The organism is Dysgonomonas sp. 216 (assembly GCF_010501065.1).
GTDB lineage: Bacteria > Bacteroidota > Bacteroidia > Bacteroidales > Dysgonomonadaceae > QVMM01.
In genome coordinates, this window is sequence record NZ_QVMM01000001.1 from 1 (window position 1) to 115,343 (window position 115,343).

A 115,343-nucleotide genomic window follows, 5' to 3' on the forward strand; every position below is an offset into this window, starting at 1 on the left:
AAAAACAAAAAGGGATAACTAACTATCCCTTTTATTTTTCAAGTTTTACCGTAAACTAATATATAGTTACCAAAAATCATTACTTTTGTGTATCAACTAAAAAAGCGACAATGAAAAATTTTGGTTTTGTAAGAGTTGCCGCAGCAACCCCTAGTGTAAAAGTTGCCGATTGCGAGTTTAACACCATCGAAACGATAAAACTGATAGATGAAGCTGAGAAAAAAAACGTATCGGTTATCGTATTCCCCGAATTAGGAATATCATCATATACCTCACAAGATCTTTTTTTACAGAGGGCTTTATTGAAAGAAAGCCTCATCTCGCTGAAAAGAATTTGCGAAAAAACATCTGCGTACAATATCATATCCATACTTGGGTTACCCCTCGAGATAAACAACAGCCTATACAATGTAGCCGCTGTTGTACGTAAAGGAAAAATATTAGGACTTGTTCCAAAAACATTTTTACCCAACTATAGCGAATTTTACGAAAAACGGTGGTTTTCGCCCGCAACCAATCTTACGCTTAACTCTATAAACATCGATGGCGAAAACATTCCCGTAGGAGCAAATCTTATATTTGAGACTTCCGAAATGAAATTTGCGATTGAAATATGCGAAGACTTGTGGACACCCATTCCTCCATCGGGTTTACATGTTTTACATGGCGCCGATGTTATATTCAACCTATCGGCCAGCGACGAAAACGCCGGCAAACACTCTTACAGGAAAAGCCTGATAGAACAACAATCGGCACGGTGCATGGCCGGATATGTATATGCGGCAGCTGGAAACGGAGAATCGACTACCGATGTCGTTTTTTCGGGTTGCAGCATGATTGCCGAAAACGGCAGCATTTTAGCCGAAGCAAAACGATTCGAGTTCGACAACCAGCTAATTGTTAGCGATATTGACATAGAACGTTTGAGAAACGATCGCATAAAGAACAAATCATTCTCTTTAGCAGGATACTCCATCCTTAACAAATCGGAATACAGAACGCTTGAGATAGACCAACAACCAAACGACAAACTTGTGTTTCATTTCAATAGGAAAATATCTCCTACCCCATTTGTTCCTCCTGCCGGATTATTAGACGAAAGGTGCTCCGAAATATTCTCGATACAAACAGGAGGCTTGGCAAAAAGGTTATTGCATACCAATATAAAAAACGTTGTAATTGGGGTTTCGGGGGGGCTCGACTCCACTTTGGCGCTACTGGTTACAGTTAAAACATTCGACAAGCTAAACATTCCCCGCCAAAACATATATGGCATCACAATGCCCGGATTCGGGACAACTGACAGAACATATAACAACGCTGTTCAATTAATGAAATCGTTAGGTGTTACCATCAAAGAAATATCGATAAAAGATGCAGTTACACAGCACTTTAAAGACATTGCCCACGATATTAACACACACGACATCACATACGAAAATTCGCAAGCACGCGAGCGTACCCAAATATTGATGGATTATGCTAATAAAGTGAACGGATTAGTAATTGGCACAGGCGACCTTTCGGAATTGGCATTAGGTTGGTGCACTTATAACGGCGATCACATGTCGATGTATGCTGTCAATTCGGGAATACCCAAAACCCTTGTCAGAACTTTGGTTGTATGGGTTGCCGATAGCCAGATGGATGAGCAAACACAATCTATCTTACTCGACATTGCAGATACTCCGGTCAGCCCCGAATTATTACCTGCCGACGAAAACGGAAACATAAAACAAAAAACCGAAGATACGGTAGGCCCCTACGAGTTGCACGATTTTTTCCTTTACAATATGATGCGCTTCGGGTTTGCGCCTGCAAAAATATACTTTCTGGCACAACAGGCTTTTGCCGAAAAATATCAGGATGCTACAATATTAATGTGGCTCAAAACGTTCTATCGTCGTTTCTTTAGCCAACAGTTTAAACGCTCATGTATGCCCGACGGACCAAAAGTGGGATCGATAAACCTTTCTCCTCGTGGCGATTGGCGAATGTCCAGCGACGCGTCGGCATCGCTGTGGCTCAAACAAATAGAAGACCTCAGATAGTTGCATAGACAACAAACGGTTGATTATCAGACAAATAATTATTTTAGTTTCTTTTGAAACTAAAATAATTATGGTATCTTTGCCAGCCAACATATAAACATCTATTGAATGAAAAAGAATAGGTTGGCATTTATTGCCTTATTATTGAATGCCTCTGTGGCTATGGCCGGAGGAATCCTCACTAATACTAATCAAAGCGTACATTTTTTAAGAAACCCGGCTCGTGATGCATCTACCGAAATTGATGCCGCATACACCAATCCTGCCGGATTAACAAAATTAAAACACGATGGCTTTCACTTTTCGTTTAACAATCAAAGTGCATTCCAAACACGTACAATAACAAGTACTTTTTCTCCTTACTATTATTCGGGAGGTAACACTACCAAAGAGTTCGAAGGAAAAGCTTCGGCTCCCATAATTCCAAGCTTACAAGGTGCCTACAAAAAAGGCAAGTGGGTATTATCCGGTGCTATCGCAGTATCGGGTGGTGGTGGAAAAGCAACCTTCAACAACGGGCTACCATCGTTCGAAGCAGGAATGTCAATGCTGCCGGTAATAATAGCAACCAAGGTTGGGCCTAACGTTCCGGGAGGAATGACTGCCAACAAATATTCGGTAGATGCATACATGAAAGGCTCTTCGTTTATATATGGAGCCCAATTGGGTGGATCGTACGAAATAAACGAAATGTTCTCGGTATATGGAGGATTCCGCCTGAATATTGTGAATAACGGATACGAAGGTTATTTAAGAAACCTAAAATCAAATCCTACTTCTCCGGCTTTTGGCTACGACGGAAGCATGATAGACACGTCTCCAATAATCGACATAGCTATCTCTCAAGCAAACGACGACGAAAAAGCGATGTTAGGCTTGTTGAAAAAAGCTTCGACCAGCGAAGGGGTACAACTCGACTGCGACCAATCGGGATGGGGTGTTTCTCCTATCGTCGGATTCAATTTCAGCTATGGTAACCTTAACATAGGTGCTAAATACGAATTTAAAACCTCGCTTGATGTCGAAAACAATACAAAGAAAGACGACACAGGCATGTTTAAAGACGGTGTAAATACACCTCACGACATACCCGCGTTATTAACTATTGGGGCATCATACAAAATAATACCTCAGTTAACAGCAAATATTGGCTACCATCACTTCTTCGACTCGGATGCAGGAATGGCCGACGGAAAAGAAAAACACGCAGGTGCATCTAACGAATACCTTGCAGGTTTAGAGTTTCAGATCGACCGCATGTTTATGGTTAGTGCCGGAGGACAGATTACCCGCTATGGAGTAAAAGACGAATACCAAAAAGACTTAAGCTTCTCTTGCGATTCGTATTCTATCGGGTTTGGTGGAGCTGTAAACGTATCGCCAACAGTAAAAATAAATATTGGATATTTTTGGACAACATATTCGGACTACACAAAGGAGCCGGGAGGTGGTATAGGCTCGGTTGTTACAGAAAAAGATGTATTTTCAAGAACAAACAAAGTATTTGGAGCCGGTGTAGATTTCCGATTTTAAACTCTATCACATAAACAATCAGCTATAACAGAAAGGGAACCATTCTCTTTCTGTTATTTTTTTACCACCATCACTCATCGAGATAAAACAACAAGAAAAAGTACAGATATTTTCGAAGTTGTTACATAATTCATTAATTTCGTTGCCTTAAAATATTCTTACTTTATACAACAAGATGTCGACATTAGAAAAAGCTATCGCAAATCTGCCTCAAAAAGGTTTTCTTAACATGGATATTCCCGAAGGCCTGAATCTGGTAAATGAAATAAACAGAATGCGTAAGGAAAAGAACGCAATAATACTTGCCCACTATTATCAGACGGGAGACATACAAGATATTGCCGATTTTCTGGGCGACAGCCTTCAGCTGGCTCGTGCCGCAGAAAAAACCGACGCCGAAATGATTGTTTTTTGCGGAGTGCATTTTATGGCCGAAACAGCGAAAATACTTAACCCTACAAAAAAAGTTGTTTTACCCGATACCTTGGCCGGATGTTCGCTTGCCGACTCTTGTTCGGGAGAAGGATTAAGAGCTTTAAAAGAAAAACACCCGAATGCGATAGTAGTAAGCTATATTAATTGCGACATTACAGTAAAAGCCGAAAGTGATATTATTGTAACCTCATCTAATGCCGAACATATTATCCGTTCGCTTCCCCAAGATCAGGAAATAATATTTGCACCCGACAGAAACTTAGGACGATATATAAATCAGGTAACCGGACGCAATATGATTTTATGGGACGGCGCCTGCATTGTGCACGAAGCATTTTCGTTGGAACGCATAGCCCAGCAAATGCTTGACAACCCGCAAGCAAAGCTTATAGCCCACCCCGAAGCACAGAAACCAGTTTTACAAATGGCACATTATGTCGGATCGACGGCTAACATGCTTAGTTATGTCGAGAAAAACGAAGCTCAGGAGTTTATTGTAGCCACAGAAGAAGGCATTTTGCACGAAATGAAAAAGCGGGCTCCTCATAAAAAGCTGATTCCTGCACTTACCATTGACGACACATGCAATTGCAGCGAATGTCACTTTATGAAACTGAACACAATGCAGAAGCTCTATCTGTGTATGAAATACGAGTTGCCGGAAATTACTCTCAACGAAGAGTTGAGAATAAAAGCTCTGCGTTCGATAAACAACATGCTCGATTTATCAAAAGCTATTAAGTAAATAATCAGTCTTTTTTAAACCATTTTTTCTTAAGAAAGGGACAATCCGTTCTGTCTCTCTTTGTCTGTAGCGGCCGAAAAGTTGCCACCACCTCACATTCGTTCGTTTTGTACGACGGATAATTCTGCATATACCCAAGGTTTGTTTTATCCGGATCAACATAGTCGCTTACATTAACAATACTCCCATCGGGTAAGATACGGTAATCGCGAAAAACAACACATCCATTTCCTTCCGTCCGTATCGTTTGGGTTCTGATTAAATCGCCATCCAGACGATAAGTTCCCCATAGCGGATATTTACAGGCTCTGGAATCTCCTCCTTTTTCAAAACACGTTATCAATTCCGAATCAAAATTACTTGCCGTAGCAATAGTAAAAAGCCCGTCGGGGTAAAACATGTATACAGAAAAAAAAGCCGAATCGCACCCGAATTGAGATATATAACAACCTTCGATATTTATCCGTTTATCCAATCCCGTGGGCACTTCATTATAATGTGCCGTAAAATTAACCGGAGCACCACAAGCATACAGCAAACACACCCATATTAAACATGTTATTATATTCTTCATTTCAATATAAGGTATAAGGTTTATCCAGTCCTATCTGAAAGAATTGATTATTATAATTTCCGGTCTTAAAATCGGGAGTATCAAACAAATAACGATGCCATGCATTTTGCCCGAAGAATCCGCCAATACCATTATTCAACCCATAACGAAACAAAACATTATGAGTTGTATATCCCACATACACAGGACTGGAAACCTGTTTCCCGTCCATGTATATTCCCTTGCTATTATTCGCCCACACATCGGTTCGTCCGTCCATATCGGTAGTATAAACATTTGTCCCAACCATAAACCCTTTGTATCGTATTTCAAGAGCAGCAGAACGATAACGGTCGTAAACCTTGAAGCCGGAAAAAGGATAAGCCAGAATATCGTCTTCAAAAGCAATCTCGAAATCATCGAGATGTACGCCAAGTATTCCCGAAACCTGTTTCCCTCCCTGATAGTATTTGTTTACATAATACGATGCTCCGTATTTGCCCGTATCGAAATTGACACCTGCAAAACTTGTACCTATACCAAAATGCTGAGTAGCTTTATACGCATCAATACCTGCGGTAAAAGTCCAATTATCGATAGTATGCGACAGAGTTATTCCCGCCCCAAACCTAAGTCCGTTACGGTCGGTTGCACCTGCGGTAAACATCATTACTAAAGACACCGAAGCTTTAAACCCATTGCTTTTATCGGGAGCAAAAGACAACGATGCCGGATAATGATTATCGTAACGAAATTTATATTGCCCATAAACCGGAGTAGCAAAATAAACAAGCAATAATGCAATTGCTATCTTTCCGATATATTTACTTATAATATGAATTAATATTCTAATTAAATTCATTTGCAATGTTCATGCGAATTTTCGTCAAAAGTATTAAACTATTTCGTAATTTTACGTCCTTAAAACAGATTTTAAGGTTTAAGCCTGTTATCATTCTCAGATAAAAAAATGATATATACTGATGTATTAGTTATTGGGTCGGGCATATCGGGGTTGTCGTATGCTTTAAAGGTTGCACAACAGCGCCCTGAAGCCAAGATAACCATAGTGACTAAAGCCGACAATGAGGAATCGAATACAAAATATGCCCAAGGCGGAGTTGCCGTAGTAACCGACTTCAAAAAAGACAGCTTCGACAAACATATTGAAGACACCCTTAGAGCCGGAGACGGGCTTTGCAAACGGGAGGTTGTTGAAATTGTTGTAAAAGAAGGCCCCGAACGTATTCAGGAAATAGTTAATTGGGGGGCAAATTTCGACAAAAACGACTCTCAATCTTACGATCTCGGCCGCGAAGGCGGACACACCGAAAACAGAGTAGTGCATCATAAAGACGTTACAGGAGCCGAAATAGAAAGAGCATTACTGGAAGCTCTTTCCAGCCTCGAAAACACAGAGCTACTCAATCATCACTATGTTATCGACCTGATAACAGAACACCATATTCCGGGAGAATCGTTCGACAAATACAACCTGAATTGCTACGGAGCATATGTGCTTGACATAAAAACTCAGGAGATAAAAAAAATGTCGGCAAAAATAACCCTGATGGCTACAGGCGGATGCGGGCATGTTTATAAAAACACAACAAACCCTATTATAGCAACCGGCGATGGCATAGGACTTGCCCACAGAGCAAAAGCCAAGATAAGCCACATGCAGTTTATTCAATTTCATCCTACTGCATTTTATAGTAACCGTTCGGGGCAATTATCGTTAATATCGGAAGCCGTAAGAGGTTTCGGTGCAAAATTGCGAACTGCTTCCGGCGAACCTTTTATGCACAAGTACGACGAGCGTGAAGAACTGGCTTCGCGCGATATAGTAGCACGTGCAATTGACAGCGAGATGAAACTTCTGGGCGACGATTATGTTTGCCTCGACTGTCGACACCTTGATAAAGAAGCTTTTTTAGAACATTTTCCTAATATATATCAGCAGTGTAAAGATGCAGGTTTCGATATGTTTACCGACCTTATCCCCGTTGTTCCCGCAAGCCATTATTTGTGTGGAGGAATTGACGTTGATTTATATGGGCAAAGTTCTATAAAAAACATGTTTGCTGTAGGCGAATGTACAAATACCGGGCTTCATGGAGCAAACAGACTTGCATCCAACTCGTTGCTCGAAGCATTGGTTTTCGCCCACAGGGCTGCTATAAAAACGGTAGAGCGTTTAACCGAGGACGATTTTCACTACAACAACCTGCATAGAATACCGGAATGGGATGCAGAAGGTTTAACGGTTAACGACGAAATGGTTTTACTTAGCTATTTAAGAAAACAGCTTCAAAGCTTAATGAGCGATTTGGTTGGAATTGTACGCAGCAACGAACGTTTAAAAATGGCACTGCGCAAAGAGGATGAGATATACCGTGCCGTAAAAGATATATACAAATTTTCGATACTATCGCCTCAGTTGTCGGAATTGCGAAATATTGCAAGTGTTGCATACCTTATTATATCGCAAAGTATTGAAGAAACTGAAAACAGAGGTGCTTTTTACAATAAAGATTTAGACAAAAATGCATAGACCTTCATACGTAACAGACGACAGCTTGTACCACTTTATTCGGGAAGCAATAACCGAAGATGTAGGAGATGGAGACCACTCGACACTTGCCAGTGTTCCTGCCGACTTGCAGCATAAAGCAAAATTATTGATAAAAGACGACTGCATACTTGCCGGTGTTGATTTAGCAATCGAAATTTTTCGCTTTTACGATAAAAACCTCAAAGTAGAAGTTCGCAAAAAAGATGGGGACTTAGTAAAAAAAGGAGATATTGCATTTGTTGTTTCGGGATCGGCTCAATCGATACTGACAACCGAACGACTTGTACTAAACTGCATGCAACGCATGAGCGGTATCGCAACCTACACCAACGAAATGGTAAAGTTGCTGGACGGGACAAAAACGAAAATATTAGACACCCGTAAAACCAGCCCTAATTTCAGGATGTGCGAAAAATGGGCTGTATATATAGGAGGCGCAACAAATCACCGATTCGGCCTTTTCGATATGATAATGCTCAAAGACAATCATAACGATTATGCCGGCGGAATAACCAAGGCCGTACAATCGACCGTTGAGTATTTGAAAAACCAAAACAAACAACTTAAAATAGAAGTTGAAACCCGCAATATCGACGAAGTTAAAGAAGCGTTATCGACAAATGCCGTTGATATTATTATGCTCGACAACATGAGCATTGACGAAATGAAAGAAGCTGTAGCACTGATAGGCAACAGTGCATTAACCGAAGCATCGGGTAACATCAATCACAAAACAATAAGGGCAGTTGCCGAAACAGGAGTCGATTACATATCGTCAGGGGCTACAATATATTCAGCATCGATAAAAGACATGAGTTTAAAGGCTTTTTGAAAGAAGTTTAAAAAGTATATCCTAATTTCAGCTGGGGCATATTGAGCATATCTTCTTCATTAAGCTCGTTCGAGTCGCGTTTACCATACGATTCTGCGGTAAACCGCAAAAACAAGAACGAATCTTTATTAATATTGTAATCTACACCTATTCCCCCGTATATACCGACAAAACCGGTTCGTATTTCATAATCAGGATACTCGATTACCCCATAATGGGCCGACAAGCCTTTTATCTTACCCTCAAACATCTTACTGTATATAAAACCCAACTCGGCTGTAGGTTGCAATTTAAATTTAGGATAACGATATCTTACCCCCATTCTGAAAGAGCCTATCGTACTTTTATAGTTTATATTATCGCTATAATTCGATTTTTTCACATTCCCCTCAATACGGGTTACCGACAGGTCGAGAAGCACACTAAAGCTTTGAGATAACCGAGGTTCTGAAACTTCCAATATTGCACCCAACACCGGCGACGTTTGCTCTATATTTTTATCTAACACCTTCAATTTATATTTATTGAAGGACAGCCCCGTATAAGCCGATATTTTGAATTTTGCATAGCTTCTATCTGTATTCTTCTCTTCGTATGTTATACACAACTCGCCTGTTGTACAAACTTCCTCATGATATTTTTTAGTAAAATCAATCATGCTTTGTTGAGAAAATTTCAGATCGTCAATAAGGGAAGTATCCGAAACATTACTCATAAAACTATTCTTCAGAATATTCCTATATTCAATATCCGGCACATAACCATCGTCGGTTAATTTATCCCTTTTTTTTGTAATAAGAATATTTTCACCTTTTTCATCTTCGAACAAAAAATAAGAAAGATTATCGGAATCGGAAAAATAGTATAGGCTTACAATACCATCCACCATGTATTGAAGAAATAAATTCTGGTGGACATCGTGCAAAGTGAACTCTTTTGTTTTATAGAACAAACCTTCGTTTACAAATCTGTAACCTAAAATATCGCCCGGATGAAAAACCTGCACCTTTGCATCCTTCTCGGGCTTATATTTACATTCCCTGTTATTAGTTTTGTCCGAAGCAAAATTTATGAGCCCGTATACAGTATCATTGTTATTTGTTATATAATAAGCTTCCTTGTAATTAGATTGAGCTGATATAAGAATAGGTAAAACCAACAAGAGTAAAGTATAAACTTGCTTCATCATAAATTAGATTATTAATGTTTAATAAAACAAAAATAATAAAATTTATCTAAAAATAATAATACTAATTATGAACAACTTCTTTTTCTACAGCCTCTAAACGATACTGATATTCCAACAGCTCTGTTATAGCATTAATAACTAACGAAGGAGCAATATCCATACATTTCATTTGCTGAGCCTGAGTACAAGGAGCAGATCCTACAATTGAACAAGGCTGACAATCGCAATTTTTAATCACAGTTTTGTAAATAGTATTTTTTTGAGGAGTATAATATCCGGCCAAAGGGTGTGTTGCCCCCCATATTGAAACAGTAGGAGCCTTAAGCAAAGATGCTATATGCAGGTTTGCCGAATCCATCGACAAAACAATATTGGCATGAGCTATTAATCTTAATTCATCGGCGAAAGAAAACTTATTGATAACAGATATAATTTGAGGATATTCTTGCCTCCATTCTTCCACTACATTTTCTTCTTTCTGTCCTCCGCCCAATATAAGCACTTTGCATTTTTTCTTGCCTGCAAAATATCCTGCAACTTCTTTCATTCTATCCAATGGATATATTTTTTGCTTCTCCTTCGAAAAAGGTGCTATAGCTATAACCTTATCGTCTTCCGCTATATCCAACATTGAATATATATCCGATATACTCTCATTTTTAAATCTTAGAGAATCGAATTCAGGGTCGAGATTATCGTATCCCAGCTCATTAAATATACCTTTATATATTCTTGTCATGCTAAGATTGCCAAAGTTCGCTTTCTTTAACCTGTTAATATCCCGGAACTCCAACTCGTCGGATATTGCAACCTGAGTGCCGCTCCCAACATTCTTCAAAAGTTTTTTCGAGAAAGTGTCATATTGAAGAACAGCAATCTTATCAAAAGCTAGTTGCCTTAATTTTCTATAAAACAAAAGTCTTTTTAATATAAATCTCGGTCCGCGAAGAAAGCCTTCACCCTTGCTTATCATAGGTACGAAAGTTACATTCTCAGGCATTGCCTTAAACAAAGGTTCAAGTAACGAATGTGATAATATTGTAAAGTTATCTTCAGGATATTTTATTGCCAAAGCATAAATCAGAGGGATAGGTATAATAGCGTCGCCTATCCGGGAGTAACGTAAAATAAGGGTATTTGCCATTCTTGTTTTCCTTCGTTAAGGAGGAGATAAATCCAGTTTTCTTTCAAGCCTTCTAACTCACTGGGTGCAAAGTTAATAAATAAGGCAGAAAATAAATCGTAAATTAATAAAAATATAATGTATGCTTATTTTATAATCTATAATGAGATTGATTACGACACAACTTACTTCATATTTACAGATATAATAACATAAATAGAAAGTTTTGACAAATTACATTGAAAGCCATTTATAAAGTTTTGTATATTTGCAGAATATAATTACAGGAAGCGTTTAAAGCTTTTCTCAAGTACGGATCTGAACAATTCAAACTATTGCGAAAACAGCAATCTTCTGTTAGTGAAATTAACAAAATAAAATGAAAACTTCCGTAAAAGTCATTATACCTGTATATAAGACCAATCTGTCTGATATTGAAAACACAGCCTTAAAAAATAATCTGACGGTTTTATCAGGCTTCACAAATGTCTTGGTTTGCCCCGAAAGCCTAGATGTTTCGTATTTTACCGATTTATATAAAAGCCTGCAAGTAGAACGATTCGCTGGTTATTATTTCGACGGAATAGCCGGATATAATCAGCTCATGTTGTCCTCCGAATTTTACAGTCGTTTTCTGGATGTCGAATACATTCTTATTTGCCAAACCGATGCTTTTGTTTTTTATGACAAATTACTATTCTGGTGTAATAAAGGATACGATTACATCGGAGCCCCATGGGTGGGATCGAGAGATAATACATTTAAGAAAATATGCCGAAAAATAAAGGCTTTATTTGGTGTAAAAGAAAAGGAAGACATACGTATGTTTAAAGTCGGCAACGGAGGTTTTTCGCTCCGAAAGGTACGTTTATTCCATAATATTTGCGAAGTTCATAAAGATCTGATTAACTCTTTTAAAACCGAAGGTTCGGGCATTAAACATCCAAATGAAGATGTTTTTTGGTCGTTTAATGCTCCTGAATTAGACAACAATTTCAAGATACCCGACTATACCGAAGCTTTATCCTTTTCCATAGACCGTCGTCCGGCTTTAGCCTTCAAATTGAACAATAAGGAAGTACCCTTTGGCTGCCACGGCATTAACCGACCTAATACAATTAAAATATGGAGAACTGCTATTGATCTCTACACAAAGAAAAATGCAACAATGTAGTTTAAGCCTAAAATAATTTAAAGAAGAAGACTACATGTAGCCCTCTTCTCCTTTTTACTCTCTATATCTTATAATCTATCGATTTTTCGAATCTAACTCCGGCTTTTACAGCCTTATCGAAAATGGCCTTTGCCTCGGCATTATCACTATTAATCCACGACATGCAATCGTTAAACATCACTATCTTTGATGTTAATTTAGGAGCATGCTCAATAAGATCGTCAAGCGAGTTTGCCACACAATAATCGGCTGCTTCTCCTACAATAATAACCTCATCGAACAGGTTCAGCTTGCTTAGCAGCTTTTTATTCAGTTTGGTTTCGGGAGAGTTTTCGTAACTTACCGCAGCTTTGAATATACTGTAATGCTCGGTCGATTGATTATAACCTTTATAAAAAGGCTCGTAATAGCGTCCGTTTTCCAAACTCCAATCGTACAAAACATTTACCAACTGCTGATTTATAGCCCAACCCCAGCCCCCGATTATACAATGAGGCGGCCAAATAGTACACGTCTGACCTTTTGCCTCCAACAGCTGAAGGTAAGTTAATGCTTTATGCTTATTATATTGAGCTATCCATTTTCCGCCGGCCACATCTTCGGCTTTTATCGTCGAATACAAATCGGGTTGTTTTCCGTTTTCATCTTTCCAGTAACACTGGCTCGCTATATGAATGGGCTGATGCGAATCGAAGGAGAGAGCAATATAACTAATCAATTTTCCATTTTTTTGTATAAACTCTGCAATATGTTTTATGTCATTTTCCGATCCATCCACATATAAGGCCCCCTTAGGGTCTGTAAAATCGTTTTGAAGGTCGATGCCTAATAATGCAACTTTTTTCATAACCATTTCAGTATTTAATAAATATATTATATAAATCAAAGTTACGAACAAAAAAAGAGCAATAGCCGAAAACTATCACTTCTTTCCGATTTATTATATTAATATTTACTTATTCGGAGTTTATGCCCTGCGTTTCGGAAGCTTCCACCACCCATGTCATTATATTTTAGCGGCTTGTGTTTGAATATAGGCATAAAAACGAGAGGAATAATAATAAACTTTACAAAATGTAAGGTCTTAACAGTACTTAATAAATCTATCTTCGTGTAATCACTTTACAGATTCACTTTTTTTGTACCTTTGTTTTTCTCTAAAAACAATAATTTTACAAGAATCTCGGAATGTTTATGAAAAAAATATTTTTTGTTTTTGCATCGATGCTACTAAGCCTCAATATGTGGGCAGACCCTGTATCGTGGAACTTTAAACTTGTAGATAAAGATAACGGCGAGGTCGAATTGTTATGCGAAGCAACCATTCAACAAGGCTGGCACCTGTACGACACCGAAATTCCCCAAGGTGGACCTGTGGCAACAAATATCACAATAGACGAAGTAAAAGGAGCCACCGCTGTTGGAACTTTCAAGGCAATCGGATCGAAACTCCACAAAGAGTATGACAATATATTCGAAATGGAGATTGGTTACTACGAGACTAAAGCAACTTTTGCCCAACGTTTTAAGGTTACAGATAAAAAAGCATTCACAGTGAAAGGCGATGTAAGAGCACAAGCCTGTAACGACAAGGAATGTACCCCTCCCCTACCTAACGATTTCAGTTTTACGGCAAAGGATTTACCTGCCGGATTTGTAGGTGCTTCAACCGAAAAACCGAAAGACAATGAGCCTAAAGCTCCTGAAACAGACAAAATAGTAATATCGGCTGCAACAGCCGACACTGTTCTGGCTCAGACTATATCTGTTGCTAAATACAACGAAGACTCTGATTTGTGGGCTCCTGTTATCGACGAGCTTAAATCGCACGGTGCTGCCGGCGATTTATCCAAAGAGTCTCTCTTCGGTACATTTTTCTGGGGATTTATCGGAGGGCTTATCGCTTTGCTTACACCTTGTGTATGGCCTATTATACCAATGACTGTGAGTTTCTTTCTGAAAAGAAATAAAAAGAGTAAGGCAAAAGCCATCAAAGATGCTGTTACGTATGGGCTGGCAATAATACTAATATACCTAACCTTAGGTTTGCTTATAACATTCCTGTTTGGAGCGAGCGCACTTAACGAGCTATCGACCAATATGATATTCAACTTATTTTTATTTGGGTTGCTTATTGTATTTGCAGCGTCTTTTTTGGGTGCATTCGAAATCGTTCTGCCCTCTTCGTGGACTAACAAGATGGACAGTAAAGCCGATTCTACAACCGGATTTGTAAGCATATTTTTTATGGCTTTCACTTTAGCTTTGGTTTCATTTTCGTGCACGGGCCCCATTATCGGAACCTTATTAGTTGAAACTGCTACATCGGGCGCCATTCTTGGACCTGCTGTCGGCATGTTTGGATTTGCCTTAGCTTTAGCAATACCTTTCACATTATTTGCAATATTCCCATCGTGGCTAAACAGCATGCCTAAATCGGGGGGATGGCTCAACTCGGTAAAAGTTGTATTAGGTTTCCTTGAATTGGCTTTAGCTTTCAAATTCTTATCGGTTGCCGATATGACGAATAAATGGGGAATATTAGATCGTGAAGTATTCCTTGTTTTGTGGATTGTTATTTTTGCTCTATTAGGTATGTACTTACTTGGTAAGCTACGCTTTGCTCACGACAGCGAGAGTTCCCATATCAGTGTTTTCCGTCTGTTTATGGCAATAGTTTCGTTAAGCTTTGCCGTTTATATGGTTCCCGGACTGTGGGGAGCGCCATTAAGGGCTATCAGTGCATTTGCTCCGCTTCCTAACACTCAAGATTTTAACTTATATGAGGGAGGGGTACATGCCAAATTCGACGATTATGACGCAGGTATGGAATATGCACGTAAAAACAATAAGCCGGTTATAGTCGATTTTTCGGGATACGGCTGTGTTAATTGCCGCGACATGGAAACTTCTGTTTGGATAGATTCGCGCGTAAAACACATATTAGAGAACGATTATGTGCTTATTACGTTGATGGTAGACGACAAAGAAAAACTCCCACAAACAATCGAGATTGAAGAAAATGGCAAAACAACCAAATTGAAAACAATAGGCGATAAATGGAGTTATTTGCAGCGCCGTAAATTTGGCACAAATTCGCAACCATATTATGTAACACTCGATTTGGATGGTAAACCTATCGGTCCATCTTATGCTTACGACAAGGATATTGAAAAATATCTACTTTTTCTTAATACAGGTTTAGAGAACTTTAAGAAATAATTACGAAACAAGTTGAGCTTATTTCGAAAAACGATTCTTATTTGCAGTAAATATAAGAGATTTGAAAGAACTACCCCAACTACCGGCTGATACAGCCCAAAGGGAATAATAAACGGAAGTTCAAATAAAAATAATAGATAGGGAAATGAATAGTAAGGAAGATAAGCTGCAGGCATTCGGGCGTCTATTAGATATAATGGACGAATTACGTATTAAATGCCCATGGGATGCAAAGCAAACAAACGAAAGCCTGCGCACCAATACAATAGAAGAAGTTTACGAGCTATGCGAAGCTATAATAAAGAACGACAATCGGGAAATAAAGAAAGAATTGGGCGACGTTTTGCTTCATATCGTATTTTATTCGAAAATAGGAGAAGAAAAAAACGAATTCGATATTGCTGATGTTTGCAATAGCCTCTGTGACAAATTAACATTCCGTCATCCACATGTTTTTGGCGATAGTGCAGCAAAAACAGCCGGAGAAGTAGAACAATCGTGGGAACAGATAAAACTGAAAGAAAAAGGAGGCAATAAAACCGTACTCGAAGGGGTACCTGCTACATTGCCGGCATTACCCAAAGCTCACCGAATACAAGATAAAGCCCGTAACGCCGGATTCGACTGGGAACAGAAAGAGGATGTTTGGTTAAAAGTTGAAGAAGAATTGCAAGAGTTACGTTCCGAAATAAAAAAGATGGACACCGAGCAAACAGAAGCCGAGTTTGGCGATTTGCTTTTTTCGATAGTAAACGCAGCACGTTTATATAAGGTAAATCCCGACAATGCTTTGGAACGCACCAATCAGAAGTTTATTCGCCGGTTTAATTATGTAGAACAACAAGCTGCAAACAGTGGCAAAAAACTGAAAGATATGACTCTTGCCGAAATGGATGCATTTTGGGACGAAGCCAAAGCTAAAGGACTGTAATTTATCTATACACTGAAGCTAAAAGCTATTTGAGTAAACAAACATAAAAAGCCGAGGAAAACTGTCAGGTTTTTAGCTTTGCGGTTTTAATATGCAGCAAACAAAAAAGTTTTAAATTCTGTCAGGTGTGTCAGGTTTTTGAAAAAAGATATATTATAAGATAATAAAAACGCACACTAACTCTATCAATATAGAATTAATCGAATAAAGAAAAAAACGATGGTTACAAAATCTGTAATAGTAGCAATGGACGAAAATAATGCGATTGGAAAAGACAATCAGCTGTTGTGTCATTTGCCAAACGACCTGAAATATTTTAAAACAGTAACTCAAGGTCACACTGTTATAATGGGTCGAAAAACATTTGAATCGTTGCCCAACGGGGCTCTACCCTATCGACGCAATATTGTTATATCCCGAAACACCAGCTATAAAAAAGAACGCACAGAAGTATTTACCTCGCTAAACGATGCTTTCGCCACATGCACGAACGAAAACGAAGTATTTATTATAGGAGGAGGAAGCATTTACGAACAGGCCTTACAATCGGCCGATAAACTATATGTAACCTACATTCATCATAAATTTGAAAACACCGATACCTTTTTCCCATCTATCGATCCCTCGATATGGAAACAAGTATCAGCTAAAGAACAATCGGCTGACGAAAAGAATAAATATGCACATACTTTTGTTGTATACGAAAAACGCTGACAGTTTACCTATTTTACTCCGATATAGTCATTAAAAAAGATTAAGAGCCCTCTTGATATTGTGTTTTTTTGTAAGTTTGCGGCAATGAAGAAATATATCTGTTTGATACTTTTGTTTTTAGGCTTTTCTCTACATAGGGCAGAGGCTCAAACAACTCCATACCTGATAGTTGGCGACAGTATAAGAGGAGATATCAGTGGTGCTTTAAACGATAGCCTGATCGTTTTCCCTGATTCGCTCAAAGCCAAACTAAAAAAACCTATATCCGAAAGAGATTCTATAGCCATGAGTTACAAAATGTATGGCTGGTATTTAAACCCTTATTCGGGCGACAGAACAATAGTAAATGTTGACAGTACATTAGTCGATTTTCATCAGACTTCGTTAATAGACGGGCAAGGCATCGCTGTGGGGTATTTGGGTAATATGGGCTCCCCTATGCAATCCAAGTTGTTTTTCGAACGCAAAGATCAATCAATATTTCCCTTTCTCGATGCATTCGACTACTATTACAAAACACCTGAGGAACATATGTTTCTGAATACAAAAGTTCCGTATTCTAATATTTATTATCAAAAGGCAGGAAGCAAGCAAAATAGCGAAGAACGGTTTAAAGCATCTTTATCTTCTAACTTCGGCAAAAAACTTAATCTCGGATTCGATATCGATTACATCTATTCGCGAGGATTCTACTCCAACCTCTCCAACAAACAGATGACCTATAATTTGTATGGCAGTTATGTTAGCGACCGCTATCAAATGCATGCCTATGTTGCAAATAACTATTATAACAATTCAGAGAACGAGGGAATAACCGATATGCGGTACATAACCGACCCAACCAATCCCGATGTTCAGGCTCTAAAAAACAATACCAACTCCAAATCTATTCCCGTTCGTGTAAACAGTATGTGGAACAGGCTTAAAGGACGGCAACTGTTTATGAACCATCGTTATAATGTAGGTTACGAAATGGGAGACAGCAACGAATTTATCCCTGTGGCAAGTTTTATACTTACAACAAATTATACCGACCAGCAACGTCGTTTCGCTTCAAAAGACCAATCTGTTGTAAAACCATCTACAGGACAAACCGCAACAGATACACTTTACAATCACAATTATTACCAATCGGGGAATAAATTTGGCATTATGTCCAATACTCCCGCCGCCGATCAAATGGCATATTGGTCTTTGAAAAACTCGTTCGCAATAAGCTTAAACGAAGGCTTTAAAGATTGGGTAAAATTTGGACTTACAGCATACGTAGAACATGACATTCGTAAATTTTCGCTACCCAGTGTCGAAAACCCGACACCATTGGTAACAACTGTACATAGCCAGAATTCTACTTTTATTGGAGGACAGCTAACCAAAGAAAGAGGACGCCTGCTTCGTTATAACCTTGATGCACGTTTAGGCGTTATCGGGGCAAATTTGGGAGAACTTAAACTCGAAGGAAACGCCAGCACTTCTATCCGAATAGCAGGAAAAGACGCAGTGGTGAGAGTTAATGCCCATCTGAAAAACCTCACTCCGACTTTCTATCAGGAACGCTTTCAAACAAAATACATCCGATGGATAGAAGAGCTTAAAAACACTCAGAAAGTATATATAGGCGGCGAGATTATTATACCGCAAACCAATACCCGCCTGAGCGGAGGCGTGGAAAATATTCAGAACCACATTTATTACGGAAGCGACTCGCTTTTGCAATCGTCGAAAAACATTCAGGTAGTAGCCTTACGTCTCGATCAGAAATTAAACGCCGGAATTTTACATTGGGACAACCAAATTGCATATCAAACATCAACCGAAGAGGGAATTATACCTTTGCCTAAACTTAGTGCTTACACTAACCTCTACTTACTGACAAAAGTTGGCCCAGTATTAACCATCCAACTAGGTGTTGATGCACATATACACACTAAATATTACGTTCCCCGTTACGAACCCGTAACACTACAATTTCATAACCAAAAGGACGTAAAAATCGGGGGATTTCCTATCGCTACAGCTTATTTAAACGTACACCTTAAAAAGACACGTTTCTTTGCTATGATGTACAATATAGCAGAATCGTTAGGCGATTCGGAATATTTCACGCTTCCTTACTATCCCGTAAACCCTATGGTTTTCAAAATGGGTATATCGTGGGACTTTAGTAATTAAAATTCAGGCTAACCCAAAAAGCTCAAAATGTTTATTCTGGCATATTTATGCTAAGTAGAAGTCATCATGCGATCAGTAACAAATGATATTTTAATGTTAAAGTTTTGCAAATGTCTCAGAAAATCCCTTTATTTGTAAAGTACAATTTATCTATTAATCAGTAAAAAAACAAATTGCCTATTGCCTATACATTACTCAACAAACTGTAAAAAGAGAAAGTAATGGATATATTAAAAGTTATGACTGACGAAGATTTGGTCGTTTCTTATTCGAATGGCAATAACTCGGCTTTCGATCAGCTATTGACTCGCCACAAAACCAATGTTTACAATTATATATTTTTTATTGTAAAAAACAGGGAGCTGGCAGAAGACATTTTTCAGGAAACATTTATTAAAGCTATTGTAACCATCAAACAGGGAAGGTATGTGGAAACGGGAAAATTCAGGGCTTGGATTACCCGCATAGCACACAACCTGATTATAGACCATTTCAGACAGGAAAAGAACGAAAACACCTTCTCTAACGACGAGATGCCTCTGGATATATTAAACAATCAGGCATATAGCGATGATACAATAGAAGATGTTATTGTAAAAGATCAGATTTTTTCCGACATACGCAAACTGATAGAATATTTGCCCGATAATCAGAAAGAAGTTCTGAAAATGCGCTACTATCAAGATTTGAGTTTTAAAGAGATAGCCGATATCACAGGAGTCAGCATAAACACCGCATTAGGAAGAATGAGATATGCTGTTTTGAATATCAGAAAAATGGCAGAAGAAAATCAGGTAGTACTTACAATGATGTAGAAATTAAAAGCTACTGATTCAGCACATGTATAGTATGGCAGCCAACTAAGGCTGCCGTTTCGGTTCTTAGCCTACTGGTTCCAAGGCTTACAGCCTCGAATCCATTGAGTAAAGCCTCTTCTACTTCCTGCGGACTGAAATCTCCTTCGGGGCCGATAAGGATTAGCGCATCTTGCCCTTTAGCATAAATATCTTTCAACAGGTTTTTATTGCCATCCTGACAATGGGCTATATATTTTTTCCCGTCGAATGGTTGTTTCACAAACTTCGAGAAAGGAATCATCTCGTCCAGAACGGGTAAAGATGCCTTTTGCGACTGTTTCATTGCCGATACCAGTATTTTTTCTATCCGGGGCAATTTTATTTCCTTTCGTTCCGAGTGCCTGCACAATAAGGGTGTAAACCTGTTTATACCTATTTCGGTAGCCTTTTCGGCAAACCATTCTATGCGATCGAGATTCTTGGTTGGGGCAAAAGCAATGTGCAAATTAAAAGGCCATGCACTAATTTCGTTTATAGTTTTATCTATATTTACAACACAATGTTTAGGATGGGCCTGTATTATCGAAGCTTCAAAAAAACGACCTTTTCCATCGGTTATAAGAATCTCATCCCCTTCTTTTTTTCTTAATACTTTAACACAATGTAAAGCTTCCTCGTGAGGTAACTGAGGGTTTATTAAAATATCAGGAGCAAAAAATATAGTTTTATCCATGTACGAAATTACAACAACGTTTTATATGCCGGAAAAATTAAATCGGGTGGCCGGTTCTTTTCGATATCTCGTCTCTCAAAACCGATGCCAGCTCATAGTCTTCATTTTTTATAGCTTCTTCGAGCATATTTTCGAGCTCTGTTCTATTAAAATCCGAATAGTTTGTAAAATCCTGCACATCGTCGCTCGCATCGCCTTCTCCTTCGTTCTTTATATCGTCTTCGTCCGAAACAACTACACCTTGCTCTCGCATGATATCTTCGGTTGTATAAATCGGAGAATTTGTACGCAATGCCGTTGCTATTGCATCCGAAGTTCGCGATTCAATAACTTCAACCTTATTGCCAGCCCCATTTAAGTATAGGCGCGAATAGAATATGCCATCTTCATATTTGTATATAACAACCTCTTCGAGAAGTATGTCGAAATCAAAAAGGATAGATTTTATAAGGTCATGCGTTAACGGACGCGGAGGTTCGGTTTTATGCAATTTAAAGGCTATTGATTGTGCTTCGGGCGAACCAACTAGAATCATTAAACGGCGCACGCCTGTTTCTTCGGCCAATACTAAACCATAAGTCCCCGATTGGGATTGATTAAAAGAGAAACCTAATACCGATAATTTAACCTTCTTGTCCACAATAAATCAATCTTTAAACTGATATTATATTCAAAAATAATGTTTTTTTATTAAAAAGAGTCCTCAATACTCATAAAACATGATATTAAAGACATGTTCTTTTTCAGGAATGGATATTAGCTCATGCGATTCTTATAGTCATCATATTCGAATTCACGATAAATTTCAAGCTTTTCATCCTTAGTCCATAAAGCAATAGCTGGGTGAGATATTCCGTTAAACATTGTTGTTTTCACAATTGTATAGTGAATCATATCTTCGAAAATAATTTTATCGCCTATGCTTAAAGGTTCGTCAAACGACCAATCTCCTATAAAATCGCCACTAAGACAACTATTCCCTCCCATTCTGTACGTGGGTTTTCCCTCCACCGAATCGTGATAAGCTCCCCTAATATAAGGCTTATAAGGCATTTCAAGACAATCGGGCATATGGCAAGCAAAAGAAACATCTAAAATTGCTGTCTTTATTCCTTTATTTTCAACAATATCGGTAACTGTCGACAATAAAAAGCCTGTTTGCCAAGCAAATGCACTTCCGGGTTCCATTATTATCTCAAGATTGGGATATTTTGTTTTAAAGTTCTTCAATAGTCCGATAAGATGTTCTACATCATAATCTTTACGGGTTATTAAATGACCTCCACCAAAATTAATCCATTTTATTTGAGACAGAAATCTCCCGAATTTAGCTTCGACATGCTCAAGTGTTTTCTCCAGATCGAAAGACGAAGATTCACACAGTGTGTGAAAATGCAAACCGTCGACACCATCGGGTAATTTATCTCCCAAATCTTCCGATAAAATACCCAAACGTGATCCGGGAGTTGCAGGATTATACAAATCTGTTTCTACGACCGAATACTCAGGGTTGATCCTTAACCCACACGAAACCTTATTTCCATCTTTTACAACCAGAGGATAGAAACGTTGGAACTGGCTCAGCGAATTAAAAGTTATATGACTACTATATTGCAAAAACACAGGAAAGTTTTCCATTGTATATGCCGGGGAGAAAGTATGAGCAAGACTGCCCATCTCTTCAAAAGCCAAACGAGCTTCGTACACCGAACTTGCCGTTGAATGAGGTATATATTCGCGAATAATAGGGAATGACTTCCATAAAGCATATGCTTTGAATGCCAAAATAATATTTACCTGTGCTCTGTCTTTTACCGATTTTATGAGAGACAAGTTTTTTCTAAGTAAGGTTTCCTCCATGACATAGCAGGGAGATGGTATTTTTTCTATTTGGGGCATACTTATTATTTTTGACTCCAAAGGTATCAAGAAATAATATATTAGAAAAGAGAAAGCAGTTCTGATGAACCACTTTCTCCCTCAATCTGTTTAACTATATAATAATTAAAAAGCTAAGGGGTTACTCAACAAACTCCCTTGCGAGTCCCGTTAACTTATAATTTAAACAAATCAAAACCCGAAATGTTTTCGGACATGCTTCATATTTTAACTTAACTTCGTTTTATTAACAATATATTATTTCTTTGAGAATTTTCTACATGTAATTTATCTCTATTTATATAACTTTGCATCGGTGAAAAATTTAATATGTTTTCTTTTTTAGATTATATTTCGTTACCGTCTATTATCCAACCTATTGTCATCATATTGACGGTAGCTTTTGTTGGCCTTTTATTTGGAAAAATTAAAATTCTGAATATCTCCTTAGGTATAACGTTTGTTTTTTTTGCCGGTATAGTTGTCGGACACTTTGGCCTTGACATAAATAAAGATATACTCCATTTTTGTCAGAATTTCGGGCTTATAATTTTCGTTTATGCATTAGGGCTTCAGGTTGGACCCGGTTTTTTTTCGTCTTTCAAAAAAGGAGGATTGCAGCTCAATATGTTGTCATTGATGGTTATTATAGCAGGGCTGATTCTTGCTTTACTTTTTCACTTTATATGCGACATATCGTTACCCAACATGATAGGAATACTATCGGGAGCCGTAACAAACACACCAATGTTGGGAGCCGCTCAGGAAACTTTACGGCAAATAGTTCCCAACGATTCAAAAATAGTAACCGAAATGGCGTCGGCTTGTGCAGTAGCCTATCCTTTTGGGGTAATAGGTGTTATAATAGCCATTGCTGTTATGTATTATATGTCGGGGCAAAGAGATGAAAACAAAAACGGCGCAAGAAAAAACAAAAAAGACTCGTCGACCTACATCGGCGAATACCAAATCATCAATCCGGCTGTAGCTGGCAAAACCATAAAGGATATAATGCCTCTTTCTCCCAAAAAATTTGTTATATCGCGGGTGTGGAAAGACGGAAAAGTTACAATACCAACATCGGAAACCGAACTCTCATTAAACGATCACTTATTAATTATTTCAAAGAAATCCGATATTGAACATATTAAAGTATTATTTGGCGAACAAGAGAATGTAGATTGGAACAAAGAAGATATAGACTGGAATCATATCGATAATAGCCACCTTGTATCGCGCCGGATACTTGTTACCCACAGCAAAGTAAACGGAGTAAAACTGGGAGCTTTGAAATTAAGAAACCTGTACGGAATAAATATTACGAGGATTAACCGTGCCGGAATAGATCTGCTTCCATCTCCAAACCTATCGTTACAAATAGGAGATAGGATTACGGTTGTAGGCGAATTGGCTTCGATTGACAATGTTGCTAAAACACTGGGAAACGAAGTTAAACGACTGAAGAATCCGAACCTTATCGCTATATTCCTTGGGGTTATATTAGGAGTTATATTGGGCGCTATTCCTATACCTTTTCTGAACTTGACGGTACCCGTAAAGCTTGGTATTGCAGGTGGCCCTATAATTGTAGGAATATTAATGGGAGCCTTTGGGCATCGCTTTCATATAACAACTTATACTACACAAAGTGCAAACCTTATGCTACGCCAATTTGGTATTACCGTTTATCTGGCATGCCTTGGGTTAGATGCTGGAGAGCATTTTTTTGAAACGGTTTTGGGTTCTGACGGTTTTTTATGGATTGGACTGGGCTTTATACTAACCATCGTGCCCGTAACGCTCGTTGGTTGGCTTGCAGCTAAAATTATGAAAATAGACTATGCCGAATGTGCCGGCATGCTTTGTGGCAGCATGGCAAACCCTATGGCTTTAAGTTATGCGAACTCCACAGTAGACGGCGATGAACCTTCGGCAGCATATGCCACAGTCTATCCGGCTTCTATGTTTATAAGGCTGATAACAGTTCAGATAATTCTGATACTGTTTTTCTAAGGTTAGTTTTTGAACTTCAAATTAAATACTACAATTTCGGATATTGTGCCAATTCGGTACTGAGGACCCGACAAGCCCAATCCTGATGTTACATAAATATTGGTATCTTCCTTTTTTTTGTAGCCAAACCCAAGTTCATATAAAAATTTAATAAGCAGATTATTAGGGAAAAGTTGTCCGTTGTGGGTATGACCATAAACAGCTAGATCGACTCCGTTCTCCACCTCTTCGTCCAAGTCATGAGGCTCGTGATTTATCACTATAACAGGTAAATCTTTGTTTACATCTGCCATCAACTCGTAAAGGAATCTTCGGTCTGGAGCCTTATAATCTTCCCTTCCGACAATGCACAGTAAGCTATCTACACATATTGCCTGATCTCGTAAAACAGTAAGATCAGCCTTTTCGCTCAGCCATTTTATCTTTTCTTCGGAGTTGAGCCTGTATTCATGATTTCCGGTTACAGCATACACCCCATATGGAGCTTTTAACCGCCGAAACTCTTCTTCGTGTCGCTCCTCTATTAACGGACGAAGATCGTAGTCGATTATATCGCCAACAATAAGTATAAGGTCTGCGTTTTGCGCCATTATGCGGTCTACATACATTTTCAAAACATCCTTGTTTATTAGATAACCTACATGAATATCTGAGACCACCACAACTTTAAGCTGATTTTTGCTGGCTTTTTTATCTATAGATATATCAACCTCTGTTACAACAGGATTCCAAAAGCGGTAATTTCCATGTAACATTAAACCGATAACAACCACTAACGAAAAAATGAAATATGCACGCCGAAGAGTTACAGAACCAAGATTTATCTTTGATCGTATGGCTTTTACATAACGACTGACAATCTTAACCAAATCGAACAGCATGAGCAAACCTGCAAGATACATAATCAGCACCATCCACGATGTTCCCAATATCATTATAGGATGCAAAATATTCAGAGGAAGGCTTTCGGCGGCAAAAAAGCCGACAAGATATATGCTCAATTCTATCGAAAAAGCAAGAACATAGGGCGTACGGACAATATTTTTTTTAGGCAACAGCTGCCACCCCCTTACAAAAACATAAGTATTAAGTAAAGTATGTACTATTATGGCGTTTAAAAAAACTTTCACTCTTGTTTCATATTTATTACAACATATTCCGATTGGGTGCCTATACGAAATTTCCCACCCCAAATACCGATACCCGAACTTACATATATATTTGTGTCACCTTTTTTCAGATAGCCGTGCGATTTCTCATACAACATATTGGTTATAAGCGATATTGGCCAAACTTGCCCTTTATGGGTATGCCCCGATATTTGAAGGTCTATTTTGTTTGCTTCCGCTTCTTCCAAATGATAAGGTTGATGATCGAGCAATATTATAGGTTTCGACCGATCGATACCGGCCACAAGTTCGGATATAGGTTTGCGATCCGGATTCATCCTGTCGTCTCGTCCAATTACATAAAAAGAACTGTCGACCAACGCAACTTCATCCTGCAAAAGACGAATACCTGCCGCATTCATAAACTCGGCACTCTCTTTGTATCCACTTATATACTCGTGGTTTCCAACACAGGCATAAACACCCAGCGGAGCTTTAATATGTTTAAAGTACTGAGCCATATTTTGCTCCTTAAGCGGACGTATGCTGTTATCTATTATATCGCCGGCAATAAGTACAATATCCGGCTCCTCTGCGTTGATAAATTCTATCCACTCTTGCAACTCCGGCACTCCAATGGAGTACCCTAAATGCAAGTCGCTTATAGCCACAATACGTAACGAATCTCGTTTTTCCATTACCTTCTCAACCGACACGGGTAATTCTACTTTAACCTTCCATCTATATTTAAGATATCCACAGAACATCAGCAGAAATACAAAGACTATAGCAAAACACAGACCTACCCAATTTTCGCGTGTATAGTGAGTAAACAAATCGGATGGAACCAATCTGGTAAGACGAATGAGATCCTTTATTAAAGTAAGAATAAACAAATATAAGAATATGAATATCCACGATGTACCTACCGTGTAAAAGAATGAGGCTATGCCCATGCTTAACTGGTTTCCAAATATGAAGAATATAAAGAGCGAAATATTAACCAAAATGGCAAAAGCGATCAGTATGCCATAGCCTATTTTAGAGGGAGGAATAAGCACCCATATCCGCTGAAACACATAAAAGTTAGCTAATAAAAATATTACAAGTATAAAAATAAAGATAAATTTCATATGTAGTCTGGTTATTTATAAGGACAAAAAAAGAGTAACTCTTCGCAAAGCTACCCTTTTTTGTTAAATTTTCAAGTTAGTTTCTTCGGCTTAAAGCTATCATTATATAATACACTAATGTAGCCAACGAACCTAATGCAGCCACAACATATGTATACGCAGCCCACTTCAATGCATCTTTTGCCATATCGTAGTTACTTACATTTGTAATGCCTGCGCTGTTCAACCAAACCAAAGCTCTCGAACTCGCATTAATCTCGACTGGAAGGGTAACAAAACTAAACAATGTAGTCATTGCAAACAGCCCGATACCTATCCATAGAAGTTGAGGGAATACATTTAAAGTAAAAATACCTGCTAATAGTATCCATATAACCCATTTTGAGGCAAAGCTAACGACCGGAACAAGCGCCGAACGCATTTTTAATGGGCCATAGCCAAAAGCATGCTGAACTGCATGTCCACATTCATGTGCAGCAACTGCCGCAGCCGCAACACTATTGCTTTGATAAACAGCGTCACTTAAATTCACTGTTTTATTAGTCGGATTATAGTGGTCTGTTAGCGTACCCGAAGTAGAAGTTACCGTAACATCATATATTCCATTATCGTGCAACATTTTCAGGGCAACATCGCGCCCTGTCATTCCATTAGTTAACGGAATTTTCGAGTACTTCTTAAATTTGCTCTGTAGCATGGATGAAACCAACCAACTAACAAGAGCAACTCCTAGAAATAAGATCCACTGTATAGGTAATATAGACATAGTTCTTTAGTTATAAATTAATACAGAAAATAGTAAATCAAATTGTATACCAAAATTACGAACATATCCTGTTCATAACCAACGCAACACCCTAAAAAACATTAAGTGTTATGCATTTTACACAAAACACTTAATATTTATAGCTTATTTTAACAAATTGCAGATTTTACAACCCTATTTTATCTGATTATAGTCTGTTCCCTGTCAGGTCCAAGTGACACTATTGTAATTGGAACCCCCAAATTTTCTTCTAAAAAGCTTAAATACTTCTTGAACTGAGCCGGAAATTCGTCCTCTTTCTGCATTTTTGACATGTCAGTCTGCCAACCTTCCATTTCAACATAAACAGGTTCTACACTGCCTGCCAATTCGAATGGGAACTCGGTAACCTCAACTCCATTTATTTTATATGCAATACAAGCCTTGATAGTTTTAAAAGTATCAAGAACATCACTTTTTGTCATTATAAGGCGTGTAACCCCATTTATCATTATTGCATAGCGTAATGCCACTAGATCGACCCATCCGCAACGACGGGGACGCCCTGTTACAGAACCAAATTCGAAACCTATATTACGCATATTATCGCCGTCTTCGTCGAACAGTTCGGTGGGAAACGGACCACTACCAACACGCGTGCAATATGCTTTGAAAATACCAAAAACCTCTCCTATTTTTTGAGGGGCAAGTCCTAAACCAATGCAAGCTCCCGCCGTGATAGTATTTGATGATGTAACAAAAGGATAAGACCCAAAATCGATATCTAACATCGTGCCTTGTGCTCCTTCGGCCAATACTTTTTTATTTACCAGTTCTTTATTTATATAGTGTTCACTATCGATAAAAGCGAACTCTTTTAGTTTCTCCAAACCGTCGAACCACTCTTTTTCGATATCGGCTAAACTGCTGGTATCGAATTTAAATTGCTCAAGGGTTTTCAAGTGACGAGCTTTTACAGCCTGATACTTTTCTTCGAAACCACAAAGTATATCGCCTATACGCAAACCGCCCCGACCTACTTTTTCGGTATAAGTAGGACCTATACCTTTTCCTGTAGTTCCAATTTTTGCATCTCCCTTTTGAGCTTCATAGCAGGCATCCAACAAACGATGCGTAGGAAGAATAAGATGTGCTTTTTTAGAAATGAGCAATCGTTTTGTCAAACTATGCCCCGATGCTTCCAAAGCCTCTATTTCGACTTTGAATAATGCAGGATCGAGAACAACGCCATTTCCTATGATATTTATATTATTTCCTTGGAATATTCCTGACGGAACCGAGCGAAGAACATACTTTTTTCCTTCAAACTCAAGAGTGTGCCCTGCATTAGGTCCTCCCTGAAAACGAGCAACAATAGAGTATTCGGGGGTCAAAACATCTACAATTTTCCCTTTACCTTCGTCTCCCCATTGCAGGCCAAGTAAAACGTCTACTTTCATTTTTTTGTTGTGAGTGAATTGGTTTTATTTTTCTTTTCTTGTACTTGATTCTTTTTTTGGCACTTGCTACATATACCATAAATATACATACTGTAGTAACTTATTTTAAAACGTTGCAAGCGCTTTTGCTGCGAAGGAGTAAAAAGATTACTGTTTTTGTATTCTTTTACCTCTCCACAACTTGTACATATAAGGTGATCGTGATTTTCGTTGCCGTAAGCACGCTCGTATTGCGACACATTTGCGCCAAACTGGTGCTTGATTACCAAACCGCATTCGAGCAGCAAATCGATTGTATTGTAAAGTGTAGCCCGACTTACACGTAAACTACTTTCGCTCATTTCTTTATAGAGCGACTCCATGTCAAAATGTCCTTTTGCCGAGTATATATGATCCAATATAGCGAAACGCTCCGGAGTTCTCCGGTGTTTTTTAATATTAAGGTAAGTAATAAATTCTTCCTTTACTTGGTCTTTTAATTTATTATTGTCCATGGATTAAAACACAATGCGAGCAAAAATACACTTTTTTAGGCAATTATCGAGTATCTTAAGCATAATTATTCGCTATCTGTCTTAAAAGTTTTGTAAAACGAATTTTTATAAAATAAGGATTCCATAAGCCTGATATTCAAAAATTCTATCTGTACAGAATTACACCTCGTTTAAAGTGCCCTTAAAAGCCGATAATATCAAAAACCTGACACACCTGACAGAATTTAAAACTTTTTTGTTTGCTGCATATTAAAACCGTAAAGCTAAAAACCGGACAGTTTCCCTCAGCTTTTTATGTTTGTTTACCCAAGCAGTTTTTAGCTTCAATATATAGATAAAATCAGCCTATTCGCTTAAGCACCATACCTACACGAGCAGGAATATATAGTTTAAGCCACCCCTTTTTCTCTTTGCTATATAATGGATCGGATTGAGTATAATGAGCAACAGAATCGTCTGTCAGTCCATTACCCCCATAATCAACACTATCGGAATTCAATACTACCTGATATTTTCCTTCGGGCGCAAGAAATCCATAATCGGAATATGATTTAGCCGGACTAAAATTAAATACAAAAATCAAATCGTCGCGCATATAAGCAAGTACCTGATCTTCGTCCTTGTCCCACAATTTAACAATTGGAGTTCTTTCAAAGTGCTTTTCACTTTTTATCACATCAATCATTGCCTTATCAAAATCGCCTAAATAATGATATTTCAAATCGTGGTCATCAACCAGTTTCCACTGGCGACGTGCATATTTATACGACCATCCATTTCCTTCACGCGGAAAATCGATCCATTCGGGATGGCCGAACTCATTTCCCATAAAGTTCAGATACCCTCCATTTATTGTAGTTGCTGTAACAAGGCGTATTATTTTATGCAAGGCAATTCCCCTGTCAGTCGCAAACGAACTTCCGTATAGTTTCGACATATGCCAATACATATCCGAGTCTATCAATCGGAATACAATTGTTTTATCTCCAACCAATGCCTGATCATGACTTTCGGCATAAGATATTGTTTTTTCTTCCGACCGTCGGTTAGTTAATTCCCAGAATACAGATGTAGGACGCCAGTCTTCATCCTTTTTCTCCTTAATCATTTTAATCCAATAATCGGGGATATTCATAGCCAAGCGATAATCGAACCCATAGCCGCCATCTTTAAACTTCAACGCCAGACCCGGCATACCGCTTACTTCTTCGGCAATAGTTATCGCATTAGCATTTACCTCATGAATTACTTCGTTTGCTAAAGTAAGGTAAGTTATCGCTTCATCATCCTGATGCCCGTTATAATAATCGCCATAATTTGTAAAATCTTCGCCCATCCCGTGACTATAATATAACATAGATGTTACCCCATCGAAACGGAACCCATCAAAATTATATTCCTCCAACCAGAATTTACAATTCGACAGTAAGAAGTGAATAACCTCATTTTTTCCGTAGTCGAATGTCAGCGAATCCCACAATTTATGCTCCCGCCTGTCTCCTTCGTGAAAATACTGAAAGTAAGACCCATCGAATCGGCCCAGCCCCTCAACTTCGTTTTTCACTGCATGCGAATGAACCAAATCCATAATAACGGCAATACCCATATCATGCGCATCGTCTATTAAATGTTTTAATTCGTCAGGAGTCCCGAAACGGGACGAAGCCGCAAAAAAACTGGAGACATGATATCCAAAAGAACCATAGTACGGGTGTTCCTGAATAGCCATTACCTGAATAGCATTATAACCATCGGCTTTTATACGAGGCAAAATGTTAGTCCTAAATTCTTCGTAAGTGCCAACTTTTTCTTCTTCGGCTGCCATACCTATATGGCATTCGTATATTAACAAAGGAGAAGTATCGGGTTTAAATTTCTTTTTCTTGAAAGTGTATGGTTTATCGGGAGCCCACACCTGAGCACTGAATATTTTTGTATCGGAGTCCTGAACAACCCTTGTAGCCCATGCCGGAATGCGTTCGGCCGAACCCGAATCCCAGATCATCAGCAACTTGAATAAATCGCCGTGATTTATAGCTTCAAGAGGAAGCTCTACTTCCCAATTACCATTATCAATTCTATTTAATTTATATCTTTCGTCTTTTTGCCAATTATTGAATGTCCCGATAATATAAATATCTGTGGCGTTAGGTGCCCACTCTCTGAATATCCATGACTTTTCGGTTTTATGCAACCCGAAATATAAATATCCGGAAGCAAATTCCGATAATTTACAGTTCCCATCCTGAGTAAGTTCTTTAATCTTACTCCGAACTTTTTCGTATCTGCCTACTATTGCCTGTTCGTAAGGCTCTAACCATTTATCATTCTTTATCAGATTGAGCATAATATCGAGATTTGAAGATTTTGTCTCTTTTTGTTTGTCGTAAATCTAGTCATAAATAAAGACTTATACAACCTGAATTTTATTTTTGTTAAAACATTTCCATAAAAAGAAACAAGAGTACATAACAATATTGTTTTCCGACACTCGCGCCCGCAACTACTCTATTCTGATATCATATTTCCCTAATAATCCCATAACTCCCTGCAACGAGAAACGTGCCTTTTTCATAACATTTCTGTCCAGATCGATAGAATAACCATAAGCCGTAGTAAAATCAACTTCGCGCAAATTTGTATTCTCAAACATAGCACCTTCGAGATTAGAACGGATAAACTGAGATTTACTCAGGTCGGCATCAGCAAAATCGGTATATTTCAGACTGCAATCAATAAAAGAAGTCCCCGATATTTTAAGTCCTTTAAGCAGAGAATAATCCACAACACTCTTATTAAACTTCACGCTAAACAAAAAAGTAGAACACAAACTAAAATCCACTCCCAGTATTTTGCAATTATCGAACTCTGCGTTTGCCAACTGCACTTCATTTAATGTAATCATTGCTAAATTGCAATCGACAAAGGAGCAATCGACAAAACGAGTTCCAAACAGTTTCATTTCTGACAAATCGCACTTCTTGAACGTGCAATTGTCGAACACTGCACCCGATACTTCTTTCACTTCGAAAGTCCGGCTTTCGAAGCACTCATCTTCATAATATATTTCAACCATAGTTTTATTTCTACTCTTTGTATAATTTCCCCTGCCACGTATTCCGTTCCTCGAACCGCTTCAATACCTTTGCTGTGAATTCAAAATTTTTCACCCCCCAATCGGGCGCTATTAACAACGACTTTGGCGACTGCGACACAAAGCGCTCTATAACAAACGAAGGGTTTAACAATTCGGCAAAGTCAATACACAGATCAATATACTTATCTACTGTAAATAAATTAAATAACGAAGGATTTTCGGCATACTGCTTCGCCATAACCGTTCCTTTTATCAATTGAAGCTGATGCAATTTAATTGTAGTCAGTGGCAGCCTCGATAAAACACGGGCATGCTCCAGTATCTGTTCATGCGATTCGCCGGGCAAACCTAATATCATATGCGCACCGGTAAATATTCCCGCCTGAGCTGTTTTTTCGATAGCCAATCTGCTATCGTTAAAAAAATGTCCTCTGTTTATAAATTTAAGTGTAGAATCGAGTGTAGACTCAATGCCGTACTCTATCATCAGAAAAGTTCTGTTTTTGAGTTCCTCAAAATATTTCAGCAAATCATCGGGCATGCAGTCGGGACGAGTTCCTATTATCAGCCCTACAACACCAGGATAACTCAAAGCCTCTTCGTATTTCGCGATCAAAGATTCCAGACTATCATACGTATTTGTGTACGATTGAAAATAGGCCAGATACTTCATATCGGGATACTTATGCGAAAAGAAGTCAATGCCATCCTTCAGCTGTTCAGTTACAGTACGAACATCGCGTCCATAACCGGGGCTGAAACTCTGATTATTGCAATAGGTACACCCACCAACACCTTTTACTCCGTCCCTATTGGGGCATGTAAAACCCGCATTTACAGATATTTTCTGAACCTTATGGGGAAAATACTCTGACAAAAAGCTTCCGAATTCTTTATATGGTTTATTATTCATTTATTACGTTTTCGTCTGACGAAAATACTCAATATTTCAGTTTTACCTATCATGTATCAGGCAAAAGAAAACTATCGCCGCAAAATTTCAATAAAGCAAGCTTTTGTATAAGCAACTACAATAGACAAGAGGGTGAATCAAAATTCACCCTCTTTCTTTTTCAGCTTGTTATCCTATCTTTTTTGCGATGAAAAACGTATAGCCATAAAATTCCTTATACTTGCGGTATAATTCTTCTTCGCGAGGCTGAAGTTCCATGAATTCTTCAGCAGCTTTATTTCCCGCATATTTATCAAGAAAAATCTCCCGGGCTTTTATCTTTTTTGCAAAGTAATGCTCTATCCAGCAATTTTCAGGCAGAATAAAAGTAGCAATAGGAAGATATCCTGCCCTATGAATTTTGACTACCTGATTGGGAATAGTGTCTATTTCAGGATATGCCTCCATCCAAAAATCATTGATTTCCGCTGGGCGTTCGTCTGTAAACCACGAACTCTCTGAAACTGCAATATAACCTCCTGTTTTCAAGTATTTACGCCATTCGTTCAGCCCCCGTTCAAAGCCGATGTTATAAATAGCCCCTTCCGACCAAATCAGGTCTAGTTCCCCTGTCTGAAAAGGAAGATTATCCATCGACCCCACAACACCTTTTACCCGATCGTGCAAGCCTAACTGCTCGGCATTACGATTGAAGATATCGATAAAATCGGGAAACAAGTCAAGACCAGTAATCCGTCCTGGTGCATGCTGCGCCAATACCATTGTCTGCCCGCCCGTACCGCAACCAATATCGGCAATAAGGGATTTCTCGGTCAGATTATCAACAAAGCCCAGTGCTTTTTGTGTCACTTCCGGACTTCCGGGTCCCTGTCGTTCCATATTGGAAAAAAATTCGCAGATTAAGCTAAAATCGAATTCGTGAATTGTTTTATTTTCGTTACTCATTGTATTAATGTATTTTGCATGCACAGAAAGCATAACAACGCCTTCATCGTTGCACACAGTTTAAAAATTTAAATTATAATAATATAAGAATTCTTCCCGAAAAGAGTTATCCGAGAGTAAACGAAAGGACAATCTGCATAAAACACGCAGACTGTTTACTAAACCAAATCCGATTTAAATGTTGTAGTCATAACACAAAGATATGCAATATTTTGTTGAGTCAAAATATATTGCATACTATACAATCAAAAAAAATAAAATTCAAGGCAACACCATCTCCCGAAACAATTTCTCAAAAGTAGCATCCAGATCACCCGAAAAGCCACTATGGGGACGCGAAGTTTGTATGGATGTACTCCGAACTGCCGTAAGCCAACGAAAACGTTCGGGTATATCCAGCGTTGCAATATAACCTCCTTCAGCATTACCCGAACATATAAAATCAAACACATTCAGATTTGCATACAATGTATCAATATCTAATTCCGACGAGAATAAACGTAATTTATTTTCATCAACCTGATATTGGGCTTTCAGATACTTTGTTGCTTTCGAAAACATAATGATCCCGACATTTATAAACTCCTCGCGTTCCACCCTTGGCACAACACGAATAACAGCATACTCATATAAGTGCTTTCCTTGCATGTTGCGCTTCTTTTATAAATACTTCCGAATGCTTTAATCTTTCGTTCAAAAAGCCGACGTACACCCTCCGTATATCATCAGGCGATTCGTCTACCCCACCCCAATGTAACCAATCGTCAGGTAACAAGTTTACTATTTCTTCTATCTTTTCGGGGGTAAGTATATTTTTAAATTCTTTATCCACAATCTCCAATTCCGTAGCATAAGGCAACATCACATGGTCTTTTACCTGAGGGAAAGGGCTTAATGCATATTTCTCCCAATTAACCCACGAATGATGAAAATAAAGTGATGCACCGTGATCGATCAGCCATAATTCTTTATGCCACATCAGCATATTTGTATTTTTTGCTGTTCTGTCTACATTAGTCAACAGAGCATCCATCCACAGTATTTGCGAAGCCGTTTTTGCATCGGGCACTGTAACTAACGGATCGAAAGTTAATGCTCCCGACAAAAAATGAAGTCCCATATTCAGCCCTCTGCTGGCTTGTAATAAATCCTGAATTTCTTCGTCTCCTTCCGTTCGCCCAAAAGCCTCGTCCAGATTAATAAAAACCATCTCGGGAAGCCTGAACCCTAGTGTATGCGCAATAGCCCCACCAATCAATTCGCTGACAAGCATCTTTGTTCCATGCCCCGATCCTCTGAATTTTACAACATATTTAAAACCATCATCGGCTTCGGCCAAAGCAGGCAAAGACCCACCCTCCCGCAAAGGAGTTATATATCGTATTACATTTACTGTACGTAATTCCATCATATAACAAAGGTAATTGTTTTTCAGAACCGCAAATATTTTCTCAACGTATTTTTAAACAAAAGAGGTACAGTCCAATATTATACGACTATACCTCTTTTTATTTCCGAGGCAGACATTCCCGCCTCTAACAATGTTACCGAAGCAACATTGCAGACTAGTTATAGAGTAATATTTGTTTCAATTTTTCTCTTTTTTCGTGGGTCAGTTTCAGTTCCTTCAACATATAATCGTCAACCGATCCGCTTTTCTTTTTCATGCAGGACACCGCATATCGCAACTGCGACAAATCGGCCGTTACAAGCATCATAACTGCATCCTTCATCGACCCCGGCATATCCGGTCTGTTTTTATCGCTAATAATCAGCGAGCGATCAATATAATTATTCGATAACAAATAATCATCTTCGGCAACACCGGTTGGTACGTCCAAAGCTTTCAACAACAAGTATGTAACAATCCCTGTACGGTCTTTTCCATATCCGCAATGATATACCAGCGGATAATTATTTTCATCCAGCAGAATATCAAAAAACGCACTTAGTTGAGCAGTATAATCATCAATCAGTATCCGATAACAATCCTGAGTATAAATATGTGCGTCGCCTTTAAGAAAACGGCCCTCAAGAATTTGATCCTTTACTTCCTCATTAAAATTATTTACACTTATTGGTAATGTTATATAATTTGTAAAAACTCCGGTTTTTGGTTTTTGCGAAGAATGCTTGTTGCTTCTCAAATCCACCACTGTTTTAACACCTAATCCCTTTAAGACATCCTTATCCGCTTCAGACATATTTGTCAAGTACCCCGATCTGAAAATTTTACCCCAACGCATTTGTTTATTGGCACGGGTAACATAACCGCCAACATCCCTAAAATTTTGCACTCCATCCAAATCAAAAAAACGATTAGAGATTATAGAGGATGTAGTTCGTCCTATCTTTAATTTAAAAAATTCGCGAACCTTATTTTTCTGCGAAGGCAGTACAGCAATATAATCATTCACATAAGTTACTTTCACGGGATCGCCGGAAAACACAGAATCGTTATCGGACTCGAATATTTCAATTCTCGCACTATCTTTTTCGGGAAAAACTTCCCATTTCAGCACATAATTATTTTCGGCATCTTTTTCGCAAATAAACGATATTTCTGTATGCTCGGAACAAGCCGACACTACAAATATCATCGCGAATAAACCAAACAGTTTTGCATTTCGTATCATTTCTTCAATTCTTATCCATCGCAAATATAAATATTGTTTCGAAACCTGAGTAAATATATAACATCATTTGAATATTTAAAACATTTGAAGAGTGTTTGACCGCACTTTTGCCTTTTTTATAAAAAACTTGTTTTATTGTACTTTTAACGCTGTTTCATCCATTCTTTAGCATTTATAAAACAAATAAGTATTTAATAGCAGCACTTATGCTAATACCTTAATTATTTTTAACGCCAAAATAGGCATTTTCAAATTTAACGTTTCTATTTTTGTCAAAGTGAAAAAAATAATCAAATATTAAACATAAACACATATAAAACATCTAAAGCTATGGCTCAAGTTGATATTAGGGAATTAAACGAGCGTATCGAAAGTAAAAGTGCTTTTGTTGAAATGCTTACAATGGGAATGGACAAAGTCATTGTAGGGCAAAAACATCTTGTAGAATCACTCCTTATCGGGTTATTATCCGATGGGCACATTCTGCTGGAAGGAGTACCCGGTTTGGCTAAAACACTAGCAATAAAAACTCTGGCTTCACTTATCGACGCCAAATATAACCGTATTCAGTTTACCCCCGACTTATTGCCCGCCGATGTTGTAGGTACAATGATTTACAGCCAGAAAGATGAAGAATTTTTGGTAAAACATGGTCCGGTATTTTCGAATTTCGTTCTTGCCGACGAGATAAACCGTGCTCCGGCTAAAGTTCAGAGTGCTTTGCTCGAAGCCATGCAGGAACGTCAGGTTACTATTGGCGAAAAAACATATAAGCTGCCTCATCCATTCCTTGTAATGGCTACACAAAACCCGATAGAACAAGAAGGAACTTATCCGTTACCCGAAGCACAGGTAGACCGTTTTATGCTAAAAGTAATTATAAACTACCCTCAAAAAGAAGAAGAAAAATTAATTCTTCGCCAAAATATTTCGGGAGGATACCCTCCGCTTAGCCCGGTATTAAAAGCCGACGAAATAATAGAATCGAGAAAGGTAGTAAAAGATGTGTATCTGGACGAAAAAATCGAGAAATATATTATCGATATAGTTTTCGCAACCCGTTTCCCTGCCGAAAATGGGCTGAACTCGCTAAAAAGCATGATCGGATTCGGAGCTTCGCCCCGTGCATCTATCAATTTGGCTTTAGCTGCCCGTGCATATGCATTTATTAAACGCAGAGGATATGTAATACCTGAAGACGTGCGCGCCGTATGTCACGATGTTATGCGCCACCGTATAGGGTTAACATACGAAGCCGAAGCCAACAATGTTACTGCCGACGAAATAGTAAGCGAAATACTGAACAAAATAGAGGTACCATAATTTGGGTTGATAGCCGACTTGTTAAATACAATTCTGTCGGCTTCGCTTTTTATACTTATTAGCCATACCAAAAGCTAATAACTGATAGCTAATAGCTAAAAAAAGATTATGGAAACAAGCGAATTATTAAAAAAAGTACGTCAGATAGAAATAAAAACCCGCGGATTATCGCAAAATATTTTTGCGGGCGAATACCACTCGGCCTTCAAAGGGCGGGGTATGGCATTCTCTGAGGTTCGGGAGTATCAGTATGGCGACGATATACGCGATATTGACTGGAATGTTACGGCACGCTACAACCGCCCTTACATCAAAATATTTGAAGAAGAACGCGAAATGACAGTTGTTCTTCTGGTTGATGTTTCGGGAAGTTTAAACTTCGGAACAACAAATTCGATGAAACGTGATATTGTAACAGAAATTGCAGCCACTCTGGCATTTTCGGCAATACAAAACAACGACAAAATAGGTGTAATATTTTTTTCGGATAAAATTGAAAAATTCATTCCTCCTAAAAAAGGGAAAAAGCATATATTATACATTATACGTGAATTGATAAATTTTGAACCCGAAAACAACAACACCGACTTAAATATAGCTTTGCAATATCTGACCAATGCTATAAAAAAACGCTGTACTGCATTTCTCATTTCTGACTTTATCGATACTTACGATTACGAAAACGCATTGACTATCGCTAACAGAAAGCACGATATAATAGCAATGCAGGTTTACGACCCAAGAGAAACTGAATTACCATCGGTAGGGTTAATGAAGCTAATTGATGCCGAGACAAGTGAAGAAGTATGGATAGACACATCGTCGAAGGCAACCCGAAACGAATACAAAAGATGGTTTGATGACAGAAATGAACATTACAGGCAAAAAGCTTTTACCAGAAGCCGTGTGGATAACATATCGATCCGTACTGATGAAGATTACGTTAAAGCCATGCTTTCTTTGTTTAGACAAAGAGGTTAGGACTTAAACTTTTTATAACTTTATGAAAGGAATAAAAAATTATATTGTACTAAGTATTATTTGTTGCTCGCTTATAACGAGTATTACAGCCTATGCCCAACGAACCTCGGCAAGGGTAACTGTAAGTCCGTCGGAAATACAAATTGGGGAACAAGCCGCCGTAAACCTTGAGATAATAGCACCTAAAGGCAGAAGCATTATACTTCCGTCTTACGCCGACACTTTAATTGCCGGAATAGAAGTGTTACGAGCACTATCGCCCGATACAATAATTGCAGAAGAAGTTATGACTATAAAACAACAATATATCATAACCTCTTTCGATTCGTTATTGTATTTTGTTCCGGGATTGGAAGTCATAGACGGAACCGACACCATAAAAACCAATAGCTTCGGTATTAAAGTTATTTCTCCTGTATTAAAAGACTCTACACTGGCTTATCTTGCTCAAATGCAGGCTCAGCAAACCGACTCCATCGATTTCGAGAAAATGGCTTTACCCGACATTAAAGATAACATGGAGCCTCCTTTTGTTTGGCAGGATTATCTTCAATACATATGGGTGGTGTTGGCAATACTGGCTCTTTTAGCGCTGATAGGCGCAGGGTTGTATATGGCATTCCGAAAAAAAGAGAAAGGATATTACTTCAAGCCCAAATCTATTTTACCTCCGCATGTTATTGCCTTGCAGGCTCTTGACAAAATAAAAGCAGAGAAAATATGGCAACAAGGAAAAGAAAAACAATTTTATACCGATCTGACTGATATATTAAGAGAATATATAGAAAAACGTTTTGGAATAAGAGCATTTGAGAAAACCTCGGATGAAATTCTTCAAACCATAAAAATATTCGAACAGGCCGATTCGTCGACCGAAAGCCTTGTTCAAGTATTAAAACTTGCCGATTTGGTTAAGTTTGCAAAATATACACCTCTGCCTAACGAAAACGACCTGAGTTTGGTTAATTCATTCTTGTTTGTAAATCAAACAAAAATTGAGCCACCCACTCCGGAAGAATCAAACAACGAAGAGGAACACTGGCAAAACAACGAAACTTCGGATAATGAAGATAACCAAAGCCAAGACATTGATTTTAATAAAGCTAATAGAAAATAAACGATCGAAAAAATGGAATTTGTAAATCCCGGATATTTATATTTGCTATTACTACTAATCCCGCTTATTGCTTGGTATGTTGTAAAACTGCGAAAAATGCAGGCGACATTCAAATTATCGTCCATATCGGCATTCAGAGGGAAAACTTCATCGATAAAAGTACCGCTTCGTCATGTTCTGTTTTTATTTAGGTTGGCTGCAATCGCACTAATAATAGTGGTATTAGCACGCCCTCAAATGGTTACCAGTTGGGACGAATCAGAATCGGAAGGTATAGATATAATTATGGCGCTTGACGTATCGGGAACGATGCTCGCTCAGGATTTTAAGCCCAACCGTTTAGAAGCCGCCAAAAAAGTGGCCTCCGAATTTGTTACCGATAGAGAAAGAGACAATATCGGGCTCGTTATATTTGCCGGAGAAAGTTTTACACAATGTCCCCTAACCACCGATCATGGCGTTTTACTTAGCCTGCTGAATGAAGTTAAGTACGGAATGATTGAAGACGGTACAGCAATAGGTTTAGGACTTGCAAATGCAGTAAACAGGCTCAAAGACAGCAAATCGTCTTCGCGCGTTGTAATCTTGCTGACCGACGGTTCGAATAACCGTGGACAAATAGCCCCTCTTACAGCAGCCGAACTTGCAAAATCGTTCGGAATCAGGGTATATACCATTGGAGTCGGCTCGCAAGGCACAGCTCCCGCACCTGTTCAAACTCCGTACGGAGAACGAATACAGAATATACCTGTTGACATCGATGAGCGTGTGCTTACCGAAATTGCAAGTATAACAGGCGGCGAATATTACCGGGCTACGGATAATACCAGCCTTCGGGAAATATACAACCAGATAGACGAAATGGAAAAATATCTTATCAAGGTAAATAATATAACAAAACGACAGGAATTATACCTTCCTTTCGCACTGTTTGCACTCGGTTTAATTTTTGTTGAACTTGTACTTCGCCGTACATTGTTCAGAAGTATTCCGTAAACTAATAAAAAATTATTTGAATTATGTTTCGATTTCATAATCCGGAATTTTTATACTTATTGGTACTGCTACCCTTCATTATTGCGGGTTTCTTATACATGAACATCCGCAAAAAAAAGGATGTACAAAAAATTGGCAAATTGGCTACAGTAAAGCTGATGATGCCCGAAATGTCTTTAAAAAGATCGTATCTTAAATTCTGGCTTATTTTTGCAGCCATTACTCTAGGTATATTTATGGTTGCCCGACCTCAGTTTGGAACAAAAAAAGACAAAGTTGAGCGCAAGGGTATTGAGTTAGTTATCGCTATCGACGTATCAAACTCGATGCTTGCCAGAGATATTAGCCCCGACAGGCTCTCTAAAGCCAAGCAAATGCTTACTCGTATTATTGATGAGCGGAAAGACGATAAAGTTGCCATTGTTGTTTTTGCTGGCGAAGCCTATGTACAATTACCAATGACATCGGACAACCAATCGGCAAAGATATTCCTCGAAAGCATAACCCCTTCATTAGTACCGGTACAAGGCACGGTTATAGGTAATGCAATCAATATCGGGATGAACAGTTTTACCAGCGAAAAAGATATAGATAAAGCGATGATTATAATAACCGATGGCGAAAATCACGACGGTAATGCTGTTGAAATGGCTGCCCGCGCTGCCGAACACAATGTTATGGTCAATGTTGTCGGTATCGGATCGCTGGAAGGTGTACCCATCCCTATGTCTCAGTACAGTAATGAGAACAAAAAGGATAACGAGGGGAACATTGTGGTTACAAAGCTAAACGAACAAATGTGTAAAGAGATAGCAGAAGCCGGAAAAGGTTTATATGTACGTGCCGACAACACAAACAATGCCCTTAAAAGCTTACAGGCACATCTCGAAAAACTACAGAAAAAAGAATACGAAGGCTTCGCCTACTCGGAGTATGATGAGAAATTCCATCTTTTTGCATGGGTAATACTCGTTCTGTTACTCCTCGAAATATGTATTTTTGATAAGAAGAACAGAATATTCAGAAATGTTAGAATATTTAAATAATGCAGTTTCAGGAATTTTTATTTATTTAAAACTGTGATTGTGACACAAGTATGAAAAAAGGACTATTTACAATTATACTATTATTTTCCGTTTTAGGAGTTTCGGCACAAAAAGAAGTTCGCGACTCAATAAGAACCGGAAACAAAGCTTTTTTGGAGCAACGCTACAACGTTGCCGAAAGTAATTTTAAATCGGCAATAGTTAAAGATCCTACAGCAAAAGAGGCCTCTTATAATTTGGCAAATACATACTACAAGCAAAACAGGTTTGACGAAGCAATAGCCGAATATGGGCATTATCTGACTCTTGAACATGAAAAGAACGAAGACATTGGTGCTGCATACTTCAACATGGGCAATTCGTTTTTAAAGAAAAAGGATTTGCAAAAAGCAGAAGAAGCTTATAAAAATGCTTTGCGAGCCAATCCGAAAGACGAAGATGCACGATATAATCTGGCTGTTGTAAAAAAAATGAAACAAGATCAGGAAAATCAGAACGACGATCAGCAACAAGACGACAAACAAGATCAGAAACAGGATCAACAAGACCAAAAAGACGATAAGAAAGACGATAAACAAGATCAGAAGGATCAGGATCAGAAAAAAGATAAAAAACCTGAGGAGCAGCAACAAGAAGAGCAGTTATCGCAAGACAACGCACGTCAAATGTTGCAAGCCATAGAACAGGATGAAAAAGAAACTCAGGAGAAAGTTCGTCAAATGAAAGCCGCTGAGCTTCAGAAACAAAACGAAGAAAACAGAAGACAAAATAAAGACTGGTAAATGTATATTCTAAACCATATAAAAACAATGCGAAAACAACTGTTTTTATTATTAGCTATTTTTGTAAACATTGGGATTATTCAATCTCAGGAAGTTAGTTTTCAAGCAAATGCCCCAACTGCAGTCATCAAAGGAGAACAATTCAGACTCACTTTTATTCTTCGCAATGCAGAGGGCAGCAATGCGAAATTTCCGACCGAGATAAAAGGATTCGATATTCTTTTCGGACCCACCGTATCGCGGGGCAGCAATTTCAGTAGCATCAATGGCAAAACAACCTCTGAAACAACCGAATCGTACTCCTATGTCCTGATGGGAACAACTGAAGGGACATACACTATTCCCGCTGCATCAATTACAGCAAACGGGAAAACCTATAACACAAATCAGCTGACAATTAAAGTACTGCCTCCCGATCAGACAAGGCAAAACCAAAACCAAGGTAACTCGCAAGCAGGAGGAACTTCCGGAGCAGGCACAGGAACAAGAGGAGGTGGAACTGTGAATGCCGACGATGCCTTCATCAGGGCAATTGTATCCAAAACAAAAGTTAACGAACAAGAAGCCTTTGTTGTAACATTCAAGTTTTACACAATATATGATGTAAAAAACATAGGTAAGATAGAGTTCCCCGAATTTGAGGGCTTTATGGTCGAAGAATTTGAACTACCAAGCAACCGTAAGTTGAATCTTGAACATTATAACGGGCGGAATTATTTTGCTATCGACATAAAAAAGAGCCTGTTATTTCCTCAACGATCAGGTAAGATTACTATTCCGACGGGAAAAATGGAGATGATATTCTCAGTGCCTTCCGGACGTAGGGTAATGACATTTTTCGGACCGGAGGAAGTACCGGTTGATGTAAAGAAAACTCTAACAACAAGCCCTGTAACCATTGATGTATCGCCTCTACCGGTAGGAAAACCTGTAAGTTTTTCGAATGCCGTAGGCTCATTCAATATTACCGATAAAATATCGGCTACCAATGTAAAAGCAAATGATGCTATTACCATTGCACTTGATATAACAGGAACAGGAAACATGAAGCTTCTTCGTACCCCTGAAATAAAGCTTCCTACCGATTTTGAATCATACGACCCCAAAATAACCAACAATTTTAAGATAGTAGACAACGGGCTGACCGGAAAGAAAAGTATCGAATACCTGTTTATCCCCCGTCATCAGGGCGAATATACTATTCCGCCCATCCAGTTCTCATATTTCGACACAAAGTCGAAAACATATAAAACATTATCGACAAAAGCATACAAGTTAAGCGTAGCAAAAGACCCGAATGCAGGAAGTAACACTGCCATAACCTACACCCAACAAAACGAGGTGCAGGCAATTCAGGATATTCGCTTCCTGAAAACCGATATGCGGAACTATCAGGAGCTCAACTTTTACTTCTTTGGCACAACAGCCTATATACTTTGGTATGCTATTCCTTTTTTAATTTTCATTATTGTATTTATAGTTCGCCGAAAACAGATACAACAAAATGCAAACATTGCTTTAATGAAAACCCGTAAAGCAAATAAAATGGCAGCCAAACGATTGAAAACCGCAGGAATATATTTGAAAGAACATAATAAAGAAAAATTCTACGAAGAGATACTTCGGGCAACATGGGGATATCTCAGCGACAAACTATCTATTCCGGCAGCAAACCTCAATCGCGATAATATAGAACAAGAACTTTCGAAATATGGTATATCAGAATCGCTTGCAGCAACATTCATATCAATACTCGACACCGGCGAATTTGCCAGATACGCACCGGCCGAATCGGAAAATGCAATGGACAAGCTGTACGAGCAAACAGTAAATGCCATCAGCGAAATGGACAATGCAATAAAGAAAAAGAAAAAATAATAACTAAACACAGTCGGAAAAACAGTTTAGAATTATGAAAGGAAATAATATAATCGACAATATAATTTTACATTTAATATTGCTTCTCATTCCGGTTTCTGTAACAGCACAGGATTCGATACAAGAGCAAAAAGCAATAAGAGAACAAAAAGAAATTGAGATCCCCGACAACGTTGAAAAAAACGTTAAAGAGGCTATACAGGCATATCAGGCTGAAAACTATGCAAAAGCTATCGAACTATTCGAAAAAGAGATAGAAAAACTAAAAGAAATAGATTTCGAATCGTCCGACTTATTTTACAATTTGGGGAATGCCTATTTTCGCGACAACGAAGTAGCAAAGGCTTTGCTTTACTACGAAAAAGCCTTACTATTAGATCCGGGCGACAGAGATATACGTCATAATATCGCATATGCACGCACCCGGATAGAGGACAAAATAGAAGGAGTAGACACATTTTTTCTGCAATCGTGGTTCGAGGCTGTACAAAACCTTCAGGGTTCAAATGCTTGGGCACAATTAGCAATAATGCTATTCTTATTATTTATCATTACACTTAGCTTCTTTTTATTCACTAAAAAAATCACAGTTAAAAAAACTGCATTTTATACTGGTATTATTATTTTTGCGTTCTTAATTTTAAGCAATGTATTTTCTGTCAGACAAAAGAATAAATTAACCGACCGAAACACCGCAATTATTATGGCTGGCTCGGTTTCGGTTAAAAATTCGCCCGACATTAACAGTAAAGAGTTGTTTATCATCCATGCAGGCACAAAAGTAAGAATTACGAAAGACGACGGAAGGTGGCTGGAAATAGAAATAGAAAATGGGAATGTGGGATGGATGACACGCGACCAACTTGAGATTATATAAAAAATAAAGCATGGAGCCAGGAACCAGTATTGTTGAAGAAACCCTACCTTACGAACGTGATCTTTTTTTATGGTTAAATAATCATCATAACGATTTCTGGGATTCATTTATGATGATTTACTCAGGAAAACTTATTTGGGTTCCGTTAGCTGCAACACTGCTGTTTACTATATTTTACAAAACAAAATGGCAATATGCCGTTTTATTTCTGCTATGCTTTGCTTTATTGGCAACACTGTGCGACCAAATATCAGCAGGAGTTATAAAACCCTTATTTACCCGTTACAGACCAACACATCACCCCGATTTCATGAACGAAGTTCTTATTGTTGATGGATATAAGGGTGGGCGATTTGGTTTTATATCGGCACACGCCGCAAACGGATTTGGAGTAGCCATGTTTACATCATTAGTATTCAGAGTACGCTGGCTCACCGTCTGCCTGTTTGCATGGGCTTTGATTACCTGCTATTCGCGTATATATCTGGGTGTACATTTTGTCTCCGACATAATAGGAGGCATTATGCTCGGATCGATACTCGGCTACCTCATATATCTACTCTATCAATATTGCAAAGCAAAAATATTTAAATTATCAGCAGCTGAGCTTAAAACCTCTTTCTACAACAAGACTCACGCCAACATAATAATGATTACCCTTGGAATAACTGTACTGGGTATAATATTATACAGTTTGGTGATAACTTATTTTTAGGAATAAATGTTGTATGTATCAAAAGTTTTTTATTAACTTTAGAGACATAACATTATTAACCTAATAAAAATTTATCATCATGACAAAAACTATAACGTTTTCAGAGCTTCGCAAAATTAAAGATAGTTTGCCTGATGGAAGTATGCAAAGAATTGCAGACAGGTTGAATGTTTCGGCAGAAACAATCCGAAACTATTTTGGAGGTCAAAATTTTAAAGAAGGAGAAAGTTGCGGCATCCATATAGAATCGGGGCCATCCGGTGGTTTAGTATCGCTAGACGACACAACCATTCTGGATATTGCAATGGAATTAATTGACGAATCAAAAAAATAAAAACATTATGGAAGGGAAATTAGTAACGTTGGCTATTCATACTCCGGAAAAAGCACGCATTCTGAAATCAGTTTTAGAAAGCGAAGGAATATTTGTATCCATCGAGCAGATCGATAACGATCATTCTAATTCCTCGCCCGGTGTTCGTGTAAGAATAAAAGAAACAGACTTGCCTAAAGCACTGAATGTTGTAGAAAACAGACACCTATTCAGTTACGACGAACCTGAGACTTACAGAACCGACGACGGACGCAGAAGGATTTTAGTCCCGGTTGATTTCTCGGACTATTCGTTAAAAGCATGTCGCATAGCCTTTAATCTGGCAAAAGAAATTAATGCCAAAGTTAAAATTCTACACGTTTATTTCAATCCCTACTACCCTACAGCTTTACCTATGGCAGAAGTATTTGCCTACCAAGCCAAAGAAGACGGAAGTTTCCAGAATATAATAGACAAGGTTAGAGCCGACATAAAAAAATTATGTAATGTAATTGACGAAAAAATTGCATCCGGCGATTTTCCTCCAATCAACTACTCGTATGTATTGAAGGAAGGTTTGCCCGAAGAAGAAATAGTGTCGTTTACAAAGGAATACAAACCTGCGCTAATTATTATGGGAACCAGAGGCAAGGATCAAAAAGATGCCGATTTGATAGGTAGTGTTACAGCAGAAGTTATTGAAATGACACGGATACCGTTACTAGCCATTCCCGAAAACACACATTTTAGTGATATACACGAAGTAAAGAATGTAACATTCCTTACTAATTTTAGTCAGCGCGATTTGGTTTCATTCGATTTAATGATGAAATTCTTGAAAAATTATAAAATCAAAGTATTTATCACTCACATAGCTAACAAAAAACGCGACAAGTGGGATGAGATAAAAATGGAAGGCATCAGAGCCTATTTCAAGAAACAATACCCCGATATTGAAACCGATTACGTACTGATAGATAGCGATGATATGCTGAAAAGCCTTGATTCGTTTGTTACCAAATCGGAAATAGACATTATAGCCCTGACAACAGCCAAGCGAAACATATTTGCACGTATGTTCAGCCCTAGTGTTTCACGAAAAATGCTCTTCCATTCCGATACACCACTATTGGTTTTACGAGGTTAAATTTTCTCAAATTCAACTATATTTTAGTTATATCAAGGCTATTCGTTAGAAATAACGAATAGTCTTTTTTTTGTTGTTAATAAATAAAATTAACTTTGTAGTTATACAAAAAATCACAAAATGAAAAAACTGATATTACTTATAATAACATCTGCAGTTCTAGTTTCATGCTCTGTTAATAGAGAAAATGCTTACACTACAGAATATGCCGATAATGAAATAACCGAATCGCTATTTAAAGACGAATCAGCAAAAATAACAGAAGATAATATAAAACGATTACTTGACGGACATTATAGTTTACCTAAAGAATTAAGAGTTGCTATTATCAGCATAGAAAATACAAAAGCAAACAGATACTATTATTATAATCAAAACGACTACCTTACTTCGCGTCAAAAATACATAGATTGCCTGAAAGAAAACTTAGACAATAACACACGAATAAAAGCCACATTATGGATACCAAACATGATGACCGGAGCAAACCCAAGTTTCTCTACTATTCGTGAAGCTGCTGTGAGAATGCAAGCCGATATAGTGCTAGTTTATTCTATTTCGGAAGGGAATATATATACTAAACACAAAGTATTCTCCAGCAATCATAAAGCCTTTGCTACTACTCAGGCAATGATTATGGATGTTAGGACAGGTTTAATACCACATACCGACATTTCGACAAAAGAATTTTTAGGGGTCAAAGAGGAAAAAGACAAAAAGGCATTCAACAACGACGAAAAGAGAAAACTACTTCAAGAAGAAGCAGTGCTACTAACATTGAAAGATATAAATGAAAGCATAAATAAATTTTTAAATCAATAATTCTCAAATGAAAAAATTTGCAATAATGGCTATGGCTGGAATGTCTATGATGCTGGGGAGTTGTAAAGATAAAGAACAAACTTCGCAGGACGATTTCAAGTACGAGGTTGATGCATTTGCCGACCTCCAGATTTTACGGTACAAGGTACCCGGCTTCGAATCATTAAACCTGCAACAGAAAGAAATGCTTTACTACCTGTCGCAAGCAGCAACAGAAGGGCGGGATATTCTTTTCGATCAAAACGGAAGATACAATCTTGCTATAAGACGGACGCTCGAAGCCATTTATGAAAACTTCGACGGCGATAAAACAAACAAAGAGTACAAGGAGTTTGAAACCTACTTAAAAAGAGTTTGGTTTTCGAATGGAATACATCATCATTATGGCGAAGAAAAATTCCTTCCCGGATTCTCAAACGAGTTTTTTGAAAAACAAGTGCGCGCACTACCTGCTGACAAAGTTCCGGTAAAAGAAGGACAATCTATTGACGATTTCTTAGCGATGATAGAACCCATTATGTTTGACCCTGCCGTAATGCCTAAAAAGGTAAATCAGGAGTCGGGAGTAGACCTTATCGTAACATCTGCAAACAACTACTACGGCGAAGGTGTAACACAAGCCGATGTTGAAGCATTTTATGGTAAAATGAAAGACCCGAACGACCACACACCTATATCTTACGGACTTAATAGTCGTCTGGTTAAAGAGAACGGCATTGTTTCAGAAAAGACATGGAAAGTAGGGGGCTTATACTCTCCTGCTATCGAACGTATTGTAAACTGGCTGGAAAAAGCTAAAGCAGTTGCCGAAAACGACGCTCAGGTAAAAGTGATTGAAGAACTTATCTCTTTCTATAAAACCGGTGACTTAAAAACTTACGACCAATATGCCATTGCATGGGTACAAGATTCGTTATCGAGAATAGACTTTGTGAACGGATTTACCGAAACTTATGGAGATCCATTAGGCATGAAAGCAAGCTGGGAGTCGGTTGTGAACTTCAAAGATATGAAGGCAACCAAACGTACCGAAATGATAAGCAGCAATGCTCAATGGTTCGAAGACCATTCGCCTATCGACCCACGTTTCAGAAAAGAGAAAGTAAAAGGTGTAACAGCAAAAGTTATCACTGTTGCTCAACTTGGCGGCGATTGCTATCCTGCAACCCCTATCGGTATAAACTTGCCTAATGCCGACTGGATTCGCAAAGACTATGGCTCGAAATCGGTAACTATCGAAAACATTATGGATGCTTACGATAAAGCTGCTGAACATAGCGGATTTAACGAAGAGTTTGTTTGGTCGCAAGCAGAATTAGACCTGTTACATAATTTCGGATTCCAAACCGATATATTACACACCGACTTGCACGAAATACTTGGTCACGGATCGGGACAGCTCCTTGCCGGTGTTAGCGCCGATGCAATGAAAGAGCATGGTTCGACTATTGAAGAAACCCGCGCCGATTTATTCGGACTATATTATGTAGCCGACCCTAAACTCATAGAGTTAGGCATTCTTTCCGATGCCGACGCTTATAAAGCCGAATACTACAAATTCATGATGAATGGGTTAATGACGCAGCTTACCCGCATAGAAGCCGGCAAGAATATTGAAGAATCGCATATGCGTAACCGACAACTCATAGCTAAATGGGTATTCGAAAAAGGCAAACCTGATAATGTTGTAGAAATGAAACAACGCGATGGTAAAACATTTGTTGTAATTAACGACTACACTAAACTGCGCAATCTGTTTGGCGAACTTTTAGCTGAAATACAACGCATAAAATCGGAAGGAGATTACAATGCAGCTAAACAAATAGTAGAAGACTATGCAGTTAAGGTAGATCAGACTCTGCATAACGAAATAATAGCACGCTACCAGAAACTGGAATTAAAACCATATAAAGGCTTTATAAACCCTGTTCTTGAGGCTATAACAGACGGAAATGGAAAAATTACAGACATCAAGGTTACTTACACTGAAAATTATACGGATCAGATGATGAGATACGCTAAAGAATTTTCATCATTACCTACGTACAACGATTAATTATAAATCGATATGAATAAAAAATAGGTTACTTAAACAGTAACCTATTTTTTTTATCGTGTCTCCCGTCCCGAATAACGGCTTTTTTTAATTAGTTACCATAAAAACCTAAATGCCGTTCGCGTACGTCTAAAACAAAAAAAAGACCGTCATCCTTTCGGATGCGGTCTTCTCTGTATATATAAGAAGTCGGTTTTCTTATTTCACACGTTGTACACGTTTGTAACCATAAACGGCACGGTTGCCCAATTCTTCTTCGATACGAAGTAGTTGGTTGTATTTAGCCATACGGTCAGAACGGCTCAACGAACCTGTTTTGATTTGTCCTGAATTTGTAGCAACTGCGATGTCTGCAATTGTAGAATCTTCAGTTTCGCCCGAACGGTGAGAAGTTACAGAAGTATAACCTGCACGGTGAGCCATTTCGATAGCATTCAAAGTTTCAGTCAACGAACCGATTTGGTTAACTTTGATAAGGATTGAGTTAGCACAACCCATTTCGATACCTTTTTTCAAGAAATCAACGTTAGTTACGAACAAGTCATCTCCAACCAATTGGCATTTATCACCAATCATGTCGGTAAGAGCTTTCCATCCATCCCAGTCGTTTTCGTCCATACCGTCTTCGATAGAATCGATAGGATATTTTTCTGTCAACGATTTCAAGAATTCAGCTTGTTCTTTAGACGAACGTTTTGCACCGTTAGCTCCTTCAAATTTGCTGTAGTCGTAAACTTTAGCCGATTTATCATAGAACTCAGAAGCAGCACAGTCAAGAGCAATAGTAACATCTTTTCCCGGCTCATATCCTGCAGCTTTGATAGCTTTGATGATAGAGTCAAGAGCATCTTCTGTACCTGCCAATGTTGGAGCAAAACCACCTTCGTCACCAACAGCAGTACTAAGACCTCTTCCTTTAAATTCTTTTGCTAATGCGTGGAATACTTCAGCACCCATTCTCAAACCTTCTTTGAATGAAGGAGCACCAACAGGACGGATCATAAACTCTTGGAATGCGATAGGAGCATCAGAGTGAGAACCTCCGTTGATGATATTCATCATAGGAACAGGAAGAACGTAAGTATTAGTTCCACCAATATAGCGATACAAAGGAATATCAAGATAGTTAGCCGCAGCTTTTGCTACTGCAAGAGAAACACCAAGAACAGCGTTTGCACCTAATTTAGATTTAGTAGAAGTACCATCAAGTTCGATCATTTTGTTGTCGATGTCAACCTGATTCAAAGCACAATCTCCTTCAAGAGCAGGAGCAATAACTTTGTTTACATTTTCTACAGCTTTTTGAACACCTTTACCAAGATAGCGTTTTTTGTCACCATCACGAAGTTCAAGAGCTTCGTGCTCACCTGTAGATGCTCCTGATGGAACAGCAGCACGGCCAAAAGCACCACTCTCAAGAGTTACGTCAACTTCAATTGTAGGATTACCTCTCGAATCCAAAATTTCACGTGCGAAAATACGTTCGATTCTCATGTTAATTGTTTTTATAATTTACTTATATGCGAATTGTTAATACAATCTTTAGCGCTGCAAAAATACGTCTTTTTTTTCTTTTACGAAATTCTTTTTAATTCATTTGCCTTTATTTATACAAGATATTACTCAGATGTAAATTTCCATTTTAATCTTTATCCTGTAAACCCTGCTATTTCTGATATTATTTAGTTTTCATTATAATTTGTCAATGTTATTTTTTTTATTTTAATTACTTAATTTTTAATAATTATTTGTTTTTATAAAAAAAACGTTTACATTTGTGAATACTATTAGGTTAATCAGTTATACTATCTAAATTTTTGATTAGTTGCAAGTTCAGGCTTTCAGCAAATAGAGTTTTCTGTGTTTTAATACCCCATTACCCACATTAAAAAACAGGCAAACAACTCACTTTGGGGTTACACCCGATTGCGAGATTTCTATAATCTAAATTAACACATTATGAAAAAATTATCGACGTACTTCATTTTTAGCGCATTGTATTGCCTAACAATGCAATTACAAGCTAGTAATTCAGAATTATGCCCCGATCCATTCACGAAAGGGGAAGAAGGTACTATCCACATTCACATAAGTGAATATGGAGGATCTGACGGACCATTGTTTCAGGCCTGGGATTTTGACACAAACACCGAGAGAAGTATAAACACAGGCTTTCAAGGTACTTATAAAACAATTGGCATTGGAGAATATGAGTGGACAAGCGAGAATTTACAAGCCATATACCGTGAGCGCTGGGGGACAAATGCCAAATGGCTATAGGTTAGCAATAAATTATAGCTTCTGGAGCAACGGATTAGTTGGTGGAGAAAACTATCTGTCCGGCACCCCATGGGAACATATGACCGAGCGAGTAACCATATACCGCGACAACGGAACCCCTTTAATGGATAGATGGATTGGCCCTCGCGGAGGTTTTGCCTTAAAAGATTACACCGTTTATTACATGACAAGAGAAAATCATATTTGTATTCACGACTGGATAGAAACAGCCACTGAAACAGAACGTGAGAACCGGATTGCTGACGGAAAAAATTTAATAAATAACTATTACGGATACGGAAGCCCCGACTGGAAGGTATTACGCTATTGCCGTCGTCTGACAGACAATGAATTAGGCTACAAACTCTTCATCAAGGTTGAGAATATTGATACCTTGAGCCGAGAGTGGCGTCAACTTACAGACATAAACAACCCAAGTGATATTGATTTGCTTAAAAAGGTAAGATGGGCTGTTGCTGGCAGCAGACAATATTCTCCATCAGATTTCAGCATCGTTAAAATTGACGATCCAAACGCAACACCTCCTACAGGATATGTAGAATTACCAAATGGGTATATACGAGGATTTTATGCTCAATATTTCATTTATCGACCAATCGAAAACCCAACTATCGAAAAAGTAATTCGTTCGGCTGCTAAAATTCAGGACAATGCATTTCTACATATGGGAGACGATTCGTACGATACAGGAACCATTGCAGCCAGAGCATCACAAATGCCTCTAAGCATAAACGAAGAAATTCAGAATAACAATAATTCAATTTATGTACATCCCAGCGTTGCTTCAACAGAACTAACAATTGTAATACCGGACGAAAGCAAGGCAAAAGCTTCGGGAATAATTTATAATATGGCAGGAGTTACTGTTCATCAACTTTACAACTTGCATGCAGGAGAAAATAAGGTTGACATCAACATGTTACCTACAGGTATATATTTATTAAAAGTAAACGCCGAAGGCAAATATTACAGCACGAAGATTGTAAAACAATAACTAAATTACTGAAACAGAAACCGTAATACGAATTATTAAAATAGAAATCCAACCTTGCAGATACTTGCAAGGTTGGATTTCTTCGATTAAAACCCTTATAAAACAAATTAACATTTAGCTATTACCTTACGATTGTTAGAGTACATAAATATCATTCAATACAATAATCGTTTAGATAAATGTCTAATAATATCAGCTTTTTGTGAATAATTTGATCTTTCCATTATTCATTTTTGATAAAGATTGATTATTTTTGAAAGCTTAAACTATAGGAAAAAATTAGTAATAATCAAACCAATACAATAGTATGCAACAAGAATTCACCCTTAGCCGTGGCAAGGCTATGATAAATTTTTCGCTTAAATTTTGCGATACCCGACAGAAAATACTAAATAGTTATGGTTTCAGAAAAACGATGGAAGTTTTTGTTCAGAACCTGAAAAAGAGCGACGTTATCGTATATGACCACTATATGAAGTCGTTCAAAAAAGAGGAAGACTTCGTTAATTCGCTTATCAATGTATTCAAATTTCTTTCGGTTTGCGAAACCGAAGAAGTGTTGAAAGCAGACTCTACTTTCTCGATATTTTTTGACGACAAGGACTTATTCATAGAACTTATCGAACTTTTATATAAATTTTGGCGTAGAATAGAACGCATATCCATTGTGCGTAACGAGCGTTTGGGAGAAGGGCTTCAAAATGTTCGCTTCACACAGGCAAACGGTTTGTTTAACGAGTTGTTACTATCTCTTTACCGTCGTGTAGGAGAAACAGTAGCCGGACACCAATATCGTGTTTACCGTCAACGTATTTTAGGTGCAAACGCAGGCCTTACGCTGAACGATGTATCATGGAATTGCCCGATTGAATATAACGGATTAACGTCAATACCTTTCATTAGTTCGGTAATATTCCATCCCCCATTAATTACTTACACCAAACGTAATACAAGAGATGGCATTTTTGAAGAACATCAAACAAACCCTATCGAAAACCTAGCATTAAGCGACGACGACTGGTTAGTATTTCCTGTTATGGTTGGTAACATGCTTACATTTGTTTATTTCCACAAAGACTTTATCGATCAGGGACTAGGTCTATGCAATTTGTTTGAGTTGGCTAAAGAAAGCCAATATATAGGCAAAAAACCCGATATCATTTATGTATTCGGATATCCCGACGGACACGAAGAAAAAAGAACTTTTTATTATAAAGACAAGAAAAACGACATCCTTATCGGTTACGCAAACTATTGCGACGATATAGATTATTTTGGCTACATGAAAAAGATGCTTCTAACCCTTCACAATGTTAAGCAAATGGAAAACAATTGCTTACCAATACACGGGGCTATGGTTAACGTATTATTAACCAACGGAAAAGAAGCAAATGTTATAATAATGGGAGATAGCGGCGCAGGAAAATCGGAAAGTCTTGAAGCATTCCGTAGCCTGAACGAAAGCTATATCCGCCATATGCGTACAATTTTTGACGATATGGGCTACCTGAAAATAGAAGAAGATGGCACTATTAAGGGTTATGGTACAGAAATCGGAGCCTTTGTTCGCATAGACGACCTTGATCCTGCTTACGCTTACGAACAACTAGACCGCGGAATATATTCTAATCCGGACAAAGTAAATGCACGTATAACTATTCCTGTTTCGACTTACGAAATAATAATGAAAGGCTACAAAGTAGACTATATGCTTTATGCTAATAATTATACAGATAGCGAACAGAAAGTATGTTTCTTTGACGATCTGGCTAAAGCAATAAAAGTATTTGAAGACGGAGCCCGTAAAGCTAAAGGAACAACTACTGAAAAAGGATTGGTTAAATCGTACTTCGCTAATCCATTCGGACCTGTACAAGAACGCGATAAGGCCGAGAAACTAGTTCGTCAATATTTTTCGAATATGGAACAAGCCGGAACAAGAATCGGAGAAATATATACTTCGTTAGCTATTGAAGGACAAACTAAAGATGGTCCACGCAAGGCCGCAGAGGAGTTATTTACTCTAATAAACAAATAGGAAACAGCCTTTCTAACATAAAAATATCCCGCTTGAAATTTCAAACGGGATATTTTATTTTAAGACTAGTAGGATATATTAATTTACTACAAGTTTATTTGTTATCACATTTTGTATACCATCTGTTATCTTTACCAGATAAACACCTTTTTGAGTCAGGTTATCAATAACCACAGGATACGTTGAAGGTTTTATAGACCGAACAACTTCGCCTAACGCATTTACAAGCTCTACCTGTAAGTTGTTTTTTTGCACTTCGTTCAGATTACAGTTTATCTCCACACTTCCATTAACCTTAACAGGGTTAGGATATAACGAGAATGACGAAGAAACTATATCGGGTGTTATAGCAACCTCCGATTTATTAATTTCCTCTTCGGTTAAAGCTATATTATATAATTTAAAATCATCAATAGTTCCGCAATAATCGATATTATCGCCTGCTACACCCGAATCCCACCATTGCGTACGTCCTATATAGTTCCGCTTTGTTGCTGCAACACCACAAAGCTCATACGGTTCGCGGGTAATTGCAGTAGAAGATGCAGTCATTGTGCCGTTCACATATATTTTTGTGGTTTTTGTTTTCGCATCAAACGTAAAAGCCACCTTCGATTCTTTTCCCGACTCTAACTGTTTGTTCGAATTAATAAGCACTGTTGATCCTCCGTTATACTTATATCCTGCAGTAAGAGCACTTCCTCTGCCCAAAAGACTGTTGGAAGAGGCCGAGCCGAAATCGTACAAACGAGGTTGTTTATTTAAGTGAACAGGATGTACGGTTAGTATAAAAGTATAACTTCTTATATCGTCAATAATCCCATTCGGAGCCATAGCATAACCATTTGTAAAAAACCCCGAAGCCGTATTTGCCGTCATATTAAGAGTCCCGTCAATTTGAGCGCTACCGTAAACAGTTGCATCATTTCCGTTTCCCGATTTATCAGCTACATAATTCACTCCATCTTTTGTATACAAATCGTCGGTCTCAAATTCGTAAAACAACACCTTATTGTTTTCTATATTTCGGGGCATCACTGTTACATCAAACGTTTTTTCAAGGTCTCCAATCTTTGCTATTAACCGAACCGCTGTGGCTGAAACCGGAAGTGTAACAAGTCCTGTGTTCGACACAACATTTGTATTATTTGAAGTCCAACTTACAGCTGAACCTGCAACCGTTTTAGCTTTCAGAACAATATCGCTGTACACATACCGAGGAACTTCCAAAGCTTCTATATCAGCTTTTGCCGGAAGGCTGGAATCTAAAACATAAGTAGTCGTAATTTCCGACAACGATTTTATTTCATTCTGATTCAAAGCCCTGTCGTATACACGACAATCTTCAACCCAACCGATAAATCCACCGACAGAAACATCATTTAAGGAAAGATTTTCGATCTCTACATATTGGTCTATAAGTCCGTTTATATAAGTCCGAAGCACTCCGTTATCGTAAGTGATTGCAAGATTGAAAAATTCGAATTTAGTTGGAGTATACCATTCGCCGCCTGTACCCCTATTAGCAGTTTTCCACACATCGGAATTTCCCAACAAGTTAGAACTATTATATTTTACATTACCAACAGTAATTACAGGTTTTACCGTATTCTCATCCAGCGAATATGTTATATCTCCAAATGCAAGGATGTTCCCTTTATATGCTCCTTTATAAATATAAGGAGAAAGAACTATAGAAAATGCGCCTGTGCTTTGTGCCGATAGAACAGCATTTGTAGTAGTGGTTGACAACAATACCCCTTTATCTGTTTCTGCAGTACCTTGCACCTCTCCGTCAAACTGTTCGTTAACCAAAAGTCCTCCGTCTAAATCTATGGAGCCTAAAGGATGCTCATAATCGCAATGTATAGCTGTAGGATAGCCCAATGGTCTGGTCGAACTAACAATCCAGTCATAATAATCTCCATGCATCCAAGTCAATTTCAAATCCGAATTTTTAGAGTTCGGAATAACGTAAGGTCTTATATTATTCTTGGTCGAATTTTTAGTAATTTGCTCAGTATTTTCAAGCTCGCCATTTGCATTTACCGTGTACTTTACTATTTCATATACTTTTCCGTTATCACCTGTAACGGGCACAGAACAGTACATAACATTGGCATTATTCTTATCAATAGCCATTCCCCCACTGTAACACATTTCGAGGCCTGCTGATTGATGGAAATGTCCGCCTCCGTTTGCTAAGAATGTTTTTTTCCATTCAGTACCTGTCCATTTAGCATAATAATAATCGTGCGAAGTTTTGCCACTATTTATACGCACCATTGCTACAACAGGAGCACCGTTGTAGCCTTCCATAACTTCCCATACCCAGTCGCGATACGACGCATTGTCAACAACTGCTTCAGGATTTGCATTAGCATAGGTACTTGTAGCACTAACACTATGTGTTCCATTAGCAATAGTTGATAACACTTTTCCTTTTACATCCTTTAATTCTAAAGTATTTACATCAATATAATTGTAATAAACATAATTCGGATTCTGATTATCAGGGTGAGCCGTTGTATAGGTCATCAATATTTTATCCGTTCCGTTAGACGCGTATTTTGCATAAGGCCGAGCACCTGTCGACTGTACTATCTGGTAAGGTCCCCATGTAAAATCAACATTATCATCTTCGTCAGGAATATTAAGCTGTGCAATTGTAGGATGCCAGTTTATACCCCTCCAGCACAAGTATATATGATTGGGATCGTCCGATAATATAAAGGGAGACGGATAAGTGGTATTGTGCGAAGTTATAAGTTTTTTCTCTGCACCAAGAGTTGTTATATCTCCCGGTTTTTGCGAAATACGATAATAAAAGCAAGCCTCATCGGTATGTCTCGAATAAAATATCATAACTCTTTCGTCAGGCAATACCAAAAATGTTGGATTGTTATGATCGTCTGGTTGAAAATACGACCTTATTAAAACCTCGCTGGTTATTCCTGTCAGAAAATCGTATTGCATAGCTTTTATATTTCCGTGAACATCTATATAACCAATATATGTTTTATTTATGGTTCCCTCTTCATTCTCGTAATGAGTGGCTCTGGGATCGGCAAACCAACACCAAGCCCCCTTTGTTGTAACTACTGCACCTTCGTAAGTATCCGAATCGCTAAAAGTGTATGCCCCAATAAAACTAACAGAGCATAAATAAATAGCTAAGAATGTAAATAATTTCTTCATAGGTTAAATGTCTTTATTTATTCATGGTTATCAAATTCTCTTTTAATCCATTTTAATACAAAGAAAATAATTTGAATATTAGACAAAGGGGGATAAATCGTTCAATAAGGTTATTTTGTGGTTCAGCATCACTTATATAAACAAAAAAAAGCTATTCCCTTTTTAGGAAATAGCTTTTACACTATTGCTATAGTTTAATCTCTTATTTGAATGATTTGAAAGTTGGCTCAATCATTGGATAGTAAATATCTTTAACCGAGCTTTCATATTTAAGAATACCGGTTACAATCTCGCCATTACTCAAAATAGTTTTTTGATAAAAAACAGTCTTGCTACCAATAACAACCCCCATTATTATATAATTGGTTGTATTGAATGCTTTGTAACTTATATCGAAGTTTTCGTTAGCAATATCCTTTTCGTATGCATCTTTTATAGTTGCATTATCTCTTGTTATTGTTCCGTCAAGATTTCCAACGGCAACTCTCAATGTACAAAGGCTGTCTGTCGACAAAAACTCTTGTCCTTTTCCATCAAATTCGCCTTGAGGAATCATCATATCAGCCGGATATTTGATGCAGAATTTATACTCTTCGTTGCAATAAGTTCCGGGTGTTACTCTTCTTGTACTGTCTTGATCTGTGCCATTTTTATCTTTATCAGACTTAGATCCACAGCTTGAAAACGAAAAAGTAATCAGGCAAAAAGCGGCAAATACAGTTAATAAATACTTCATAATTTAATCAGGTTTTGGGTTAATTTAAAGCATAAAGATACATCTTTTCTGTAAAAAACAAAAGCTATAGCCCTTACAAGCATTATTTCTGATAATAAATAAACTATCTTTGACTCCTTGTTGTTATTTTATGATGCACATATATTTTAAAATCGTTTTATTAATAATGGCTATATCAGCCATGTATACGAACAAAGCAATGGCACAATTTACAGAAAAAGAAAAAATTATAATAAACAGCAACACCCTAAATACGCCATTCAAGGTTTTGAGCGTTTATAATGAGGAAGAGGAGATACAACTTCGAACAAAATCGGAAGATATTGATATAGATGTAGATTCCATTCTTTTAAATACACTTATCGAGCGAATGAAAGTTACGCTGGATGAAGAAATGGGAGTTGGGTTAGCCGCTCCACAAGTAGGAATAATGAAAAATATTTTCCTATTTGTTCGAATAGATTTACCGGATGAACCTGTTGCTGTTGCTATAAATCCACGTATACTAAACCATGCAGATAAACTTATATGTTTCGACGGAGACGGCTGTTTATCAGTACCGGGACAAAGCGGCGACTCGATGCGCTATCCTTGGATCGAAGTAGAATACATAAATGAAAAAGGGGAGTTAATTCGAGAAAAATTATACGGACACAGCAGGCAAGACAACTTTGTTGCAGTTATTTTCCAGCACGAGTTCGATCATCTTCAAGGCATCCTTTACACGGATAAACTTTGTGAAGATCAATAACAACTATCAAACACGCCTGATTACAGTTATAATTACAAAGAGAGCTATAATAAACACGGCTCCACCTATAGCCGATATACATGCCATTTTCGACTTTTCGGGATAATCGTCTTTATTTATATAATAAAGTACAGCACCAACTATAGGCAAGCAATAAGATAATACTGCTAAGCCCGCATCTATATCATCACGTTTATCTTCCTCTTCGTAATTATCCATACATCTTCAATATTCTCCACAAAGATAGAGAAATTATGCAACATCAGAGCTTGAAAGAGTTACATTGATTATAAAAACCAATAATATAAAAAAGGAGCCATAAAAGAATGACTTAAGAGCCGTTTTCGCCTTTCGTGGAGCTCTGTTCAGGTATAGGAAAAAAAGAAACAAGCCAAAAACGGGTATAAAAAATGATATCAAAATAAGATGTTCCGGCAAGCGTTTCGAGCTCATTCTGCGAGCTTTATGACGAACATTATAATAATGAGATCCTTCGACCACCGCTGCTATTTCTGCAACTTTCACCTCTTCCTGACCATCCAAACACTCCATAAAACAAATATTACTATTTTATATTTTCTATCTAATTATCTCCAGAACAAAGAAACCAATACTTTCACCGATTATCGACATTATGGACATTGCCCCTATACCGGCACAAAAACCAGTCGTTACGCGTATAAAATTATTACTTTCTCTTTTACAATATGCCTGAGTCAATCCGTCAACAACAGTTGGCAATAATAATAAACATGAAAACCAAAAATTAATGGATATCAAGCTAAAAGCAAAAGGTATTATTGACAAATACCCCATATAGACACCCGTACATCTTGCACAAACCGGAAATTGTTTCCCTCTAAAAAAAAATGAGCGTTCGGGCATCCGATGACAAAAAACAAATTTGAGTTTTTCTGGCATTATTCCACTTCTTCTTTATCAACAATAAAGCGTCAGGACTACGCAAAGATAATATTCGATTTTATAAAATGTATTTTTTACACGAAAAAAAATTATCCGATATTCTTTTTCACAATTTTGTAATTACTATTATAGTAACAACAATCAGTATACAAATAAGAGTAGTTGCCCCCGATTGTTTCGCACGTTCTTTATATCCTCTTAATTTATACAGGAAGAATAAAAAGATACCTACCGTAAAGAACGAAAAAATATTGCCCAATATAATCCACAATATATCGGCAGCAGAAAGTTCGAGATTTTCCCTGTTTATTTCATTTGGGTCTTTATCTCTTATTATTTCACCGTATTCGTTTATTTTTACCATCCTCAATTATTCTTCGCTGTCGTTAATTACTGGAGCACGAGGCACCTCAATACTTGTTGTTACTTGTAGTGGATAAGAAAATATCTCGGCATTATCGCCTCCTATTTTCGGGTTATTAGTATTACACACTAGTGTAAATTGTGACAAATTATTTATTAAACGTGGCGTATACCGATCGTTGTCTATGTTCAGTATATCTAAAGCCAACTTAACTGCTATTGTTGTTACAAAGTTTATATCGACAGAGATTCCCGGTTCAAATATAGCCTTTTCCAAATCTTCCTCATTGGTATAAAACTTTTTATTCTGGTTTACCCTCCCCGATAAGCCTCCGATTGCATACATCAGGTCGGAATAATCTGGCATTCCGGTTGGCAAGCAATAAAATATCTCTCCGGCAAAGGCCCTTTCCCAACAACCAACCGACATTAACGGCATACCTACTTCCTTCGCAATCTGATTGGCATACAAATCTCCCTCCCGATTATCGGCACCTCCAACTACTATTGTGTTCTTATCGCAAAACGAATCAAATACACTCAACGGCACCTCCTGCACCGTACATGCCTGAGTAACAATTTCGGCCTTCGGATTAATTTGTAATATGCGTTCTTTCAGGGCATCGACTTTAAGTTTCCCGACGTCTAAAATACCACACTGATGCCTGCTTATATTATGGTATGCAAATATATCGTTATCTATAAGCAAAAAACGGCCGACTCCTGCTCTCGCTAACTCTAGGGCAAAAAGGCTGCCTACCGAACCGCATCCGATAAACATTGCTCCTTTTTTCAACATAATATCAGACTCAAGAATCCCCGTGTTTCTCGAAAATATATCTAATTTCAATGAATATGGTTCTTTCTTGCATTTTTTTCCATCTGCATCTATAAAACAAAGTTCATTTGCTTCAAAGTAACCATATAATTGACCTTCCGTTGGCAGTTCTTCTGGTTTCGCCCCAAATATCTCGCCTATACATTTAACTTCAGGAAAATTATTATCAGGATGAAGATAAGATATTATATTATAATAGTTTGTAGTATCAATATATATGCCATAAAACTTACCTAGAATCTTTTCCGACTCTAATTCGGCCGGAAAACTAACAGTAGGTTTACGCTTACGCATCAATAGCTTTGCCATTATGTATATTTAGATTTTAAATTCTTCTATATCAATTTCACCATTCACCCACTTTTCGAATAGAGATATCCACCGCACTGCATTCTGCAAAGTTTGGGCTCCTGATGTTTTACCTTTCCACGAAACATTCAGAAAATAACAGCCTGCCGAATCGACCATTGTATAAGGTAGACTGCCTGATATTTTAATCAGATCGTTAAGATCCGGAAATAAAACATATACCCTCAGCATTTCAGGCATTACCCTGTAATTACGGGCATAAACAAGCTGTATAGTCCAAGGTGTTGCACTGTTTATATTTACCACAAAGCTAACAATCCCGTTCTCTTTCATATATACAGCATCGGGAAAAACCTCCTCTATGACAGCCTTTTCGGCTTCGAGCAGTTGTGGTGTTACATCGTACCAATTAACAGCAAAATTGTGTACCCTTTGTGCAGGCATAATACGAATAATGCTACGAGTTTTTCTCCTATACTCTTTTACTTCCGATTCGGGTATACCCGAAAAATAAAAATCGGAAGACAATTTTTTTATTTTCTTAAAGCCTTGAAACCAAAGGAATACCACAAATCCGGCAAACATTAAGAACAACAGAGGTATAGCTTCCAAATGAGTATCTGACAGATTACTCATTAAAAACAAAATTACATCGTAAACACCATGCAAAAGCACAGCAACGCCAAACGATAGCCAAAGATATTTATTCTTATGTTCGGGCACAAAGCGTGCATAAGAGAAATAATACCCCATTGCAACACCAAACAAAGCATGCCCGGGTACAGACAGCAGAGCACGGCCGATACCCACGCCAACGCCTCCATTCAGAACATACAAGACATTTTCGACTGCGGCAAATCCCAACGACACAAATACGGAGTAAATTATTCCGTCAAAACGTTCATTAAATTCTGCACTATTCCATATCAATAAATAAAGAACAGCAAATTTTACAAATTCCTCAGGAATAGCGGCTTGCACAAAAGCTGTATAAAACGAGCTTAAAACTGGGTCGTCTACTGTTATACCAAGACCAACAGCTTCGAGCCCCTTGTAAACTATAAGTAATACAGGCGCAGTTAACGCCCCCAGACCAAAGGCCGTTAACAAGAGAGGTAAAGGTTCCTGCTCGTATTTATCTTTCTTATACACAAATACGAGTATAAGAACTACCGGCAACAAAGAGACAAATAAAAGATATATATATTGCACCATACTATCTCAATTTGAACTCTATCAACCCAATTAGCCCGGCATTCCACTTTTCAAAGCTATTTATCCATGTTAAAGCTCCTTCCAAGGCCGAAACCCCACTGATAAGTTCCTCCTGCATTTCGCGCGTTACATCAATGTAAGGTTCCCCAACTTCATCAATATTGATATATGGCAAGTCTATCCGATTTTTAAACACTATATCCTTCAGGTCGGGCGATATTATATATGCTCTCAACCCTCCATGTTTACTATTATAATGACGATCATAAGCCAATTGTATATGCCACAATATATTAGTCTGATATTTAACAACAAAGGACAACACCCCATCGTCAACCGACTGCTCGGCATCGGGAAAATGATATGCTATAGCCTGAACTTCTTTCTTATACAAATCGGGATTCGCCTGAAACCAGTATTTAACCTGTTGCCCGGCCAATTCTTTATCCTTAGCTTCCTGTTTCTTCTTTTCCATCCAATCGATTACAGCCGGAACAACCTGCAAAGCTATTAAGGATAACAATAAGAATATAAACACGCCCCAATAGAACGAACTGAAAAACACGATACCATTATACGATAATTCGGGAATAAAAGCACAAGCTCCGGCAGACAAGAACAGCGCCATCAAGGTAAACAACCACATCCGCTCATATACCCATCGGGTTGGGAACAACACATTTAGAATAGACAATAAGAACAATACAAATACACCCAAAATAGAATATTTCACAACTCTTTTGTAGTCATTATTCTTCGTAACACTAATATTATCTTTTTCGGCTTGCAATTGTTTTGCAATACTTTCTTTTCTCGCTTTATCTTTATGATCGACCGATAATTTTTCCAGATACAGAACATTAAGTGAGTCGCGGGCTTTAATCGAGTCTATTATAAACCCTCTCATATTAATATCAATATATCTATCGTACAGCACCGAATCGCGTTTGGTTACAATTAAATCATCCAGAGTGGGTAACTTATATTCCTTATCAAAAGAAATTGTATACAATTCAATCAACGAGTCTTTTTCGGCAGAAGTAATATCAATATCCCCAAATCCTAAGAGTTTATAGGCAACTTTAAATTCCGATACTTTATCTTTCAGCTTATAATCGGAATAACCTAAGAAAAAAGTAAGTAGCAAACACAAAAATGCAACTAGAGCAAACAAAGCTTTAGGATGCACAAACGTCTTCAACCCCGACTCCGAAACACCTGATTGTGTTTTTATTGTCACTCTCTCTGCTTTATAATCGTTCGACAAAGTTTTTTTGATCGGATTTTTTTGCATCTCACACTCAGGGCTTAAGCCCTTTTCCGGGAAATGTTTCCACTCAAAATACTCTTCGGGAATAAGGTCATTACCAACAGCAACCTCTACCCTATCGTATTTTAACGGAGACGATACATGATACATTGTCAATCTGAAGCGAGGATCGATATTTACAAGCCCCGATATTGCACCTTTTTCATTCAGCCCTGCAAAAACAGCATTTGTTTCATCGTCCGTACCCGAAAAAGAGTCCATGCTCCCCGGATGACGATGCCACAAGCCCAATAAACTCAGTTCGTGTTTGTATTCCGAAGCCACAGACTGGGCCAGATAATTTACAAACTTTTCATCGTACTCAAAATATGCGAATTGGAAAACAGAATTCCATCCGGGAGGCAAAACCTCCATTACAATCCATATTCCATTATCAAGAATATGCCCCAATAAAATACCACCCGTTTCGAGTGGTTCTTTTCTAAAACTTTCGTTTACGATTGCATTATATGCTTTATCGGAGAAAACAACAGTGTGGCAACTATTATTCATTTGCTTATTATTTTATTATATGCCACGATGTTGGTTAAATGCTTCTTTAGACAGGTCGCCCGACAACACCAACTCGAAAGCCATTAGCCATTTTACCGCCCATGCTATAACCGATGCCGCTGACGACACCTGCTTACCTGCCTTAACGTTGTCGGCCTCAGCCGTACACAAATATAGTTGATTATTACTATCGCGTAGCAGATGGGTTGGTTGCCACCCTAAATCGCCTATCAGTTCGTCAATATCGGGTTCAACCAAATATACCCTAACCGAACTACCCATTACCTGTTGCGGATGGTTGTTGTTATAAATAGCCATTATATGCCACTTGTTATCGCCCAAGCAACCAATATTCAAACTGCCTACCCACGCGAAACGTCCATCGTCCAGTTTATCGAGTTCAAATCCAGGGAAAGCCTGTTGCATTGCAGCCTTCTCGGCTTCCAACAATCCGGGATCGCGATCGTACCACTGACTAACAGCCAATTTTCCGGGAGGAATTACAATGCCTTTCTGACCATTATCATCCGTTACATTCCCGTCTGTCCCGATTGGAATTTTCTGTCCTTCGAGCAATTTTTTCTTTAATTCCTCACGTTTTTTCTTCAAAGCCTCATCATCAGCCAGCTTTCCGGGAGGAATCACAATACCCTTCTGTCCGCTATCATCTGTCACATTTCCGTCTGTCCCGATTGGGATTTTCTGTCCTTCAAGCAATTTTTTCTTTAACTCCTCGCGCTTCTTTTTCAAAGCCTCATCATCGGCAAAACGCCCCACCGGAATATATATCTTGTTATTCATGTCTTAAAATATTAAACCTATCCTAGTTTGTTATTAAACAGTTAAAATAAATCTTTCAATTCGTCATACTCAACAGCTTGCTTCCATTCATCACCAACCGATGGCACACAAACCAACACATCGGGCAATAAACCGAAACTCCTCACCTGCCCTAATGTATAAGGCCCGTACTGTTGTTCGTCCAGTTCAATATAATATAATTTGTCCATCTATGTTTTGTTGAATATTATCACACACTTTTCAAATTTAATTTTTTTTTCATGTTCAACAAAATATTTAACAGCAAACCAAACACAAATCTATCTAAACAAAAGTTTTTAGTTAAAAAATATTTCCGATTAAACCTTTTATAAAATATTCTATCTAACCGAATATAAACCAGATAAAAAACAAGTTATGAAAAAGTTATTATTGTTAATATTTATTCTTGCAGGAATTTCATCTGCTTCTTTTGCCGGTGTTTCTCAACAAGAAAGAAAGCAACGCCAGAGAAACGACAACATGACTAAAGAACTGAATTTAACCGAAGAGCAACAAAAAAAGATTGATGCTTTAAGAACTGACTTCAGAGACAAAGCAAAAAAAATAAACGACGACAAAAAGCTCAATGATAGCGATAGAAAAACAAAAAGAAATGCCATCAGAGAAGAGCACCAAAAAGCAATAAAAGAAGTGCTTACTCCCGAACAACAAGAAAAATGGGAGAAAATGCGCAAAGATCGCCCCAGCAATCGCAAAATGCGAGACGGAGACGCTAAAAAGAACAAAGAATCAGGACAAAGAATGAATAGAGGTAAAGGAAAAATGCAGGCTCAACACAGGGCTTCAAAACCTCGCATGGATTTAAACCTAACCGAAACACAAAAAAACTCGATTAAGGAATTAAGAGAAGAATATAAAATTAAACGCAAAGCTTTAGCTTCGGAAAGACAAATAAAGATAGATCAGATTCTTACCCCTGAGCAAAAAGCAAAGCGTGAAGAATTTAGAAAGCAAAGACCTCAAAATATAAAAGGCGATAAACCCTTTGCAGGCAAAAGAAACCCTAAAATGGAAAGAAAGCTTGATGACGAATCGTTGAAAAAACTAAAAGATCTAAACAACAGGTACAAAGAAGACAAAAAAAAGATATTGAACGAAGCTAAAAACACAAATAGCTAAGTTCCAAAACTCACAATACTTAAGGTGTATTCTTTATTCTCAAATGTGGACTTTGGCAACCGGAAAACATCAGACATTTTCCGGTTGTTATTTTTTATCTTCTTCAGGTTAAAGTTATTTGCTTAACCTCTTCAAAGTTTATTTGCTGCACAGCCTGTTCCACATTTATCCATTTATAGTCGGTCAGCATTTTTTCGAACTTAGGGTAAGCCCCCTTTATTCCGTAGTACGACTTAAAATAGCGCATTCCCGACAAGTGCTTAAACCGAGGTTGTTCGTAATCGAAATCACGCATATGCAAATAAGTCATGTTATAATCCGACTTATTCATCAACCGCTTAATAAGCCGGTACGGAAACAGCCTGAAATATCCGCCACCACCAAACACAAACTGTTTTCCGAGCACTTCGCCCGTGTTAATGGGAAACTCTTTTAACGTATAATCTTTATATTTCACCAGTGTTGGAACAGCCTCTCCAAAAGAAGGGAACCCTCCAAAACTTCGGGTTGTGGGAAATATCGAACAATCGCTTTCAATTCCATTTTGCGCCAACACTTCAAAAGCCCATGTCGCATCTTCCGAAATAGTAAATGCCGGAGCCCTGAACGACACAGCCTTCTCGCCCGTCACATTTTCTATACTGTCTAATGCCATTCGTAAGTCATCGTTAAACGACTCGGGCGTCATTTCCCTCACAAAAAAATGTTTGTCGCTATGGCAAGCAATTTCGTGCCCTCTCTGGCGTATTCGTTTCAACACATCGGGATATGTACGGGCAATCCAACCCAAACAGAAAAATGTAGCTTTAGTATTCAACTCGTCCAACTTATCCAATACACGCGGTAAATATAAATCGACCCTCGACGGATAATTGAGCCACGTATCTTCGGTCGAAAAAATATCGAAGTGATACCACTCCTCTATATCGAAAGTTAGTATATTTATTTGTCCTGCTTTTTTCATACAGTATCTAAATCTATCAATTGAATAAAAATATCATCTTTATTTATTTGAGGTATATTACCTGTTAAATCCTTAAACACCAAATTAAACGGCGGACGCTTCACAAACGAAGGCATATTAAAATAAAAACCACCCGAAGTATCGGCGCCTAAACCTATATAGAGATTTAACGGACGTAAGCCAATACTTTCCGACACCGATTTTGATATTACATCAGATAATTGAGCCTTCGATAATGTTTGTGCAAAAAAGGATATTGGAGTTTTTACTATTCCTGCCGCATCGTAACAATACTTATTTGCTGGGTTTTTCAAGCGCCAATTCCATTGAGCCTCATCCCATGTTTTATAACAATTAAAGTCAGTTTTTTTATAAATATTTTTCCCGAAACCAAGCTTTACTGTTAATGGAGATATTAAATAAAACCCAAAATACTTAAGAAAGCCATGAGAACTGTTTGCATTAGGAACCGCAATCATAAAATCGAATCCGTTTTCAGCAGCGTATTCAGCAGTTTTTTCTCCTAAGACGGTAAACAACTTCTTACCCCGATAATTTATGTTTGTCGACACATTTATGCACAACAACCCTTTACGTTTCGCTCCGAACAGGTTTAACTCGATGGGCAGAGCCGCAAAGTGCGACACTATACGTCCGTTGTCCCAAGCATTAAAGCCTTCCATTGCACCTAAAGGATTTTCGGCATACTGCCACCGTATAAAATCGAGTGTAAATTTTTCGTTCTTCGGAAAAGTCTCTTTCAAAAAACGGGTAATCTCAATCAACGAGTCCTCATCCGTTTCTATTTTTTTTATAGAATACTCCATATCTAGTTTTGGTCAAGATTCAATAAATGAATTAAATACCAAAAGTAAGAAGTTTTTTTCAGACCCTACACATCTTATTACGTCATTTTTCAAATTGTACACTATCCCTAAAAGGCATTATAGAAAAAAAATTAAAAGAACCCTTCTAAAATTTAAGAACTTAATCGTAATATTTTTGGAATTATAAAATAATCTACCTACTTTTGCAACCCGATTCGAAACAGAAAATAATAACGATAATAATATAAAGCAATGAAAAGAACGTTCCAACCATCGAACAGAAAGAGAAAAAACAAACATGGTTTTCGCTCTAGAATGGCTACCGCTAACGGACGCAGAGTGCTTGCTTCGCGCAGAGCAAAAGGAAGAGCTAAACTTTCGGTTTCTGACGAGTACAGCAAATAATAGCCTGTAAAGATATTATTGCTTAGGCAATAGCTAAAGTAAGGATTAAAAATAATTCTTACTTTTGTTGTTTATATATACACAACAAAACATCTGAAAGACATGACATGGTTCGATTTCCTAATATTCTTTATTGTCATCGCATCGGCTATTAGCGGATTCGTGTCGGGATTTATCATGCAACTGGCATCTTTAGTAGGTCTTATTGCTGGAGCATTCTTTGCCGGAAAAGTTGCAGTATATGTATATCCCTTTCTCGAACAGCTTGTCGATATACCCGACAAACTAGCTGCACCATTGTCATTTGCCATAGCCTTTATCCTCATCATCATTGTTTTTGCGATAATGGGCAAATTAATAGACGGATTTTTCAAGGTTATAAAAATCAACTTCATCAACCGCTTGGGAGGAAGCATTTTTTCGGTTGCAAAATGGCTGGTTATTGTCAGCATATTATTGAATATAACCATCGCCTTCGACAAAAACCAACAACTTATAAAACAAGATGTACAGGAAAATTCCATCACTTTTAGACCTGTTAAAGAAATAAGCCTCTTTTTTATACCTTTTTTAGGATTTGACTTCGAAGACGACAAATAATATTCAAAATAAAAAGTTAATTTTGCTATTTTAAGAATCCACCGTAAACAACGGTCAAAACCTTAATAATAACAAAAGTAGGATGCATCCACTCTCACAGTTTAAATACTGTCCCAAATGCGGCTCAGTCCGCTTCATCGAGAACAACTTCAAATCGAAAAAATGCGAAGACTGCAAATTTGTCTACTATTTTAACTCATGTGGCGCCACTGTTGCTTTAATCGTCAACGATAACAACGAATTATTAGTTGCAACCCGTGCTCACGAACCGGCAAAAGGCACGTTAGATATGCCCGGTGGTTTTGTCGACATGGACGAAACAGCAGAACAAGCCGTTATTCGTGAAGTTAAAGAAGAAACAGGGCTGGATATAACCAATCCGAAATATCTTTTCTCGCTACCAAACATATACGTTTATTCTGGATTTGAGGTACATACCATCGACATGTTTTTTGTTTGCCTTTTATCGGGGGCTTACTCTTTAAAAGCAGACGACGATGTAGCAAAACTCGAGTTCATGAAACTTTCGGAGATTAAACCTGAACTTTTCGGACTAAAGTCGGTTAAATTAGGTATAGAAAAAATTCTATCCTCCGACATATTAAATAAAAAATTGTCAATTCTAAGAAACAAATAAATATAAAGTATGAAAAAACTGCTTTTAGCATTGTGCATATCTGCCGGAACCCTATCGGGCTATGCTCAAAAAACAGTAAAAAACGAAAATCCCCTGAAATACTTCACCGAGGGAAAAGAAATGTTTATCGATAAAAACTACACTGGTAGTATACATTCGCTAAACGAATTCAAAAAATATTCGACTGACGAAAAATTAAACGTCGAAGCCGACTATATGCTTGTTAGTTGCCTATACCTGCAAGGTAGCCCAAAAGCCGAAACCAAGTTACGGGAATTTGCCGAAGCTCATCCCGAAACTTATCATGCCAACCAGATTAATTTTTACATCGGATCGATATGCTTCGACAAAAAAGACTGGCAACAAGCATTATACTGGCTCGATCAAACCGATGTAAATTATCTCTCTCCGGGCGAACAAGAAGACTATGCTTACCGTATGGCATATACAGGGCTTCAAAGCAACAGAAGAGACAATTCAAAACATCTGTTCAAAGCTTTGACCCATAACAGTAAAAAATACGCCGATCCTGCGAACTATTATCTTGCTTACATTGATTTTCAGGACGGAGAATACGACAAGGCTCTTCCGGTTCTCGAAAAATTAAAGAATCGTTCCGAGTACAGGGAAGAAGCTTCGTTTTTGTTAACACAAGCACATTTTTTGCGCAACGATTTAAATAAAACGATAGAAGAAGGCGAAACATACATCAGCAACTATCCGCGAAACAAAAACACAGGCGAAGTATACCGTATGTTAGGAAACAGTTACAACCGCAAATACGATCTCAACAGCTCTATTCAAAAATACGAAAGGTACATGTCGCTCGAATCTTCGCCCATGCGCGAAGACATGTATTTGCTCGGATCTTCGTACTATCAAATTGGAAACTATCAGAAATCGGTTGATGCGCTGAAACTCGTAGCCTCAACAAACGATTTACTTGGACAGGCTGCTTATATGGAGTTAGGACAAGCCTATCTGAAATTGACTGACAACCAAAATGCGCTAATGGCTTTCGAAGCGGCATCACGGGTCAACTTCGATCCGGCAACGCGCGAAGCTGCTCTGTTTAATTATGCTTTACTTACACATCAAACATCCGTATCTATTTTTGGCGAATCGATTACCGTATTTCAACGCTTCTTAAAAGAGTATCCGCAATCAAAATACCGCAACCAGATATACGACATTCTTGCATCGTCTTTCTTATCAACAAAAGACTACACCGCAGCATTAAACGCTATCAACGAAATACAGTCTCCGGGACAACAGATACTCGAAGCAAAACAGCTCATACTATTCCGTTTGGGTACTCAGGACTTCATCAATAACAACTATCAGGCTGCGAACAATAACTTCAACGCCTCGATAAATATGGGCAATTACAGCCCCAAGGCTCGCAACGAATCACACTTTTGGCGTGCCGAAATTGCATATCGTCAAGGTAATTTCCAAGCTGCCGCACGAGATTATCAAACGTATGTATCTAATGCACATTCAACCGATGTAAATTATGCCATAGCATATTACAACCTTGGATATTCACATTTCCAAATGAAACAATATACCGGTGCACTTAATAGTTTCCTCAAATATGTAGGAAACGAAACGATGCGCAGCAATGCAACATATGCCGACGCACTTAACCGTATAGGCGACTGTTACCTGTACAACAGAAACTTTTCTTCGGCCGAAAAATATTATGCACAAGCTGCAACAGCTAATCCGAAAGATGCAGATTATGCCGATTTTCAGAATGCTTTTGTTATGGGATTGCAACGCAATTATGCGGGGAAAATATCGGCACTCGACCGCATGATGACCAAATATCCTAATTCGCAATATCAAGATGATGCTTTATTCGAAAAAAGTAAGGCTTTGGTTATGATGAGAAGAGAGGGCGAAGCCATCAGGGCTATTGAAAAACTTACAGCCGAATACCCTCAATCGCCATTTGTTGCCGAGGCAGGAGTTCAGCTCGGACAACTATACTTTAACGCAAACAATCCGAACAAATCGATAGAAGCTTACAAGCGCGTAATTTCGAACTTCCCGAATTCGGAAGAATCCCGTATTTCGATAAAAAGTCTCGAAAGTGTTTACCGTGACATAAACGATATTCCAGGTTACGCCTCATACGTAAACTCTTTAGGTACAGGAATAGTTATTACCGCCTCGCGTCAGGATTCCTTATCGTTTCTTGCTGCCGAAAGCATTTACATGAAAGACAGTAAACCGAAGGCACGGACTGCAATGGCAAATTATTTACAATCGTATCCGAACGGAACATTCTCAAGCGATGCTCACTATTATCTGGGTGTTATAGCCTTTGAAGGAGGGAATAAAGAATCGGCTCTCGAAGATTTCAATTACGTAATACGATCGAACAACCGCAAATACCTCGACGACGCGCTTATATACGTATCGGGAATTGAGTTCGACAGAAAAAACTATACCGCAGCCTACGAAGCATATAGCCACCTCGGAAAGGTTGCATCTAATGCCGACAACAAAAATGTAGCTCAACTTGGTATGTTGCGAAGTGCTTCGCAAATGAACAGAGACAACGAAGTTATTAGTGCCGCCTCGGAGTTATTAAACAATCAGAAAACATCGCCCGACATTGCTATTGAAGCGCTGTATTACAGGGCTAAATCGAGAATAAATACAAGCCAAACCGAAGCCGCCTTAAGCGATTTGCAGTTACTCGCTCGCGACACCCGTAATGTATTCGGCGCAGAAGCTCAATACCTGTTAGCAAACTCATATTACAGCAATAAACAATACGATAAAACTATTGAACAGGTTATGGGATTTGTAAAACAAGGTACCCCACACGAATATTGGATGGCAAAAGCTATTATAGTTTTAGCAGACAGTTACAGGGCTAAAGGCGAAGATTTCCAAGCCAATCAATATCTCGAAAACCTGAATGCAAATTATAAAGGAAGCGAAGCAGATATAAAAGAAGCATTAAAGGAACGTTTAAATAACTAAGATATACTCCCAAAAAGATATATAATGATGAAAACAATATATAAATCGACTATATTAGCTGCAATAGTACTGCCACTTTCCATCACTGCAAGTGCACAACAAACAGCAGCCAAAGATACGACGCTCAACCGTCAGATTTTGCTCGAAAAAGAGTTTGCCCCTACCCTACAGGATGCAAGCAAAATAAACACCCTGCCGGCTGTTCACGAGCCTGTTGTGAAACCCGTTAATTTACAATACGAGACCAGCCGCCCTGCTATTAATTTCACTCAATACAGGATAAAAGACACAGGAGCAGGCGATATTATGACGGATATAGATTTCAGCAAAAAGCGAGGCTATTTCAATTTCGGAGCAGGAAGCCACGCCCAAATAAATACAGACTTTGGCTATAGAATATTGGATACAAACACTGACGAGCTCGATGTTTTTGCCCGTTTCAATAACCTCAGCGGAAAAATTAATCTCGAAAATTCAGACGAAAAGGTTAAAGCGAAATATTCTGATCTGCTTATTAACGCCAAGTATCAACATAATTTCGAGCTTATAGCATGGCGATTATTAGCCGGATATGAAAACACAGGATTCAACTATTACGGAAGCCCTTTCATGCGTAATCCGGATAATTTCAATATTAATAAAAAACAAAGTTTAAACAACTTCAGTATTGGCACAGGACTAAAATCGACCGATAGCAATGAGTTTATATACGATGCAGCCATTAAATTCAATATATTCTCAACAAAATACGGACCAAATATCGAAGACGATGGACCGAAAGGTAATATTATAGAAGGAAAATTTGACGTTGCTGCTCCTTTTGGAGCCGACAAGGTTGTAGGTATAAACATGAATATCATGAACCAAAGTTTCAGTAAAGTCAAATTTATAGAAAACGCAGGTTTAGATAAGGACGACTATTTTCACAGTCTAACAAAAGCCAGTCTTAACCCTTACATCAGTTTCAAAGGAGATAGTTACTTTTTGAAGTTAGGAGTAAAAACCGATTATGCGATCGACAATAAAAACAAACTTGTGGTTGCTCCCGACCTTAAATTAGACTGGATATTTGCCGACAAAACTAAATTTTACGCAAATGTAACAGGGGGCATAAACGAAAACACTTATTTGCAGATAATGCGAGAGAATAGGTATGTAGATATGAGATCAAGAGTAGCTTATTCGAGAACTCCATTTGATTTGAAAGCGGGGATAGCATCAGCTGTTATCAGTGGTTTTGAACTTGATATATTTGGCGGATACAAAAAAACTAAGGACGAGCATTTTTACGTGAATGGAGGACATATGATATATGGAGAGAGTATTGTATATATTATAGGGCAGACCGGATCGTGGGGAAATGTATCTACTCCCGGATATTATGATTTATCGACAAGTCATATAGGTGGGCAAATAAAAACCAGCCTTATTCCTCACACAGATTTATCGGCCAAAGTGATAAAATATTTTTATGATGGACATAAAATAGAATACGCCGATTATCAGGGATATGCGGTTGGAAAAGAGAAAATCGGGAATTTACCCGAACTAACATTAGATTTTAATGCCGATATAAAACCGATAGAGGCATTAACAATCTCGGCTAATTACCACCTAACAAACGGGCGTAAAACATTAATCGGAAACGAATTTAAAAAAATGAAAAACATTAATGAAGTTAACCTTCGGGGAAGTTTCCAAATTGTCGACTGGATTTCATTAAATGCTGAATTAAACAATGTATTGAACCAAAAATATGAGACTTGGGTAGGTTACACTCATCTGGGTTTTAATTTTATGGCAGGAATAGGTATGAAATTCTAAAAAAGATAAAACGTAAAAAAGAGGGTTACTTTTAAGCTAACCCTCTTTTTTTGTACCTTTGCATCCAAATTGAAATTCGGCATAAAGAAAATATCTTTTCTCTGGCTATTTATCTATATATGAGCATAGTTATTTACCAAAACAGCTAGTTATTTTCAAAAATGCAAAATTCAGTCCAAATCTGTCAGGTTTTATCAGTTTTCTGTTATTTATCAGAGGTAAACAAAACAGTAAATACTGTAAGGTATGTCAGGTTTTTGAAATAACAGGTTTTATAGTGGGGTTTACGCCATGCATAATTCTATATTGACAGAATAAGTGTTCTTTTAAATTATTCAGTTGTTTACTGCCGCGCATCTTATTGATGCTTGCCTTCGTTCATTTTGCGGCATGAGGCAAAAGAAATGCAAGGAATCTGTGATTCCGCACAGTTGCAACATAATTAAAGAACAAAAGTCTCCCCAATGGGGAGATACAGAGGGGCTAAACCTGTCAGAACTGTCAGGTTTTGAAATTAAAGGCCTTTGAGAACACTTTAAACGAGGAGTAATTCTATACAAATAGAATAAATATTAATAAGCTTAATGATAAAAAAACAAATTATATATATAACCACATTTGTACTATTTGTACAAATAGCATTTTGTGCATGTACAAAGCATGAAGAAAAGCCCTCAACTGCTTCTCAAAAAGAGAATGTAAAAACAACCCGTTTTTCGGGAAATTACAATAAAACATTTAACGATTTACACGATTTACATACCGATGCTGCAAAGAAAAACGGGATTATCCCAATGGCATTAAGAAGCGACACAATAAAGAGAGGAGAAAAACTAGTCAGAATACCAAGTGAGCTCCCTTTATATAAAACAGATAACCTGACACATTCGGTACCCTACCTTGTACCCAAAGCCGCCGACCTGTTTATTGAAATATGCTCCGATTTTAGAGATTCTCTTATCAGCAAAAACATTCCACTTCATAAGCTGATTTTAACGAGTGTAACACGCACCGACGAAGACATAAAAAAACTGACAAAGCGAAATTACAACGCCAGTGATAATTCGGCACATTGCTATGGAACAACATTTGATATATCGTGGAAACGATTCGAAAAAATAAATCCTTACAACGAGAGCCGGATAAGCAACGAACAACTAAAACTTGTACTCGGACAAGTTCTGCATAACCTGCGCGAGCGCAACAAGTGTTATATAAAACATGAAAAGAAGCAGGCCTGTTTCCATATTACAGTCAGATAAAATCGTCGTATGAAAAGATATTTCATGTATTTGTCGTATAACGGCACTAATTATAATGGCTGGCAAACACAGCCTAACGGGACAACAATTCAACAAACAATAGAAGATGCCCTTTCTGTTATTTTGAGAGTTTCCACACCCATTGTGGGAGCAGGGCGTACCGATGCAAAAGTACATGCACGAACGATGGTTGCCCACTTCGACTCTGAAATAAAGGAACTCGATGTTCATAATTTAACCGACAGGCTGAACGGTTACCTACCGAACGATATTGCCATTAAAAAAATAGAACAGGTAAAAAACGATGCTCATGCCCGTTTCGATGCAACTTATCGGCTTTACCGATATTATGTTGTTACTGAAAAAGACCCGTTCAGACAAGACTCCCATTTCAGGATGAGAGGAGAGCTCGATCTGGAAGCAATGAATAAATGTGCAAACGCATTATTCGATTACACCGACTTCACAAGTTTCAGCAAATTGCACACCGATGTAAAAACCAATAATTGCAAGATAATGCAAGCCTCTTGGTTAAAAAACGGAAGCGAATATATTTTCACAATAAAAGCCGACCGATTTTTACGAAACATGGTCAGAGCCATTGTCGGAACACTTATCGACGTTGGTAAAGGCAAATTAAACGAAACCGATTTCAGGCAAATAATTGAAGAACAGAACAGATGCTCGGCAGGAATATCTGTTCCCGGTCACGCATTATACCTCGAAGAAGTTGGTTATAATGCAGATATAAAAGATATTCAAAAATAAAATTACAACATGTGGTTATTACTCGCCTTTATTTCGGCTTTTTTTCTTGGGTGTTACGATATTAATAAAAAATTATCGGTTAATAACAATGCCGTTATACCTGTATTATTTTTCAACACGCTTTTTTGTACACTTTTCTTTCTGCCATTATTCTTAATATCCCGCTTTGGAGGTTTTTCGGCAGACAGTTCCGTTTTTTATGTTCCCGTTATCGAAATAGAACAGCATTTATATATTATCGTAAAATCGGCGCTGGTTTTATCGTCTTGGATATTCGGGTATTTTGCCACCAAGCACTTGCCCTTAACTATTACCGGACCAATTAACGCAACCCGCCCCGTAATGGTTTTGGTAGGTGCATTACTCATATTTGGCGAACGATTGAATTTGTACCAATGGATAGGTGTTCTGCTCACAATAGTTTCGGTATTCCTCTTATCGGCCACAGGCAAAAAGGAAGGAATAAATTTTCGCCGCGATAAATGGATACTTTTCATATTCCTAGCCTCGGTGCTAGGTGCAGCCAGTGGCTTGTACGACAAATACCTGATGCAACGAATAAGTTCGACCGCCGTACAGTTTTGGTACAATTCGTATCAATGCCTCATGATGCTGGTTGTATTAATTGTTTTGTGGTATCCTAAACGAAAAAACAACACTCCATTTACATGGCGTTGGAATATCATTTTAGTCTCGTTATTCCTTACCATAGCCGACTTTGTTTACTTCTACGCTTTAACCGACCCCGATGCCATGATCTCGGTTATTTCGATGATACGCCGGGGCTCGGTAGTTGTGTCCTTTGCCGGAGGGGTTATGTTCTTCCATGAAAAAAACTTAAAAGGGAAAGTCCTCGATCTGATGCTCATTATAATAGGAATGTTTTTCCTATATTTGGGTTCAAAATAAAGCTATTAGTAAATATATTTTCCGAAATTATCTATAAGATGAAAAGATTGTTATTCGCCATATTTTTCCTTTGTGTTTTTTCTATTACAAAAGCTCAAGACATTACATCGGTTTTCTTATCTGCTCCCAAAAATATATTATATGGAATAGATGCCGAAAGAAAAGATAAGCTGATTGCCAGCCCAACCGACACCACAAATGTTGAAGTATTAAGCGATTTGGAAGGAACTATGAAAAGACTAGCTATTTCGGACGACTACATTTCGCTGCAAACATCTAAAAAAGGATCAATACAAATCAAACTATTATCTTTAGTAAACGACTCTAAAATTATATGTGTAATAAACACTGTGTGCGGAAAAGTATGCGACAGTTACATCAGGTTTTACACTACACAATGGCAACTGCTCCCTGATAATGGCATGTTATTTCCGAAACTGGCAAAAGACTGGATTATAAAGAGCGATGCCGACCGCTTGTCGGACAACTTCAAAAATGCAATATCTGCATTAGATATGCTACCTGTAAAAATGGAGTTGAACGGAGAGAATGCCAATCTTAAACTGACAGCCGATATAAAGGGCTATTTATCGGAAGATGATTACAAAAACTTAGAACCATTTTTAATTGAATCAGAAAAGACTCTTAATTGGAATAAAATAGCTTTTAGCGAAAAATAAGCAATTATATTTTTCTAGATTTTATCTTTCTTTTTAAAATTATCGTATACGGCTCTTGTTTGTTCGGCAATATGATCCCAATTATAAGGAGATAAATCGTAAGTGATTCTCATAATAGGCTGTTCGAGCTTTTGTTCTATTTTAGATCTTAATTGTTCGACATTTCCGGGCTCGAAAAACAGATTATCATCGTTTAGTATTCCCCTGTTTGCTAAAATATCGCTCAACACCACATCAAGATTATAGCTCATAGCCTCTAACAATGAAATAGGCAATCCCTCATGAAACGAAGGCAATACAAAAAAAGCCGCGTTCGAAAACAACTCGTTCAAATACTCACCTTTAATAAATCCGGTGAGAATAACTCCTTGTTCTTTGGCATATTTCTTTAACGATAATGAATATTCCGTTTCATGGTCTGCATCTCCGGCAATAACTAGTTTTATACCTTTTTTATCTGCAATTCCGGCATACGCCTCTACCAAGTTATCAAAGCCTTTTTCCTTAACAAAACGTCCAAGTGCGAAAATATATTTATGCTTTTCAACGCCTAATGATTCAATATAATCTGTAGACTGGGCTATATCCGGAATATTTACCCCATTGGGTATCAACGAAACATTTTTAGTTCGTTTATATTTCTCGGTCAGGTCTTTCTTTATAACATTCGATATAGCAATTATGTGGTTAGAATATCGGGCTGCATTTTTTTCCCCTATTCTCAACATTAGCTTGGCAAACATGCCCCATTTATCCCTGTTATAATCCGGACCATGATGTGTTACAATCACTTTCATCCCCAAAAGTCTGGCAAGGGGAGCTAAAATAGATGGCCCGATAGCATGAATGTGTAATATATCCGGCTTTTGAGTTTTTGCATAAAAAACGGCAAAAAAGGTATGTATTATCGCCTCTATATTCTTTCGTCGAGGAGCCCATATATCTTTAATTTTCACCCCCTTAAACAAGGATATTCTTTTTTCTTTTTCAAGATAGTTTGGTCTTCTTACAACTGTAACATCATAACCTAACGATACAAGTATAGGGTATAATTTCTCACAATGGGTTTCAATTCCCCCTTGTATATCAGGAATGCCTCGTGTACCTATTACAATAATTTTCATGACACTTTTATTCTTTGTTGTAAGAGGCATTCAAGTATATAATGCTATATATATAGTAAATGGTTGGTTGCATATTTTCACAAAACAAATATTTTCACAATAGGTATTAGAGATGATTTGTAAATATAATATTTAGTAAGATATCACGCTTCCTCTTAACTTTTCTATTTTCTAAACTCTACAAAACACCCTCTGATAGCAATTAATCGGAGAGTGCTTTAGCATTATCAAATATAATAAATGTTTATTGATATTTTTGCCTGTTTTTAGAAGAAATTTAATATTTATAATTTTCAATCGTTTCTTTATAAATATTCATCAAATCCCTAAAGTGTGCTTTTGCGGAAAATTGATTCACGGCAAACTCCTTTGCCGAAGCTGATAATCTTTCATATTCTTCTTGTGTTTTGCTCATAGCCCTTTCAATAACAGCACTTAAATCATCTGCCGATTTAGGTTGAAACAAGAATCCGGTTTCCGAATCTGTTATAAGTTCAGGTATTCCTCCCAAATTACTACCTATAACCGGAGTTCCTAATGTCATTGCTTCGATAATAGTCATAGGATTATTTTCATAGCATTCTGAGGGTAAAACAACATATTTTGCTTTCTGAACATAGTCTCGGAGTTCATTTCCTGTTTTAAACCCAAGGAATTCTATATTTGAAGGTAACTCTTGTTGTTTAAAAGAATTCAGCAACGGACCTTCGCCCAGCACTTTCAGGTTAACAATGGGCAGATTCTTCATTGCCTTTATTAAAGTAGCAATACCTTTCTCTTCCGAAATTCTTCCAAAATACAGTATATAGTCCTCTTTTTCTATATTTTTATCCTCTTCTATCAGAGTAAAGTTGTATAACTTAGTACTTCGATCCTTAAACAATGGTTCGCCCTGAATGTGTTTATTCCTCGAAAAGTGACTAACAAAAATAAAACGGTCTATATAATCTATCGGGCGATAACAGTATTTTCGAAAATAGCTATCTAAAGTTAGAAACAGGCTGTTGACAAAGCTATTATTCGAACACTTTTTTATCACACAATGGTAATAACTCTTTGTTTCGAGGCATCTTTCGCAAATATCTCCTTTACCATTGGTTATCGTATAAGAGGGACACACCAGTCTATAATCGTGCGCAGTCATAATTACCGGAATTCTATGCTTTCTTAAAACCGGCAATATAGACACCGAAAAGCTATTAAACATCAAATGAATATGGGCTATATCCGGTTTTTCGACCGATAACAACCGATCTAATTGTGTAGCTGCATTTTTATTATATAAGAATTTAGCTCCCTCTGTGATTTTAGTTAAAAGCCCTGATTCCGATAGTTCCGAAAAGTTCACAAAATAAGACTCATATTCTGATTTTCTATTCTTTTCGCTCTTCACTGAAAACGGTATAACCGTATGCCCATTATCTTTTAATAAATCAATTGTATTAAAAAATACTGTTTCGGCACCTCCTTTAGGGTAAAAATATTTATTTATTTGTAATATCTTCATTATAAAACACGATATAGATTCTAGGCTTTCAATCTCTTTTGAAAAACTCAATCTTTATACAAATTCAAGTAATTTTGAGCTGTATTTTCGATATTAAACATTTTTTCAGCATACAAAAATGCATCCTGAGTTAACATTCTTATCTTATCGTCCGACATCATTGCTATCTGAATAATTTTCTCTGCACAGTCTATAGAATCTCCATTTTTAAAAACAAAGCCATATTTTCCTTCTGCAATTACTTCCATCGGTCCTTTATTATCTGAAATAAGAACTGGTATTTTAGCGGCAATGCCTTCTGCAATAGCCAATCCAAACCCCTCATAAACCGAAGGTTGAACCAGCAAATCATATTCATTCAAATGTTCATAAATATAGTCTCTACTTTTTAACCCAAGGAAACGAATCGAATCACTTAGTCCACTCTCTAGCACTTTTGCCTCCAGATAAGAACGGGAATCTCCCTCTCCTATGAAATCAACGGATATTTTGCCAAAATATTTTCCTGCAACCAATTTTATTGCGTCAATAAGTATATCTTGCCCCTTAGTCTGATGATCGAGCCTACTTATTTGTAACAGTCTAAGCTCTGCCTTATTCTTCGATGAAATTTGTTTTTGTTTTATTGTTTTAAAAGAAATACCATTATAGACTAAAGACGAATCAATTCCTATTCTATTTTTTAAATCTTCCTTCACTGCATTAGATATTGAACAGATGGCATCATATCTCCTCCAATATTTTGAATTAAAACCAATAGCATGAACAGTCAAAACCTTCTTAAACGATTGGTAAAAAAACATTCCAATACCTGTATGATCATGAAAATGCACAACATCTGGGCGATAAAGTACAGCATACATATTTAGCTTCAATGCTACAAATATCGTATTACGCCCTCTAACGCGCCTCATATACGATATTTTAACCCTCTTGTCTATTTTATCAACAAGTGCATTTTCATATTCATCATTTATAATTATCAACTCAAGATCATTATCTGAATTAACCTGCTCATTAATTATATCAACAAGCATTGTTTCACTTCCTCCTGTCTTCAAGGAAAATATTACATGTACTATTTTCATGATATTCGACTCAGATTCTTATTAAGCGACACCTCTTTCCTCTAATCATATAAATTTACTTATTATCTTTTAACAATGCGACGCTTCATATATTGAGCCGAATAATACGGTAAATGTAAGAAGGCAAAAAACAATAACGGAAGTTTTTTTAATTTATAAGACAATGGGATTTTTATTGTGTGATAAATACCTTTATGTTTATAGCCTTTTGTATTATAACGCATACATGCACTTAGTAAATATGCAAGATTCAGATATCTAAAAACACCAAACCTCAAATACACTGCAGTACGTTCCCTGTCTTGCAAATCGTAATTCATACTCAACTTTCTTGGGTCTCCTTCCAAATAATACCCCAGAATCCCTGAAGCCTTTACTAATTTTCCAGAATAAGCAATTCTCATTTGAAAATCAAGATCTGCAACCAGTTTAAACTGTTCATCAAAATACCCAAATTCTTTAATTACAGACTTTCTCCACATAGGAAAACAACCTATATAATGTTTCTCCAGAAAATCTCCTTTATGAGTATTGAAATCAGGTTCTACTTTAAGCTCATCCGTAAACATCCCATACTCAAACATATATAAAAAATCACCATATGCCAACATTGCATCCTGATTATCGTCTAACGCCCTTTTTTGATTTGAAATTGAATCTGGCAATCGTATATCATCAACATTCCAAACACATATATAATCGCCTTTAGCTAAATCACAACCTCTGTTCCATGTTTCATACAGTCCCTCTCTATCTTTTATCACAATATGCCTTACAAAGGGAAAATCGGGTAACCTCCTATCAATAACCGCTAATTCTTCTGCAGTAGGCGAATTATGCAACAATAAAACTTCAACTTCATTTTTATTATCTATTTCATCAAGATAACTAAAATAGCTATCAAGAAAGGAAATACAGTTATATAAAGATGTTAGTACGGTTACTTTTATATTTTTATTCATTATACAATTCGCCTTTTTCATTCTTCTTTTGAAGAATAATATAACATAAAATTGCCGGAATTATAGTCTGTGATTCATATAGCATACTCGAAGCTATAGAAGTTGTTACAATATATAAAATATATAACAAGGCTACAAGCATATATATATCTTCTTTCTTTCGAAAGAACGCCAATGTCATTACTAAATAAATAGATAGATAGATAACAGTACCAGCTATACCTAATCTGAGTAAAAAAGGCACCCATGAAATATCAGAGCTATCGAGCTGAATTACTTTATAATTATTTCTATCATATACTCCAATCACAAAGTCAAATTTCTGTTCTGAAAGGGCAGAATCCTCATGCATAAACCCAACTCCCCAAAACAAATTCATTGGGTCTTTAGCCATATATTCAACCCGTTCATACAGAAGAGCGATCCGAAATAAAAATGTACTTTTTTGATCTGCATCTTCCGACATATAGTCTAAGAAAGCTCCTTCTATAACACTATTAATATCATTCGAAAAATCATCTCCTTCGAATCGAGACATAACTACATCCGACAACGGGATTAAAGCCATTACTCCTATAAATAAATATTTAACCACACCTCTGGCTCCTCCTTGCACATAGTATAAACCAACAAAAGACAGAAGTATTAATGTTAATATTAAATTTCGGTGCATAGAAATTATCGGGACAAAAGCATAAACACCAATAGAAATATAACGCAAGCTTCTTTTAAAAGGATTTGCAAACAGAGCATAAAAAACAAAGAAAAAATGCAATCGAGGAATATTATACCCTCTAATTTTAAGCGGACCAGAATGCAGTTTCTGAACTAATCCCGACAAAGTTTTAACCCCAGTAATTCCTTGAACAATATATAATACTGAACCAAATAATGTTATATAGAATAAAATTTCCAACAATCTCATCAATTCATCTTTTGTAAACCTACAAAAAACAAAGTAACTTAAAACAAGAAGATAATATCGGGATGTTTTTACGATATCGATAAACTCTACTTCGTAGCAATAATAACTTACCAAGCAACTACAAAAAACATATAAAAGGAAAATCCATATTACTATTGCCAGTTTATCCTTCCGTAAAAAACCGTTATATCTTAAACAACCCAATATAAATGTTGCAACAATATATAAAACGCCAAAATCAAGAGGTTTATCTATAAAACCTAAATCAAAAAAACGTAATGGAATTACTTGAAAGCCGTCCGCCAGAAAGAAAAAGAATATCAATCCTGACAGAACGCGCTTTTCTGCCAGATATAAATATATTCCAAATAACAATAAAGGGATAAACAACATATGCGAACTATTTTAGGCTTAAATCTTTTTTATCGAACACTTTAAATAGATAAAAAGCAAGAAGCGAAACTCCTCCCACCAAAATCATCTGCAAAATAATATATTGTAAACTAATACTGTAACCATAATATGAATATAGAGCCGCGGCTCCGAATACAACACAAAAACATAAAATATATTTTAGCTTAACCTTAAATGTATCAAGAGGTAACACACCCAAATATTTATATTGAAAATACATACACATTATTCCTGAACATACAATAGACAATCCATTACCTAATAGCACAGAATAATATCCTAATACTGTGTAAAAGATTAATAATACTGAAGCATTTACTATTGAATTTACAGACTGAATATATACTTCTTTTTCGGGATGATTCTTTGCCCGAAGAAAACAATAGACAGGAGTAAAAGGAATACTGAATAGTAAATTCACAACAATTAGAATAATTGTTGTTTGTGATATTAATGAGATATTACCTTCCTTCAGCCACAAAGTTATTATAGGCTCAGTACAAAAAATCAAGAGAACAACAACAGGTATAACTACAAATAAAAGCCCATTAGTTAGTTTTTCAGCTAAGGTTCTTATTTTTGCTATATCCTTCATTATAGCAATTGTAGGATATAAAGGTTGCAATAAACGGTAAAATAAGGTTAGAACCTGACTCTTTATTCTCAAAGCTATATCATAAAAACCAACATCTGCAATACCTATAAAGTTAGATATTAAAATACGGGTTAAGGGTTCATATAAAAAGCTCAATAAGCTTCCAGTATATATTTTTGTACTATATTTTAATTGCTTTTTAGCCGATGCTTTAAATTGAAACCTCAAACCTCCCAGATCTAAACGCCCCCAGTTTTTGCAAGCTGCAAACATCACCAAAAAAAACCAAATAACAGCTGCGACAAAAATTGTCACGCCAACCCCTTTCAAACCTTTTCCGGCTAACAAAACAAATGCAGACCCACCCCAATATATTAAGCTATAAATAAATGATGCAAAATTGGTAAGATAAATTTTTTGCTTTGCCTCCACTATGGATGTAAATACTTTTCCTAATAACAATAATAGATTAGCCAATATAAGCCAAAACAATAAAGCTTTCCCTTCCGATAGATATTCAGTAGGAACACTTAATATTGATAAAAGAATAAAATCATTGAATAGAAAAATAAGAACTGACAATGGAAGTAAAAAAGAAAGCATTAGCAAAAACATGACAACAATATCGTTGTCCGACTCTTTACATTTTCCTTGTTCCGATATAAACTTAATCAGTGCGGCGTCCAACGACAGGTTAGCATAAATAGCCAAATTACCTATCACCGAAACTATACTAAAAACGCCATACAAATCTTTTCCTAATATTTTTAAAAATACAGGGAGACAAACAATGATTAGTACAGCCGAAATAATCAACTGTACTAATCCTGTAAAAGAGTTAAAAACAAAAAGTTTCTTCCCTTTATTTTTTTTCTCCATATCCATACCCATACCCAGTCTTTGTTCTTGTTCCATTCATGACTAGATACAACTTCTTCAGCTTATCTTCTTCGACAATAGATTCAGCTAATTTCAAGTAAGATTTATTAGTATAATCTGCTCTAAACAAATACAATGTCGCATCAGAAACTCTTGCTAAAGAGAATGTATCGGACACCATTCCAACAGGAGCAGTATCAACAACTACATAGTCATAATTAGCTCTTAAATAGTCAAAAAACAAGTCTAAACGCTCACTTAAAAGCAATTCGGATGGATTCGGAGGTACTGGTCCTGCCGGAACTATAGCTAAATTAGGATGCATATGAGATAAACTTACAATAACATCCTCCGGTTTATACTCCTCTGAAGACAAATATGTTGTAATTCCCGATTGAGACTTCAATGATAAATATTCCGCCAACTTCGGATTCCGAATATCAAGACCCACTATTACTACTTTTTTATCTTTTATAAGAGATAAAGAAAGAGCAAAATTAATAACAAAGAAAGATTTACCCTCACCACTCACGCTAGATGTTACCAATATAACTTTCTCCTCTTTTTTAGGTAACAGAAACTGAATATTTGTTCTTAACAATCGGAACAACTCGGAAATAGCCGTTGTTGTTGTTGCCGAAACAACGATTGATTCGGCCGATTTTTCTTCACAAATCTCACCTAACACAGGTATATCTGTAACCCTTTTCAGCGATCGGACATCAGACAATTTGGGCCTTAATGATGTTTTATAATACACGATACAGAAAGGGATAAGGAATCCGAGAACAAAACCAAGCCCAAGTAATTGCATTTTTTTCGGAGAAACCGGCAACGCTTGAGTGTATGCAGCATCCACTATCTTAGCTTTAGAAGTAGCCGATGCCAGCGTTAATTCAGCTTCCTGCAATTTTTGTAAAAGTAACATATACAAAGCCGATTGTAACTCCTGCTGCCTGCGTCTTTCAATATACTCCCGTTCCTGCTTCGGCATACGATTTATCCTATTCCTCAGTTCTTGTTCCTGCGAGTCCCAGTCTTTCAATGATACCGCTAATTCTTTCTTTACATTAGAAATACTCGTCACAACAGCAGCTCGCAGTATATCTATATGCTCATTCATAGACAATATAATGGGATTGTTCTCGCTCGAACTCTGTAGCATACGGGTACGCTCCATCATTGTGTTATTATACTCTTTAACTGATAAAGCTAAACTTTCCGACATGACACCACTCATCGGAATGAGAGAATATTTATTTTTCGAATCTTTCAAATAATCTTCAATCATCTCAGCAAGACTTAGCTGAATTCTGTATTCCAATGCTTTCCCTTGACTTTCCCCTACATTTTTCAAAAAGTACTCAGCTTCAGTGCGTAAGTCATATACATTATTCTGAGTTTTATAATCTTCAATATCATATTCGATATCCTTCAATACTGCTGATATCGTATCAATACGCTCCTGAATAAATTGGATGGAAAACCTCGCAGCTTGATTTTTATCCTCTAAAGCATCATCATTATATAATCGGACTAGCGTATTTAAAATATCACGTCCTTTTTGAGGGCTTTTGTCTAATATAGACATATTGATTATATTGGAACGCCGTGTCGGAGGAGCAATCTTTATTATTTTTTTATAAGACTCTGCCAATCCGTTTAACGAAGAAAATCCAACTTTAAAACGATAGCTTTTATCCGCTTTCAATGCGCCATTAGTTTTAAAAGTTAAATCTCCGGCTATAGTCTTAACTGTTTCTGGAAATTTATCGATCGTGAAATTTTGTTCAAGCTTATCACTTCCATAAACCATCTCCACTTCTGCCTTGTTGTTCTTAATCTTTATATCCAATTTAAAACTCTGAGACAGAGTATCTATTGTCTTCAATGGAATATCAACTGTGATAGGAGAGTTTTTATAATATGTTTTATTTAGAGGGAACTTTACTTCGGTATAAGTTTTATATATTCCCAGTTCCACAATCATCTTCCTTATCGATGAATAAGAAGAAATTACATACACCTCATCTTCAGCCTTTTCCGAACCAGCTAATCCTCCAACGCCAAGGCTTTGCAATGCCATAGCTCCCATTGTATTTTTCGAGTCATCTGGTTTAACTAAAATATTAGCATTAGTTTTAAATACGGGAGACTGTACTTTATATAAGACAAATGCTAACCCTGTACATAAGATAATAGAAACAGCAAACCACTTCCAATAAGCTATATACCTGGAAAATATTTCTGATAAATCATTATAATCATTCGATGCTTTCTTATTCTGCCCCATTTCTTCTATTTCTTTTCCTATTAATTAGTATTAAGTACAATAACAATAATACTGAAGATGTAACTTACAGCTGTTGTTATTACAGTTAAGTTGAAAGATTTTTGTGTTCCTGAACCCGAATCTCGTTGTTTTTCTTTATTAGGTGTAACATATACCACATCTCCTTGCTGAAGGTAAAAATGTGAAGAAGAAAACATTTCCGACGAAGTTAAATCTACTCTATAGTACTGAGTATCTCCTTTATTATCTCGTCTGATCACTAATACATTTTCCCGCACCCCATGGGTTGTTAAATCTCGAGCTGCAGTTATTGCGTCTAAAACCGTTACATATTGACTTTTAAACTCATATTTTCCAGGAGAGTTAACTTGTCCAAGCACCGACACAGAAAAGTTCATTAGCCGAACAGTCACTATCGGATCTTTCACATATTCTTCGAGCTTTAAAGTTACATAAGCCGTAATTTCTTCGGTTGTTTTCCCCTCAACATACACACGTCCTAACCCCGGCATATTAATACTTCCATCAGCATCTACTATGTATGTCTGTAAAGTTTGGCTTTGCCCTACAGTACGCCCTATTTTTACATCCGGCATTGAAGAAGACGTAGACGACACCATTGGCAGATTAAACCCAGCAACAGCCTGTGGATCTCTCGCCGAGACGACAATTGATAATTCATCATCTACTTTTATTTTAACAGGGCTAAAATTTTCAGGCTTGTCAAAGAATCCCTGATTATTCTTATCAATATCTTCAAAATAGCTTATACCCTTAGGCGTAGAACACGCAAATCCTATCCAAGCTAGAATAAGGCTAAACAGTAGAATTTTTTTCATAATTTATATAATACAATATCCTATGGTTATTAGAAAACAAACGTGAATAAAACAGTTTTATTGTAATTGGCGAACTTTTAATTAATATTTATTACTAGTGAAAACCAACACCAAAGCCTTTTTCAAAAAAGAACAAAGATAACTTCTAAAATCGAGTTATCAACATACTGTTAATAAAAAAATGTAGAAAAAGAACCCGATACATTACTTTCTAATTATATTTGTAAAATGAAAGATTTAGTATCTCATATCGAATTTTTAATCCTTGAACATGAATATGTAATAATACCTGATTTAGGTGGCTTTATATTGAACAAAGAGTCGGCATATGTTGGCTTTAACGGACAAATAATGCCTCCCTCATTCAGCTTGGGTTTTAATGCCGAACTCCGTTTCAATGATGGTTTATTGGTAGAATCATACATGCAACAATACTCTATTTCGTACGATTCTGCACTAAATAAAATAAACTATGCAGTTAACGAACTGAAAGTTGTATTAAACAGTAAAGGCTCTTTTGATTTCGGAAGCTTAGGAACACTTAATTTATCTGACGAAAATAGGATTTTATTTACTCCCATTTCAAAAGTTTTCAACAACCATCCACGCGTATGGGGTTACTCTCCAATTGCATTAAAACGGCTATCTGAACTATCCTCTGGACATGCAGAAATTTCAGCAAATAAAAAGGCCATTAGAAAATTAAACCTTACTAAAATTTCGGCTATTGCTGGTGCCGCTGCCGTTGCTATACTTCTTTTTTCTACAATATCATTTAGCGATGGAGTATTAAACAAAGTACAACAATCGGGATTTATTTCCAACTTATCAATAAAACACGGAGAAACAATACCGAACTATCACTCGAACAAAGATTTTAACAGCGAAAATTTATTTGAAAACAGAAATCAATTCATCATTACTAATTCTCAAAAAGACGAGATAGTAGTCAATGGCAATACTACAACAGAAGCAAAAATAGAAACTATTGAACCTGTTAAAATCGAAAGAAATAAGCAATATTATATCATAGTAGGTAGTGACACACAAAAACCACAAGCAAACAGATTGTTAGCTAAATTCAAAAATAAAGGCTTTAGCAATGCTAACATTGTGAACTCGTCAAATCGTTATCGAATATACGTAGCTTCTTTCTTTAACAAAGATGAAGCCAACAGATATCTGAATGAATTTCGAACAAAAAATCCGTATTTAAAAGACGCCTGGTTATATACTAAATAAAAAGACAAAACAATAAATGCTTCTCACAGAGAAGCATTTATTGTTTTACAGATATAATAATCATCAATCGTCTTTTAGTCAAAATCATTCAACGACCATCTATCCATCCATTTTAAAACAGGCTTGTTATCCTCAAATAATATTGGCAACCACACATATCTACCATCAATAGGATTAGATGGAATCCAGCGATCGCCCATATATACAAATAAATTTTCCTTCCCTTGCACATGCAGAATATAAGTGCTCTGCGAATGAAATGTTAGCTCTGAATCTTCACCTCTACACGGGTTAGGATGTTGAGACCATGTTCCAAAAATAGAAGAAGCCGAAAACATACGTGCCTCATTTGGTTTCCAACCTGTACAACCCGAAGTTATCATCCAATAAACCCCATCTTTCTTAAAAATTGCCGGAGCTTCATTGTATTTTGCCGGAAATATTCGAATATATTTACCTGTATAGCCCAAATAATCATCAGTTAATTCTGCTATCTGTAATGTAGCATTATCTTCGGACGAATATATGTGATATGCTTTACTATCATCATCTACAAACAAAGTCATATCACGAGACATTTGTCCTCCTTTAAAATCGCGTCGAAGAAACATTCCATTCTCCATTGCCCGAAGCCATTCAGGAGTCCAAGACTTAAAGTCAGATTCCTTTTTGTTCAACTTCTTTTGAGAATCCGGTATGTTAATGGGCCATATTCCGGCATTTACTCGTCCGTTTTTAACTAAAACATAGGGCCCCGCAGCATTATCACTAATAGCTACACCAACATGAGCAGCGTTATATCCTTGACCTTTAAGTTCGAGATGAAAATACATTACAAACTTACCTGTCTTCTCATTAAAAATAACCTTAGGTCTTTCAATAATACATCCCTTTGTTATAGAACTATTCTTATCGTCAGAAACAGGTAATGCAATCTGCTCAAATGTCCAATCATATAAATTAGTAGATGAATAACATGTCACTCCCACCAACGCATCATTTGAGTGTTCTCCTTTATGCTCCCCAAACCAATAGTAAGTTCCTTTATGATAAAGAATTCCTCCTCCATGAGCATTTATTATCTTACCATCGGTATCGAACCAAAGTTTGCCCGGATAAAAACTCTTTTGCTTTTGCGCATGTAATACTATTATGCTTGCTAAGCCTATTAAAAATAGGCTTAGCAACTTTGACTTGTTCATAATCTATAATAGAATTGAAACTAAAATCCCAATTATTTTTTCACAGAGAATTTAAAGATAGTATGGCTCTCATACTTTTCTCCGGGACGAAGCGTTGCCGATGGCCAATCCTTCTTATTAGGAGCATCCGGATATTTTTGAGTCTCGAGGCAAACACCTACCCTTTGTTGATATGTAACACCTTGTTTTCCTTTAACTGTACCATCTAAAAAGTTTCCTGCATAAAACTGAATACCCGGCTCTGTAGTATAAACATCTAATACAATACCGCTTTTAAGAGATTCCAGTGTTGCCGCCACTTTTGCTATATCACCATTAGTATTTAATACCCAATTATGATCATATCCATTTCCATTTTTCAACTGATCGAATTCGAAATTATCAATACGACTACCAATAGCTGTTGGTACACGAAAATCCATATCAGTACCTTCAACCGTAAGAATTTCACCTGTAGTCATGAACGTGGTATCAACAGGAGTATAACTATCAGCATTTAAGGTCAGTAACCAATCTTTGCTACTAACTGTAGCATCTCCATCTAAATTGAAGTAAGAGTGATTAGTCATATTTATAATCGTAGCTTTATCTGTTTCTGCTGCGTATTTAATATCAATTGCATTATCTTCTGTCAATGTATAAGTAACTTTACAATCTAGATTACCGGGATAGCCCTGTTCTCCATCTTTTGCTAAATAGCTTAATTCTATAGTTTTATCATCTATTTGCGTTGCATTATACACTGCATACTGAAAACCTTTTGGTCCGCCGTGTAGCGAATGCCCGAAGTTATTGATAGGCAACTGAAAATGCTCCCCATCCAATTCGAAATGTCCCTTATTTATACGATTTGCATAACGACCAATAGCAGCACCAAAATCAGATGGTATATTCAAATAGTCTTGAATTGAATCGAAACCAAGAACCACATCTTTCATTTGTCCATCCTTATCCGGAATCATTATCGATACTATACGTGCCCCAAAATTTGTTATACAAACTTCCATGCCTGCCGAATTCTTCAACACATACAAATCTGTACCCTTTCCGTTTGTTTCTGTTTCAAAGTTTTTCTTATCCAAGCCCGATAAAGTTAATTCTGGAGCTGCTTTTTTCTCTGTACAACTAAACGCCAAAACAGACGCTGCAAATAATGCTAAAAATGTTTTTTTCATGATTTATAATATTATATAAGTTAGATTATTTCAATAAAAAGCTAAAATCGTCACCACTACTTAATTCCTCTGTTTGTTTGCCGTACTTAAATATTCGAGCTGTTTTTTCGCCTTTCAATCTAAGCACCCCCTGATCAAAGTGTAACATTGTACCTTCCCTCAAACCCACAACATATATATCTTTATTTTCGGCAACAAACTCCATTATGCGCATTTCTCGGGTTTCTCCTCCATGCCCCACAGGGTTCGTATCTAAATAGTGTGGATTAATCTGAAAAGGTATAAGTCCTATTGTATCGAATCCTTTCGGATCTATTATAGGCATATCATTTGTCGTGCGTAATGTTGGGCATGCAACATTCGATCCTGCGCTCCAGCCAATATATGGAGTACCACCCTCTACTTTCGACTTTATTACAGACATCAAATTTTCATCATGAAGCATTCTAACTAATTTCCATGTATTTCCTCCACCCACAACTATAGCATCTGCTTCCTGAATGGCTTCACGAGGATTATCATAGCGATGTATACCTTTTACTTCCTGACCCAACTCCCGAAATCGGGCATTTACCCGTTCTTCATATTCATCATAAGAGATAGTTATTGCAGCATAAGGAATAAAGACTATTTTTAATGAATCCTTTCCTAAGAAAGAAGCAATTTCATGTTTCGGGTAATCTAAATACTCTTCTCCCGGATTTGTAGAATTACTAAGCAAAAGTAATTTCATAGCACTAAAAGATAATAGATTTGATACAAGCAAAAACCTTAAATTTACAAATATAATTATTTAAGGCAAAAATGCGTTTTTTAATACACTAATAAATTTGCAATACTAAATAAAAAAGCCCGGATGATACTTTTCAACCGGAGCTCTATATTTTAATCCACACAAAAGATTTTTATCTGATTCGATCTAGCGAACGAACAAGTTTTTCATCTGATTTGATCTTCAATTGTGCCAACACATTAAATATTAATGATATAAACGGAAGTACTACACCGTATTGAACTGTCTGAAAATCGATATTTGCTGAACCCTGCCCCGAACATGAATAAACAGCTATAGTTACATATAAAAACAGGATTAAAACAGTATTAACTGAACATATCACTATTTGTTTCTTCCTGTTTTTATACAAAAAGATACAGATAAAAGCCAATAACGTTATCAAACCCATTATAGAAACTACTCCCCATGTTGCAAGCACCTTTTGAGACTCCAAAAAAACTCCAAGACTTCTCATTTCAAGAAGATTTCCCTGAGCATCCTTAAATATTGCCAATGGAGAAATAGCTGCAACTGCCATCAATACCGAAACTAATAAAAGATATACAGATTGTATACGTTGCAACATAATTTAGAAATTATCTTTGTCTTTATTCGGATTACGGTAGTACAATTTTCCTTCAATATACTCTTGTGCAGCCAATAATGTTGGTTTAGGCAATTTTTCGTAATAACGAGAAATCTCGATTTGCTCTCTGTTTTCAAATACTTCCTCAAGATTATCGCTATACGATGCAAATTCTTGTAATTTACGGTCAAGATCTTGTTTCATTTCAACAGCAATCTGATTTGCTCTTTTTCCCATTATCCTAACCGACTCGTATACATTTTGAGTATCTGCGCTTACTGCCATCATATCACGAGTTACAGTAGTAGCAGGAGCATTCGATTTTTTATAATCCATAATATATTTATTATATAATCTTTATGTTAATTTTCAATCCGCTTTACACGAGCCTGCATAGTAAAGATTAAAATGCATTAACTCTTAAAACGCTTTTTATTCTTTAGATGAAGAAGCATCTGCTCCCGTACCTAATTCTATTTGCTCGCCCAGTTCCTGTAACGATGCTTTATAGTATTTAGTTACTTCATCTTTATATTTACCTTCCGGAAACATATTCAGATAGTTATAATATTCATCAATAACATCTCTAAATCGTACTGATTTACGCGCATCAATACTGTTAGCTGCCAACTCGTAACGAGATCTTACTACAAGTATCTGAAACTCTTCTGCTAATTTCGAAAACGGATAAACCCGTAACGACTCACGTGCTGTTATAACACAAGCTTCGTAATTATTACCCATGTAGTTTCCCAAATTATAGTATAGTCGGGCTGCCATATAATCCTTATATGCTAACTTATCCTGTAATTCGAACATATATTCCTGAGCTAACTGAACTTTATCGCTCTGTGGATAATATTCAAGAAAGTTTTGAAATTCCTGAATAGCCTTGTATGTACTCGACTGATCTAAACGAGGATCAGGCGAATCCAAGAACATGCTATATGCAGCTGAAAACCTTGCATTTTCGGTATATTCTCCTTTCGGATAAGTAGTATAATAGGTTTTATAGTACTGAGTTGCCGTCTCGTAATTTTTATCGTAATAAAAGGCCTGCGCTAAAAGGAATAACGACTCTTCAGCTTTTGATGTTCCTTTAAATATGGGAACTAATTCTTCAAGTAAAGTGATAGTTCGTCCATATCTCTTCTCTTCATAATACTTCTTAGCATAAGTGTATTTTAACTCATAATCTGAACTTTTCAGTATCTTATTATATTCGCCACAAGAAGCTAATAATAGAGAAAAAATAAAAATATAAAGAATTTTCTTCATCGTGCTTTGAGTTGTTTATTTATGCGCAAATGTAAAGAAAGCCTTTTGTTTATCGAAAAAAAAACATTCAATTTATAGTTTATTTCGAAACTGTGTTTCAAAAAGAGAAGCATAGGTTTAATATGCTTCTCTTTTATTATCTAAAAGATTAAAATATACTAATAAATTACTCTACAGTATCGATATCAACTACAGTTCTGCGATTAGCCGAAACCCTGTCGAAATCTTCTTTTGCTCCGACAACAAGTTTTTCAAACTCTCGTTGTCCTGTACCGGCAGGAATTAAACGTCCACAAATAACGTTCTCTTTCAAACCATCTAAACGGTCAACTTTAGCATTAATTGCAGCATCGTTCAATACCTTAGTAGTTTCCTGGAACGACGCAGCCGACATAAAGCTGGTTGTTTGCAGAGCCGCGCGAGTAATACCTTGCAGAATTTGATTAGCTGTAGCAGGTATTGCATCACGAACTTCAACCAAACGTAAGTCACGACGTTTCAACATCGAATTCTCATCCCTTAGTTTACGGGCAGTTACAATCTGTCCTTGCTCGAAAGTTGTAGAATCTCCTGCATCAACAATCACTTTCTTACCCCATATACGGTCGTTTTCTTCCATCACATCGTTCTTGTCAACAACCTGTTGTTCAAGGAATCGAGTATCTCCCGGATCTACAATTTCAACCTTGCGCATCATCTGACGTACGATTACTTCAAAGTGTTTATCATTGATCTTCACACCTTGCAAGCGATATACGTCCTGAACTTCATTTACAATGTATTCCTGAACGGCTGTTGGCCCCATAATAGCGAGAATGTCTGATGGAGTAGTTGCTCCGTCTGATAGAGGCATTCCGGCTCTAACAAAGTCATTTTCCTGAACAAGTATTTGTTTCGATAGAGGCACAAGATATTTCTTAACCTCACCAAGTTTCGAAGTTACAATAACCTCGCGGTTACCACGCTTAATTTTACCGAACGATACCTCTCCATCAATTTCCGACACTACGGCAGGATTAGAAGGATTACGAGCTTCGAACAATTCGGTAACACGAGGAAGACCTCCGGTAATATCCCCGGCTTTACCTACTGCACGAGGCATCTTAACAAGAACATCCCCTGCAATCATTGTATCGCCTTCTTCTTTTATTACGTGGGCACTTAATGGTAAACTGTATGTTTTAAGAACATTACCTTTCTCGTCCAAGATTTGAGCTTCAGGAGCTTTTGTCTTATCACGCGATTCTATAATGATTTTTTCTCTTAAACCTGTTTGTTCATCCGATTCAACTTTGTAAGTAACATTCTCGATAAGGTTTTCGAACTTGATACGTCCGGTTACCTCCGAAATAATTACCGCATTGAACGGGTCCCATTCACAAATCACATCACCTTTTTTAACTGTGGCGCCGTTTTTAAAGTATAGCTTAGCACCATAAGGTATGTTGTGAGTAAGTAATACAATATTTGTATTTGGATCTACAACACGAAGTTCAACCAAACGGCTTACAACAACCTGATGTTTTTTACCATCTTCACCGGTCACATCTACAACACGAAGATCATCTATCTCCAGTATACCGTCGTATTTGGTTGTTATGTTACTTTCTGTTGCAATATTCGAGGCAATACCCCCTACGTGGAACGTACGAAGTGTAAGCTGTGTACCCGGCTCTCCAATAGACTGTGCAGCAATAACACCAACAGCTTCACCCTTCTGTACCATATTACTTGTGGCAAGATTACGTCCGTAACATTTAGCACAAACACCACGTTTAGATTCACAAGTAAGTACCGAACGAATCTCAACACGTTCGATTGGTGAATTTTGAATAAATTGAGCTGCGTCTTCTTTAATTTCTTCGCCCGATTTCACAATAACCTCTCCTGTTTGAGGATGTTGTATATCATGAACCGATACACGACCCAGAATACGTTCGTATAGTGAAGCAACAACCTCTTCGTTGTTTTTCAACTCTGTACAAACAAGTCCGCGCAATGTACCACAGTCTTCTTCGTTGATAATTACATCTTGCGATACGTCAACTAGACGACGTGTTAAATATCCCGCATCGGCTGTCTTCAATGCTGTATCGGCAAGACCTTTACGCGCACCGTGGGTAGAGATAAAGTACTCTAACACAGACAAACCTTCTTTAAAGTTAGAAAGGATTGGGTTTTCAATAATCTGACCACCTTCTGCCCCACTCTTTTGTGGTTTAGCCATCAGCCCCCTCATACCCGAAAGCTGGCGAATCTGTTCTTTCGATCCACGAGCTCCGGAATCCAACATCATATATACCGAATTGAAACCTTGATTATCCTCAGATAACTGTTTCATCAAAATGTTAGATAAACGGGAGTTTATATGTGTCCAAGTATCAATAATCTGATTGTAACGTTCGTTGTAAGTAATGAATCCCATGTTATAGTTATTCATTATCTGTTCAACTTCGTCGTATCCTTTCTGAACAAGTTCTTCTTTTTCTTCAGGAATAATCACATCTTCAAGGTTAAACGATAGTCCACCTTTGAATGCCATAGTATATCCTAAATCTTTAATATTATCAAGAAAATCAGCAGTTTTAGCAACTCCTGCTAACTTAATAATATTTCCGATAATATCCCTTAGTGATTTTTTAGAAAGTACCTCATTAATAAATCCAACTTCCGAAGGCGTAAACTGATTAACTAAAATACGGCCAACTGTAGTTTCACGCATAATAAGAGCTTCTTTTCCGTTTTCGTCCAAGTCTCTTACATATACTTTTACTAAAGAGTGAATATCAACTTTCTTCTCATTATATGCAATGATTGCTTCTTCAGCACCATAGAAAGTTAACCCTTCGCCTATTGCTCCGGGACGTATTTTTGTTATATAATACAATCCCAAAACCATGTCCTGCGAAGGCACTGTAATAGGTGCTCCATTAGCAGGGTTCAAAATATTATGCGAAGCAAGCATCAACATTTGTGCTTCAAGCACAGCCTCATTACCTAAAGGTAAGTGCACCGCCATCTGGTCACCATCGAAGTCGGCATTGAACGCCGTACAAGCAAGAGGGTGCAACTGAATAGCTTTACCTTCAATCATTTTTGGCTGGAAGGCCTGTATACCTAAACGGTGAAGCGTTGGGGCACGGTTAAGCAGAACAGGGTGACCTTTCATTACGTGTTCAAGAATATCCCAAACAACAGGTTCCTTTCTATCTACAATTTTCTTTGCAGATTTAACTGTTTTAACTATTCCACGCTCAATAAGCTTACGAATAACAAATGGTTTATATAGTTCGGCTGCCATATTTTTAGGCAAACCACACTCATGCATTTTCAATTCGGGACCAACAACAATAACCGAACGAGCAGAATAATCGACACGCTTACCTAACAGATTCTGACGAAAACGTCCTTGTTTACCTTTCAAACTATCCGAAAGAGATTTCAACGGACGGTTAGCATCAGTCTTAACAGCACTGGATTTACGTGAGTTATCAAATAACGAATCGACAGCTTCTTGAAGCATACGTTTTTCGTTACGCAAAATCACATCCGGAGCTTTAATATCAATTAGTCTTTTCAGACGATTATTTCTGATAATAACACGACGATAAAGGTCGTTTAAATCCGATGTTGCAAAACGTCCTCCATCAAGAGGAACAAGCGGACGTAATTCTGGTGGAATAACCGGAACAATTTTAACAATCATCCATTCAGGACGGTTCTTTCCTTTAGAACCACGGAAAGCTTCAACAATCTGAAGTTGTTTCAACGCTTCGTTTTTACGTTGTTGCGAAGTATCGGTATTTGCTTTATGACGCAAATAGTTAGCTTGCGAATCTAAATTAATCCGAGCCAACAAGTCATAAATAGCTTCCGCACCCATTTTAGCGATAAACTTATTAGGGTCTGTATCGTCTAACATTTGGTTTTCTTTCGGAAGCGTATCCAATATATTCAAGTATTCTTCTTCTGTAAGAAGATCTTTTTCAGCTACACCATCTTCAGCTTTAATACCAGCCTGTATTACAACATAACGCTCGTAATAAATTATTGAATCAAGTTTTTTAGTCTGTATTCCAAGCAAATAACCTATTTTATTAGGTAATGAACGGAAATACCAGATATGAGCTACAGGCACAACTAAATGAATGTGTCCGGTACGTTCGCGACGCACCTTCTTTTCTGTAACTTCTACACCACAACGGTCGCAAACGATACCCTTGTAACGTATTCTCTTATATTTTCCACAATGACACTCGTAGTCCTTTACAGGCCCGAATATACGTTCGCAGAAAAGACCGTCACGCTCGGGTTTGTAGGTACGATAATTTATTGTTTCGGGTTTCAAAACTTCTCCGCTCGATGCTTCGAGTATTTCCTCTGGTGAAGCAAGACTGACGGTAATTTTTGAAAAACTACTCTTTACTTTAGTATTCTCTTTCCTAAAAGCCATATTACTTTTTGTCTTTAAAAGCTGTTAGCTATAAGCTATGCCAATAGCTATTTTTATTAGAGTATCTAGAAACCGCCGGCCAACAGCACAACCATGCTGTTGGCCACGGCTATTAAGTTTAATCAAGCGTTACGCTTAGTCCAAGACCTTTCATTTCGTGAAGCAATACGTTCAACGATTCGGGGATGCCAGCTTGTGGCATAGGATCGCCTTTAACAATAGCTTCGTAAGCCTTAGAACGTCCCATTACGTCGTCGGACTTAATTGTCAGGATTTCTTGCAAGATATGGGCTGCACCAAATGCTTCAAGTGCCCAAACCTCCATCTCTCCAAAACGTTGTCCCCCGAACTGAGCCTTACCTCCAAGTGGCTGTTGCGTAATAAGTGAATAAGGACCAATTGAACGGGCGTGCATTTTGTCTTCAACCATGTGACCCAGTTTCAGCATGTAAATGATACCCACTGTTGCCGGCTGGTCAAAACGATCGCCTGTTCCTCCATCGCATAAATATGCTTTACCATAACGGGGCACACCTGCTTTATCCGTCCATTCGTTCAAATCGTCAAGACTTGCACCGTCAAAAATAGGAGTAGCAAATTTAACACCTAATTCTTTACCTGCCCAACCTAGCACAGTTTCGAAAATCTGTCCAAGGTTCATACGTGAAGGCACCCCTAGAGGATTCAACACGATATCAACAGGAGAACCATCCGGTAAGAAAGGCATATCCTCTTCGCGCACAATACGCGATACGATACCTTTATTTCCGTGGCGACCCGCCATCTTATCTCCAACCTGTATTTTACGCTTTTTAGCAACATAAACTTTTGCTATCTGAACAATACCCGAAGGTAATTCGTCCCCGATAATCAAATCAAAACGTTTACGTTTAAGCTCGGCATCCAATTCTTTATACTTACGCAGATAGTTTACAATAACATCTCTGATAAGTCCATTCTTGTGCTCATCCGATGTCCAACTGCTAACTTGTATAGTCTCGTAATCAATATTATCAAGCGCACTTTTTGTAAATTTAGCACCCTTAGCTATAATTTCGACATTAAGATAATCCTTAACGCCTTCCGAAACCTTACCATCAGTCAGTGCCAAAATCTTATCAACCAAGATTGACTTTAATTCCGACATCTTAACTTCGTATTCTTCGTCAAGTTTAGGTAATAAAGCTTTGCTCGAAAGTTTTGTTTTACCTTTCTTCGCAGCTTTAGAAAATAGATTTGTACCGATAACAACACCGTTTAACGAAGGAGAAGCTTTTAACGAAGCATCTTTCACGTCTCCGGCTTTATCTCCGAATATAGCACGAAGAAGTTTTTCTTCGGGCGAAGGATCCGATTCTCCTTTAGGTGTTATCTTACCTATAAGAATGTCTCCGGGGCCGATACGTGCTCCAATTCGTACAATACCTCTTTCATCCAGATCTTTTGTTGCATCTTCGCTCACGTTCGGTATATCAGAAGTTAACTCTTCAACCCCACGTTTAGTATCACGTACCTCTAATGCAAATTCTTCAACATGGATAGATGTAAAGATATCCTCACGTACAATCCGCTCGTTCAATACAATCGCATCCTCGAAGTTATATCCCTTCCAAGGCATGAATGCCACTTTTAGGTTTTTACCTAAAGCCAATTCACCGTCTTCGGTAGAATAACCTTCTGTTAATATCTGGTCTACTACAACTCTATCGCCCTTCCTACATATAGGACGAAGGTCGATTGTCGTATTTTGGTTAGTCTTACGGAATTTAGGAATGTTGTAAGTTTTAACAGCATCGTCAAAATTTACAAAATCTTCATCCGCAGTTCTGTCATATTTAATTTTTATAGTATTTGCATCTACATATATAACTTCACCTGTTCCTTCTGCTACAATCTGTGTACGAGAATCGCGGATCAATTGACCTTCGATACCTGTACCTACAATAGGAGACTCGGTGCGCAACAATGGTACTGCCTGGCGCATCATATTAGAACCCATCAATGCACGGTTAGCATCATCATGCTCAAGGAAAGGAATCAAAGATGCAGCTATTGATGCAATTTGCGTAGGCGATACGTCCATTAACTCAACCTCTTCGGGCGCAACCAATGGATAGTCTGCATCCTGGCGGGCTTTTACACGGTTACGTATAAAAGAACCATCTTCCGACAAAGGAGCATTGCCTTGTGCTATGATTTTTTCTTCCTCCTCTTCTGCAGCCAAATATACGATACCGTTCTCCGACAAATCAACCTTGTGGTTTTCTATTTTACGATAAGGAGTTTCAATAAATCCTAAGTCGTTAATTTTTGCGTAAACACAAAGAGATGATATCAAACCAATATTAGGCCCTTCAGGAGTTTCGATAGGACACAAACGCCCATAATGCGTATAGTGCACGTCACGCACCTCAAACCCTGCTCTTTCGCGAGAAAGACCACCAGGTCCTAATGCCGACATACGACGTTTATGAGTTATCTCAGCCAACGGATTGGTTTGATCCATAAACTGCGACAAAGCGTTAGTACCAAAGAACGTATTAACAACCGAAGATATTGTTTTAGCATTAATAAGATCGACCGGAGTAAACACCTCGTTATCACGAACATTCATACGTTCGCGAATAATACGTGCCATACGGTTAAGCCCAACACCAAATTGGTTATAAAGCTGTTCTCCAACTGTACGTACACGACGATTACTCAAGTGGTCGATATCATCAACTATTGCTTTCGAATTTATAAGTTCGATCAGATATTTGATGATCTCAATCATGTCTTCTTTTGTCAAGACACGAATATCTACATCGGTCGACAGATTTAATTTTTTATTTAATCTGTAACGTCCAACTTCACCCAAATCATAACGTTTTTCAGAGAAAAACAAGTTATTTATAACCTCGCGTGCACTTGTATCATCAGCCGGCTCAGCACTTCTCAGCTGACGGTATATATGACGAACGGCATCGATTTCCGAGTTACTAGGGTCTTTTTGTAATGTATTATATATAATAGTATAATCAGAGCTGTTCTGACTTTCTTTATGTAAAAGAATTGAAGAAACTCCCGACTCCAATATTGCGTCAAGATGATCTGCTTCTATTATAGTCTCACGCTCAATAATAACTTCATTACGTTCAATAGATGTTACCTCACCGGTATCTTCATCAACAAAATCCTCCATCCATGTTTTCAAGATACGGGCAGCCAATTTACGGCCTATAACTTTTTTCAGATTTTGCTTAGTTACTTTCACTTCTTCAGCCAAGTCGAAAATTTCAAGGATATTCCTATCACTTTCGAAACCGATGGCTCTCAATAAAGTTGTAACCGGTAATTTCTTTTTACGATCAATATATGCATACATCACATTATTAATGTCTGTTGCAAATTCGATCCATGAACCTTTAAAAGGTATGATACGTGCAGAATAAAGTTTTGTACCATTAGCATGCTGGCTTTGACCAAAAAACACGCCTGGAGAACGGTGTAATTGAGAAACAACAACACGTTCTGCTCCATTGATAACAAAAGTTCCTTTTTCTGTCATATATGGAATTAATCCAAGATATACATCCTGAATTACAGTATCAAAATCTTCATGATCAGGGTCTGTACAATAAAGCTTTAATTTAGCTTTCAAAGGTACGCTATATGTCAATCCTCGCTCAACACACTCATCAATAGTGTAACGTGGGGGATCAATAAAATAATCCAAAAACTCTAAAACAAAGTTGTTACGAGTATCGGTTATCGGAAAATTTTCAGCGAAAACTTTGTACAGGCCTTCTTTTTTTCTTTTTTCGGGTGGGGTGTCAAGTTGTAAAAAGTCTTGAAACGACTTTAATTGTACTTCAAGAAAATCCGGATAGTGAAGTGGATTCTTAATTGAAGCAAAATTTACTCTTTTTTGATTTATTGTTGAAGACATGGAATACTCTATTTTATGAACTTATTATTTTTGACGCAAAAAGGTTAAGAACCCTTTTTAATCAGGGTTCCTAACCAAATATCCTGGTTACAGGTTGTGTTTACTTAAGTTCAACTTCAGCTCCAGCTTCTTCTAGTTGTTTTTTCAATGAATCTGCTTCATCTTTACTTACATCTTTTTTCAATTCGCTAGGAGCAGCGTCAACTATATCTTTAGCCTCTTTCAATCCGATACCAGCTAATTCTTTAACAGCTTTTACCACTGCTAATTTGTTTGCACCAGCCGATTTAAGGATTACGTCGAAAGAAGTTTTCTCTTCTGCAGCAGCGTCTCCACCCGCAGCAGGAGCAGCAACAGCAACAGCTGCAGCAGCAGGCTCGATTCCGTATTCAGTTTTAAGAATCTCAGCAAGTTCGCTAACTTCTTTTACAGTCAAATTTACTAATTGTTCAGCAAAAGCTTTCAAATCTGCCATTTTTATAATGTTTTAAAGTTGTTATTACTTCGTTTTGTTTAATGTATAAATTTATCTTTTTGAAAGGGTTTCCAATACTCCATGAATAGTGGATCCTCCCGATTGTAGAGCTGAAATAACGTTTTTCGCTGGAGCTTGCAATGCTGCAATAACATCCCCGATAAGTTCGTTTTTGCTCTTGATGTTTACTAGTGCTTTAAGATTGTTAGCTCCTATATAGAAACTTTCTTGAACATAAGCAGCTTTAAAAGCAGGAATACCTGTCTTTTTATCTGCGAACTTCTCTATAAGCTTAGCAGGCGCATTAGCAACATCAGAAAACATGATAGCTGTATTTCCCTTCAAAACAGGTGTTAATTCAGAAAAATCTGTATCAAGCGATTCTAATGCTTTTTGCAGCAAAGTATTTTTCACAACCACCAATTTGATGTCTTGTTTAAAACACTCACGTCTTAACTGACTAGTCTTATCTGCATTTAAAGATTCGATATTAGTCAAGTAAAAGTTACCATATTCTTTTACGGTAGCCGCAATTGTACTTATAATAGTGTTTTTATCTTCCTTTCTCATAATTCAAATCATTTTTTAGATTTCCTCTACAGTCTTAGGGTCTATTTTAATACCCGGGCTCATAGTACTTGAAAGAAATACACTCTTAACATAAGTACCTTTTGCTGCAGCCGGTTTCAATTTGATAAGCGTAGCAATAAATTCTTTCGCATTATCCCTGATTTTATCCGGAGAGAAAGATACTTTTCCTATAGAAGCATGGATGATACCCGCTTTATCAACTTTAAAGTCGATTTTACCAGCTTTAACCTCAGTTACAGCCTTTGCTACATCCATTGTTACTGTACCACTCTTTGGGTTAGGCATTAAACCCCTAGGCCCTAAAACACGACCTAAAGCACCTATTTTTCCCATTATAGCAGGTTGTGTAATGATCACATCAATATCTGTCCAACCTCCTTTGATTTTCTCGATATACTCGTCTAATCCTACGTAATCCGCACCGGCTTCTTTAGCAGCAGCCTCTGCATCAGGAGAACATAACACTAGAACTCGTACTTGTTTGCCTGTACCGTGAGGTAGAGATACAACACCTCTTACCATTTGGTTAGCTTTACGAGGATCAACACCCAAACGAACATCGATATCAACCGATGCATCAAACTTAGTCACTGTTATTTCTTTAACTAAAGCCGATGCTTCTTTGAGTGAATAAGATTTCCCTGCTTCAATTTTACTGAAAGCTAACTTTTGATTTTTTGTAAGTTTACCCATTTCTCTCAATTGAAGTTTAGTTATTGAACATCAGGGAAGGCCCCTTTTACTGTAATCCCCATACTGCGAGCCGTACCTGCAACCATTTTCATAGCTGCTTCAACTGTAAAGCAATTCAAGTCAGACATTTTGTCTTCAGCGATAGCCTTAACCTGATCCCAGGTAATTTCCGAAACTTTTTTACGGTTTGGTTCAGCTGATCCGCTTTTCAATTTAGAAGCTTCAAGCAATTGTACTGCTACAGGTGGATTTTTAACGATAAAATCAAAAGACTTGTCGGCATAATATGTTATTACCACTGGTAATACTTTGCCGGCTTTGTCCTGAGTTCGGGCGTTAAATTGCTTGCAAAAATCCATAATATTAATCCCCTTCGAACCCAATGCAGGTCCTACAGGAGGAGATGGATTTGCTGCACCGCCTTTAATCTGTAATTTTAATTGCCCAGCAATTTCTTTAGCCATTTCCGTTCTTTTTAATTAAATTTTGATTTTAAATCAACTTGGTCTGAATCAGAACTAAATTGCGTAACCAATTTTATTGTTCTTTTTCAACTTGCATGTAGGTTAGTTCTAACGGAGTTTTACGTCCGAAAATTTTAACCATAACTTTGAGTTTCTTCTTTTCGACATTTACCTCTTCTACAATGCCAGAAAAACCACTGAAAGGACCATTAGTCACTTTCACATTTTCGCCAACAAAGTATTGTACATCCATTTCCCCATTTTGCTCTTCCAATTCGTCCATAGTACCGAGTATACGGTTTACTTCCGATTGTTTAAGAGGCTGTGGGTTTGCAGCATCGGGTAAAAAACCTGCAACATAATTAATATTGCGCAGCTGATGAACTACTTCACCAACCAAAGCTGCTTCTATCAAAATATATCCGGGAAGATAAGCTTTCTCACGTAAAACTTTCTTTCCGTTACGAATGATATAAGTTTTTTCAGTTGGAATCAGAACCTGAGAAACGTATTTCCCAAGATCTGTTTTTTTCATCTCTGTCTCAAGATATTCTTTGACTTTTGCTTCTTTTCCACTAACAGCACGTAAAACATACCATTTTTTTTCAATTTCAGTCATTTTTACATTCTCAAGTTAGAGTAATTCAAGCGTTGCCATCCTTAATTTTAGAAACTCCGTAGATAAAATCCATAACTCCTTGGAATACGGAATCTACGCCAAAAACCACCAATGCCATTATGAGGGAAGCAATCATAACAACAACGGCACTGCTCGATACTTCGGCCCTGGTTGGCCAAGAAACTTTATAAACAAGCTCGTTATAAGAATCCTTTATCGAATTAATTATTTTTTTCATCATAATGCAAGTTTTGCACGGGTTGAGAGACTCGAACTCCCGACACCTGGTTTTGGAGACCAGTGCTCTACCAACTGAGCTAAACCCGTAAAAATTAAAGCCGGCTTATTTCGTCCGGCTTTAACGGATCAAGAATATCTAATTATTCAACGATTTCAGTAATCTGACCTGCACCTACTGTACGTCCACCTTCGCGAATAGCGAAACGAAGACCTACGCTACATGCTACTGGATAGATCAATTCTACAGTAATAGTCAAGTTATCGCCTGGCATAACCATGTCTGTTCCTTCTGGTAAAGAAATTTCACCTGTTACGTCTAATGTACGTAAATAGAACTGAGGACGATATTTGTTATGGAATGGAGTATGACGACCACCTTCTTCTTTTTTCAAGATATACACCTCTGCTTTGAATTTAGTGTGAGGAGTAACTTTTCCGGGGTGAGTAATAACCATACCACGTTTGATTTCTTCTTTATCGATACCACGAAGCAAAAGACCAACGTTGTCACCAGCCTGACCTTCGTCAAGGATTTTACGGAACATTTCTACTCCTGTAACAACTGATTTTTTGTTTTCTGATCCAAGACCAATAATTTGAACCTCTTCACCAGATTTGATGATACCAGTTTCGATACGACCTGTTGCTACAGTACCACGACCTGTGATCGAGAATACGTCTTCAACTGGCATAAGGAATGGTTTATCAACATCACGTGGAGGAAGTGGAATCCAAGTATCAACATTGTTCATAAGCTCCATTACTTGCTCTTCCCATTGAGCAACTCCGTTTAATGCTCCAAGAGCTGATCCACGGATAACAGGAGTATTATCTCCGTCGAAACTGTAGAATGAAAGAAGTTCTCTCATTTCCATTTCAACTAGTTCTAACATTTCTTCGTCATCAACGATATCACATTTATTCATGAATACAACAAGACGAGGAACGTTTACCTGGCGAGCCAAAAGGATGTGCTCACGAGTTTGAGGCATAGGTCCATCAGTAGCAGCAACTACGATGATAGCACCGTCCATCTGAGCAGCACCTGTTACCATGTTTTTTACGTAGTCGGCGTGTCCTGGACAGTCTACGTGAGCATAGTGACGGGTAGCAGTTTCATATTCAACGTGTGAAGTATTGATTGTAATACCGCGTTCTTTTTCTTCAGGAGCATTATCAATTTGGTCGAATGACTTCATTTCTGAAAGACCGTTTTTTGCCAACACAGTAGTGATAGCAGCAGTAAGAGTAGTCTTACCATGGTCAACGTGACCAATTGTACCGATGTTAACGTGCGCTTTCGACCGGTTAAAATGTTCTTTTGCCATAATAAAAAGTAGTTATTTAATTAATGATTGCTTTTTGTATTGTTTTCAAAACTTTTCAATAAAAAAACTGTTTATTTAAATAAAGGAAACAGTAAAACCAAAAAATAGAGCCCATGACGGGACTTGAACCCGTGACCTCTTCCTTACCAAGGAAGTGCTCTACCACTGAGCTACATTGGCATTAGCAAAAAGAGCGGGAGACGGGGCTCAAACCCGCGACCCTCAGCTTGGAAGGCTAATGCTCTATCAACTGAGCTACTCCCGCATTGTTTGTAAAACAGAGGTTTCACTTTTGCTTCAAACATTTTGACTCCTCTATCAAACACTCTTGTTTTTGAGCCTCTTGTCGGATTCGAACCAACGACCCCGAGATTACAAATCACGTGCTCTGGCCAACTGAGCTAAAGAGGCTTATAGGCATTTGTCGCCGCTCACATTTTCTGTGAAACGGCGACAAAATTAGAAATTATTTTCTTAATTCCAAAACTTTATTTACTTTATTTTTATTTAGCCTGCGATTTTTCTTTAAACTTTACCAACTGTTTTTCCAAAGCCTCCACACTTAAGTCTACAGCCTCCTCAAAACTATCCGCAACCTTGTTTGCGAAAAACTCGCCATTTTTCACATTTAGCCTTACCGAAGCCTCTTTATTATTAGCCACTTCCGGCTTTATCACTTTCAGGATAACCTCTGCATCGGTAATACCATCAGAGTATTTTTCCAATTTCGACACTTTCTTCTCGATAAAACTTCTCAATCTTTCTGCCGCATCAAAATGAAGGGCTTGAATTCTAATTTCCATATTTACCTCCTTTATTTTTCTGTTTCAGGCTCTCGGATGAGCCTTTTTATAATTTTTTTTTAATTCTTCGAACGATGTATGGGTATAAACTTCGGTTGAAGCCAAGCTTGAGTGCCCCAACAACTCTTTTACCGCATTCAATTCCGCTCCATCATTCAACATCTCAGTTGCAAAAGAATGCCTCAGCACGTGAGGACTAGTCTTCGCTAGAGTAGGAATCGTTCCTAACACATCAGTCACTATACGATAAACAAGCATTGGATACAAAGGGTTCCCATTTTGTCTGACAAAAAAGTAGCCGGTTCTATCTCTAACATTTTCATCTCGCATTAAAACATACTCCTTCAACACATTAGCAAAACCTTCGCCAAAGGGAATCAATCGTTGTTTATTCCGCTTACCGGTCACACGTATCTGATTCATCGAGAAATCGACATCCACATCTTTTAAACCAATAAGCTCGGCCCGCCTCATTCCTGTAAGATACAAAACTTCAACAATTAGCCGATCCCTCAATTTCTCAAATTCATCATCATCAGTCCTATCAACCAACACCCCCTCCAAATCGCCATCCGAAACAAACGAAGGAATAGGCTTTGCCACTTTTGGACCAACTAACCTCTTTAACGGATTAACTTTTACTTCTCCAAGTTTGACAAGATACCGATAAAAAGACTTTAATGCGCTCAACTTTCTATTTACCGAACGAGGCTTAACCCCCTCCTCTATCAGATACGCCATCCACCGACGAACGACATCCAAATCAACATCAACAAGCGACACTCCCTCTAAATTTTCGGACAAAAACTCTTCAAACTGAGCAAGGTCTTTTGAATAAGAAATCTCCGTATGTAAAGAATAATTCTTTTCATAACGGAGATAACTTAAATATTTTTGCACCAACGTCGTCATCTATGATTTAGCTTCAAATCCCGATAACGAAGTTAAGGATTTATTTTGTCAAAAACAAGGACTATTACTCCTCCATTCTTCTCAGTTGCTGAACATAAACAGCATGGATTTTTTGTTTTCTGTTTCTAACTGATGGCTTTTCAAAAGCTTGACGACGTCTCAACTCTTTTACGACACCTGTTTTTTCGTATTTTCTTTTAAATTTTTTCAAGGCTTTTTCTATATTTTCGCCTTCTTTTAACGGTACAATAATCATAACTGTAATATTTTTAATTTCTTTTTATTCTAATTATATCAGCCAAAAAACACTCCTTTGGCTCGGGAGATTAAAATAAACCCAACCGCATCTGCAACAAAAACATGTTTCAAATGCGACGAGCAATCTTTATTGCACAACAGATATTTAATCTATAAGTCTCTCAACCTCCTCTCATTTTTCGGACTGCAAAATTAGCATTTATTTTATTGCATCCCAATATTTTCTTTAATATTTTTCATCTCCCGCACATCAAGGCAAGTAACTAACCACCAAAGCAGCAACAAAATGCAAACTATATTTATTTTTTTTAACCAAAGATCAAGCAACATTGCACCTTTTTTCGAGTCATATAATACAAAGATTGCATTTAATTTGTATTTTTGTAAAAGAGGGCAATTGCTGTGTAACAAAAATCAAATAGCAATTAAACCTTTTCGAAAAAAAGCAATCTAATAGATAAAAGATCGATTGCGATTAATTATAAACTAAAGCAAAAAGGAGATTTAAACAATGAAAACAACAAAACTTATCATATTGGCAGTTTTGTTTCCTCTAATGGGAATGACCCAAGAATACTGGGATGACATTTATGGAGGTTCTCCTAAGAAAGAGAAAAAACAAACCCAATCAACATCAACCAATTCAACTGTAACATCAGTACCATCGGCACAAAGAGTCATGGTAGTTAAAGATAATGGTGAAATTTATATGGAAACAGAAGGAAATGTTAATATAAACATTGACGACTACAACCGTAGAAATGATAATACCGAATTGTATTACACTGAAACCGACACTTTATATACAGACGAATTCGGAGATTACCAGTACACCGACAGAATTATAAAATTCCACAAACCAGCTAATAGTATTACTATATCAAGTGATAACGACATCAACATATATGTCAACAATCGCACCTACGACGATTATTATTCTCATCGGGGATGGAGACTTGGCTTATGGGGTATGGGATATTATTCATGGTACGACCGTTGGTACGACCGTTGGTACGACCCATGGTATCACAACTATTACTCTTGGTACGATCCTTGGCATTACTCATGGTACGGCCCACATTACGGATGGGGATGGGGTTGGGGATGGAATTACCCATACTATCATAACGATTGGCACTATCACGGACACCATCATTGGGGCAATAGTGGCTGGCATGGCGGAGGCGGCTGGTACGGCAATAGCAGACCAAGAAATTACGCAGGACGAGGCAGTTCGGTATCATCAAGCGGACGGGGCAGTTCATACGCAGGACGCAACAACTCCGGAACATATTCTACAGGCAGAGGAACGTCCAGCGGTAGAGGAACAAGTGGTACTTATTCTTCAGGCAGAGGAACATCCAACGGTAGAGGCACAAGCGGCACTTATTCGACAGGCAGAGGAACATCCAGCAGCAGAGGGGAGGCTGTAAACCCAAGATCGTCTACAAATTCAGGAAGAAATAACAGTTCAACTGTAAATAGCGGTCGAACTACAAGACCATCTTATAACTCAGGAACATCATCTTCATCAGGAAGAGGTAATAACTCGAGTGTGACAACAAGGCCATCTTCTACAAATTCAAGAGGCAGCAGTTCTTCCGTAACAACAAGGCCATCTTCCAGTTCGGGCAGAGGTAGCGCAACTGTTACAACACGCCCTTCATCTTCCGGAAATTACAGTAGAGGTTCTGTTTCAGGTTCGAGTTCGCGTAACAGCAATAGCTCATACGGAAATAGTTCTTCAAGCAGATCAAACAGTAGCAGTGGCTCTTACAGTAGCGGGTCGTCAAGCAGATCGAGCAGCAGTGGTTCTTATAGCAGCGGATCGTCTGGCAGATCATCCTCCGGCGGAAGCAGCAGTGGACGCGGCAGTAGCGGCGGACGTGGCAGATAAAAAAAAGGCCAAAATATAAATTAATAAAGAGCTGTTTTATAAAGCATAAGACAGCTCTTTAAGAAAAGACTCATAAGTAAAAAGAGTGTGAAATCTAAAAATACAAACGTCATGAAACGAATTTTTCTCAGCGTATTTGCCTCGTTATTAGCAGGAGCTCCCATTTTTGCACAGGGAGAAATCGATGCCTTGCGATATTCGCGCAACGACCTGACAGGAACAGCTCGTTCCGTAGCCATGGGTGGAGCTTTTGGGGCATTAGGCGGCGACATATCTGCAATAAGCATAAACCCCGCAGGTATTGGTGTTTACAAATCGTCCGAAGTAGTTGGTACATTAAACTTTACCAACAGAGAATCTAAAACTAACTTTGGCCCTGGCAATCTCAGCACAAGCAAATTTAAAGTTAGCTTTGATAATTTAGGTATCGTGGGGGCATTCCCCGTCAACAACGATGATATTCCTTTCATCAACTTCGGTTTTTCGTATAACAAGCTTAAAAGCTACGAAACAAAATACCAAATGAGAGGCCGCAATAAACCTATCTCTATGACAGATTATATGGCCGAACGTGGAAATTATTCGGAAGGAGATGTTGCTAACAACTCTAATTTCAACGATGGCGATTGGCTGGGCACATTAGGATATGAAGAAAAACTTACAGCAATAGGTGCCGACAATTGGCTAGGATCGGCACTACGCGAAGACGAAAAAATTAATAGCGATTTATACGTAAAAGAACGTGGCGAAATAAGCTCTTACGACTTTAATGCGGGAACAACTTTTATGAACATCTTAAGTGTAGGTGCCAGCCTCTCTGTTACAGATTTGAAATATCGTTTATTTTCGAGCTACCAAGAAGATTTTGAACATGGCGGAGGTTTTGACCTTATGAATAACCTAAAAACAGACGGTACGGGAATACAACTAAAAGCAGGTGTTATTTTCAAACCGATAGAAGAAATACGTGTGGGTGTTTCTTATCATTCTCCTACTTGGTATAACTTCACAGACTACTATTTTGCAGATTTAGAATCGTCGAAAGCTTCAAAAACAATATTAACACCTGAAGGACGCACCGAATATGACTTTAAAACACCCGATAAATGGACATTAAGCTTGGCCGGAATAATTGCAAACCGCGCAATATTAAGCTTCGATTACGAGCTTACAAATTACAAGGATAATATGAATTACCGGGATGCTAAACGCG

102 protein-coding genes and 4 tRNA genes (1 of these 106 running past the window's edge) are annotated in these 115,343 nt (G+C 37.6%); 42 read left to right on the forward strand and 64 right to left on the reverse strand.

The genetic code is table 11. The features are described 5' to 3' along the window. The first annotated feature begins 110 nt into the window (after window positions 1–110). From D0T53_RS00005 to nadA, 3 genes are all read left to right on the forward strand, one after another. Entirely contained in the window at window positions 111–2,051 is a 1,941-nt protein-coding gene (locus tag D0T53_RS00005) for an NAD(+) synthase (protein ID WP_163263801.1), read from the forward strand. A 108-nt stretch (window positions 2,052–2,159) separates the two neighbouring features. Continuing rightward, the gene (locus D0T53_RS00010) at window positions 2,160–3,584 is read left to right on the forward strand and encodes an OmpP1/FadL family transporter (protein ID WP_163263802.1); all 1,425 of its coding nucleotides are present in this window, start codon (window positions 2,160–2,162) and stop codon (window positions 3,582–3,584) included. A 175-nt stretch (window positions 3,585–3,759) separates the two neighbouring features. Then, complete coding sequence (nadA, locus tag D0T53_RS00015) at window positions 3,760–4,764, forward strand: quinolinate synthase NadA (RefSeq protein ID WP_163263803.1); 1,005 nt, start codon at window positions 3,760–3,762, stop codon at window positions 4,762–4,764. A gap of 4 nt (window positions 4,765–4,768) precedes the next feature. Here nadA and D0T53_RS00020 read toward each other — a convergent pair whose 3' ends face one another. Continuing rightward, a complete protein-coding gene (locus D0T53_RS00020) occupies window positions 4,769–5,338 on the reverse strand; it encodes a hypothetical protein (RefSeq protein ID WP_163263804.1) in 570 nt (189 codons plus the stop codon). A 1-nt stretch (window position 5,339) separates the two neighbouring features. Beyond that, window positions 5,340–6,179 carry a polymorphic toxin type 23 domain-containing protein gene (locus D0T53_RS00025; protein ID WP_163263805.1) on the reverse strand — a complete coding sequence of 280 codons (840 nt, stop codon included), beginning with the start codon at window positions 6,177–6,179 and terminating at the stop codon, window positions 5,340–5,342. Window positions 6,180–6,287: 108 nt separating this feature from the next. Between D0T53_RS00025 and nadB the strand changes: the two genes are divergently transcribed. Both nadB and nadC read left to right on the forward strand, forming a co-directional pair. Next, on the forward strand, window positions 6,288–7,871 hold the full coding sequence (nadB, locus tag D0T53_RS00030) for an L-aspartate oxidase (protein ID WP_163263806.1): 1,584 nt from the start codon (window positions 6,288–6,290) through the stop codon (window positions 7,869–7,871). Next, on the forward strand, window positions 7,864–8,724 hold the full coding sequence (gene nadC, locus D0T53_RS00035) for a carboxylating nicotinate-nucleotide diphosphorylase (RefSeq protein WP_163263807.1): 861 nt from the start codon (window positions 7,864–7,866) through the stop codon (window positions 8,722–8,724). The genes nadB and nadC overlap by 8 nt, the downstream gene beginning before the upstream one ends. Before the next feature lie 7 nt (window positions 8,725–8,731). On the opposite strand, the gene D0T53_RS00040 is transcribed toward nadC, so the two are convergent. Together D0T53_RS00040 and D0T53_RS00045 are read right to left on the reverse strand one after the other, a co-directional pair. Continuing rightward, window positions 8,732–9,913, reverse strand: a complete 1,182-nt coding sequence (locus D0T53_RS00040; protein ID WP_163263808.1) for a hypothetical protein — start codon at window positions 9,911–9,913, stop codon at window positions 8,732–8,734. Between the two features lie 61 nt (window positions 9,914–9,974). Beyond that, window positions 9,975–11,057 carry a glycosyltransferase family 9 protein gene (locus D0T53_RS00045; RefSeq protein ID WP_163263809.1) on the reverse strand — a complete coding sequence of 361 codons (1,083 nt, stop codon included), beginning with the start codon at window positions 11,055–11,057 and terminating at the stop codon, window positions 9,975–9,977. A 358-nt stretch (window positions 11,058–11,415) separates the two neighbouring features. Here D0T53_RS00045 and D0T53_RS00050 point away from each other — a divergent pair, with 358 nt between their 5' ends. Further along, complete coding sequence (locus D0T53_RS00050; protein ID WP_163263810.1) at window positions 11,416–12,210, forward strand: DUF5672 family protein; 795 nt, start codon at window positions 11,416–11,418, stop codon at window positions 12,208–12,210. Between the two features lie 61 nt (window positions 12,211–12,271). Here D0T53_RS00050 and D0T53_RS00055 read toward each other — a convergent pair whose 3' ends face one another. After that, window positions 12,272–13,057: a hypothetical protein gene (locus D0T53_RS00055; protein WP_163263812.1), complete on the reverse strand. Its 786-nt coding sequence runs from the start codon at window positions 13,055–13,057 to the stop codon at window positions 12,272–12,274. A 347-nt stretch (window positions 13,058–13,404) separates the two neighbouring features. Here D0T53_RS00055 and D0T53_RS00060 point away from each other — a divergent pair, with 347 nt between their 5' ends. The 5 genes from D0T53_RS00060 to D0T53_RS00080 all read left to right on the forward strand — a co-directional run bounded on the left by D0T53_RS00060 (window position 13,405) and on the right by D0T53_RS00080 (window position 20,064). Beyond that, entirely contained in the window at window positions 13,405–15,432 is a 2,028-nt protein-coding gene (locus D0T53_RS00060) for a protein-disulfide reductase DsbD (protein ID WP_163263814.1), read from the forward strand. Window positions 15,433–15,577: 145 nt separating this feature from the next. After that, a complete protein-coding gene (gene mazG, locus D0T53_RS00065; RefSeq protein WP_163263816.1) occupies window positions 15,578–16,363 on the forward strand; it encodes a nucleoside triphosphate pyrophosphohydrolase in 786 nt (261 codons plus the stop codon). 219 nt (window positions 16,364–16,582) lie between these two features. After that, entirely contained in the window at window positions 16,583–17,077 is a 495-nt protein-coding gene (locus tag D0T53_RS00070; RefSeq protein WP_163263818.1) for a dihydrofolate reductase, read from the forward strand. An 84-nt stretch (window positions 17,078–17,161) separates the two neighbouring features. Further along, window positions 17,162–19,249, forward strand: coding sequence for a putative porin (locus D0T53_RS00075; protein ID WP_163263820.1), 2,088 nt, complete (start codon window positions 17,162–17,164; stop codon window positions 19,247–19,249). A 221-nt stretch (window positions 19,250–19,470) separates the two neighbouring features. Continuing rightward, the gene (locus tag D0T53_RS00080; protein ID WP_163263821.1) at window positions 19,471–20,064 is read left to right on the forward strand and encodes an RNA polymerase sigma factor; all 594 of its coding nucleotides are present in this window, start codon (window positions 19,471–19,473) and stop codon (window positions 20,062–20,064) included. A 10-nt stretch (window positions 20,065–20,074) separates the two neighbouring features. Here D0T53_RS00080 and D0T53_RS00085 read toward each other — a convergent pair whose 3' ends face one another. The 3 genes from D0T53_RS00085 to nspC form a co-directional block, all read right to left on the reverse strand. Then, window positions 20,075–20,779 carry a 16S rRNA (uracil(1498)-N(3))-methyltransferase gene (locus D0T53_RS00085; protein ID WP_163263823.1) on the reverse strand — a complete coding sequence of 235 codons (705 nt, stop codon included), beginning with the start codon at window positions 20,777–20,779 and terminating at the stop codon, window positions 20,075–20,077. Window positions 20,780–20,816: 37 nt separating this feature from the next. Then, window positions 20,817–21,419, reverse strand: coding sequence for a bifunctional nuclease family protein (locus D0T53_RS00090; RefSeq protein WP_163263825.1), 603 nt, complete (start codon window positions 21,417–21,419; stop codon window positions 20,817–20,819). A 116-nt stretch (window positions 21,420–21,535) separates the two neighbouring features. Further along, complete coding sequence (gene nspC / locus D0T53_RS00095) at window positions 21,536–22,678, reverse strand: carboxynorspermidine decarboxylase (RefSeq protein ID WP_163263827.1); 1,143 nt, start codon at window positions 22,676–22,678, stop codon at window positions 21,536–21,538. 309 nt (window positions 22,679–22,987) lie between these two features. Between nspC and D0T53_RS00100 the strand changes: the two genes are divergently transcribed. Next, window positions 22,988–24,670 (forward strand): putative transporter, encoded by a 1,683-nt coding sequence (locus D0T53_RS00100; protein WP_163263829.1) that lies wholly within the window; start codon window positions 22,988–22,990, stop codon window positions 24,668–24,670. 2 nt (window positions 24,671–24,672) lie between these two features. Here the strand turns inward: D0T53_RS00100 and D0T53_RS13505 are convergent, their stop codons facing one another. The 12 genes from D0T53_RS13505 to D0T53_RS00160 all read right to left on the reverse strand — a co-directional run bounded on the left by D0T53_RS13505 (window position 24,673) and on the right by D0T53_RS00160 (window position 37,202). Further along, window positions 24,673–25,800 (reverse strand): metallophosphoesterase, encoded by a 1,128-nt coding sequence (locus D0T53_RS13505; RefSeq protein ID WP_163263831.1) that lies wholly within the window; start codon window positions 25,798–25,800, stop codon window positions 24,673–24,675. Then, window positions 25,797–26,912, reverse strand: a complete 1,116-nt coding sequence (locus tag D0T53_RS00110) for a metallophosphoesterase (protein ID WP_163263833.1) — start codon at window positions 26,910–26,912, stop codon at window positions 25,797–25,799. Before D0T53_RS00110 ends, D0T53_RS13505 begins: the two co-directional genes overlap by 4 nt. Window positions 26,913–26,988: 76 nt before the next feature. Next, window positions 26,989–27,678 carry a zinc metallopeptidase gene (locus D0T53_RS00115; RefSeq protein ID WP_163263835.1) on the reverse strand — a complete coding sequence of 230 codons (690 nt, stop codon included), beginning with the start codon at window positions 27,676–27,678 and terminating at the stop codon, window positions 26,989–26,991. A 179-nt stretch (window positions 27,679–27,857) separates the two neighbouring features. Beyond that, entirely contained in the window at window positions 27,858–29,117 is a 1,260-nt protein-coding gene (locus tag D0T53_RS00120) for an adenylosuccinate synthase (RefSeq protein ID WP_163263837.1), read from the reverse strand. Further along, window positions 29,114–29,611, reverse strand: a complete 498-nt coding sequence (locus D0T53_RS00125) for a Fur family transcriptional regulator (RefSeq protein WP_163263839.1) — start codon at window positions 29,609–29,611, stop codon at window positions 29,114–29,116. Before D0T53_RS00125 ends, D0T53_RS00120 begins: the two co-directional genes overlap by 4 nt. 340 nt (window positions 29,612–29,951) lie before the next feature. Then, window positions 29,952–31,958: an alpha amylase C-terminal domain-containing protein gene (locus D0T53_RS00130; RefSeq protein WP_163263841.1), complete on the reverse strand. Its 2,007-nt coding sequence runs from the start codon at window positions 31,956–31,958 to the stop codon at window positions 29,952–29,954. A gap of 156 nt (window positions 31,959–32,114) precedes the next feature. Next, window positions 32,115–32,687, reverse strand: coding sequence for a pentapeptide repeat-containing protein (locus tag D0T53_RS00135; protein ID WP_163263843.1), 573 nt, complete (start codon window positions 32,685–32,687; stop codon window positions 32,115–32,117). A 10-nt stretch (window positions 32,688–32,697) separates the two neighbouring features. Beyond that, window positions 32,698–33,621, reverse strand: coding sequence for a TIGR01212 family radical SAM protein (locus D0T53_RS00140; protein WP_163263845.1), 924 nt, complete (start codon window positions 33,619–33,621; stop codon window positions 32,698–32,700). Window positions 33,622–33,789: 168 nt separating this feature from the next. Further along, a complete protein-coding gene (locus D0T53_RS00145; protein ID WP_185152958.1) occupies window positions 33,790–34,599 on the reverse strand; it encodes a class I SAM-dependent methyltransferase in 810 nt (269 codons plus the stop codon). 228 nt (window positions 34,600–34,827) lie between these two features. Then, window positions 34,828–35,214 carry a DUF3037 domain-containing protein gene (locus D0T53_RS00150; protein ID WP_163263849.1) on the reverse strand — a complete coding sequence of 129 codons (387 nt, stop codon included), beginning with the start codon at window positions 35,212–35,214 and terminating at the stop codon, window positions 34,828–34,830. After that, the gene (locus D0T53_RS00155) at window positions 35,192–35,974 is read right to left on the reverse strand and encodes a HipA family kinase (protein WP_163264402.1); all 783 of its coding nucleotides are present in this window, start codon (window positions 35,972–35,974) and stop codon (window positions 35,192–35,194) included. The genes D0T53_RS00150 and D0T53_RS00155 overlap by 23 nt, the downstream gene beginning before the upstream one ends. Before the next feature lie 157 nt (window positions 35,975–36,131). After that, the gene (locus D0T53_RS00160; RefSeq protein ID WP_163263851.1) at window positions 36,132–37,202 is read right to left on the reverse strand and encodes a tyrosine-protein phosphatase; all 1,071 of its coding nucleotides are present in this window, start codon (window positions 37,200–37,202) and stop codon (window positions 36,132–36,134) included. 330 nt (window positions 37,203–37,532) lie between these two features. On the opposite strand from D0T53_RS00160, the gene D0T53_RS00165 reads away from it, so the two are divergent. The 13 genes from D0T53_RS00165 to D0T53_RS00225 all read left to right on the forward strand — a co-directional run bounded on the left by D0T53_RS00165 (window position 37,533) and on the right by D0T53_RS00225 (window position 51,255). Further along, window positions 37,533–38,525 (forward strand): MoxR family ATPase, encoded by a 993-nt coding sequence (locus D0T53_RS00165; RefSeq protein ID WP_163263853.1) that lies wholly within the window; start codon window positions 37,533–37,535, stop codon window positions 38,523–38,525. Between the two features lie 108 nt (window positions 38,526–38,633). Continuing rightward, entirely contained in the window at window positions 38,634–39,506 is an 873-nt protein-coding gene (locus D0T53_RS00170) for a DUF58 domain-containing protein (protein ID WP_163263855.1), read from the forward strand. Between the two features lie 22 nt (window positions 39,507–39,528). Next, window positions 39,529–40,623, forward strand: coding sequence for a hypothetical protein (locus D0T53_RS00175; RefSeq protein WP_163263857.1), 1,095 nt, complete (start codon window positions 39,529–39,531; stop codon window positions 40,621–40,623). A 12-nt stretch (window positions 40,624–40,635) separates the two neighbouring features. Next, complete coding sequence (locus tag D0T53_RS00180) at window positions 40,636–41,619, forward strand: VWA domain-containing protein (protein WP_163263859.1); 984 nt, start codon at window positions 40,636–40,638, stop codon at window positions 41,617–41,619. 23 nt (window positions 41,620–41,642) lie between these two features. After that, window positions 41,643–42,665 carry a VWA domain-containing protein gene (locus D0T53_RS00185; RefSeq protein ID WP_163263861.1) on the forward strand — a complete coding sequence of 341 codons (1,023 nt, stop codon included), beginning with the start codon at window positions 41,643–41,645 and terminating at the stop codon, window positions 42,663–42,665. A gap of 50 nt (window positions 42,666–42,715) precedes the next feature. Beyond that, window positions 42,716–43,447, forward strand: coding sequence for a tetratricopeptide repeat protein (locus D0T53_RS00190; protein WP_163263863.1), 732 nt, complete (start codon window positions 42,716–42,718; stop codon window positions 43,445–43,447). Between the two features lie 27 nt (window positions 43,448–43,474). Next, a complete protein-coding gene (locus D0T53_RS00195) occupies window positions 43,475–45,325 on the forward strand; it encodes a BatD family protein (RefSeq protein WP_163263865.1) in 1,851 nt (616 codons plus the stop codon). A gap of 34 nt (window positions 45,326–45,359) precedes the next feature. Beyond that, window positions 45,360–46,202 carry a tetratricopeptide repeat protein gene (locus D0T53_RS00200; protein ID WP_163263867.1) on the forward strand — a complete coding sequence of 281 codons (843 nt, stop codon included), beginning with the start codon at window positions 45,360–45,362 and terminating at the stop codon, window positions 46,200–46,202. A 10-nt stretch (window positions 46,203–46,212) separates the two neighbouring features. Continuing rightward, entirely contained in the window at window positions 46,213–46,917 is a 705-nt protein-coding gene (locus D0T53_RS00205; protein WP_163263869.1) for a phosphatase PAP2 family protein, read from the forward strand. A gap of 79 nt (window positions 46,918–46,996) precedes the next feature. Then, window positions 46,997–47,251 carry a DNA-binding protein gene (locus D0T53_RS00210; protein WP_163263871.1) on the forward strand — a complete coding sequence of 85 codons (255 nt, stop codon included), beginning with the start codon at window positions 46,997–46,999 and terminating at the stop codon, window positions 47,249–47,251. 7 nt (window positions 47,252–47,258) lie between these two features. Then, window positions 47,259–48,377, forward strand: coding sequence for a universal stress protein (locus D0T53_RS00215; RefSeq protein WP_163263873.1), 1,119 nt, complete (start codon window positions 47,259–47,261; stop codon window positions 48,375–48,377). Window positions 48,378–48,497: 120 nt separating this feature from the next. After that, window positions 48,498–49,199, forward strand: a complete 702-nt coding sequence (locus D0T53_RS00220) for a hypothetical protein (RefSeq protein ID WP_163263875.1) — start codon at window positions 48,498–48,500, stop codon at window positions 49,197–49,199. A gap of 7 nt (window positions 49,200–49,206) precedes the next feature. Further along, window positions 49,207–51,255 carry a dihydrofolate reductase gene (locus D0T53_RS00225; RefSeq protein ID WP_163263877.1) on the forward strand — a complete coding sequence of 683 codons (2,049 nt, stop codon included), beginning with the start codon at window positions 49,207–49,209 and terminating at the stop codon, window positions 51,253–51,255. 198 nt (window positions 51,256–51,453) lie between these two features. On the opposite strand, the gene eno is transcribed toward D0T53_RS00225, so the two are convergent. Further along, window positions 51,454–52,749 (reverse strand): phosphopyruvate hydratase, encoded by a 1,296-nt coding sequence (gene eno / locus D0T53_RS00230; RefSeq protein WP_163263879.1) that lies wholly within the window; start codon window positions 52,747–52,749, stop codon window positions 51,454–51,456. A 465-nt stretch (window positions 52,750–53,214) separates the two neighbouring features. On the opposite strand from eno, the gene D0T53_RS00235 reads away from it, so the two are divergent. The 3 genes from D0T53_RS00235 to D0T53_RS00245 all read left to right on the forward strand — a co-directional run bounded on the left by D0T53_RS00235 (window position 53,215) and on the right by D0T53_RS00245 (window position 56,588). Continuing rightward, on the forward strand, window positions 53,215–53,535 hold the full coding sequence (locus D0T53_RS00235) for a hypothetical protein (RefSeq protein ID WP_163263882.1): 321 nt from the start codon (window positions 53,215–53,217) through the stop codon (window positions 53,533–53,535). After that, a complete protein-coding gene (locus D0T53_RS00240; protein WP_163263884.1) occupies window positions 53,465–54,550 on the forward strand; it encodes a T9SS type A sorting domain-containing protein in 1,086 nt (361 codons plus the stop codon). The genes D0T53_RS00235 and D0T53_RS00240 overlap by 71 nt, the downstream gene beginning before the upstream one ends. 307 nt (window positions 54,551–54,857) lie before the next feature. Beyond that, on the forward strand, window positions 54,858–56,588 hold the full coding sequence (locus D0T53_RS00245) for a phosphoenolpyruvate carboxykinase (RefSeq protein ID WP_163263886.1): 1,731 nt from the start codon (window positions 54,858–54,860) through the stop codon (window positions 56,586–56,588). A gap of 78 nt (window positions 56,589–56,666) precedes the next feature. Here the strand turns inward: D0T53_RS00245 and D0T53_RS00250 are convergent, their stop codons facing one another. Together D0T53_RS00250 and D0T53_RS00255 are read right to left on the reverse strand one after the other, a co-directional pair. Continuing rightward, entirely contained in the window at window positions 56,667–59,786 is a 3,120-nt protein-coding gene (locus tag D0T53_RS00250) for a BNR-4 repeat-containing protein (protein WP_163263888.1), read from the reverse strand. A gap of 202 nt (window positions 59,787–59,988) precedes the next feature. Then, window positions 59,989–60,522, reverse strand: a complete 534-nt coding sequence (locus tag D0T53_RS00255; RefSeq protein ID WP_163263890.1) for a hypothetical protein — start codon at window positions 60,520–60,522, stop codon at window positions 59,989–59,991. A 199-nt stretch (window positions 60,523–60,721) separates the two neighbouring features. On the opposite strand from D0T53_RS00255, the gene def reads away from it, so the two are divergent. Further along, window positions 60,722–61,273: a peptide deformylase gene (gene def, locus D0T53_RS00260; RefSeq protein WP_163263892.1), complete on the forward strand. Its 552-nt coding sequence runs from the start codon at window positions 60,722–60,724 to the stop codon at window positions 61,271–61,273. A 6-nt stretch (window positions 61,274–61,279) separates the two neighbouring features. Here the strand turns inward: def and D0T53_RS00265 are convergent, their stop codons facing one another. The 9 genes from D0T53_RS00265 to D0T53_RS00305 all read right to left on the reverse strand — a co-directional run bounded on the left by D0T53_RS00265 (window position 61,280) and on the right by D0T53_RS00305 (window position 67,754). Beyond that, window positions 61,280–61,492, reverse strand: a complete 213-nt coding sequence (locus tag D0T53_RS00265; RefSeq protein ID WP_163263894.1) for a hypothetical protein — start codon at window positions 61,490–61,492, stop codon at window positions 61,280–61,282. Between the two features lie 33 nt (window positions 61,493–61,525). Then, window positions 61,526–61,825, reverse strand: coding sequence for a hypothetical protein (locus tag D0T53_RS00270; protein WP_163263896.1), 300 nt, complete (start codon window positions 61,823–61,825; stop codon window positions 61,526–61,528). Window positions 61,826–61,852: 27 nt separating this feature from the next. Further along, window positions 61,853–62,194: a DUF2085 domain-containing protein gene (locus D0T53_RS13690; protein WP_163263898.1), complete on the reverse strand. Its 342-nt coding sequence runs from the start codon at window positions 62,192–62,194 to the stop codon at window positions 61,853–61,855. A gap of 109 nt (window positions 62,195–62,303) precedes the next feature. Next, window positions 62,304–62,561 (reverse strand): hypothetical protein, encoded by a 258-nt coding sequence (locus tag D0T53_RS00280; RefSeq protein WP_163263900.1) that lies wholly within the window; start codon window positions 62,559–62,561, stop codon window positions 62,304–62,306. Window positions 62,562–62,567: 6 nt separating this feature from the next. Next, window positions 62,568–63,707 carry a ThiF family adenylyltransferase gene (locus D0T53_RS00285; protein WP_163263902.1) on the reverse strand — a complete coding sequence of 380 codons (1,140 nt, stop codon included), beginning with the start codon at window positions 63,705–63,707 and terminating at the stop codon, window positions 62,568–62,570. Between the two features lie 9 nt (window positions 63,708–63,716). Then, window positions 63,717–64,922, reverse strand: coding sequence for a PrsW family glutamic-type intramembrane protease (locus D0T53_RS00290; RefSeq protein WP_163263904.1), 1,206 nt, complete (start codon window positions 64,920–64,922; stop codon window positions 63,717–63,719). Between the two features lies 1 nt (window position 64,923). Further along, window positions 64,924–66,744, reverse strand: coding sequence for a Mov34/MPN/PAD-1 family protein (locus D0T53_RS00295; RefSeq protein ID WP_163263906.1), 1,821 nt, complete (start codon window positions 66,742–66,744; stop codon window positions 64,924–64,926). 15 nt (window positions 66,745–66,759) lie between these two features. Further along, window positions 66,760–67,545, reverse strand: coding sequence for a hypothetical protein (locus D0T53_RS00300; RefSeq protein ID WP_163263908.1), 786 nt, complete (start codon window positions 67,543–67,545; stop codon window positions 66,760–66,762). 41 nt (window positions 67,546–67,586) lie between these two features. Further along, window positions 67,587–67,754: a DUF4339 domain-containing protein gene (locus tag D0T53_RS00305; protein WP_163263910.1), complete on the reverse strand. Its 168-nt coding sequence runs from the start codon at window positions 67,752–67,754 to the stop codon at window positions 67,587–67,589. Between the two features lie 187 nt (window positions 67,755–67,941). Here D0T53_RS00305 and D0T53_RS00310 point away from each other — a divergent pair, with 187 nt between their 5' ends. After that, on the forward strand, window positions 67,942–68,706 hold the full coding sequence (locus tag D0T53_RS00310; protein WP_163263912.1) for a Spy/CpxP family protein refolding chaperone: 765 nt from the start codon (window positions 67,942–67,944) through the stop codon (window positions 68,704–68,706). A 103-nt stretch (window positions 68,707–68,809) separates the two neighbouring features. Here D0T53_RS00310 and D0T53_RS00315 read toward each other — a convergent pair whose 3' ends face one another. Together D0T53_RS00315 and D0T53_RS00320 are read right to left on the reverse strand one after the other, a co-directional pair. Next, complete coding sequence (locus D0T53_RS00315) at window positions 68,810–69,670, reverse strand: polysaccharide deacetylase family protein (RefSeq protein WP_163263914.1); 861 nt, start codon at window positions 69,668–69,670, stop codon at window positions 68,810–68,812. Continuing rightward, the gene (locus D0T53_RS00320) at window positions 69,667–70,497 is read right to left on the reverse strand and encodes a GNAT family N-acetyltransferase (protein WP_163263916.1); all 831 of its coding nucleotides are present in this window, start codon (window positions 70,495–70,497) and stop codon (window positions 69,667–69,669) included. Before D0T53_RS00320 ends, D0T53_RS00315 begins: the two co-directional genes overlap by 4 nt. Before the next feature lie 252 nt (window positions 70,498–70,749). On the opposite strand from D0T53_RS00320, the gene rpmH reads away from it, so the two are divergent. The 9 genes from rpmH (at window position 70,750) to D0T53_RS00365 (ending at window position 80,582) form a co-directional block, all read left to right on the forward strand. Then, a complete protein-coding gene (gene rpmH, locus D0T53_RS00325) occupies window positions 70,750–70,902 on the forward strand; it encodes a 50S ribosomal protein L34 (protein ID WP_163263918.1) in 153 nt (50 codons plus the stop codon). A 102-nt stretch (window positions 70,903–71,004) separates the two neighbouring features. After that, window positions 71,005–71,502: a CvpA family protein gene (locus D0T53_RS00330; protein ID WP_163263920.1), complete on the forward strand. Its 498-nt coding sequence runs from the start codon at window positions 71,005–71,007 to the stop codon at window positions 71,500–71,502. Window positions 71,503–71,584: 82 nt separating this feature from the next. Next, complete coding sequence (locus tag D0T53_RS00335) at window positions 71,585–72,139, forward strand: NUDIX domain-containing protein (RefSeq protein ID WP_163263922.1); 555 nt, start codon at window positions 71,585–71,587, stop codon at window positions 72,137–72,139. Between the two features lie 9 nt (window positions 72,140–72,148). Beyond that, window positions 72,149–75,139 carry a tetratricopeptide repeat protein gene (locus tag D0T53_RS00340; RefSeq protein WP_163263924.1) on the forward strand — a complete coding sequence of 997 codons (2,991 nt, stop codon included), beginning with the start codon at window positions 72,149–72,151 and terminating at the stop codon, window positions 75,137–75,139. 24 nt (window positions 75,140–75,163) lie between these two features. Then, a complete protein-coding gene (locus D0T53_RS00345) occupies window positions 75,164–76,963 on the forward strand; it encodes a hypothetical protein (RefSeq protein WP_163263926.1) in 1,800 nt (599 codons plus the stop codon). Between the two features lie 584 nt (window positions 76,964–77,547). Next, a complete protein-coding gene (locus D0T53_RS00350) occupies window positions 77,548–78,225 on the forward strand; it encodes a DUF5715 family protein (RefSeq protein WP_221411475.1) in 678 nt (225 codons plus the stop codon). A gap of 9 nt (window positions 78,226–78,234) precedes the next feature. Then, window positions 78,235–78,993 (forward strand): tRNA pseudouridine(38-40) synthase TruA, encoded by a 759-nt coding sequence (gene truA, locus D0T53_RS00355; protein WP_163263928.1) that lies wholly within the window; start codon window positions 78,235–78,237, stop codon window positions 78,991–78,993. Window positions 78,994–79,002: 9 nt separating this feature from the next. Further along, window positions 79,003–79,902, forward strand: coding sequence for a DMT family transporter (locus D0T53_RS00360; RefSeq protein WP_163263929.1), 900 nt, complete (start codon window positions 79,003–79,005; stop codon window positions 79,900–79,902). 38 nt (window positions 79,903–79,940) lie between these two features. Further along, window positions 79,941–80,582 (forward strand): DUF3256 family protein, encoded by a 642-nt coding sequence (locus D0T53_RS00365; RefSeq protein ID WP_163263931.1) that lies wholly within the window; start codon window positions 79,941–79,943, stop codon window positions 80,580–80,582. Between the two features lie 14 nt (window positions 80,583–80,596). On the opposite strand, the gene D0T53_RS00370 is transcribed toward D0T53_RS00365, so the two are convergent. The 8 genes from D0T53_RS00370 to D0T53_RS00405 all read right to left on the reverse strand — a co-directional run bounded on the left by D0T53_RS00370 (window position 80,597) and on the right by D0T53_RS00405 (window position 91,208). Next, a complete protein-coding gene (locus tag D0T53_RS00370) occupies window positions 80,597–81,706 on the reverse strand; it encodes a glycosyltransferase family 4 protein (RefSeq protein WP_163263933.1) in 1,110 nt (369 codons plus the stop codon). A 277-nt stretch (window positions 81,707–81,983) separates the two neighbouring features. Further along, a complete protein-coding gene (locus D0T53_RS00375) occupies window positions 81,984–83,213 on the reverse strand; it encodes a glycosyltransferase family 4 protein (RefSeq protein ID WP_163263935.1) in 1,230 nt (409 codons plus the stop codon). Between the two features lie 47 nt (window positions 83,214–83,260). Next, window positions 83,261–84,301, reverse strand: coding sequence for a glycosyltransferase family 4 protein (locus D0T53_RS00380; RefSeq protein WP_163263937.1), 1,041 nt, complete (start codon window positions 84,299–84,301; stop codon window positions 83,261–83,263). A gap of 62 nt (window positions 84,302–84,363) precedes the next feature. Next, complete coding sequence (locus D0T53_RS00385; RefSeq protein WP_163263939.1) at window positions 84,364–85,263, reverse strand: glycosyltransferase; 900 nt, start codon at window positions 85,261–85,263, stop codon at window positions 84,364–84,366. Further along, a complete protein-coding gene (locus tag D0T53_RS00390; RefSeq protein WP_221411476.1) occupies window positions 85,256–86,188 on the reverse strand; it encodes a hypothetical protein in 933 nt (310 codons plus the stop codon). The genes D0T53_RS00385 and D0T53_RS00390 overlap by 8 nt, the downstream gene beginning before the upstream one ends. A 400-nt stretch (window positions 86,189–86,588) precedes the next feature. Continuing rightward, entirely contained in the window at window positions 86,589–88,112 is a 1,524-nt protein-coding gene (locus D0T53_RS00395; protein ID WP_163263943.1) for an oligosaccharide flippase family protein, read from the reverse strand. Then, window positions 88,060–90,369 carry a tyrosine-protein kinase family protein gene (locus D0T53_RS00400; RefSeq protein ID WP_163263945.1) on the reverse strand — a complete coding sequence of 770 codons (2,310 nt, stop codon included), beginning with the start codon at window positions 90,367–90,369 and terminating at the stop codon, window positions 88,060–88,062. The genes D0T53_RS00395 and D0T53_RS00400 overlap by 53 nt, the downstream gene beginning before the upstream one ends. A 20-nt stretch (window positions 90,370–90,389) precedes the next feature. Beyond that, window positions 90,390–91,208 (reverse strand): polysaccharide biosynthesis/export family protein, encoded by an 819-nt coding sequence (locus D0T53_RS00405; protein ID WP_163263947.1) that lies wholly within the window; start codon window positions 91,206–91,208, stop codon window positions 90,390–90,392. A 228-nt stretch (window positions 91,209–91,436) separates the two neighbouring features. Here D0T53_RS00405 and D0T53_RS00410 point away from each other — a divergent pair, with 228 nt between their 5' ends. After that, window positions 91,437–92,450: an SPOR domain-containing protein gene (locus D0T53_RS00410; RefSeq protein ID WP_163263949.1), complete on the forward strand. Its 1,014-nt coding sequence runs from the start codon at window positions 91,437–91,439 to the stop codon at window positions 92,448–92,450. A 74-nt stretch (window positions 92,451–92,524) separates the two neighbouring features. Here D0T53_RS00410 and D0T53_RS00415 read toward each other — a convergent pair whose 3' ends face one another. The 22 genes from D0T53_RS00415 to rpsU all read right to left on the reverse strand — a co-directional run bounded on the left by D0T53_RS00415 (window position 92,525) and on the right by rpsU (window position 112,231). Next, a complete protein-coding gene (locus D0T53_RS00415; protein ID WP_163263951.1) occupies window positions 92,525–93,652 on the reverse strand; it encodes a glycoside hydrolase family 43 protein in 1,128 nt (375 codons plus the stop codon). 32 nt (window positions 93,653–93,684) lie between these two features. Next, window positions 93,685–94,827, reverse strand: a complete 1,143-nt coding sequence (locus D0T53_RS00420; protein ID WP_163263953.1) for an aldose epimerase family protein — start codon at window positions 94,825–94,827, stop codon at window positions 93,685–93,687. Between the two features lie 25 nt (window positions 94,828–94,852). Beyond that, the gene (gene pepE, locus D0T53_RS00425) at window positions 94,853–95,560 is read right to left on the reverse strand and encodes a dipeptidase PepE (protein ID WP_163263955.1); all 708 of its coding nucleotides are present in this window, start codon (window positions 95,558–95,560) and stop codon (window positions 94,853–94,855) included. A gap of 172 nt (window positions 95,561–95,732) precedes the next feature. After that, complete coding sequence (locus D0T53_RS00430; RefSeq protein ID WP_163263957.1) at window positions 95,733–96,188, reverse strand: DUF4293 domain-containing protein; 456 nt, start codon at window positions 96,186–96,188, stop codon at window positions 95,733–95,735. Between the two features lie 3 nt (window positions 96,189–96,191). Then, entirely contained in the window at window positions 96,192–96,524 is a 333-nt protein-coding gene (locus D0T53_RS00435; protein ID WP_163263959.1) for a DNA-directed RNA polymerase subunit omega, read from the reverse strand. Window positions 96,525–96,620: 96 nt separating this feature from the next. Next, entirely contained in the window at window positions 96,621–97,466 is an 846-nt protein-coding gene (locus tag D0T53_RS00440) for an outer membrane protein assembly factor BamD (protein WP_163263961.1), read from the reverse strand. 166 nt (window positions 97,467–97,632) lie between these two features. Next, window positions 97,633–101,919: a DNA-directed RNA polymerase subunit beta' gene (gene rpoC / locus D0T53_RS00445; RefSeq protein WP_163263963.1), complete on the reverse strand. Its 4,287-nt coding sequence runs from the start codon at window positions 101,917–101,919 to the stop codon at window positions 97,633–97,635. A 118-nt stretch (window positions 101,920–102,037) separates the two neighbouring features. Further along, window positions 102,038–105,850, reverse strand: a complete 3,813-nt coding sequence (gene rpoB, locus D0T53_RS00450) for a DNA-directed RNA polymerase subunit beta (RefSeq protein WP_163263964.1) — start codon at window positions 105,848–105,850, stop codon at window positions 102,038–102,040. Window positions 105,851–105,950: 100 nt separating this feature from the next. Next, entirely contained in the window at window positions 105,951–106,325 is a 375-nt protein-coding gene (gene rplL, locus D0T53_RS00455) for a 50S ribosomal protein L7/L12 (protein ID WP_163263966.1), read from the reverse strand. Between the two features lie 51 nt (window positions 106,326–106,376). After that, window positions 106,377–106,895: a 50S ribosomal protein L10 gene (gene rplJ / locus D0T53_RS00460; RefSeq protein WP_163263968.1), complete on the reverse strand. Its 519-nt coding sequence runs from the start codon at window positions 106,893–106,895 to the stop codon at window positions 106,377–106,379. Window positions 106,896–106,910: 15 nt separating this feature from the next. Further along, window positions 106,911–107,609, reverse strand: coding sequence for a 50S ribosomal protein L1 (rplA, locus tag D0T53_RS00465; protein WP_163263970.1), 699 nt, complete (start codon window positions 107,607–107,609; stop codon window positions 106,911–106,913). Window positions 107,610–107,629: 20 nt separating this feature from the next. Then, the gene (gene rplK / locus D0T53_RS00470; protein ID WP_163263972.1) at window positions 107,630–108,073 is read right to left on the reverse strand and encodes a 50S ribosomal protein L11; all 444 of its coding nucleotides are present in this window, start codon (window positions 108,071–108,073) and stop codon (window positions 107,630–107,632) included. Window positions 108,074–108,146: 73 nt separating this feature from the next. After that, complete coding sequence (gene nusG, locus D0T53_RS00475; protein WP_163263974.1) at window positions 108,147–108,692, reverse strand: transcription termination/antitermination protein NusG; 546 nt, start codon at window positions 108,690–108,692, stop codon at window positions 108,147–108,149. A 25-nt stretch (window positions 108,693–108,717) separates the two neighbouring features. Next, entirely contained in the window at window positions 108,718–108,933 is a 216-nt protein-coding gene (gene secE, locus D0T53_RS00480; RefSeq protein ID WP_163263976.1) for a preprotein translocase subunit SecE, read from the reverse strand. Window positions 108,934–108,946: 13 nt separating this feature from the next. Next, window positions 108,947–109,019, reverse strand: a tRNA-Trp gene (locus D0T53_RS00485). Window positions 109,020–109,072: 53 nt separating this feature from the next. Beyond that, window positions 109,073–110,260 (reverse strand): elongation factor Tu, encoded by a 1,188-nt coding sequence (gene tuf, locus D0T53_RS00490; RefSeq protein WP_163263978.1) that lies wholly within the window; start codon window positions 110,258–110,260, stop codon window positions 109,073–109,075. A 108-nt stretch (window positions 110,261–110,368) separates the two neighbouring features. Beyond that, window positions 110,369–110,440 (reverse strand) — tRNA-Thr (locus tag D0T53_RS00495). Between the two features lie 12 nt (window positions 110,441–110,452). Beyond that, a tRNA-Gly gene (locus D0T53_RS00500) sits at window positions 110,453–110,525 on the reverse strand. Between the two features lie 72 nt (window positions 110,526–110,597). Next, window positions 110,598–110,671 (reverse strand) — tRNA-Thr (locus D0T53_RS00505). A gap of 92 nt (window positions 110,672–110,763) precedes the next feature. Continuing rightward, window positions 110,764–111,063: a ribosome hibernation-promoting factor, HPF/YfiA family gene (gene hpf, locus D0T53_RS00510; protein ID WP_163263980.1), complete on the reverse strand. Its 300-nt coding sequence runs from the start codon at window positions 111,061–111,063 to the stop codon at window positions 110,764–110,766. A 24-nt stretch (window positions 111,064–111,087) separates the two neighbouring features. Continuing rightward, complete coding sequence (locus D0T53_RS00515; RefSeq protein WP_163263982.1) at window positions 111,088–111,975, reverse strand: tyrosine-type recombinase/integrase; 888 nt, start codon at window positions 111,973–111,975, stop codon at window positions 111,088–111,090. 64 nt (window positions 111,976–112,039) lie between these two features. Next, the gene (gene rpsU / locus D0T53_RS00520; protein ID WP_163263984.1) at window positions 112,040–112,231 is read right to left on the reverse strand and encodes a 30S ribosomal protein S21; all 192 of its coding nucleotides are present in this window, start codon (window positions 112,229–112,231) and stop codon (window positions 112,040–112,042) included. 513 nt (window positions 112,232–112,744) lie between these two features. Here rpsU and D0T53_RS00525 point away from each other — a divergent pair. Together D0T53_RS00525 and D0T53_RS00530 are read left to right on the forward strand one after the other, a co-directional pair. Further along, window positions 112,745–114,130, forward strand: a complete 1,386-nt coding sequence (locus D0T53_RS00525; protein WP_255489365.1) for a hypothetical protein — start codon at window positions 112,745–112,747, stop codon at window positions 114,128–114,130. 111 nt (window positions 114,131–114,241) lie between these two features. Next, a protein-coding gene (locus D0T53_RS00530) for an OmpP1/FadL family transporter (protein WP_163263986.1) crosses the window boundary here: on the forward strand, window positions 114,242–115,343 show its 5' portion. Its footprint extends 422 nt past the window's final position; the window shows 1,102 of its 1,524 coding nt (coding positions 1–1,102); the start codon lies at window positions 114,242–114,244; its stop codon lies off the right edge, out of view.

Bases quoted from the DNA above. Each gene is read 5' to 3' on its own strand.
- D0T53_RS00515 (WP_163263982.1), bottom strand. From the start codon at position 111,975: ATGACGACGTTGGTGCAAAAATATTTAAGTTATCTCCGTTATGAAAAG.
- D0T53_RS00375 (WP_163263935.1), bottom strand. From the start codon at position 83,213: ATGAAGATATTACAAATAAATAAATATTTTTACCCTAAAGGAGGTGCC.
- D0T53_RS00320 (WP_163263916.1), bottom strand. From the start codon at position 70,497: ATGGAGTATTCTATAAAAAAAATAGAAACGGATGAGGACTCGTTGATT.
- D0T53_RS00285 (WP_163263902.1), bottom strand. From the start codon at position 63,707: ATGGCAAAGCTATTGATGCGTAAGCGTAAACCTACTGTTAGTTTTCCG.
- pepE (WP_163263955.1), bottom strand. From the start codon at position 95,560: ATGAAATTACTTTTGCTTAGTAATTCTACAAATCCGGGAGAAGAGTAT.
- D0T53_RS00010 (WP_163263802.1), top strand. From the start codon at position 2,160: ATGAAAAAGAATAGGTTGGCATTTATTGCCTTATTATTGAATGCCTCT.
- D0T53_RS00295 (WP_163263906.1), bottom strand. From the start codon at position 66,744: ATGAATAATAGTTGCCACACTGTTGTTTTCTCCGATAAAGCATATAAT.
- D0T53_RS00145 (WP_185152958.1), bottom strand. From the start codon at position 34,599: ATGCTTTCTGTGCATGCAAAATACATTAATACAATGAGTAACGAAAAT.
- D0T53_RS00415 (WP_163263951.1), bottom strand. From the start codon at position 93,652: ATGAACAAGTCAAAGTTGCTAAGCCTATTTTTAATAGGCTTAGCAAGC.
- D0T53_RS13690 (WP_163263898.1), bottom strand. From the start codon at position 62,194: ATGCCAGAAAAACTCAAATTTGTTTTTTGTCATCGGATGCCCGAACGC.
- D0T53_RS00085 (WP_163263823.1), bottom strand. From the start codon at position 20,779: ATGGATAAAACTATATTTTTTGCTCCTGATATTTTAATAAACCCTCAG.
- D0T53_RS00340 (WP_163263924.1), top strand. From the start codon at position 72,149: ATGAAAAAACTGCTTTTAGCATTGTGCATATCTGCCGGAACCCTATCG.
- eno (WP_163263879.1), bottom strand. From the start codon at position 52,749: ATGAGAATCGAACGTATTTTCGCACGTGAAATTTTGGATTCGAGAGGT.
- rpoB (WP_163263964.1), bottom strand. From the start codon at position 105,850: ATGTCTTCAACAATAAATCAAAAAAGAGTAAATTTTGCTTCAATTAAG.
- D0T53_RS00135 (WP_163263843.1), bottom strand. From the start codon at position 32,687: ATGGTTGAAATATATTATGAAGATGAGTGCTTCGAAAGCCGGACTTTC.
- D0T53_RS00420 (WP_163263953.1), bottom strand. From the start codon at position 94,827: ATGAAAAAAACATTTTTAGCATTATTTGCAGCGTCTGTTTTGGCGTTT.
- D0T53_RS00435 (WP_163263959.1), bottom strand. From the start codon at position 96,524: ATGGATTATAAAAAATCGAATGCTCCTGCTACTACTGTAACTCGTGAT.
- D0T53_RS00155 (WP_163264402.1), bottom strand. From the start codon at position 35,974: ATGGAATTACGTACAGTAAATGTAATACGATATATAACTCCTTTGCGG.
- D0T53_RS00120 (WP_163263837.1), bottom strand. From the start codon at position 29,117: ATGAAAGTAGACGTTTTACTTGGCCTGCAATGGGGAGACGAAGGTAAA.
- D0T53_RS00290 (WP_163263904.1), bottom strand. From the start codon at position 64,922: ATGGTGCAATATATATATCTTTTATTTGTCTCTTTGTTGCCGGTAGTT.
- D0T53_RS00005 (WP_163263801.1), top strand. From the start codon at position 111: ATGAAAAATTTTGGTTTTGTAAGAGTTGCCGCAGCAACCCCTAGTGTA.
- D0T53_RS00395 (WP_163263943.1), bottom strand. From the start codon at position 88,112: ATGGAACAAGAACAAAGACTGGGTATGGGTATGGATATGGAGAAAAAA.
- D0T53_RS00390 (WP_221411476.1), bottom strand. From the start codon at position 86,188: ATGAGATTGTTGGAAATTTTATTCTATATAACATTATTTGGTTCAGTA.
- D0T53_RS00055 (WP_163263812.1), bottom strand. From the start codon at position 13,057: ATGAAAAAAGTTGCATTATTAGGCATCGACCTTCAAAACGATTTTACA.
- D0T53_RS00140 (WP_163263845.1), bottom strand. From the start codon at position 33,621: ATGAATAATAAACCATATAAAGAATTCGGAAGCTTTTTGTCAGAGTAT.
- D0T53_RS00040 (WP_163263808.1), bottom strand. From the start codon at position 9,913: ATGATGAAGCAAGTTTATACTTTACTCTTGTTGGTTTTACCTATTCTT.
- D0T53_RS00185 (WP_163263861.1), top strand. From the start codon at position 41,643: ATGTTTCGATTTCATAATCCGGAATTTTTATACTTATTGGTACTGCTA.
- D0T53_RS00180 (WP_163263859.1), top strand. From the start codon at position 40,636: ATGGAATTTGTAAATCCCGGATATTTATATTTGCTATTACTACTAATC.
- D0T53_RS00160 (WP_163263851.1), bottom strand. From the start codon at position 37,202: ATGATACGAAATGCAAAACTGTTTGGTTTATTCGCGATGATATTTGTA.
- D0T53_RS00370 (WP_163263933.1), bottom strand. From the start codon at position 81,706: ATGAAAATTATTGTAATAGGTACACGAGGCATTCCTGATATACAAGGG.
- D0T53_RS00200 (WP_163263867.1), top strand. From the start codon at position 45,360: ATGAAAGGAAATAATATAATCGACAATATAATTTTACATTTAATATTG.
- D0T53_RS00350 (WP_221411475.1), top strand. From the start codon at position 77,548: ATGATAAAAAAACAAATTATATATATAACCACATTTGTACTATTTGTA.
- D0T53_RS00345 (WP_163263926.1), top strand. From the start codon at position 75,164: ATGATGAAAACAATATATAAATCGACTATATTAGCTGCAATAGTACTG.
- hpf (WP_163263980.1), bottom strand. From the start codon at position 111,063: ATGGAAATTAGAATTCAAGCCCTTCATTTTGATGCGGCAGAAAGATTG.
- D0T53_RS00115 (WP_163263835.1), bottom strand. From the start codon at position 27,678: ATGTCTATATTACCTATACAGTGGATCTTATTTCTAGGAGTTGCTCTT.
- D0T53_RS00380 (WP_163263937.1), bottom strand. From the start codon at position 84,301: ATGAAAATAGTACATGTAATATTTTCCTTGAAGACAGGAGGAAGTGAA.
- D0T53_RS00050 (WP_163263810.1), top strand. From the start codon at position 11,416: ATGAAAACTTCCGTAAAAGTCATTATACCTGTATATAAGACCAATCTG.
- D0T53_RS00335 (WP_163263922.1), top strand. From the start codon at position 71,585: ATGCATCCACTCTCACAGTTTAAATACTGTCCCAAATGCGGCTCAGTC.
- D0T53_RS00215 (WP_163263873.1), top strand. From the start codon at position 47,259: ATGGAAGGGAAATTAGTAACGTTGGCTATTCATACTCCGGAAAAAGCA.
- nspC (WP_163263827.1), bottom strand. From the start codon at position 22,678: ATGCCCCAAATAGAAAAAATACCATCTCCCTGCTATGTCATGGAGGAA.
- D0T53_RS00280 (WP_163263900.1), bottom strand. From the start codon at position 62,561: ATGGTAAAAATAAACGAATACGGTGAAATAATAAGAGATAAAGACCCA.
- D0T53_RS00190 (WP_163263863.1), top strand. From the start codon at position 42,716: ATGAAAAAAGGACTATTTACAATTATACTATTATTTTCCGTTTTAGGA.
- D0T53_RS00110 (WP_163263833.1), bottom strand. From the start codon at position 26,912: ATGAAATTTATCTTTATTTTTATACTTGTAATATTTTTATTAGCTAAC.
- rpsU (WP_163263984.1), bottom strand. From the start codon at position 112,231: ATGATTATTGTACCGTTAAAAGAAGGCGAAAATATAGAAAAAGCCTTG.
- D0T53_RS00245 (WP_163263886.1), top strand. From the start codon at position 54,858: ATGCAACAAGAATTCACCCTTAGCCGTGGCAAGGCTATGATAAATTTT.
- D0T53_RS00150 (WP_163263849.1), bottom strand. From the start codon at position 35,214: ATGCAAGGAAAGCACTTATATGAGTATGCTGTTATTCGTGTTGTGCCA.
- nadC (WP_163263807.1), top strand. From the start codon at position 7,864: ATGCATAGACCTTCATACGTAACAGACGACAGCTTGTACCACTTTATT.
- D0T53_RS00240 (WP_163263884.1), top strand. From the start codon at position 53,465: ATGAGTGGACAAGCGAGAATTTACAAGCCATATACCGTGAGCGCTGGG.
- D0T53_RS00330 (WP_163263920.1), top strand. From the start codon at position 71,005: ATGACATGGTTCGATTTCCTAATATTCTTTATTGTCATCGCATCGGCT.
- D0T53_RS00060 (WP_163263814.1), top strand. From the start codon at position 13,405: ATGAAAAAAATATTTTTTGTTTTTGCATCGATGCTACTAAGCCTCAAT.
- D0T53_RS00235 (WP_163263882.1), top strand. From the start codon at position 53,215: ATGAAAAAATTATCGACGTACTTCATTTTTAGCGCATTGTATTGCCTA.
- mazG (WP_163263816.1), top strand. From the start codon at position 15,578: ATGAATAGTAAGGAAGATAAGCTGCAGGCATTCGGGCGTCTATTAGAT.
- D0T53_RS00170 (WP_163263855.1), top strand. From the start codon at position 38,634: ATGGAAACAAGCGAATTATTAAAAAAAGTACGTCAGATAGAAATAAAA.
- nadB (WP_163263806.1), top strand. From the start codon at position 6,288: ATGATATATACTGATGTATTAGTTATTGGGTCGGGCATATCGGGGTTG.
- nadA (WP_163263803.1), top strand. From the start codon at position 3,760: ATGTCGACATTAGAAAAAGCTATCGCAAATCTGCCTCAAAAAGGTTTT.
- D0T53_RS00270 (WP_163263896.1), bottom strand. From the start codon at position 61,825: ATGGAGTGTTTGGATGGTCAGGAAGAGGTGAAAGTTGCAGAAATAGCA.
- D0T53_RS00100 (WP_163263829.1), top strand. From the start codon at position 22,988: ATGTTTTCTTTTTTAGATTATATTTCGTTACCGTCTATTATCCAACCT.
- D0T53_RS00300 (WP_163263908.1), bottom strand. From the start codon at position 67,545: ATGAATAACAAGATATATATTCCGGTGGGGCGTTTTGCCGATGATGAG.
- D0T53_RS00070 (WP_163263818.1), top strand. From the start codon at position 16,583: ATGGTTACAAAATCTGTAATAGTAGCAATGGACGAAAATAATGCGATT.
- D0T53_RS00080 (WP_163263821.1), top strand. From the start codon at position 19,471: ATGGATATATTAAAAGTTATGACTGACGAAGATTTGGTCGTTTCTTAT.
- D0T53_RS00310 (WP_163263912.1), top strand. From the start codon at position 67,942: ATGAAAAAGTTATTATTGTTAATATTTATTCTTGCAGGAATTTCATCT.
- rplJ (WP_163263968.1), bottom strand. From the start codon at position 106,895: ATGAGAAAGGAAGATAAAAACACTATTATAAGTACAATTGCGGCTACC.
- D0T53_RS00205 (WP_163263869.1), top strand. From the start codon at position 46,213: ATGGAGCCAGGAACCAGTATTGTTGAAGAAACCCTACCTTACGAACGT.
- secE (WP_163263976.1), bottom strand. From the start codon at position 108,933: ATGATGAAAAAAATAATTAATTCGATAAAGGATTCTTATAACGAGCTT.
- D0T53_RS00045 (WP_163263809.1), bottom strand. From the start codon at position 11,057: ATGGCAAATACCCTTATTTTACGTTACTCCCGGATAGGCGACGCTATT.
- D0T53_RS00365 (WP_163263931.1), top strand. From the start codon at position 79,941: ATGAAAAGATTGTTATTCGCCATATTTTTCCTTTGTGTTTTTTCTATT.
- D0T53_RS00525 (WP_255489365.1), top strand. From the start codon at position 112,745: ATGAAAACAACAAAACTTATCATATTGGCAGTTTTGTTTCCTCTAATG.
- rplL (WP_163263966.1), bottom strand. From the start codon at position 106,325: ATGGCAGATTTGAAAGCTTTTGCTGAACAATTAGTAAATTTGACTGTA.
- rpmH (WP_163263918.1), top strand. From the start codon at position 70,750: ATGAAAAGAACGTTCCAACCATCGAACAGAAAGAGAAAAAACAAACAT.
- D0T53_RS00400 (WP_163263945.1), bottom strand. From the start codon at position 90,369: ATGGGGCAGAATAAGAAAGCATCGAATGATTATAATGATTTATCAGAA.
- D0T53_RS00125 (WP_163263839.1), bottom strand. From the start codon at position 29,611: ATGGACAATAATAAATTAAAAGACCAAGTAAAGGAAGAATTTATTACT.
- D0T53_RS00430 (WP_163263957.1), bottom strand. From the start codon at position 96,188: ATGTTGCAACGTATACAATCTGTATATCTTTTATTAGTTTCGGTATTG.
- D0T53_RS00195 (WP_163263865.1), top strand. From the start codon at position 43,475: ATGCGAAAACAACTGTTTTTATTATTAGCTATTTTTGTAAACATTGGG.
- tuf (WP_163263978.1), bottom strand. From the start codon at position 110,260: ATGGCAAAAGAACATTTTAACCGGTCGAAAGCGCACGTTAACATCGGT.
- D0T53_RS00165 (WP_163263853.1), top strand. From the start codon at position 37,533: ATGGCTCAAGTTGATATTAGGGAATTAAACGAGCGTATCGAAAGTAAA.
- nusG (WP_163263974.1), bottom strand. From the start codon at position 108,692: ATGACTGAAATTGAAAAAAAATGGTATGTTTTACGTGCTGTTAGTGGA.
- D0T53_RS00405 (WP_163263947.1), bottom strand. From the start codon at position 91,208: ATGAAAAAAATTCTACTGTTTAGCCTTATTCTAGCTTGGATAGGATTT.
- D0T53_RS00385 (WP_163263939.1), bottom strand. From the start codon at position 85,263: ATGAATAAAAATATAAAAGTAACCGTACTAACATCTTTATATAACTGT.
- D0T53_RS00410 (WP_163263949.1), top strand. From the start codon at position 91,437: ATGAAAGATTTAGTATCTCATATCGAATTTTTAATCCTTGAACATGAA.
- D0T53_RS00250 (WP_163263888.1), bottom strand. From the start codon at position 59,786: ATGAAGAAATTATTTACATTCTTAGCTATTTATTTATGCTCTGTTAGT.
- D0T53_RS00220 (WP_163263875.1), top strand. From the start codon at position 48,498: ATGAAAAAACTGATATTACTTATAATAACATCTGCAGTTCTAGTTTCA.
- truA (WP_163263928.1), top strand. From the start codon at position 78,235: ATGAAAAGATATTTCATGTATTTGTCGTATAACGGCACTAATTATAAT.
- D0T53_RS00175 (WP_163263857.1), top strand. From the start codon at position 39,529: ATGAAAGGAATAAAAAATTATATTGTACTAAGTATTATTTGTTGCTCG.
- D0T53_RS00440 (WP_163263961.1), bottom strand. From the start codon at position 97,466: ATGAAGAAAATTCTTTATATTTTTATTTTTTCTCTATTATTAGCTTCT.
- D0T53_RS00265 (WP_163263894.1), bottom strand. From the start codon at position 61,492: ATGGATAATTACGAAGAGGAAGATAAACGTGATGATATAGATGCGGGC.
- rplK (WP_163263972.1), bottom strand. From the start codon at position 108,073: ATGGCTAAAGAAATTGCTGGGCAATTAAAATTACAGATTAAAGGCGGT.
- D0T53_RS00305 (WP_163263910.1), bottom strand. From the start codon at position 67,754: ATGGACAAATTATATTATATTGAACTGGACGAACAACAGTACGGGCCT.
- D0T53_RS00225 (WP_163263877.1), top strand. From the start codon at position 49,207: ATGAAAAAATTTGCAATAATGGCTATGGCTGGAATGTCTATGATGCTG.
- D0T53_RS00130 (WP_163263841.1), bottom strand. From the start codon at position 31,958: ATGCTCAATCTGATAAAGAATGATAAATGGTTAGAGCCTTACGAACAG.
- D0T53_RS00210 (WP_163263871.1), top strand. From the start codon at position 46,997: ATGACAAAAACTATAACGTTTTCAGAGCTTCGCAAAATTAAAGATAGT.
- D0T53_RS00255 (WP_163263890.1), bottom strand. From the start codon at position 60,522: ATGAAGTATTTATTAACTGTATTTGCCGCTTTTTGCCTGATTACTTTT.
- def (WP_163263892.1), top strand. From the start codon at position 60,722: ATGGCACAATTTACAGAAAAAGAAAAAATTATAATAAACAGCAACACC.
- rplA (WP_163263970.1), bottom strand. From the start codon at position 107,609: ATGGGTAAACTTACAAAAAATCAAAAGTTAGCTTTCAGTAAAATTGAA.
- rpoC (WP_163263963.1), bottom strand. From the start codon at position 101,919: ATGGCTTTTAGGAAAGAGAATACTAAAGTAAAGAGTAGTTTTTCAAAA.
- D0T53_RS00315 (WP_163263914.1), bottom strand. From the start codon at position 69,670: ATGAAAAAAGCAGGACAAATAAATATACTAACTTTCGATATAGAGGAG.
- D0T53_RS00020 (WP_163263804.1), bottom strand. From the start codon at position 5,338: ATGAAGAATATAATAACATGTTTAATATGGGTGTGTTTGCTGTATGCT.
- D0T53_RS00075 (WP_163263820.1), top strand. From the start codon at position 17,162: ATGAAGAAATATATCTGTTTGATACTTTTGTTTTTAGGCTTTTCTCTA.
- D0T53_RS00360 (WP_163263929.1), top strand. From the start codon at position 79,003: ATGTGGTTATTACTCGCCTTTATTTCGGCTTTTTTTCTTGGGTGTTAC.
- D0T53_RS00025 (WP_163263805.1), bottom strand. From the start codon at position 6,179: ATGAATTTAATTAGAATATTAATTCATATTATAAGTAAATATATCGGA.